Genomic DNA, 112,988 nt, shown 5'->3' with positions numbered 1-112,988 from the left:
CCGGAGAAATCGGCTTCCAGCTTGTAGTCGACCACGAAGAACTTGCCGGACACATCGACCCAGGCACGGCGGATCTCGGTGTCGTCCTTGTTCGGGGTGCCGCGGTTGTCGTTGTCGAAGGTGGCGAAATCCAGGTGCAGGCGGCCACCGAGGGTGGCGGTGACCGGACGGTCGTCTTCGGCAGCGAAGGCCGGTGCCGACAAGGCTGCCAGCGCCATCATGGCGGCAGGACGCCGCCAGGCAAACGTGAATTCCACAAACCCTCCCAGGTGCGCGCCAGGCGCGCGGCAATCGTGGGCACCGGACGGTGCGCGGCCGCAGTCTGGGTTGCCGTAGCTGTCATCGTCCTGTCAGCGGTTTGTGCGGTGCAGCGTAAAAGGTCGCCGGGCACGGTCCGGCGCTACCCATGCGGTGTATCCCGGTGGCGTCGGGCCACGCCCGGCGGGCGGACCGTGCGCCATGCGGTAGCATTCGCTTCCCCTCCCACCGGTGTGCCCATGCGCCTGCTGCTGGTCGAAGACAACCCGGATCTGGCCGATGCGATCGTCCGTCGCATGCGTCGCAGTGGGCATGCGGTGGACTGGCAGGCCGACGGCCTGGCCGCTGCCAGCGTGCTGCGCTACCAGAGCTTCGACCTGGTGGTGCTGGATATCGGCCTGCCCAAACTCGATGGCCTGCGCGTGCTGGCCGGCATGCGCGAGCGCGGCGACAGCACGCCGGTGCTGATGCTGACCGCACGCGATGGCATCGAGGACCGTGTGCAGGCGCTGGATGTGGGCGCCGACGACTACCTGGGCAAGCCCTTCGATTTCCGCGAATTCGAAGCGCGCTGCCGTGTGTTGCTGCGGCGCGCGCGTGGCCAGGCCAGCGAAGTGGTGCAGATCGGCGGTTTCCAGTTCGACAACGCCGCGCACCGGGTCAGCCTTGATGGCGAGGCGATCGAGCTGCCCAACCGCGAGTACCGCCTGCTGGAGATCCTGGTCGGTCGCCTGGGCCAGGTGGTGGGCAAGGACGAGATCGGCAACGGCCTGTTCGGCTTCGATGACGAGGCCGGCCCGAATGCCATCGAACTGTATGTCGGGCGCCTGCGGAAGAAGCTGGCTGGCGCACCGTTGCGCATCACCACCGTACGCGGCGTGGGTTATCTGCTGGAAGCCAGCGACGGCAGCGGCGACGCCGATGGTTGATGCACGCGCTGCGAATGCCGCGCCGGGCTCGCTGCGACGCACGCTGCTGCTGTATCTGGGTGCGTTGCTGGCAGTGTTCGCGGTGGCACTGCTGTTCGCCGCACGCGATTACGGCCAGCGCGCGGCCAACCGCTCCTACGACCATCTGCTGGTGTCCTCGGCATTGTCCATCGCCGATTCGGTGGCGCTGGTCGATGGCCAATGGCAGGTCGATCTGCCGTACGCGGCGCTGGACCTGCTGGCGATGGCGCCGGAGGACCGCGTGTTCTATCGGGTGGCCGACAGCCGCGGCAACCTGATCACCGGCTACGGCGACCTGCCCGTGCCGTCGCGCCGGCCGGGCACGCAGCCGCAGCTGTTCGACGCTCCCTACAGTGGCGAGACCGTGCGCTTCGTGGTGGTCGGCCGCAGCTTCGCGGCGGCCTCGGCACAGGGCGAGGTGCAGGTGCAGGTGGGCCAGACCCGGCGTGCGCGCGAAGCGGTGGCGCAGGACATGGTCAACCGTGCCCTGCTGTCGATCGGCGTGCTCTCCGGCCTGCTGCTGGCCCTGGTGGCGTTCGGCGTGCACCGCGCGTTCCGCCCGCTGGTGCGGGTGGAGCGCGAGCTGTCGCGGCGCGAACCGTCCGACCTGAAGCCGCTGGACGCCCGCGTGCCGCGCGAGATGGACCAGATGGTGGCGGCGCTGAACCGCTTCATGGAGCGGCTGTCCAGCAGCAACGAGACGTTGCGCGCCTTCATGGCCGAGGCTGCGCACCAGATGCGCACCCCGCTGGCCGCGCTGCGCGCGCAGGCGCAGCTGGCGCTGGACGATGATGATCCGGAGGACATGCGGCGCAGCCTGCAGGCGATCGAGCGCAACGCCACCCACATGAGCCGCCTGCTCAACCAGCTGCTGAGCGACGCCAGCGTGATCCACCGCTCGCATCTGCAGCGCTTCGCGGCGGTGGACCTGGCCGAGACCGTGCACCAGGCCCTGCATGAAGCCCTGCCACAGGCCGGCCCGGCACCGCGCGTGCAGCTGGCGATGACCGCTGAACCGGTACAGGTGCATGGTGATGCGCTGCTGCTGCGTGAGGCGATCAAGAATCTGGTCGACAACGCGCTGAAGTACGGGGGTGACGGTCCCTTGCAGATCGCGCTGACCGTCGAGGGCGAGCAGGCGGTGCTGACCATTGCCGACCACGGCGCCGGTATCGCCGCCGCTGATGCCGGGCGCGTGTTCGAACGCTTCGCACGTGGCGAGGGGGCGCCCTCTGGGGGGGCCGGGCTGGGCCTGGCCATCGTCAAGCGCGTGGTTGACAGCCACGGCGGCCGCATCGATCTGAGCAACCGCCCGCAGGGCGGCCTGGTCGCCACCATCCGCCTGCCCCGGAGCAGTTCATGATCCGCCTGTTCACCGCTGCCGTTGCTCTGCTGCTGGCCCTGCCGGTGCTGGCCGCGCCTGGCGAGGTGCGCCGTTTTCCGGCACAGGGAAAGGCCACCGCGCAGCTGCGCATCCACGGCACCACCGACATCGAAGTGTTCGCGGTGGTGATCGCCGACTACCAGCGCCTGCACCCGGGCACCGAAGTGGTGTACGAGGACATCATCACCCAGGACCTGTACGCGCGTTACCTGCATGACCGCGCCGGACCGGCCTCGCCTGACCTGCTGATCTCCAGCGGCATGGACCTGCAGACCAAGCTGGTCAATGACGGCCACGCATTGCCGCACCGCTCGGCGCAGACCGCCGCGTTGCCGGCCTGGGCGCAGTGGCGCAACGAGGCCTTTGGCATCAGCTACGAGCCGGTGGTGATGGTCTACAACACACGCGCGCTGCCAGCGGCGAAGGTGCCGCATACGCGACGCCAGCTGCTCGACCGCCTGCGTGCCGAAGGCGCGCCGCTGCGCGGCCGGGTCGGCACCTATGACATCGAGCGCAGCAGCGTCGGCTACCTGCTGGCCACCCAGGACGCGCAGCGCGGCAGCATCGCCGGTGCGTTGCTGGGCGCGCTGGGTGACAACGACGTGGTGCGCGAGGAGCGCACCGGCGTGCTGCTGGACAAGGTGGCCAGCGGACAGCTGTCGCTGGTCTACAACGTGCTCGGTTCCTACGCGCAGGCGCGCATCGACGCGGGTGCTCCGCTGGGCATTGTGGAGCCCGAGGACTACACGCTGGTGGTGCTGCGTACCGCAGTGATTCCACGCACCGGCCCACACCCGGAAGAAGCGCGGCGCTTCCTCGACTACCTGCTGTCGCCACGCGGCCAGCAGGTGCTGTCACGCGAGGCGCGGCTGATGCCGATTGTGACCGGCAACGCCCGCGCCGACGATGCCCCCGGGCGCAGCCGCCGCCCGATCCAGCTCGGCCCCGGCCTGCTGGTGTACCTGGACGCGCTCAAGCGCCGCCAGTTCCTCGACGCCTGGCGCAGCAGCGTGGAGCCGGCAGGGCGCTGATGTGCTGGTAGCGCCGGGCCATGCCCGGCGGATGCGGTTTGCTGCCCGTACAATGGCGGCATGAGCGAATACACCATCCTGATTGCCGATGACCATCCGCTGCTGCGTTCGGCGGTGGTTCAGTCCCTGCGGCAGAGCCTGCCGCTGGCGCAGGTGCGTGAGGTGGCCAGTGCCGAAGCGCTGGCCGCAGCGCTGGATGCACACCCGGACGTGGACCTGGTGCTGCTCGACCTGACCATGCCCGGTGCACACGGTTTTTCCGCATTGCTGCATGTGCGCGGCTCGCATCCGGATATCCCGGTGGTGATCCTCTCGTCCAACGACCATCCGCGGGTGATCCGTCGCGCGCAGCAGTTCGGCGCCGCCGGTTTCATCCCGAAATCGGCCCCGGCCGAGACCATCGGCGAGGCGGTGCAGGCGGTGCTCGACGGCGGCCTGTGGTTCCCGGCGATGGCGGCCGAGCGTTCCGAGGCCGATGCGCTGCTGGCCAGCCGCCTGGCGCAGCTGACCCCGCAGCAGTTCCGCGTGCTGCTGTGCCTGGCCGATGGCCTGCTCAACAAGCAGATCGCCTACGAGCTTGGCCTGGCCGAGAACACGGTGAAGGTGCACGTCACCGCGATCCTGAAGAAGCTCGAGTGCCACAGCCGCACCCAGGCGGCCGTGCTGGTGAAGGCGCTGGAGCCGGAAGGGGATGCGGGTGGGATCTGACCCCACACTGCTGCTTTTGTAGCGTCGAGCTTGCTCGACTGGGCTGGCAACAGCAGTCGAGCAAGCTCGACTCTACCCCCGATGCCGCAACAAAACCTGCGTCATCAATGCCCGCAGCGCGGGCGGTCGCACGGGCTTGAGCAGAAAGCCCCAACCGTTCTCGGCGGCATGCGCCTTCAGTGCCTCATCACGCTCGGCGGTCACCAGGATCACCGGCGGCCGTGCCTTCCACAGCGTGCACAGCGCCTCGTACAGGTCCGGACCGTGCCATTGCCCCATGCGCACGTCCAGCAGCAGCAACTGCGGAACGTTCAATGCACTGGCGATCTCAAGTGCCCCCTGCGGCCCATCGGCAAGTTCCACATTGCAGCCCCAGCGTTCCAGCAGCGCGCGGGTCGCTGCACAGACATGGGGGTCATCGTCGATGCTCCACACCCGACACTGGCGCAGTGGGCTGTCATCAGACGGCTCGGTCACGATGACTGGCGCCGCCGGCGGTGCGATCACATCGTCGGCGTGCCCAAGTGCCACGCTCACCGTGAACACGCTGCCCTTGCCCAGCGTGGAACGCAGACTGATGCGATGACCGAGAAGGCGGCCGATGCGTTCGACAATGGCCAGTCCCAGGCCGGCGCCGCGTTCCTGCTCCACGCCATCGTTCAGGCGGCGGAACTCTTCGAAGATCTCACCCTGCAGGCTTTCCGGAATGCCCGGGCCCTGGTCATGCACTTCGATGCGCAGCTGGTCGCCTGCCCGCCGGCAGCCGATCAGCACGCGCCCACGCGGGGTGTAGCGCAGCGCGTTGGACAGGAAATTCTGCAGGATGCGCCGCAGCAGGGCCTCGTCGCTGACCACCACCGCGCGCGTATCCACCCAGTGAAGTTGCAGGCCACGGCTCTGCGCGGCAATGCCGAACTCACGGGCCAGGGTTTCCAGCAGAGGCGAAATCGCAAAGGCGCGCACGCGGATCTGCAGCGATCCTGACTCCAGCCGCGAGATATCCAGCAGGCTGTTGAGGATCGCATCCTGCGCCGCCAACGCCGCGTCGATATGGTCGGCGGTCTGCTGCTGTGCCGGGTCACTCAGTTTGCCGCGCAGCACCGAGACGAACATGCGCGCGGCGTTGAGCGGCTGCAGCAGGTCGTGCACCGCCGAAGCCACGAAGCGGGTCTTGTAGCGGTTGGCCTGTTCGGCCTCGCGGCGCGCCTCATCCAGATCATGGGTACGCTCGGCGATGCGGTGCTCCAGCGCGTCGGCCAGCGAGCGCAGTTCGCGCGCGGCGTTCTTGTAGCTGGTGATGTCGGCATAGCTGGTGACGAAGCCGCCGTCGGGCAGCGGGTTGCCGCGGATCTCCAGCACCGTGCCGTCGTCTTTCTCGCTCTCGCGCATATGTGGACGGCCACTGCGCAGGTGGTTGAGGCGGCGTTCGATGGCCTCATCGACCGGGCCGGGCCCAAGCAGGCCGCGGCGGGCATTGAAACGGAACAGTTCCTCGATCGGACGGCCGACGCGCACCAGGTCTGGCGGGAACCGGAACAGTTCCAGATAGCGTGCATTCCATGCCACCAGCCGCAGTTCGCGGTCGATCACCACCACGCCCTGCGGCAGGTGCGCCAGGCTGCGGCTGAGCCCGCTGTCGGCATCGGTAGCGGCCTGCAGCAGGCCATCCTGTGCGGTGCGCAGTTCCTGTGCGTGCTGCTTGAGCAGGGTTTCCAGCTCGCGGCGGCTGCGCAGGCGATGCTTGGCCAGGCGCCGGCGCTGTTGCACGAACAACACCAGGAAGCCCAGCGCCAGCCACGCCGCGCCCCCGGTGACGGCGGCGGCCCGGCCGGCGCTGCTGGCGGCGCTGGCGTCGTGCAGCAGGTGCAGGTTCCAGCCTTCGGCCGGCAGCACCAGGGTCTGCCACAGCATCGGCTGCGGCAATGCGGGGTCGAGCAGGCGCACCATGCGTCCGCCGTCGGCCAGCACGTCTTCGGTACGCGCGCGCAATGGCTGCAGGGCGCGATCGGCGTACTGGCGGGCGTCGAGCATCTCGCGGCGCTCATCGGCACCCAGCGGCCGCAACAGCCGGTAACGCCAGGCATCGCGGTTGGCCAGGAACACCACGTCATGGTCATCGCTGGCCAGCACCACATCCGGGCTGCTCAGCCATTCCTGCTCCAGCGCCGACAGTTCGACCTTGATCACCACCACGCCCAGGCGCTGGCCGTCTTCCTCGATGGCCTGCGACAGGTAGTAGCCCGGCACGCCGGTGGTCATGCCGATGCCATAGAAGCGGCCACGGCCCAGGGCCAGGGCCTGGCGATAATAGGGCCGGTAGCTGTAGTTCTCGCCGACATTGGTGGTCGGCTGGTCCCAGTTGCTGGCCGCCACCGCCACGCCGTCATGGCCGACCAGGGTCAGGGTGGACGCTCGGGTGACTTCGTTGGCACGTTGCAGCTTGAGGTTCAGCCGCTGCCGTTCGGCAGGCGAGGGCGGCACGCGCAGGGCGTGCAACAGGTCCGGGTCAAGCGCCAGCACCTGCGGCAGCGTGCCGAAGCGGTCGATGCGCTGCTGCAGGCCCTGGCCATACAGCTGCAGTTGGCGTTGCACCTGGCTGCTTTCGTCGCCCAGCGCGCGGCGCCAGGCGTAGTGTCCCGCCGCAACCGCGCACAACACGGTGCCACCGACCATCACCAGCAGGGTCAGCAACAGCATCCGGTGGCGGCTCAGCCAATACATGGCGGCAGTCTACGCAGGGCCGGCGGGCGTGGCGTGCACGCCCGCCGGGATCTGACGTGGAAGGGGTCAGAAGTGCATCTGCGCGCGCAGTTCGAAGATTTCCGGCGTGCTGTGCACGCCACGACGGCTGGCGTCGACCTTCACGTAGTTGGCCTGGAACTTGAAGTGGCTGGTCAGGTACCAGTTGGCGCCGATGGTCAGGTCGTGCTGGCGGCCGCCCAGGATGCTGCCATCGTCCAGGTCCAGACGGCTGTAGCGGGCCAGCAGTTCCACTGCGCCGTAATCGTGGGCGGGCTTGATGTTGGCCACCGCGCCGGCGTTGTACGGGCGCGATTCGCCGGTCAGCACCCAGCTGGCCATCGCGTACTGGCCGCTGCCGGTGTAGTCGGGCAGGCCCTTGCGGGTGACGGTGGCCTGCAGGGCTTCGGCCTGCAGCGAGAACGGGCCGCGGATCCAGATGCCTTCCAGGCCGGTACGACGGATCTGGTCGGCGGTGACCAGTGCGCCGGAATCGACGTAGCGGATGTCGGTCAGTCCGGCTTCCGGGCGTGCACGCAGGCGCGCGCTGGCCTCGTGGTGCACGTCACGGCCATCGCTGTAGCCGCGCGGGTTTTCCTGCGAGTAGGCCACGCCCAGGTGAATCACATCACCCGGTGCCTTCACCGGCGTCCACACCGCACGTACCGCCTGGGTGGTGCCGGGGTTGTCGCCCTGCAGATCCTTGCCGCCATAGGCGCCGGCCTGCAGCAGGTACTGCGGGCGCTCCAGCACCCATTCCACACCGGTGCGGCGGCCGGCGTAGAACGCCTGCACCGGCAGCGCGGTTTCCAGGAAGCTGCCGGCGCGCGAAGAGGTATTCGCGTCCAGGCCGACCGGGGTCTTCATGTAGCCGAAGCGGAAGCGGCCGACGTCACGGCCGAAGAAGGCCTTGCTCTCCAAGCGCACGAACACGTCCAGCCAGGTGTCGGCCTGGAAGTCGTAGTACACCATCGCGTCATACACGCCCTTCTTCTTCAGCGTCGCGCCGAACTCCTTGCGGCGCACGGCGTCGTCGTCCTCAAGGCCGCTGGCCGAGGAGAAATCGTTGTAGTCGTAGGCGATGTTGGCGGTGGCCGCCAGCTCGGTGCCGTCGCCGAAGGTGTACTTGGTCGGCCAGTTGTCGAAATCCGCAGCCGAAGCGAAGGCGGGAAGGGCGGCCAGGGACAGGGCCAGCAAGGTGGGAATCGGGCGCATGTTGGGTGCGGCTCTCTCAGATTGCGTGTGGACAGGACAACAACGGCCGCAAGGGCCAGAACTTTCGCGAAGACATGCCCGGCCGTTCAGCACGGGCCACCGGTCTCCCCGGGAGCGGCGGTGCGGCGCCAGTGTAGGCATCACTGCCAGCTGAACCGGGGGGCTAGTACCAATAGGTTATCTGCGCCGGCGTGCCCGGCGCGTACAAAGGCGTCCATTGGTCGCACCCTGCGCGTGCTGCGCAGGGCCTGCGAGCAGTTTCCACGGTAACGGTTCCCGTGCAGTCCCGGGCCCGTACGTGCCTGAAAACGCCCCTTCCGGAGTCCGCCATGCACATCCCGACCGCAGCACCGGCGCCTGTCAAGCCGTTGCCGATCTACCGCCAGCTGTATTTCCAGGTGATCGTGGCGATCGTCCTGGGCGCCATCCTCGGCCACTACGAGCCGCTGATCGGCGAGAAGATGAAGCCGCTCGGCGATGCGTTCATCAACCTGGTGAAGATGATCATCGCCCCGGTGATCTTCCTGACCATCGTCACCGGCATCGCCAGCATGACCCACCTGCGCACGGTGGGCCGGGTGTTCGCCAAGGCGATGGCCTACTTCCTGTTCTTCTCCACGCTGGCACTGATCGTCGGCATGATCGTGGCGCACGTGGTGCAGCCCGGCGCCGGCATGAACATCAACCCGGCCGAGCTGGACCAGACCGCGGTGCACAGCTACGTCGAGAAGTCGCACGACCTGACCCTGGTCGGCTTCCTGATGGACATCATCCCGAAGACGCTGCTCAGCGCCTTCGTCGACGGCAACATCCTGCAGGTGCTGTTCGTGGCCGTGCTGTTTGGCATCGCACTGGCGATGGTGGGCGAGAAGGGCAAGCCGGTGCTGAACTTCCTGGAGGCGCTGGTCGCCCCGGTGTTCAAGCTGGTGCACATCCTGATGAAGGCCGCCCCGATCGGTGCCTTCGGCGCGATCGCCTTCACCATCGGCAAGTACGGTGTCGGCTCGCTGATCAACCTGGCCTGGCTGGTCGGCTCGTTCTACCTCACCGCCTTCCTGTTCGTGGCGGTCATCCTGGGCCTGGTCTGCCGTCTGTGCGGGTTCTCGGTGTTCAAGCTGGCGCGCTACCTGAAGGCCGAGCTGCTGCTGGTGCTGGGCACGTCGTCGTCGGAGTCGGCGCTGCCGTCGCTGATGGAGAAGATGGAACGCGCTGGCTGCAGCAAGTCGGTCGTGGGCCTGGTGGTCCCGACGGGCTATTCGTTCAACCTGGACGGCACCAACATCTACATGACCCTGGCCGCGCTGTTCATCGCCCAGGCCACCAACACCGAACTGACCCTGGGCCACCAGATCGCCCTGCTGTTGGTGGCCATGCTCAGCTCCAAGGGTGCGGCCGGCGTCACCGGCGCTGGTTTCATCACCCTGGCCGCCACCCTGGCCGTGGTGCCGGAGGTGCCGGTGGCCGGCATGGCGCTGATCCTGGGCGTGGACCGCTTCATGAGCGAATGCCGCTCGCTGACCAACTTCATCGGCAATGCCGTGGCCACCGTGGTGGTCTCGCGCTGGGAAGGCGCGCTGGACCGCAACCGCCTGCAGCTGGCGCTGGACGGTCGCGAAAGCGAGCTGCCGCCGCCGGTGGACGCACTGCCCGAGGCGCTGCCGGCCAAGGGCTGACCCAGGTGTGTGGTACCGCGGGGCCGATCACAATAGTGGTACGGCCCCGCGGCGTTTCAAGGCGTCCCACGGCTGTCACGGGAGGCGCCGAAGCTGGTATCCCGGTACCGTCGCATACGGCACGGAATTGTGCGGTCGCAGCATGGCTGCGACAGGATAGCGACAGGTCCGGACGCTCCAACGGGGGTATCATCCCCTGTCCCTTCTGCCCATTCATGTAACCCACATCGATGTCCAACGAAGATTTCAAACAGGCCGCCCTCGATTACCACCGGATGTCCCCGCCGGGAAAGATCAAGGTTTCCGCTACCAAGCCCATGCTGACCCAGCGCGACCTGTCGCTGGCGTATTCGCCGGGCGTGGCGTACGCCTGTGAAGCGATCAAGGCTGACCCGCAGCAGGCCAGCGAGCTGACCGCGCGCGGCAACCTGGTGGCGGTGATCTCCAACGGCACCGCGGTGCTGGGCCTGGGCAACATCGGCGCACTGGCCGGCAAGCCGGTGATGGAAGGCAAGGGCGTGCTGTTCCAGAAGTTCGCCGGCATCGATGTGTTCGACATCGAAGTGGATGAAACCGACCCGGACAAGCTGGTCGACATCATCGCCTCGCTGGAGCCGACCTTCGGCGGCATCAACCTGGAAGACATCAAGGCGCCGGAATGCTTCGTGGTCGAGCGCAAGCTGCGCGAGCGCATGAAGATTCCGGTGTTCCATGACGACCAGCACGGCACGGCGATCATCGTCGGCGCGGCAGTGCTCAACGCGATGGCGATCACCGGCAAGAAGATCGAGGAAGTGAAGCTGGCGACCACGGGCATGGGCGCGGCCGGCATTTCCTGCGTGAACATGCTGGTGCAGTTGGGCCTGAAGCCGGAGAACATCCTGGCCTTCGACCGCGAGGGCGTGATCCACACCGGCCGTACCGACCTGGACCCGGAAAAGCAGCGCTATGCGCGCGACACCGACAAGCGCACCCTGGCCGAGATCGTCGACGGCGCGGATATCTTCCTGGGCCTGTCGGCACCGGGCATCCTGACCGCCGAGATGGTCAAGACCATGGCGCCGGACCCGGTGATCTTCGCGCTGGCCAACCCGACCCCGGAAATCATGCCGGAACTGGCGCGCGCCGCGCGTCCGGACGCGATCATCGGCACCGGCCGTTCGGACTACCCGAACCAGGTCAACAACGTGCTGTGCTTCCCGTACCTGTTCCGCGGTGCGCTGGACGTGGGCGCGACTGCGATCAACGAGGAAATGAAGATCGCCTGCGTGCGCGCCATCGCCGCGCTGGCGCGACGCGCCGCCACCGACATGGGTTCGGCCTATGGCGGCGAGACCCCGAGCTTCGGCCGTGAATACCTGATTCCGCGCCCGTTCGACCGCCGCCTGCTGGTGGAGCTGTCGGCCGCCGTGGCCCAGGCCGCGATGGATTCGGGCGTGGCCGCGCGTCCGATCGCCGACATGGGCGCCTACCGCGACAAGCTGGCCCAGTTCGTCTACCGCACCAGCCTGATGATGAAGCCGGTCTACGACCGCGCGCGCAGCGACAAGCAGCGCGTGGTGTACGCCGAAGGCGAAGAGGAAGTGGTGCTGCAGGCGGTGCAGAACGTGGTCGATGACGGCCTGGCGCACCCGATCCTGATCGGCCGCCCGGAAGTGATCGAATCGCGCATCGAGCGCCTCGGCCTGCGCCTGAAGATTGGCGAGAACGTTGAAGTCACCAACATCAACGACGACCCGCGCTTCAACGAATACTGGCAGTACTACCACGGCCTGACCGGCCGCCGTGGCGTGACCGTCGCCGCGGCGAAGAACCTGATGCGTTCGCGCCCGACCCTGATCGCAGCGGTGATGGTGGCCCGTGGCGAAGCCGATGCGATGCTGACCGGCATCGTCGGCCGCTTCCACAAGAAGTTGGGTTACGTGCGCAGCGTGCTGCCGCTGGAACCGAAGGTCACCTCGACCTCGGCGATGACCGGCGTGATCAACCAGCAGGGCGTGTTCTTCTTCGTCGATACCCACGTGCAGGAAGACCCGACCGCCGAGCAGCTGTGCGAAGCCACGCTGCAGGCGGCCTACCGCATGAAGCTGTTCGGCATCGAGCCGAAGGTGGCGCTGCTGTCGCACTCCAACTTCGGCAGCCACGACTCGAAGGACGCGCTGAAGATGCGCCAGGTGCGCGAGCTGCTGCTCAAGCGCAACCCGCGTCTGAACGTGGATGGCGAGATGCAGGGCGACACCGCATGGGACGAAGCGCTGCGGCAGAAGCTGCTGCCGGGCTCGACCCTGCAGGGCCGTGCCAACCTGTTCGTGCTGCCGAACCTGGAAGCGGCCAACATCGCCTACAACCTGGTGCGCGTGTTCACCGACGGCGTGGCGATCGGCCCGATCCTGATGGGCGTGAACAAGCCGGTGCACATCCTGACCACCAGCGCGACCTCGCGCCGGATCCTGAACATGACCGCCATCGCGGCGGTGGATGCGCAGATCAGGAAACAGCTGGAAGCGGAAAAGAAGGCGTAAGCCTTCTTTCCAGCGACAGATGCAGAAACGCGCCCCACGGGGCGCGTTTCTGTTTCCGCGCAGCGGAAACCGGATCTGGTAGCGCCGGGCCATGCCCGGCCGAATGCGAGAAGCGCCGCGCTGCGCGCTCGCCGGGCATGGCCCGGCGCTACCAGATGAATTGCAGTCAGGCAGTCATTTGCCTGCAACGCCGCTCCGGCCCAATAAGCCCACGCGGCCCGGCCGTGGGAAGGGACCGGACCGGCCTTCCCACCCTGGGCCCGACCCACTTTTCTTCGACGAGGGTGTCATGCGCAATCGAGTGACGCGGCGGTATTTCCAGCAGCTGTTCGCGCTGTACGCTGGCTTCGTGCAGTCACGCTGAGGCCGCGCCCCCACGCCGGCTCATTGAACCGGGGTCGGTGCCAGCAGTTCAATCTCCGCCAGCGGCAGTCGTCCTGGCGCCGTCAGGCGCAGGCGGTACTCGCTGTAGCGGCCCGGCTTTGCGATGCGGAACGGACGGGTCTGCCGTGCTGATTCGAAGTCCTCGGCGCTGCGCTGGTCGAGCGTGATCCAAGCGCCGCCGCCGGTGCGTGCCTCCAGTGTCCACGCACCGCCACGGATGCTGCCGTCACCGCTGGTCAGCGTGTACATCGTCGGCATGCCCTCGCTCAGCCCGGTCAGCGCGATGGTTGCGCCGCCACCGAGGCCCACCGTGGTACCGGCATCGTCATCGACCAGCGCCGGCAGCGCGCGGCCATCGGCCAGCGTCGCCTTCGCGGTGTGGCCAAGCAGATCGTGCAGCAACTGCGGACGCTGGCCACGCGCGGTCAGCGAGCGCGGCACATCGTCCACGCCGCTGCCCCAACGCGAGGGCTGCGGGCCCATCACGAAGTCCAGGGTGGCGCCCTTGGCGATCAGCTCGTGCGGTACCCAGGTTTTCGTCCACGGCGTGCCGTTGATCTTCAGCGACTGCACGTAGACGTTCTCGCGTGAGTTGTTCTCCGCGTTCACGGTCAGCACCGCGCCGCCCTGCAGTTCCACCCGCGCGTGGCGGAATGCCGGCGAACCGATCACGTACTCCGGGGCGCCCATGCGCAGCGGGTACAGGCCCAGCGAGGCCAGCACGTACCACGCCGAGGTCTCGCCGTTGTCCTCATCGCCCGGGTAACCCTGGCCGATCTCGCTGCCCACGTACAGCCGCGACAGGATCTCGCGCACGTGCTGCTGGGTCTTCCACGGCTGCCCGGCGTACAGGTACATCCACGGAATATGGTGCGCCGGCTGGTTGCTGTGCGCGTACATGCCCATGCGCACGTCGCGCGCTTCGGTCATCTCGTGGATGGTGCCGCCATAGGAGCCGGCCAGCGCCGGGTCGGCGGTTTCCGGGGTGGCGAAGAAGGCATCCAGCTTGGCGGCCAGCTTGTCGCGGCCCCCGTACAGCGCGGCCAGGCCCTCGCCGTCATGCGCGGCGGTGAAGGCGAAGGTCCAGCCGTTGGATTCGGTGTAGTCGTGGCCCCACACGCGCGGGTCGTAGTGCGTGCTGTCCACGCGCCAGCGGCCATCGGCGCTGCGGCCCTGGAAGAAGCCAGCGGCCGGATCGAACATCGTCGCGTAGCTGGCGGCGCGATAGCGGAAGTAGTCGGCCTCGGTGCGGTAGCGCTCGCGCAGTGCCGGGGTGGCCGCACGCCTGGCCAGGGCGTCGGCCATGTTGGCGATGCCGAAGTCGTTGAGCGCGCCTTCCATCGTCCACGACATGCCCTCGTGCACGTCGGCGCTGGCGTAGCCACGGAAGGTCGAACGGTCCATGCCCTTGCGGCCGACATGGCGGTCGGGCGGTACCACCGTCGCGTTCTTCAGCGCGGCGGCATACGCCTCGGCCGGATCGAAGCCACCGATGCCCTTCAGCCACGCATCGGCAAAGGCCACATCCGAGCTGGTGCCGACCATCAGGTCGGCGTAACCCGGCGACGACCAGCGCGCGATCCAGCCACCGGCGCGGTACTGCTCGATGAAACCCTGCACCAGTTGCCCGGCATCGTCGGGGGTGAACAGTGCATAGGCCGGCCAGGTGGTGCGGAAGGTGTCCCAGAAGCCGTTGTTGACGAACACCTTGCCATCGCGCACGCCGGTGAAGCTGCGGCTGGCACTGCCGTCGGTGTTGTCATCGCTGGCGCTGGCCTGGTTGGCGTAGCGCCAGTCCGGGGCCGCCGCAGTGCCGGCGTTCTCGTGGCCGGAGTTCGGGTACAGGTACAGCCGGTACAGGCTGGAGTACAGCGTGGTCTTCTGGTCGTCGCTGGCATCGCCGATGTCGAAGCGGGCCAGGCGTGCGTCCCACGCGTCCTGTGCGCGGCTGGCCACGCTTTCCAGCGTATCGGCGGTGGCGATTTCCAGCGCGAGGTTGTGGCGCGCCTGCTCCAGCGAGATCAGCGAAGTGGCGATGCGCATGGTCACCCGTCGCTCGCTGCCGGCATCGAACTTGATGTAGCCGGTCGGGCGGCCGGTCTCAAGACGTCCGCTGCTGCGCCAGGGTTTGTCGAAGCTGGCCACCACGTACATGCGGCTGGCGCCGTTGGACAGGCCGCTGCGCGTATCGGTGTAGCCGCTCAGGGTCTGCGTGGCCGCATCCAGGCTCAGTCCACCGCGCGCGTCGACGTTGTCGAACAGCAGGTTGGCGTCGCCGCCCTCGGGGAAATCGAAGCGGAACAGCGCAGCATGGTCGGTCGGTGCGATCGCGGCGGCGATGCCGTTGTCGAAGCGCACGTCATAGCGATAAGGGCGGGCGCTTTCGTGGCTGCGATCGAACGACAGCGCGCGCTTGCGGCGGTCGGCCTCCGGCACGCCCTGGCTGGCCGAGGGCATCACCTGGAAGGTCTGGCGGTCGCCCATCCACGGGCTGGGCTGGTGGCTCAACGCGAGCGCCTGCAGTTGCGGGCGATTCTGCGCGTCGTTCTGCTCGTTCCAGCGGTACAGCCAGTTCAGCGCGCCGGCGTCGGTCACCGGGGTCCAGAAGTTGAAGCCATGCGGCACCGCCGTGGCCGGGAAGTTGTTGCCGCGCGAGAAGGTGCCATTGGCCTGGGTGCCGCGGGTGGTCAGCACCCAGTCCGAAGCACGCTGCGGCTGTTGCCGCGTCTGGGCATCCAGGCGCACATCGTCGATCCAGCCGGACACCGGCGCACCGTCGGCGCTGGCCACCTCCAGTTCGATCGCCACTACGCGACGGCCCTTCAATGCCGGCACATCGCCCAGCCGCACCGCCTTGCGTGCCCACTGCTGCGGGTACAGCGTCTTCGACTCGCCCTGCGCGCGTGCGCCGATCGCCACGCCGTGCTGGTCGCGCGCGGCACCGGCCGAAACGCGGCTGCCATCGTCCAGCCGCAGATCCAGCGAGACATAGGTGGAGGCCACGGTGTCCTTGCCGACGATTTCCGGCAACACCAGCCACGACAGCGTGGTGTCGGCCTCGATCGGCAGGTCGGTCCTGAACAGTTCGCGCCGCGCGCTGCCGCCTTCGCTGCTGTAGCGCAGCGCATGCAGGCCGCTGTAGCCGGCGTTGCGCTTGGCCGCGTAGGGCGCGTCCGGGCCGTTGCCGAGGGTGACCTGCAAGGCACCGGCGGCCGCAGCCGGGGCCGGCTCTCCGGGTTCGAACGAGGTCTGCAGCCCCTGTGCCAGTGCCGGCATCGCAGTGGTCGCACAGGCCAGGGCCAGGGCGAGCGGAAGCAGGGCGCGGCGAGGATCGGACAGGGTCATGCAGGGGTCTCCCGGAAGGGCTGGCGGCGGGCAGAACCCGCATCGGCGGACACCACGGACAGCATCACCCCACCCGCCACGTTCGCGGCGGAAGAGGCGATGCCGGTCCGGTGGGGGCGGGCCATGCGATCGGGTCGGATTGGGCAGGTCGAGTGCTGACCTGGGCCGATCCTGCAACAGCCGCCGCAGCCTGACAAGTGCCATTTAGTTCGATCCAAATGCGGGAAATCTGCTCAAGCCCCGGTTTGCGCGAGGAACCGGGCGGATCGATGCAGGCATTTTCCCGGTGCACGCCCGCCGGTACCTCCAACCGCCTGCTGCGGCGCAATGTCCGGGCGGCCCGGATGCTAGAATCACAGCCCTCGCAACCCGTCCATCGACATCCGCCATGAGCCATACCGCCACCGCGCCCGCCAACGCCGAGAAGCGCTACACCGTGCACCGCAGCGAGCTGCCGCTGAGCTGCCCGACCCCGGAAATGGCGCTGTGGAACTCGCATCCGCGCGTGTACCTGCCGATCGAAGACGAGCCCAACGGCGAAGCGCAGTGCCCGTACTGCGGTTCCGTGTTCGTGCTGGCCGACTAAGCGGCCGCCCCTTCGATGCGCCGATTGACCGTGGTGCAGTTGCTGCCGGCGCTGCACTCCGGCGGTGTCGAGCGCTCGACCCTGGAAATCGCTGCGGCCCTGGTCGCTGCCGGCCATCGCGCGCTGGTGGTGTCCGCCGGTGGCCGCCTGGTGCAGCCGCTGCTCGACAGCGGGGCCGAGCACCTCACCCTCGATATCGGACGCAAGTCGCTGCTCACGCTGCGGCATCTGCCGACCCTGCGCCGGCTGTTCGCCGAAGTGGGGGCCGACATCGTGCATGCCCGCTCGCGGCTGCCGGCCTGGCTGGGCCTGTACGCGATCCGCGCCATGCCCGCCGCGCAGCGCCCGCACTGGGTGACCACCGTGCACGGCCTGAACTCACCCAGTCGCTACAGCGCGGTGATGACCAGCGGTGAACGCGTGATCTGCGTGTCCAACACCGTGCGCGATTACGTGCAGCGGCATTACCCGACCGTACCCCACGCCCGGCTGCAGGTGATTCCGCGCGGCGTCGATGTCGGCCAGTTCCCGCGTGTAGCACGTGCCGACCGCCGCCCGCGCCTGGCGCTGGCCGCCGATTATCCGTGGCTGGCCCGGGTCGACGGTCCGCTGCTGCTGCTGCCGGGGCGCGGCACCCGACTGAAGGGCCACATCCATGCGTTGCAGCTGCTGGCCGATGTGCGCGCCGCCGGTGTGCCGGCGCAGCTGTGGATGCTGGGCACCGATGAACCCGGGCGGGACGCCTACGTGGCCGACCTGCGCCGGCAGGCCGCCGCGCTGGGCGTGGCCGAGGCCGTGCAGATCAGCACACCCACCGCGCGCATCGCCCAGGCCTATGCGGCCAGCGATCTGGTACTGCAGTTGTCGGACAAGCCCGAAGCGTTCGGCCGCACCGTGGTCGAAGCGCTGTCGGTGGGGCGTCCGGTGCTGGGCTGGGACCATGGCGGTGTGGGCGAACTGCTGCGGCAGCTGCAGCCCAGCGGCGCGGTGCCGCTCGGCGACGCGCGCGCGCTGGGTGAACGTGCGCTGGCCCTGCTGGCGCAGCCGCCGTCCTTACCGACCCGCATCCCGTTTACCCTGCAGGCCATGCAGCGTGACACCCTCCGCCTCTATGCCGACCTCGCCGGCTGATCCCATTGCCATCGTGCGCGAGGACCGTGCCGGGCGCTGGGCGCCCTGGTGGGTGCTGGCATACGTGGCGCTGTGGCCGTTGCCGGGCATCGCCGAAACCGTGCTTGGGCTCGGCGCGCTGTATGCCGCCGCGCGCATGGTCACGCGCCGCCTCCAGCGCCGGCCACATCTGCTGAGCACGGCTGCCTGGGCGCTGACCTCGATCCTGTTCCTGGGCTATTGGCTGCCGCAGGCGTTCTCCGCGTTCGATGCCATCGACCCGGCGGCCTCGTGGACCAAGTCCGCCGCCGGCCTGCGCTACCTGCCGTTCATGTGGCTGGTGGCGATCGCGGTGGCCACGCCGGAACGGCGGCGGCTGACCTTCGCAGGCCTGGCGCTGATCACTGGCGCCTGGACGCTGGATGCCCTGGTGCAGGCGATGGCCGGCACCAGTCCATGGTTCTGGTCGCTGGATCAGCTGAAGCTGGCGGTGAGTGGTCACGCCTTGTGCCCGGCCGGCGAAGCGGCCCTGGTCGACCGCCTCAGTGGTGCGCTGGGACCGTGCAACCTGAAGTTCGGCCAGGTGCTGGCCAGCCTGTCACCGTTCCTGCTGCTGCCGGTGGCGCGTCGCTTCGGCAACCTGGGATGGCTGCTGGCGGCCGCCGCGCTGGGCTGCGTACTGCTGTTGGCCGGTTCGCGGGCATCGTGGATCACCTTCGCGCTGGTGCTGGCCTACAGCGGCATGCGCCAGTTGGGTTGGAAGCGATTGGCGCTGCTGGCGTTGATTGCCCTGCTCGGCGCCGCTGCGCTGACCGCCAGCGTGCCGCAGCTGCGCGAACGCGTTGCGCGCACGGCCATGGCCTGGGACGGTGGCGAGCGTGGTGTGGACGAGGCGCTGTCCGGGCGTGCGCGGATCTGGGAAGCGGCCGCCTGCATGATTGAAGAGCACCCGTTCAACGGCGTCGGCGCACGCGGTTTCCGCGATGCCTACCCGGCCTGTGTGGCCGACGAGGGCCCCGCGGTGTGGGGGGACCTGCCGGCGCTGCATGCCCATCAGATCGTGCTGGAAATCCTGGCCGAAACCGGTGTGCTGGGCCTGCTGCTGTGGCTGGCGGCCGTGGCCCAGGCCTGGCGTGCCTGGCGCTATGCCCCGGCCGGCGCACGTGAGCGGGCGCGACCGGCGATGCTGGCCCTGGCGGTCACCGTGTTTCCGCTCAACACCCACCTGGCGTTCTATTCGGCGTTCTGGGGCGGGCTGACCGTGCTGCTGGCGGCGCTGTTCGCCGGCAGCCTGTTGGCGCGTGATGCAGATGAATCAGCGGCGCTGAGATAACGGCGCATCCCCGCAAGGCGTGGATCTGCCGGCATTGCGATGCTTTTGGGCACGACATTCACCCGTGGCGTGGATGGAGCCCCCGGTCCCACCGTTACTTGTAAAAATCGCTCCGTCCACCCGGTTGGCGCTTGAACCTGCGGTGGATCCACAGGTACTGGTCGGGCGCCTCGCGCACCATCTCTTCGATGGCCTGGTTGACCCGCGTGGTATCGGCTTCCACATCTTCGCTGGGGAAGTTCTCCAGTGGTGCGCCGATCTTCAGGAAATACTTCCCGCCTTCGCGGCGATGGAAATACGGAATCACCGCGCACCCGGTCATACGCGCCAGCTGGTGGGTAGCGGTGATGGTCGAGGCGGTGTGGCCGAAGAACGGCACGAACACGGTGTCCTTGCCACGCATGTCCTGGTCCGGCGCATACCAGAGGAAGCCACCCTTCTTCAGGTGGCGCACGGTGGCGCGGATGTCTTCGTTGGCGAACATCGCCTTGGCGTAGCGCAGGCGGCCGAACTTCACCGCCCATTCGTACACCGGGTTCTTGTGCTTGCGGTACATGCCCGACAGATCAACGTAGTCGCACAGCAGTCGCCCGCACATTTCCAGGGTCATGAAGTGGCCGGACACCAGCAGCACACCACGGCCCTCGGCCTGCATCTGCCGCAGGTGTTCCAGCCCTTCGATCTGTACCTGCGGGCGCAGGCTGTCGATGCTGCCCCACCAGGCGCGGATGCACTCGAACACGCCCACGCCCAGCGCATCGAAACTGTCTCGCACCAGGCGCTGGCGCCAGGCGTCGTCCTTTTCCGGGAAGCACAGCTTCAGGTTGACCTCGGCGGCGCGGCGGCGGCTGCCGAGCAGGCGCCAGCTGATCCAGCCGACACCGCGGCCGAGTGCCCGCTGCAGCAACCACGGCAGGCGGGCGAGGGCGAAGGCGCCGAACATGGCGGCAAACATCGGCCAGTTGCGGGGATCGCGCAGCGACGGACGGATGGCGGTGGTGGCTTCGGACATTGCCCCATTCTACCAACCCGGCCGCGTGTCTTTCCCGGGGGGCTCCCGTATCCTTGCCGCATGCGTAAAGACCCTGTCGAATGGATCCTGCGTGGCCTGTACTCGGTCGTGCTCTACATCCTGCTGCCGATCACCGTGTACCACCTGGTCTGGCGCGGTTTCCGGGTCCGCGAGTACTTCCGGCGCTGGGACGAGCGCTATGCCTCCTATCCGCAGCCCAGCGGCCAGCCGCGGGTCTGGCTGCATGCGGTCTCGGTGGGCGAGGTCAATGCCGCCGCGCCGCTGGTCAACGCGTTGCGCGAGCAGCGCCCCGACATCCGCTGGGTCATCACCACCATCACCCCGACCGGCTCCGAGCGCGTGCGCGCGCTGTGGGGCGATGCCCTGGACCACGTCTATCTGCCCTACGACGTGCCGGGCAGCGTCAATCGCTTTCTGGGCCATTTCCAGCCCAGCCTGGCGCTGATCCTGGAAACCGAGCTGTGGCCGAACATGCTGTTCGGCTGCCGCGACCGTGGCATTCCGGTCTACATCCTCAACGCACGCCTGTCGGCGCGCTCGTTGCGCGGCTACCGGCTGCTGGCGGCGCTGATCCGGCGCGCACTGCGTACCGTCACCTGCGTGGCTGCGCAGTCGCAGGACGACGCCGAGCGGTTCGTGCAGCTGGGGGCGGCGCCGGAGCAGGTGCAGGCGCTGGGCAATCTGAAATTCGACATCACCACCCCGGACGTGCAGGGCTTTGTCGGGCAGTTCCATGCCCGCGTCCCGGCCGGGCGGCCGGTGTGGATCGCCGCCAGCACCCACGAGGGCGAAGAGCAGGCAGTAGTCGAGCTGCACCGGCGCCTGCGCCAGCAGCACCCGGACCTGCTGCTGCTGTGGGCGCCGCGTCACCCCGAACGGTTCCCGAAGGTGGAAGCGCTGGCGCGCGAACAGGGCTGGAATGTGGCCACCCGCCGGGTGGAGCAGTGGCCGCAAGGCGGCACTGATGTGTTCGTCATCGATACCCTGGGCGAACTGATGCCGTTCTACGCCTGCGCCCAGGTCGCCTTCGTCGGTGGCAGCCTGCAGGCCATCGGTGGCCACAACCTGCTGGAGCCTGCGGCCATGGGCACCGCCTCGGTCACCGGCCCGCACCTGCACAACTTCGCCGAGATCTCCCGGCGCATGCGCGAGGCCGGCGCGCTGTTGATCGGCGAGGACGCACAGGCCGTTGGCGACCTGCTGCAGCATCTGCTTGAGAACGCCCAGGCCCGCGAGGACATGGCTCGCGCCGGGTGCACGCTGGTCAGCAATGGCCGTGGCGCGCTGCAGCGGACCCTGGCGCTGGTGGCACCGCATCTGCCGCCACCACGCGAGTGATCTCTGCGCTGCCGTGATCTGGCGGCGCACTGTCGTAATCGACTTCATCAAATCCACTTAGCGATGCGTGGCCTGTCGCGGTTGGACCGACTCCGCCGCTTGCAGCGTGCCTGTGATCACAACCTGGCGCATGCGCTACAGATTCCGATATCGCGCCGCTGCCGCAGCCTGCCAGCCTGATGTCCACCGCGCTTGGGCGGATATCAAGGGAACTTGGGATGGACGGCAACGGGGGCAGGGACGGCATCAATGACGATCGGCCGGGACTGGACCATCTGGCAGTGGTGGCATTGACGCTGCTGGTCGGTGGCAGCGTGATCGCGCTGGTCGGGCAGCACACGGCCGCGCAGGCCGGCCCGGCGATCGTGCTGAGCCTGCTGCTGGCGTCGCTCGGGGCGGGTATGGTGCTGTGTTGCCTGCAGGATCTGCTGGCGCGGCGACCTGATGCGCCGGGCCTGCATGGGTTGCTGGTGGCCGGCTGGGGGCCGCGGGTGGCCGGCGTGCTGGGCGCTGTGCTGCTGCTGGAGCTGGTGGTGACCGCGGCGGGTGCGGCGCAGTCCTCCGCCAGCCACCTGCACGCGGTGCTGGCCCTGTACGGGTTCCAGGCCGATCACACGGTACCGGTGCAGCTGACCGCCGCGGTGGGATTGCTGATGCTGGGCGCGACCGTGCTGCTGCCCGCGCGGGTGGTGGCGCTGGTGGCCTGTGCCCTGCTGACGGTGAAGATCGGCACCGGGCTGCTGCTGCTCACGCTGGCGGCGCGGTATGTGCACTACGCGCACTGGATTCCGTGGCTGCCGGACGCCACCGCACCGTATCGCTTCGGTCTGGGCGGCGTGCTGGCCGCTGCGGTGCCGCTGCTGGGCGTGTTTGCCAGCGTCGGGCTGGCGCTGGGCTTTCCCGCGCTGCGGCGGCAACACGGACGCTGGCAACCCAGCGTACTGGCGCTGGCGTCGTTGATGGCGATGCTGTGGCTGATCCTGCTGGCGGCGCTGCAGGCCGGCCTGATCGAGTTTCCGGCGCTGGCCAGCACGCGGCCGCTGTCGGTGGCCCTGCAGAGCCATCCGCCGTTGCAGTGGATGCTGCCGCTGCTGCCGTTGGCCGGCGCCGCCGGCCTTGTCGCGCTGCAGATGGTGCTGTTGACGCTGGCGGTGCAGCTGGCGATGGCACTGCGGCCTGCGCCGCACGCCGCTGCGTGGCGGCCACGGCTGGTGGCGGTGGTGATGTCGGCAACGTTGCTGGCGCTGTGGGTACCGGCGGGGGCCTTGCCGGCACTGCCGGGCGCAGCCGCGCTGCTGGTGATGGGCATGCTGTGCCTGGCGGTGCTGCGCCCGCGCCCGCATGCAGCCGGGCAGGGTCCGTTGCGCTGGCCGGCCCGGACGATGCCGCTGTTGGCGCCGATGGCGGCGCTCCTGTGCCTGCTGGCGGCACTGGCACGGCTGCGGGCGTGGCCGGGCTGAGCAGAGGCTGCGCCTAGCGCGCAGCCGTCCGCGCCATCGCCCACAAAAAAGCCACCCTTGCGGGTGGCTTCTTCGTTGCAGGCGGGGCCTCGACTCAGCGCGTGGTCGTGGCCGGATTGCCGGCATCCTGGGTCAGGAGGCGGTTGATGTCCTGCAGTTCGGCCACGTCCAGTGCGCCCAGCGACTGGCTCAGCAGCAGGCGGTTCTGCAGGAAGGTGTAACGCGCGTTGGCATAGTCCAGCTGCGCCGAGAACAGGATGCGCTGGTTCTGGATCACGTCCAGCACGGTGCGGGTACCGACTTCCAGGCCGACCTGCGACGCGTCGTAGGCGCTCTGCGCCGAGACCACCGCCAGGCGGCGCGCTTCGACTTCGCTGATGCCCTGCACCAGGGTCTGGTAGGCATTGCGCGTGTTGCGGTCCAGGGCACGCTTCTGCTGCTCGTAGCCGTCCTGGGCGATGTCGCGCTGGGCCAGCGCCTGGCGCACGCCGGACTGGGTGGCGCCGCCGGAGAAGATCGGCACGCTCAGGGTCAGGCCGATGCTGTTGGTACGCGCATCCGGCGACAGCGAGCCGGCACCGGTGCTGTCACCCCAGGTGGCGGACTTGCCCCAGCTGCCGCCCAGCGACAGGGTCGGGTAGTGGCCACCACGGGCCGCCTGCACACCGGCTTCGGCGGCGCTGACCTTCAGTTCCTGCGCCTTCAGCGCCGGGTTCTGGGCGCTGGCCTGCTGCACCAGCTCATCGATGTTGCCGCGGTTGGCCGGCACTTCCGGGCGGAAGTCGGCCGGCAGGCCGCGCAGGTTGACCACCGGCTGGCCGGTCAGTTCGGTCAGCGCCTGGTAGTTATCGGCCAGGGTGTTCTGCGCAACGATGGTGTTGGCGCGCGCCTGGTCGTACTGGGCGCGGGCTTCGTGCACGTCGGTGATCGGCGCCAGGCCCACTTCCAGGCGCTTGTCGGCGAAGTCGAACTGCTTCTTCGCGGCCGCTTCATTGGTCTGTGCGGCGTTCAGCGATTCGATCGCCACCAGCACATTGAAGTAGGCCGCCGAGGTGCGCACGATCAGGCTGTCGTTGGCCGAATCGAGGGTGAAGTCCGCCGCCTTGCTCAGCTCACGCTGCGAGCGCAGGTTGTTGATCTGGGTCCAGTTGAACAGCGTCTGGCTGCCCTCGATCGTGTAGTTGCGGCGCTTGCTGGTGACCGTGCCGGAGTTGGCATCGGCATTGGCTTCGCTGCGCGAACGGTTCAGCGTGGCCTGGCCGTTGATCTGCGGCAGCAGGGCGGCGCGCGCCTGCACGGCGCCTTCCTTGTCGTACAGCCGGGTCGATTCGGCGGCAGACAGCTGCGGATCGCCGTTGCGGGCCATTTCGTAGACCTGCAGCAGGTCGGCGGCATGGGCGGACAACGGCAGCAGGGCAGTGGCCAGCGCAACAGCGAGGGATCGGCGGATCATTGCGGCTTCCTTGGACTCAGAGGTGGAACTGGGGTGCCGGGGCGGCACCGCGCAGGTAATCGATATCGGTCTCGAACAGGGACTCGGTGCTGCCGTCGGCCTTGACCAGCAGGGCCTCCATCGCCGGCGAGCGGCCGTGGATCACGAACAGGCGGCCACCCGGACGCAGCCACGAAGCAAACTGTGACGGCACAACGTCGACCGCACCAGTGACACAGATCACGTCAAAACGGCGTTCGGTCTGCCACGACAGGGCGTCGGCCACTTCCACGCGGACATTGCTGCCCAGGCCGGAAGCGTCCAGGCGCGCGCGCGCGGCAGCGGCCAGTTCCGCATCGATCTCCAGGCTCAGCACGTCGCGCGCCAGCGCGCCGATGCAGGCGGCCAGGAAACCGCTGCCGGTGCCGATTTCCAGCACTTCGTCACCCGGCTGCAGGTCCAGCGCCTGCAGGGTACGGCCCTCGATGACCGGCTTCATCATCTTCTGGCCGTTGCCGATCGGCAGTTCAACATCGGCGTAGGCCAGCGCCCGGTGTGCATCGGCGACAAAGGCCTCGCGCGGCAGGCGGGCCAGGACGTCGAGCACCTTGATGTCCAGCACGTCCCAGGGACGGATCTGCTGTTCCACCATCAGTTCGCGGGCGTGGGCGTAATCAATCGTCATGAGGTTCAAATCCAGCGCAGTGGGCCGGCCATTTTACCGGTGCCGGAGGCCGGCGGCGCGCCCAGAGCATCAGCTGCCGGGGGGCCGGGGTCGCAGTGCCGGAAGTCATCGCGACCTCCGGTTCATTCAGGTTTGCCGTTTCAGCCGGTTCCGGCCCTTCGCGGCGCATAGGCGCGCAGGAAAAAGTCGATGCTGGCGGTCACGTGGGTGAGAGGGTCGCACTCCACCGGTGACAGTGGCATGCCGCACATCATATGCATGTGCACTTCGCCCTTCACCAGGGTCAGGAACTGCTGGCCGGCCAGGTAGTAGTCGGGGATGTCCAGCTCGCCGCGTTCGCCGCGGGCACGCAGGAAGTCGGCCAGGGCCTCGCAGGTGCGCTCCGGGCCGGCCTGCCAGAACAGCTCGCGCAGGCGCTCGTCGGTCTCCGGCGCCATCATCATGCGCTGGATCGAGATCGCCGCGTCGGAGGTGATCAGCTCGAAGAAGGCCAGGCCGATGCCGATCAGCTGGTCGCGCAGAGGACCCTCCGCATCGGCCACGAACAGCGCATCGGGCAGCATTTCAATGCACTTGGACTGCACGGCCTCGGAGAACAGGGTCTCCTTGTCGCCGAAATGGCTGTACACGGTCAGCTTCGAGACGCCGGCCTGGGCGGCGATGGCGTCCATGCTCACGCCGGTATAGCCCTGTTCGATGAACAGTGCCTTGGCTGCTTCAAGGATCGCCGCGCGCTTGCCCAGATCCTTGGGGCGCCCGGGTCCGGCGGCCTTGGCAGCGGGCTTGGCCGACGGCTTGCGGGAAGTGGAAGAACTCATCGCAACAATACTAGACCAAGCGGTTCGATATTTATACTATACCGGCCGGTTTATTAAATTGGGCCGGCAGTCGTGGCCCCCCTTGTTGCAACCCTGCGTTTTCAGGACGTTGACCGATGAAGATCGTGCGCTGGATGGGCGGTATGGTGTGGGTGGCTGCGCTGGCAGCCTGTTCGGGACAGGAGCAGGCGCCGCAGGCGGCCGTGCCGGTGCTGGTGGTGCATCCCGGCGAACAGGCCGGGCAGGCGCCGGCGGCGTTCCCGGGCACGGTGCGTGCCCGCCAGGAAAGCCCGCTGTCGTTCCGCGTCGGCGGCAACCTGGTCAAGCGTCATGTCGATGCCGGCCAGCGGGTGAAGAAGGGTGAGGTGCTGGCCGAGCTGGACGTGGCCGACTTCGCGCTGCAGGCGCGTGCCTCGCAGGCTCAGCTGGCCGCGGCCGAAGCCGATCTGGTACGCGCCCGCGACGACCTCAAGCGCTACCAGGTGCTGGCCGACCAGCAGCTGGTCAGCCGCTCGCAGCTGGACCAGCAATCGGCCGCCTTCAAGGCTGCGCAGGGCCAGGCCAACGCCGCCCGTGCCAACCTCGATGTACTGCGCAACCAGGCTGACTACGCGCAGCTGCGCGCACCGGCGGATGGTGTGATCGCCAGCCGCGAGGCCGAAGCCGGGCAGGTGGTGTCCGCCGGCCAGACCATCTTCAACCTGGCCGCCGACGGTGGCCGCGAAGTGCTGATCGACCTGCCCGAAGCTACCATCCGCGACTACGCGGTCGGCCAGCCGGTCGAGGTGGAACTGTGGAACCGTCCGGGCCAGCGCCTGCCGGGCACGATCCGCGAGATCGCCGCCGCCGCCGATCCGCAGGCGCGGACCTACGCCACGCGGGTCAGCCTGGCCGCCGATGCGCTGGCCGATGTCGAACTGGGGCAGAGCGCGCGCGTCTACAGCAGCGCCGGCCGCCACGGCACGCTGCAGCTGCCGCTGGGCGCGCTCCAGCGCGGCGCCAACGGTGCGGCCAGCGTATGGGTGGTCGATCCGGCCAACAGCACGCTGAAGGCCGCCCCCGTCACCACCGGTGCCTATGGCAGCGAGACGGTACCGGTGCTGTCCGGCGTCGGTGCCGCAGACTGGGTGGTTGCCGCCGGCGGCCATCTGCTGCGCGCCGGCCAGCCGGTGATCGCGGTGGACCGGCAGAACCGCCCGGTGCTGAAGCCGGCCGCACCGCCAGCTGCCGCCAAGGCCAAGGAGTAAGCCGGTGCGCCGCTTCAATCTTTCCGAGTGGGCGCTGGCCAATCGACCACTGGTGCTGTTTGCGATGCTTGCCTTCGCCCTGATCGGTGCGTGGTCGTACAAGCATCTGGGCCAATCCGAAGATCCGCCGTTCACCTTCAAGGCGATGGTGGTGCGCACGTTGTGGCCGGGCGCCACCGCCGAGCAGGTCTCGCGGCAGGTGACCGAGCCGATCGAGAAGGCGCTGATGAACACCGGCGAGTACGAGTTCATCCGCTCGTACTCGCGCCCGGGCGAATCGCAGGTGATCTTCATGGCCCGCGACAGCCTGCGTTCCAAGCAGATTCCGGACCTGTGGTACCAGGTGCGCAAGCGCGTGGGGGACATCCGTGCGACGCTGCCGCGCGAGATCGTCGGCCCGTTCTTCAACGATGAATTCGGCGATACCTACGGCAATATCTATGCGTTGACCGGCAAGGGCTTCGACTATGCGGTGATGCGCGACTACGCCGACCGCATCCAGCTGGAACTGCAGCGCGTGCCCGACGTCGGCAAGATCGACCTGGTTGGGCTGCAGGACGAGAAGGTGTGGATCGAGTTGTCCAACACCCGCCTGGCCACGCTGGGCGTGTCGATGCAGCAGGTGCAGCAGGCGCTGGCCGACCAGAATGCGGTAAGCGGCACCAGCTTCTTCGAGACCGCCACCGACCGCGTGCAGCTGCGCGTGACCGGCCAGTTCAACGATATCGAAGCGATCCGCCAGTTCCCGATCCGCGCCGGTGAGCGCACCGTGCACCTGGGCGACATCGCCGAGGTCAAGCGCGGCTTTGCCGATCCGGCGTCGCCGAAGATGCGCTTCATGGGCGAAGAGGCGATCGGCCTGGCGGTGGCGATGAAGGATGGCGGTGACATCCTCAAGCTCGGTGCCAACCTCGATGCCGAGTTCCAGCGCCTGCAGAAGACCCTGCCGGCGGGCATGCAGCTGCGCAAGGTCTCCGACCAGCCGCAGTCGGTGGAGGAGTCGGTCGGCGAGTTCGTGCAGGTGCTGACCGAAGCAGTGGTGATCGTGCTGCTGGTCAGCTTCTTCTCGCTGGGCCTGCGTACCGGTCTGGTGGTGGGCGTGACCATCCCGCTGGTGCTGGCGATGACGTTCTTCGTCATGCATTACTTCGACATCGGCCTGCACAAGATCTCGCTCGGTGCGCTGGTGCTGGCACTGGGCCTGCTGGTGGACGATGCGATCATCGCAGTGGAGATGATGGCCACCAAGATGGAGCAGGGCTACGACCGCCTGCGCGCGGCCAGTTTCGCCTGGGAGTCGACCGCGTTCCCGATGCTGACCGGTACGCTGATCACCGCGGCCGGCTTCCTGCCGATCGCCACGGCGGCATCGAGCACTGGTGAGTACACCCGTTCGCTGTTCCAGGTGGTGACCATCGCGCTGGTGGTGTCGTGGATTGCCGCAGTGCTGTTCATCCCGTACCTGGGCGACAAGATGCTGCCGGACCTGTTCAATCCGCAGCCGCCAAAGCCGGGCAGCCTGTCCGCGCGCTGGCATGCCAAGCGCCAGCAATGGGCCGATCGCTACCCGGCACTGGCCAACCTGATCGCGCCGCCGCAGCACGGGCACGACCATGACCCGTACCAGCGCCCGTTCTACCGCAGCTTCCGCCGCTTCCTCGACGCCTGTCTGCGCCGTCGCTGGTGGGTGATCGCCGCGACCATCGCGCTGTTCGTGTTCTCGCTGATGATGTTCCGCTTCGTGCCACAGCAGTTCTTCCCGGATTCGACCCGGCCGGAACTGATGGTGGACATCGAGCTGGCCGAGGGCGCGTCGCTGCGCTCGACCCAGGCGCAGGCCGAAAAGCTGGAAAAGCTGCTGCAGGGCCGCCAGGACATCGCCAACTACGTGTCCTACGTGGGCACCGGCTCGCCGCGCTTCTACCTGCCGCTGGACCAGCAGCTGCCGGCCACCAACTTTGCCCAGTTCGTGATCCTGGCCAAGGACACCAAGGCGCGTGAAACCGCCCGCAGCTGGCTGCTGAAGGAGGTCATCCCGCAGTTCCCGGATGTGCAGATGCGCGTGACCCGCCTGGAGAACGGCCCCCCGGTCGGTTACCCGGTGCAGATGCGCATCTCCGGCGAGCACATCGAGCGGGTGCAGGCGATTGCCCGCCAGGTCGAGGCCAAGGTGCGCCAGAACCCGCACGTGATCAACGTCAACCTGGACTGGAGCGAGCCGAGCAAAGTGGTGCGCCTGGTGATCGACCAGGAACGCGCCCGCGCGCTGGGCGTGAGCAGCGCGCAGGTCAGCCAGTTCCTGTCCAGCTCGCTGGCCGGGCAGTCGGTGAGCGTGTACCGCGAAGGCAACCGCCAGATCGAGATGCTGCTGCGTGGCCCGGCCGACGAGCGCAACCAGCTGGAACTGCTGTCGAGCCTGTCGATGCCGACCGCCAACGGCGGCAGCATCACGCTGTCGCAGGTGGCGACGATGGAGTACGGCTTCGAGGACGGCATCATCTGGCACCGCAACCGCCTGCCCACGGTGACCGTGCGTGCCGACATCGGCGATGGCATGCAACCGCTGGATGTGGTGCACCAGATCCTGCCGACGCTGGACGGCATCCGTGCCGAGCTGCCGAACGGCTATCTGCTGGAGACCGGCGGCACCGTGGAGGATTCGGCACGTGGCCAGAACTCGATCAAGGCCGGCATGCCGCTGTTCCTGGTGGTGGTGGCCACCCTGCTGATGCTGCAGCTGCGCAGCTTCTCGCGTGCGGCGATGGTGCTGGTGACCGCGCCGCTGGGCATCATCGGTGCGACCTTGTTCCTGCTGCTGTTCCGCGCACCATTCGGGTTCGTGGCCTTGCTGGGCACGATCGCGCTGGCCGGCATGATCATGCGCAACTCGGTGATCCTGATCGACCAGATCCAGCAGGACATCGACGCCGGGCATGACCGTTGGCATTCGATCATCGATGCCACGGTGCGCCGCTTCCGCCCGATCGTGCTGACCGCGCTCGCTGCGGTGCTGGCGATGATTCCGCTGTCGCGCAGTGCCTTCTACGGTTCGATGGCGATCTCGATCATGGGCGGCCTGATCGTGGGCACGGTGCTGACCCTGGTGTTCCTGCCGGCGCTGTATGCAGCGTGGTTCCGGGTGAAGCCGGACGAATCCGGGGCCTAACACCCCGGGTTCTACGGCCACCGCTCCTGGGATGTGCCAACCTTGGTTGGCACTGCGCTTTGCATCCACGCATGGCGCGCAGTGATCTGCTCGCGGGATCTGCTTTTTGTAGAGCCGAGCCATGCTCGGCTGTTCCTTGCGGGATGATGGGATGAGTCGAGCATGGCTCGACTCTACAGAAGCATCCACGCATGGCGTGGATCTACCGCAATTGCAGGCCGGTTCGAAGCACCGGCAACAGCCACTCGATGAACATCTGTACACGTTGTGCGCGGTGCTGCCGATGCGGCAGCAGCAGGGTCACCGGCAGCGGTTGTGCCACGTACTGCGGCATCACCTGCACCAGTTCGCCGGATTGCAGCTCGGCCTGAACGTCGTAGCGCGGAATCTGCAACAGCCCCAGCCCGGCCGCGCAGCATGCGATCGACGCCTCGGCGCTGTTCACCCGCACCCAGCCGGCTATCGGCAACGTACGCAGCTGCGCACCGTCCTGCCATTCCCAGGGTTCCACCCGTGCCGTGGTTGGTGAGGCGTAGTTCACCGCGCGATGCTGCTGCAGATCGGCAGGATGCTGCGGCTCGCCGTGCTCGCGCAGATATGCGGGCGCAGCGACGTTGACGAAATCCAGCTCGCCCAGCGTGCGTGCCACCAGGCTGGAATCGCCCAGATGACCGACCCGCAGCACCGCATCGCAGCCGTCTTCGATCAGGTTCACCGCGCGGTCGGTCATGCCCAGGTCCACCTCCACCTGCGGATGGCGGGCGAAGAAGTCGGGCAGGGCCGGGGCGATGATGCGGCGGCCGATGCGGCTGGGCACGTCGATCTTCAGCAGGCCCACCGGCTGCGCGTCGTCCTGGCGAAACAGCGATTCGGCGTCTTCGACTTCGGCGATCAGGCGCAGGCAGCGCGCATGGAACACGTCGCCATCGTGGGTGGTGGAGACGCGGCGGGTCGAGCGCTGCAGCAGGCGCGTGCCGAGCCGCTGCTCCAGCTCCGCCACCGCCGCCGAGACCGTTGAGCGGGGCAGGCCGAGCTGGTCGGCGGCGCGGGTGAAGCTGGCGCACTCCACGACCCGGGCGAAGATGCGGAAGCGGTCGATCCGGTCCATTGTTCGTTGACTCTGGAAAGTTAAGTCAATGTGGCGGGCTTTATCTGCTTTTTCTGCACGATATCGTCGTCAGGGCAGGGTTGCCACCCCGGGCAGCCTCCTCCCCGAGACTGAAGCCATGACCGACCATTCCCTCAAGGGCAAGACCGTGCTGATCGCCGGTGGCGCCAAGAACCTGGGCGGCCTGATCGCCCGCGACTTCGCCAGCCAGGGGGCCAGCGCCATCGTCATCCACTACAACAGTGCCGCCACTCAGGCCGATGCAGAAGCGACCGTCGCTGCGGTGCAGGCGGCCGGCAGCAAGGCCGTGGCGCTGCAGGGCGACCTGACGTCGGCGGCAGCGATGGAGCGCCTGTTCGCCGATGCCGTGGCCACAGTCGGCCGTCCCGACATCGCCATCAACACAGTGGGCAAGGTATTGAAGAAGCCGCTGCTGGACATCAGCGAAGCGGAGTACGATGAGATGAGCGCGGTCAACGCCAAGGCGGCGTTCCTCTTCCTCAAGGAAGCCGGCCGCCACGTCAACGACGGTGGTCGCATCTGTACCCTGGTCACCTCATTGCTGGGTGCCTACACGCCGTTCTATTCCAGCTACGCCGGCACCAAGGCGCCGGTCGAGCATTTCACCCGTGCGGCGTCGAAGGAGTTTGGCGAGCGCGGCATCTCGGTGACCGCGATCGGCCCCGGTCCGATGGATACGCCGTTCTTCTACCCGGCCGAGAGCGCCGACGCGCAGGCGTATCACAAGACTGCTGCGGCGCTGTCTGCATTCACCCGTACCGGCCTGACCGACATCGTCGACATCGTGCCGTGGATCCGCTTCCTGGTGACCGATGGCTGGTGGATGACCGGGCAGACCATCCTGGTCAATGGTGGGTACACGACCAAGTAAGCAAAGCCACGCAGGGCGTGGCTGCCGGCTGCCTGTAGAGTCGAGCCATGCTCGACTGCCGTTCAATGAGCCGAGCATGGCTCGGCTCTACAGGTGTCGCCGGATGGATCAGGCCAGCGTGGCCAGCACCGCATCGGTCGCGGCGGCGGTGCTCACGGCCTGGCCCTTGGCGGCCAGGTCGGCGGTGAACACCCCGTCATCCAGCACCGCATGCACGGCCGCTTCCACCGCGGCGGCTTCGGCTTCCAGGCCCAACGAATGGCGCAGCAGCATCGCCGCGCTGAAGATCGTCGCGTACGGATTGGCGATGCCCTTGCCGGCAATGTCCGGCGCCGAACCATGGATGGGCTCGTAGATGCCCACCGCACCCGGCTCGCCCAGCGAGGCCGACGGCAGCAGGCCCAGCGAGCCGGCCAGCATCGAGGCTTCATCGGTGAGGATGTCGCCGAACATGTTCTCGGTCACGATGACGTCGTACTCGCGCGGCTTGGCCAGCAGGTGCATGGCCATCGAATCGACCAGCTGGTGCTCCAGGGCAACGTCCGGGAACTCCTCGCGGCCGATGCGCGCGGCTACGTCACGCCACAGGCGCGAGGTTTCCAGCACGTTGGCCTTGTCCACCGACGTGACCTTGCCGCGACGCTGCTGTGCCAGGCGGAAGGCACTGCGCAGCACGCGCTCGATCTCGGCCACGGTGTAGCGGCACAGATCACTGGCGCTGTCGGCGTCGCGGGTCTTGTCGCCGAAGTAGATGCCGCCGGTCAGTTCGCGCACCACCACGAAGTCCACGCCCTGCAGCAGTTCGGCCTTGATCGGTGAGGCGTGCACCGCGGCCTCGTGGGTACGCACCGGGCGCAGGTTGGCATACAGGCCCAGCGCCTTGCGGATCGCCAGCAGGCCCTGCTCCGGGCGCACCTTGGCATTCGGGTCGGACCACTTCGGGCCGCCCACCGCGCCCAGCAGCACCGCATTGGCGGCCTGGCAGGCGGACAGGGTCGACGCCGGCAGCGGCTCGCCATGGCGGTCGATGGCGATGCCACCAATATCGTGCTCGCTGAAGGTGAAGGTGTGGTTGAAGCGTTCGGCGACGGACTTCAGGACGGCAACTGCGGCGGCGGCCACTTCCGGGCCGATGCCATCACCGGGCAGGACAACAATCTCAGCGTGCATGCTCACTCTCGTAACGTTCGATTTCAGGGACACGGCCCAACAGATAACCCAATTGATCCACGCCTTCCAGCAGGCAGGTCTGCGAGAAGCCATCCAGCGGGAAGGAATACACGCGGCCATCGGGCGTACGCAGCTCGCGTGCGGCCACATCGATGGTCAGCTCATCGTCCGGGCGCTGCATCAGCGCCTGCACATCGGCTTCGTCCAGCACGATCGGCAGCAGGCCGTTCTTCAGCGAATTGCCGCGGAAGATGTCGGCGATCTCGCTGCTGACGATGGCGCGCAGGCCCAGGTCGGTCAGCGCCCACGGTGCATGCTCGCGCGAGGAGCCGCAGCCGAAGTTGCGGCCTGCCAGCAGGATGCTGCGGCCGGCGTTGTGCGGCTGGTTGAAGGCGAACTCGGCCACCGGCGAACCGTCGGCCTGCCAGCGCCAGTCATTGAACGCATTGCGGCCCAGGCCGGCGCGCTCGGTGGTGGACAGGAACCGCGCCGGAATGATCTGGTCGGTGTCGATGTTGGTCTGGCGCAGCACCACGCTGGCCGAGGTCAGAGTGCGGAAACCGGCCATCACGCCACCTCCTGTGCGAACAGTTCGCGGGTATCGGCAACGTGCCCATTCACTGCGGCCCACGCGGCGCTCATCGGCGAGGCCAGCAGCGTGCGCGAACCGGGGCCCTGGCGGCCTTCGAAATTGCGGTTGCTGGTGCTGACGGCCAGCTGGCCCGGCGCGACCAGATCACCGTTCATGGCGATGCACATCGAGCAGCCAGGCTCGCGCCATTCGGCACCGGCCGCGCGCACGATTTCGTGGATGCCTTCGGCCTCTGCCTCGCGCTTGACGATCTCCGAGCCCGGTACCACCAGCATGCGCACCCGCTCAGCGACGCGACGACCGCGCAGCACCTGCGCCACCTCGCGCATGTCACTCAGGCGGCCATTGGTGCACGAGCCGACGAACACTACGTCCACCGGCGTGCCGGCCAGCGCCTTGCCGGCCTGGAAGTGCATGTAGTCCAGGCCCTTCTGCGCGGCGGCATCGTTGGCGGCCGGAATCGGCGCGTCCACCGCGATGGCGGTGCCCGGGTGGGTACCCCAGGTCAGGGTCGGGCGGATGTCGGCGGCGTCGATGCGCACTTCGCTGTCGAAGCGTGCGCCGTCATCGGTGCGCAGCTGCTGCCAGCGCGCCACGGCGGCATCGAACCCGGCACCCTTGGGGCCGCGCGGGGTGTTGGCCACGAAGTCGAAGGTGACCTGGTCCGGGGCAACCATGCCGGCACGCGCGCCGGCTTCGATCGACATGTTGCACAGGGTCATGCGCTGTTCCATGTCCATCGCTTCGATGGTGCTGCCACGGAACTCGATGACGTGGCCGGTGCCGCCGTTGACGCCGATCACGCCGATGATGTGGAGGACCACATCCTTGGCGCCGACGCCGGGCGCCAGCGCGCCATCGACGGTGATCGCGAAGGTCTTCGCCTTGCGCTGCAGCAGGCACTGCGTGGCCAACACGTGGCCGACTTCACTGGTGCCGATGCCGAAGGCCAGCGAACCGAACGCACCGTGGGTGGAGGTGTGGCTGTCGCCGCAGACGATGGTCATGCCCGGCTGGGTGAAGCCCTGTTCCGGCGCGATGACGTGGACGATTCCGCGATTGTCCGAGGCCATGTCGAACAGCTCGATGCCATGCTCGGCGCAGTTGCGCGCCAGGGTGGCCACCTGGGCTTCGGAGGCGGCGCTGGCATAGGGCAGCTTGCCGTCGGCACCGGCCGGCAGGGTCGGGGTGGAATGGTCCATCGTTGCCTTGGTGCGGTCCGGGCGGCGCGGCGACAGGCCACGTTCGCGCAGCTCGGTGAACGCCTGTGGCGAGGTGACCTCGTGGATCAGGTGCAGGTCGATGTACAGCACGGCGGGGGCGCTGTCGGATTCGGGAACCACCACGTGGGCGTCCCACAGTTTGTCGTACAGGGTGCGGGGTGCGGAAGTCATGCGTTTGCCTGGCAGAAGTACGAAGGTGCGGACATCAGGAAAGATAGCGAAAAGTGTTGAGTCAGCGGCGACGGGCGAGCACGCGCAGCCGCACGTAGTCGGCCAGCGGCTGGCCAGTTGCGTCACGCGGCAGGTCATCCAGCAGTGCCACTGCGGCATCGCGTACGGTAGCGCGGGCGTGGTCTGGCAGGTCGTCCAGCAGCGGCGCGGCGAACACGCGCAGCCAGCCGGCCACGCCGGTCGGCAGTGAGGTGGGGCGTGGCGTGGTTTCGATCAGCTGCACCTGGAAGCCGTGCTGGCGCAGGCGATCGGCGTAGCTGTCGGCGGTCGGGAAGTACCACTGGAACGCACTGGCGCCGTGGCCATGGGCCACGCGTGCGGCCTGCACTGCGGCGATGATCGTGGCCACGTTGCCGTGGCCGCCGAATTCGGCAACGAAGCGGCCGCCAGGGCGCAACGCCCGGCGCACGCCTTCCAGCACGCGGTCGGGGTTGCCCATCCAGTGCAGCGCCGCGTTGCTGAACACCGCATCGAATTCACTGTCGAAGGCCAGTGCGTGGCCATCCATCACCTGCGCATCGACGCCACGCGCGCGGGCGGCAACCACCAGTTCCGGCGACGCATCCACGCCGTGGATGCGTGCACCGCTCAGGGCCAGCTCGGTGCTGAGCACGCCATCCCCACAGCCCAGGTCGAGGATGCGTTCACCGGCGCGCGGGTCGAGCAGGCGCGCGACCGCGCCGCCGAGCAGCGGCACGAAGCCGGCGTCGATCGCATAGTCCTGGGCATTCCACTGCTGGCCGGCCGAGGCCGTGGTGGGGGTGTCGAAGGCGCTCATCTCGGCTTCCTCAAGCGGTGGCGGGGGTGGCAGTGTCGGTGCTGCTGTGAGCGGTGGCCTGGCGCTGGCGCAGCAGGCGGTTGGCTACGTCCAGCCAGGCCAGCGCGGAGGCTTCGATGATGTCCTTGCTGGTGCCGGTGCCGTCATACTCCACGCCCTCGTGGCGCACACTCAGGTTGGCTTCGCCGCGCGCATCGGCGCCGATGCCGACGCTGTGCACGTGGTAGCTGTCCAGCATCAGCTGCACGCCGGTGGCGGCCGACAGCGCGCCGAACAGCGCATCGACCGGGCCATCGCCCTGCGCGGTTTCGGCCACGCGGTTGCCTTCCGGATCGGACAGCTCCACCAGGGCGTTGGCGCGGCTGCCGACGTCACTGATGGTCATCGAGGCCAGGCGGTACCCTTGCGCATTGGAGCCGCCCTGCATCAGCGTCTGCAGGTCGGCATCGGTGACCACGCGCTGCTGCTCGCACAGGCCCTTGAACTGCTCGAACACCAGCTTCAGTTCGTCTTCTTCCAGCCAGAAGCCCAGCGCGCGCAGGCGGGCCTCGACGGCGGCGCGGCCGCTGTGGCGGCCCAGCACCATCTGCGAGTCCTCCCAGCCCACATCTTCCGGGCGCATGATTTCGTAGGTGCCGCGGTGGCGCAGCATGCCGTGCTGGTGGATGCCCGATTCATGGGCGAACGCATTGGCGCCGACGATGGCCTTGTTGCGCTGGACCGGCATGCCGACCAGGCGCTGCAGCAACTGCGAGGTGCCGACGATGCGCGGGGTGTTGATCGCGCTGTCCTGCTCGTAGAAGGCCTGGCGCACCTTCAGCACCATGGCGATTTCTTCCAGCGAGCAGTTGCCGGCGCGTTCACCGATGCCGTTGATGGTGCACTCGACCTGGCGTGCACCGCCTTCGATGGCGGCCAGCGAGTTGGCCACAGCCAGGCCCAGGTCGTTGTGGCAGTGCGCACTGAAGATCACGTTGGCTGCGTTGGGCACATCGGCCACGCCAGCGATGACCTGCTGGAACATCGCGCGGATCTCTTCCGGGGTGGTGAAGCCGACGGTGTCGGGCAGGTTGATGGTGGTGGCGCCGGCGGCGATCGCCACGCGTGAAACTTCGATCAGGTAGTCCAGCTCGGTGCGGGTGGCGTCCTCGGCCGAGAACTCCACGTCATCGATGTACGAGCGCGCCAGGGTGACGTGCTTGCGTACCGATTCCAGTACCTGCTCGCGGGTCATGCGCAGCTTGTGCTCGCGGTGCAGCGGGCTGGTGGACAGGAACACATGCAGGCGCGGATTCACCGCCGCTTCCAGGGCACGTGCGGAAGTTTCGATGTCGGCCTGCAGGCAGCGCGACAGCACCGCCAGGCTCAGGCTGGGGCGGCGCAGCTCACGGCCGATCAGGGCCATCGCTTCGCGGTCGGACTGCGAGCTGGCCGGGAAGCCGGTCTCGATGATGTCCACGCCCAGTTCGTCCAGCGCACGCGCCATCACCAGTTTCTGCGGCGGGCTCATGCTGCAGCCGGGGGACTGCTCGCCGTCACGCAGGGTGGTGTCGAAGATGCGGATGCGCGGGGTGGTAATTCGTTCGATGGTGGTCACAGGGAAATCTCCTCGACAGCGGGCGTTGCGGCTTGCAGGGGGGAAGGGGAAGAGGTGGGGGAGGGCGGCGCGCTGGCCTTGGCGGGCGAGCGGGGTGTTTCGCTGCGCCGTCGCCGCGGCTTGCGCGGGGGACGCGGTCGGATGTCGGTAAGCAGGCCGGCCAGGACGCCGGCATCGATGTTTCCGCCGGAGACCACCGCGCACTTGCGGCGGCCCGCGACGCGGCGGCCGGCCGCCAGCGCCAGCGCGCCGGCGCCCTCGGCGATGATGTGTTCTTCCAGTGCCAGCCGGACCAGGGTTTCGCGCAGTTCGGCTTCGCGCACGATCACTACATCGTCCAGCAGCGAGCTGCACAGACGGCGGGTCAGAAAGCCGGGAATCTTTACCCGCACGCCGTCGGCCAGCGAGGCTGCGGGGGCAATGTCGCGCAGATCACCGCGGATCGCGCGCGCCATCGAGTCGACGCCTTCCACCTGTGCGCCGATCACGCGCACGCCCTGTGACTTCAGTGCCAGCGCGACGCCGGAGGCCAGTCCGCCGCCGCCGATCGGCACGATCACCACGTCCGGGGCGTGCGCGGCCAGCTCGATGCCGACCGTGCCCTGGCCGGCAATCACATCGGCATCGTCGAACGCGGACAGGAAACGGTAGCCATGGCGCTGTGCCAGTTCCACGGCGAAGGCGTAGGCCTCGTCATAGCTGCTGCCGTGTTGGCGCACGGTAGCGCCCCAGTGGGCAACGCCGGCGATCTTGGTGGCTGGCGCGCCATGCGGCATCACGGTGATGGCCGGCACATCCAGGCGGTAGGCGGACCATGCCACGCCCTGGGCGTGGTTGCCGGCCGAGGCGCAGATCACCGGCCGGGTGTCGCCGCGCTCGCGGCCGGCCAGCAGTGCGTTCAGCGCGCCGCGCACCTTGTAGGAACCGGTGCGCTGCAGGTTCTCCAGCTTCAGCCAGGTGCCGAAACGCTCGGCATGATGCAGCGGGGTGGGCGGCAGGAAGCGGCGCAGGCGGGCCTGCGCGGCCAGGACGTCGGCGACGCTTACGTCGCCGACATCGCTTTCCTGGCTGGTATCAGCGGCCGGCATGGGCCACCGACGGGGTGCGGGCGACCACCGCACGCGGGCACGGGCGGCGAAGAAGACGCCTCCGTACCGGCACCGTGGTCATGACGGTACGGGTGTTCATGGCGATACTCCTTCCACGGCGGTGACCTGCACGGACACGCAGTCGTAGATCTTCTCGATCTGCCGGCACAGCGTTTCGGCCGGGCGCTGTCCATCCACCACCAGCTGCAGGTGCCAGCGGCCATCGTCGGCGGCTACCGGCGCGCCGCTGATCGCGCGCGGCGCGAAGCCGCGTCGCTCGGCCATGCCGATCACGCGCAGCAGCGCGCCTTCGGCCGGGTGCAGCACCAGGTCAAGCCGGTATTGCATTGGGGGTCTCCTGGCGGGCATGGGCAGGGTTGCTTTCCAGCATGGTGCTGTTGGCGGTGTTGGGTGGCACCAGCGGCCACACGTTGGCGCGGGCGTCGATGGCCACATGCAGCAGCGCCGGGCCCGGTTCGGCCAGCAGCGCGGCCAGTCCACCCTCCACGTCATCGCGTGCCTCGATGCGGGTGGCGGCAATGCCGAACACCTGCGCCAGTGCCACGAAGTCCGGGTTGTCGGACAGGTCGATCTCGCTGTAGCGCTCGGCGAAGAACAGTTCCTGCCACTGCCGCACCATGCCCAGCGAACTGTTGTCCAGCAGCACGATCTTCACCGGCAGGCGGCAACGGGCGATGGTCGCCAGCTCCTGCACGTTCATCATGAAGCTGCCATCGCCGGACACCAGCACCACGGTGCGGTCGGGGCAGGCGAACTGCGCGCCCATCGCCGCCGGCAGGCCGAAGCCCATGGTGCCCAGCGCACCGCTGGTCAGATGGTTGCGCGGGTGGTTGAAGCGGCAATGCTGGGCCACCCACATCTGGTGCTGGCCGACATCGCAGGCGATCACGGCATCGGCCGGGGCCAGCTCGCTCAGGCGCTTCAGCAGGGCCGGCGCGTAGATGTGCTGGCCCGGTGCGTCGTAGCGGGCGGCGAAGCGATCGCGATGTTGCGCACAGCGCCTGCGCCATGCGTCCTGGTGGGCCTTGGGGGAGGGGAAGGCCGCACGCAGGGCGCGGATGGCATGGCCGACATTGCCGGGCACGGCGACATCGGCACTGCGCAGCTTGGAGATCTCGTAGGCGTCGGCGTCGATATGGACCACGCGCGCGAACGGTGCGAACTCGGCCAGCTTGCCGGTGGCGCGGTCATCGAAGCGTGCACCCAGCACCAGCAGCAGATCACTTTCCTGTACCGCCATGTTGGCCGCGCGGGTGCCGTGCATGCCCAGCATGCCCAGCGACTGCGGGTGCTGCGGGGACAGTGCACCCAGGCCACGCAGGGTCATCACGGTGGGGATGGCGCTGGCCTCGACGAAGTCGCGCAGGTCCTGCACCGCATCACCCAGTGCGATGCCGCCACCGGCGTAGACCACCGGCTTTTCGGCTGCGGCCAGTGCGGCGATGGCGTCGGCGATGGCGTCGTCGGCCGGCGCCGGCGGCGGTTCGACGCTGCTCGGCACGTGCGCTGGCAGATGGCTGGCATCGGCCAGCTGCACGTCCTTGGGCAGATCGATCAGCACCGGGCCGGGGCGGCCTTCGCGCGCGATGCGGAAGGCGTCGGCGACCACGCGCGGCAGGTCATCGACGCTGCGCACCAGCCAGCTGTGCTTGACGATCGGCAGGGTCAGGCCGAACACATCCAGCTCCTGGAAGGCATCGGTGCCCAGCAGCGGGGTGCCGACCTGGCCGGTGATGCAGACCATCGGCACCGAATCCAGCATCGCATCGGCAATGCCGGTCACCAGATTGGAGGCGCCCGGGCCGGAGGTGGCCACGCAGACGCCCACCTGGTTGCTGGCGCGGGCGAAGCCGTTGGCGGCCAGCGCCGCGCCCTGCTCATGGCGCACCAGGATGTGCTTCAGCGACGAATCCACCAGCGCGTCGTAGAACGGCATGATGGTGCCGCCGGGATAGCCGAACAGCGTGCGGACGCCTTCGGCCTCCAGCGCCTGGGTCAGCCAGCGCGCGCCGTTGAGCGGCGCGCTGCGGTGTGTGGAAGAGTTCATGGGGGAACCTTGCAGAGCGGGTGGGGGAGGCCGCGTGGTTACGCGGCCTGTCCTTGCAACCAGACCATCTTGGCGCGCAGTTCCTTGCCTACCTTCTCGATCGGGTGCTCCAGGTCGGCCTGCTTGAACCTGTTGTAGTTCGGCAGGCCCGCTTCGTACTCGGCCACCCAGTTCTTGGTGAAAGTGCCGTCCTGGATATCCTTCAGGACTTCCTTCATGCGCGCCTTGGTGCCGGCGTCGATCACCCGCGGGCCGCTCACGTAGTCACCGTACTGCGCGGTTTCGGAGATGAATTCCAGCATGCGCGAGATGCCACCTTCGTAGAACAGGTCCACGATCAGCTTCAGTTCGTGCAGCACTTCGTAGTAGGCAATCTCCGGCTGGTAACCGGCTTCGACCAGGGTCTCGAAACCGGCCTGCACCAGCGCCGAAGCGCCGCCGCACAGCACCGCCTGCTCGCCGAACAGATCGGTTTCGGTTTCTTCCTTGAAGGTGGTCTGGATCAGGTTGGCGCGGGCGCCGCCGAGGCCACCGGCATAGGCCAGGGCGTAGTCGGCCGCCTTGCCACTCTTGTCCTGGTAGACCGCCCAGATGCACGGCACGCCGCGGCCGATTTCATACTCGCGGCGCACCAGCGCGCCCGGACCCTTCGGTGCGACCAGTACCACGTCGAGATCTTCGCGCGGCTTGATCATGTCAAAGTGCACGTTCAGGCCGTGCGCGAACAGCAGCACCGCGCTCTGCTTCATGTTCGGCGCCAGCACGTCGTCGTACAGCTTCTTCTGCACCATGTCCGGGGTCAGCACGGCGACCAGGTCGGCATCCTTCACGGCTTCGGCCGGTGCCTTGACGGTGAAGCCATCGGCCTGCGCCTTGACCTCGGTGGGGCCGCCCGGACGCAGGCCTACCACCACGTCGAAGCCGGATTCGCGCAGGTTCAGCGCGTGGGCGCGGCCCTGGCTGCCGTAGCCGATGACGGCGATCTTGGTCTGGGGCAGGTCGTTGGTGCTCATGGGGGAGGTTCCTTGCGGTGGGAAGAAAAAAGAACGGCCGGTCGTCGAGGTGACGTGCCGGCCGGTCAGGGGAAAGCGGTGGAGGAGGCGCCGCGCATCGCACAGGCACAGGCACCACGAGGCATCGTGGCGGTGTGGGTCCGGGTTTTGCGAGGGGCGGTGTGCATGGTGGTTGCGTCTGAAACCAGGTCCTGAAATGAAAAAACCCGCACCGGGGCGGGTGCGGGTTTTTGATGAGTTCCGGTGTGTTTGTTGCTTACACGCTGGCTCGTCCCGCACCTGTAGGCTGGGTAATAAGTACGAGCACAAGAATCGAACGCAGCGAGGCAGCGCTGGTGTCGGCGGTTTCGGTGTGGGTTCGCGGTGGCGTGTTGTGATGCAACATGTGATCGAGAGAAACACAGCCATTTCGGCGGTGTCAACCCTTGCCGAAGAAATTTTTACGGTTTCACGTGCATCCGGCGCAATCGCTTGCGGCACAAGGATGGTTGCCGCTGAAATTGTTTCGGTGAACCCGAATTCAGTCTTTCCCGGGTACTTTTTGCGCGGATTCCGGGTGGTTTTCGCCTTGGTGGGTGCGGACCTTGATCCGCATCCAGTGAAAGACCCTCGCCCATGACCTCTGCCCGATACCGCGTGGCGGCCGCAGCGGCGAAGATCGGGGACCACCCTTCCATCGGAACCCGCCGTGTCCCGTCGCCTTGCCCGTTCCCTGCTCGCTGCCGCCGTGCTCGTTGCGCTGCCGGCACTATCCTTCGCCGCAGACCGTATCACCGGCCACACCTTCGCCACCCGCTCGGAGGTGATCGCCCCGCATGCGATGGCCGCCACCTCGCAGCCGCTGGCCACCCAGATCGCACTGGACGTGATGAAGGGCGGTGGCTCGGCGGTCGACGCAGCGATCGCCGCCAACGCTGCGCTGGGCCTGATGGAGCCGACTGGCAATGGCATCGGCGGCGACCTGTTCGCCATCGTGTGGGACCCGAAGACGCAGAAGCTCTACGGCTACAACGGCTCGGGCCGCTCGCCGAAGTCGCTGACCCTGGCTGAGTTCCAGCGCCGCGGCCTGAAGGAGATCCCGGCCACCGGCCCGCTGCCGGTGTCGGTGCCCGGCGCGGTCGATGGCTGGTTCGCCCTGCACGACCGCTTCGGCCGCAAGCCGATGGCCGACAACCTGGCCCCTGCCATCCGTTACGCCCGCGAAGGCCACCCGGTGGCCGAAGTGATCGCCTACTACTGGGACCGCTCGGTGCCCAAGCTTTCACAGTACCCGGGCTTCAAGGAACAGTTCACGATCAACGGCCACGCCCCGCGCAAGGGCGAGATGTGGAAGAACCCGAACCTGGCCAGCACTCTGCAGAAGATCGCCGACGGCGGCCGCGATGCCTTCTACAAGGGCGACATCGCACACACCATCGGCGACTATTTCAAGGCCAATGGTGGCTATCTGAGCTACCAGGACATGGCCGACCACCACGGAGAGTGGGTGGAGCCGGTCAGCAGCAACTACCGTGGCTACGATGTGTGGGAACTGCCGCCCAACAGCCAGGGCATCGCCGCGCTGCAGATCCTCAATGTGCTGGAAGGCTACGATTTCTCGAAGATCCCATTCGGCTCACCCGAGCATGTGCACCTGTTCGTGGAAGCGAAGAAGCTGGCCTTCGCTGACCGTGCGCGCTTCTACGCCGACATGGCGTTCCAGCCGGCGCCGGTGCAGAAGCTGATTTCCAAGGAGTACGCGGCGCAGCGTCGCGCGCTGATCTCGATGGACAAGGCCTTGAAGGAAGTGCAGCCGGGCACGCCGAAGCAGCTGGAGGAGGGCGACACCATCTACATGACCGTGGCCGACGCCGACGGCATGATGGTCTCGCTGATCCAGTCCAACTACCGCGGCATGGGCAGCGGCATGGCACCGCCGGGACTGGGCTTCATCCTGCAGGACCGTGGCGAGATGTTCGTGCTGCAGAAGAACCATCCCAACGGCTACGCGCCGGGCAAGCGCCCGTTCCAGACCATCATCCCGGCGTTCATCACCAAGGGCGGCAAGCCGTACGCCAGCTTCGGCGTGATGGGCGGCGCGATGCAGCCGCAGGGTCATGCGCAGATCGTGATGAACCTGGTGGATTTCGGCATGAACCTGCAGGAAGCCGGCGATGCACCGCGCATCCAGCATGAAGGTTCCACCGAGCCGACCGGGCAGGCCACGGCGATGACCGATGGTGGCGAGGTGAATCTGGAGACCGGCTTCCCCTACGAGACGGTGCGTGCGCTGATGCGCAAGGGGCATCGCATTGTGTTCGCCGACGGCCCGTATGGTGGGTATCAGGCGATCATGCGTGATCCCGAGACCGGGGTGTACTACGGTGCTTCGGAGAGCCGCAAGGATGGGCAGGCGGCGGGCTACTGAGGTTTCCCGGCCACCGGGCTGAGCCCCCTCTGCGGTGGGGGTTCGTAGAAGCGGCATCGCGAGATTGGGCCGAGCGGGTGGGCTGGTCGGGGGACGCCGTGAATCCGTCCCTGGAGGCTTGGCAGCCGCTTGCTCGTGTGCGCTGTCCTGCGCACACGGCAAGACCGGGGTTGGGCATCCGGCCCAACCCGCCCGAGGCATGCCTCGGGCCCATGCGGCTGACACCCCCGCCCAGCCCACCCGCCCAGCCCACCCGCCCAGCCCACCCGCCCAGCCCACCCGCCCGGCCTCTGGCAGTTTCCTGCGGCCGCCACCGCAGGAAGAGAGAGAAGAAGATCAAAAGCAAAGGCAACAGCAACAGCCGCGCGCTGTGGGATCCGACCCCTTCGTGTTTTCCGATACACCTCATCCACGCATGGCGTGGATGGACCCACCGTCACCGGGAATCTGTCGGGGGTGGGGCGGTGTGGGTTGGCAGGACCGTTGGCGCCATGGATGGCGCCATCGAGCCCCCATGGACGGGTTTACGGCGTGTCCTGCCAACCCACACCGCCCCGCCCAACCAGCAGAAACCCAGAGCCGCTTTGGCTCCTGCACTTGCACTTGCCTGAAAAAAGCGGTGCAGCCGCAGGCTGCAAAACTCCCTCAATCCTGATCCTGCGCGCGAGCGGCCTCCGCCTGGGTTTCTTCCTGCGCCGCCATCTCGCGTGCGATCCACGCATCGATCATGTGCCGCTGACGCTGTGCCTGGCGTCGCTCGCGCGTGTACTCCTGGTCCAGCACCCGGTACAGCGACACCATCACCAGCACCATCAGCAGCGCAAACGGCAACGCCGCGATCGTGATCATGCCCTGCAGCGCGTCCAGGCCACCGGCCAGCAACAGCGCCGCTGCAATCAGGGCCACCGCGATGCCCCAGGCCAGCTTGCGTTTCAGCGGCGGATCGCCGGCCTCGTCGGTGGACATGCTGGCCAGCACCAGTACCGCCGAATCAGCCGAGGTCACGAAGAAGATCATCAGCAGCACCAGCGCGATGCACGACAGCAGCAGGGGCAGCGGCATGCTGTCGAACAAGGTGAACAGCACCGTCTCGTAGCCATTGCCCAGTGCCTGCACCAGGTCGGCATGGCCGAAGATCTGTGCCCACAGCGCGGTGCCGCCGAACACTGCGAACCAGAAGAAGCCCAGCAGCGTCGGCGCCAGCACCACCCCGATCACGAACTCGCGCACGCTGCGGCCGCGCGAGATGCGCGCGATGAACGAGCCCACGAACGGTGCCCAGGAAATCCACCAGGCCCAGTAGAAGATCGTCCAGTCGGCCACCCAGGTGCTGCCCGAGAACGGCGACATGCGCAGGCTCATCGTCACCAGCTGGTTGAGGTAGGACCCCAGCGTGGTGGTGAACGTATCGAAGATGAAGCCGGTCGGCCCCAGCACCAGCAGGGTCGCCGCCAGCAGCGCCGCCAATGCCAGGTTGAAGTTGGACAGCCATTTCACCCCGCGCTCCACGCCGCTGGCGGTGGAGGCCATGTACAGCATGAACGCGATGGCGATGATGGTCATCTGCACTGCCACGGTAGCCTGCACGCCGAACACCCGCTCGATGCCGGCGGCGATCTGGATGGTGCCGAAGCCCAGCGTGGTGGCGACACCGATCGCAGTGGCGACCACCGCGGCGATGTTGACCACGCGACCGATCCAGCCGCGATGGTGGCGGCCGATGATCGGCTGCAGCATGTCACTGACCAGGCCGCGCCCGTTGCGGTTGAACTGGAACCACGCCATCGCCAGGCCGATCAGCGCGTAGATCGCCCAGGGGTGCAGACCCCAATGGAAGAACGCGTAGCGCATCGATGCCCGCGCCGCATCCAGGCTTTGCGGAGCGATGCCTTCGGGCGGCTTGCTGAAATGCGAGATCGGTTCGGCCGCACCCCAGAACACCAGGCCGATGCCCATGCCGGCCGCGAACAGCATCGACATCCAGCTGGCGCGCGAGAATTCGGGTTCGGCGTCTTCGCCGCCGATGCGCAGGTTGCCGAAGCGGCCGAAGGCCAGGTACATCAGGAACACCAGTGCCAGGAACACCACCAGCAGGTACAGCCAGCCGACACTGCGGATGACCTCGGCCAGCATGGATTGCACAACGGTATTGAAGGGGCCGGGCGCGATGCCGGCCAGCAGCACCAGCAGCAGTACCAGTGCGATGGAAACGCGAAACACCATGAAGGAGCTTCTCCGATCAAGGGGATTGAGGGGAGCGAGCAGAGCTTGCAGCGAAGGGCCGGCGGCATGCAGCACGAGCCGGGCAGGGGCCGCGAAGGCGGCGGGGATACATCGGTCGCGGCGACGCGATGAGCGTGCACGTTACTGAACGCGACGTCATGGTTCTGTTAAAGAACAGGAATTGGGGTCAGATCCGCTTTCGGCAGGAAAGCGGATCTGACCCCGGAGCCGGGCGGTCTATGCTCTAATGCGCACCAAGAAGCGGGGGTACCGGGCCTTGTGGCCACGGTTGAGACAGTCCCTTGGAACCTGATCCGGCTCATACCGGCGTAGGGAAGCTTTGCAGTGCAGCCGTGCCCGGACTCCGCCCAAGGACCGCCCGCGCGCGGGCGCAGTGCGCCGCCGCTTCGTCCCTGACCTTCCTGGACGATGCCCGATGAACGCACAGCTCTCCGCCCTGCAGCAACAGGCCCAGCAACTCTCCGAATCGGTGACCCGGCCCATCCCCGGTTCGCGCAAGATCCACGTGCCCGGCTCGCGCCCGGACCTGAAGGTGCCGATGCGCGAGATTGCGTTGACCCGCACGCCGACGCTGTTCGGCGGCGAAGAGAATGCACCGGTCACCGTCTACGACACTTCGGGCCCGTACACCGATCCGGAGGTGCGCATCGACCTGTCGACCGGCCTGCCTGCGTTGCGCCGTGGGTGGGTGGAAGAGCGCGGTGATACCGAACAGCTCGATGGCCTGAGCTCTTCGTTCGGCCGCGACCGCGAGCATGACCCGAAGCTCGACGCGGTGCGTTTCCCCGCGCGCAGCCTGCCGCGGCGTGCGCGCGCCGGCGCCAACGTCACCCAGATGCATTACGCGCGGCGCGGCATCATCACGCCGGAAATGGAGTTCGTCGCCATCCGCGAGAACCAGCGTCTGGACGCGATCCGTGATGCCGGCCTGCTGCAGCAGCACCCGGGCGAGGCCTTCGGTGCGTCGATCCAGAAGATCATCACCCCCGAATTCGTGCGTGAGGAGATCGCACGCGGCCGCGCGGTGCTGCCCAACAACATCAACCATCCGGAAAGCGAGCCGATGATCATCGGCCGCAACTTCCTCACCAAGATCAACGCCAACATCGGCAACAGCGCGGTGTCTTCCGGTATCGCCGAGGAAGTGGAGAAGCTGGTGTGGGCGATCCGCTGGGGCGGCGACACGGTGATGGACCTGTCCACCGGCAAGCACATCCACGAAACGCGCGAATGGATCATCCGCAACTCGCCGGTGGCGATCGGCACCGTGCCGATCTACCAGGCGCTGGAGAAGGTCGATGGCCGCGCCGAAGCGCTGACCTGGGAGATCTTCCGCGACACCCTGATCGAGCAGGCCGAGCAGGGCGTGGACTACTTCACCATCCACGCCGGCGTGCTGCTGCGCTATGTGCCGCTCACCGCCAAGCGGGTGACCGGCATCGTCAGCCGTGGCGGTTCGATCATGGCCAAGTGGTGCCTGGCGCACCACAAGGAGAACTTCCTCTACACGCACTTCGAAGAGATCTGCGAAATCATGAAGGCCTACGACGTGACCTTCTCGCTGGGCGATGGCCTGCGTCCGGGTTGTATCGCCGATGCCAACGATGCAGCGCAGTTCGGTGAACTGGAAACACTGGGCGAGCTGACGAAGATCGCCTGGAAGCATGATGTGCAGACCATGATCGAAGGCCCCGGTCACGTGCCGATGCAGCTGATCAAGGAGAACATGGACAAGCAGCTGCGCGAGTGTGGCGAGGCGCCGTTCTACACGCTTGGTCCACTGACCACCGATATCGCGCCCGGCTATGACCACATCACCAGTGCGATCGGTGCGGCGATGATCGGCTGGTTCGGCACCGCCATGCTCTGCTACGTCACGCCGAAGGAGCACCTCGGCCTGCCCAACCGCCAGGACGTGCGCGACGGCATCATGGCCTACCGCATTGCCGCGCACGCGGCGGATCTGGCCAAGGGTCACCCGGGTGCACAGGTGCGCGACAACGCCCTGAGCAAGGCACGCTTCGAGTTCCGCTGGGAGGACCAGTTCCACCTCGGTCTGGATCCGGAAAAGGCCAAGGAGTTCCATGACGAGACCCTGCCCAAGGATGCGCACAAGCTGGCCCACTTCTGCTCGATGTGCGGCCCGCACTTCTGCTCGATGAAGATCACCCAGGATGTGCGCGACTACGCCGAGGCCGGCATGAAGGAAAAGTCCGCCGAGTTCCGCGCTTCGGGCGCCGAGGTCTACCGCCAGGGCTGACGCGTGGTCGGTCATGCCGGCCGCGGGCCGGCATGACCGTTCCTCACGCCGGTCACCGCTATGCTCGGCCCATCGTTGCCAGAGGAAAGGACGCCATGCCTGTTGCCGTGACCACGCGTTGGCTGGCCATTGCCCGCCGCCACCCCTCGGCCTGGCTGCTGGCGGCGCAGCTGCTGGCGGTGGTGCTGTATCCGGCGCTGGACGACACCGCCGGCGGACGCGCCGCGCTGGGCATGTTCGGAATGGCGGTGCTGGGCCTGGCGTTGTGGGTGGTGCAGCGCAGCCCGTTGGAAAGCTGGCTGGCCCTGCTGCTGGCGATCCCCGCCGTGGTGTTTTCGTTGACGGGGGCGCTGCTGGAGCGCAGCGTGCTGGTGATCACTGCACAGCTGCTGGAAAGCCTGCTGTATTTCTATACGGCAGGTGCGCTGATTGCGTACATGCTGCAGGACCACAAGGTCACCCGCGATGAACTGTTCGCTGCCGGGGCCACCTTCACCCTGTTGGCCTGGGCCTTCGCCTTTGCGTTTTCGGTCTGCCAGCAGTGGTACCCGGGCAGCTTCCACGGTGCCAGCGAGGGTCCGCAGCGCAGCTGGATGGAGTTGCTTTATCTGAGCTTCAGCTTGTTGTCTGGAGTGGGGTTGAGCGATGTCGTGCCGCTGCATCCACAGGCCCGCGCGCTGGTCATGCTGGAGCAGTTTTCAGGCGTGATGTACGTCGCTTTGGTGGTTTCGCGACTGGTCGGACTGACCATGCTGAGGCGTGCCTGAAAATGAACGCCAGATAAAAATTTCGCGCCCGGAAGGGCGCGAATGGTGCTGCAAATTATGTGAATGCGTCGGCGAGAGAGAGCCTGATGTCGACCACGCGATAGGCGAGGTAACCGGCATAGGCTAGTATTCGCGCGCTCAATTGTTTTTGCGGTATGCGCCGATGCTTTGTGCGGAGTCTGGCTTTTCGCTGTTCCCGGAACGGGGCGGTTTCAAAGGCAAACGCTGCCCGGAACCTGTCTCTACTGTGTAGCAGAAAATGAACAGCAGCGAAATCCAGCCCCCCGGATTCGATCGGATCCGGATAGGCGAGTGCATCGTCACTCTGTCCTCGCGTGAGGTGGAGGTAGTCGGCGCACGCCGGCCGCGTCGGCTCACGCCGAAGGCGCTGGGCGTACTACGCGTGCTGCTGCGGCAACCGGGCCGTGTGGTCACCCGCGATGAACTGTTCGCCGAGGTGTGGCCGGACACGCTGCCGACCAACGACGTGCTGACCCAGGCCGTTACCCAGCTGCGCAAAGCGTTCAGCCACGACGAAGACAACGGCCAGGCCTACATCGAGACCATCGCCAAGACCGGCTATCGCCTGCTGATGCCGGTGCAGGTGCTGGACGACGTGCAGACGCCGGCGCCTGCGCTGGCTGACGACGAGGCGGAGGACGCGCCGGCGGTGATCGCCGCCGCTCCCATGCCTGCAGAGGTGTCGCGCCGCCGCTGGCGCCATGTGCGTCGTCGTGTGCTGCTGGCGCTGGGCGTGGTGATGCTGATGGCGCTGGTGGTAATGACCGCGCTGCTGTTGCGGCGCACGCCGGCCAGCAGTTCGCCGGTGGATGCCGCCGTGGAGAACGGCACACGGGTGATCGGCAGCCCGCAGCGTCCGTATCGGCTGATCACCGCGACAAGTGGCTTTGAAACCTATCCCACGCTGTCGCCCGACGGCTCGCTGGTGGCCTACGAAGGCGCCAACGAAGACGGTAATGGCGGCGGTGCGATCAAGGTGCAGACCTCGGGCAATGCGCCCGCACGCCAGCTGCTGGTGCCGCCGGCCGGCGCGGTCGATCGTTTCCCGAACTGGTCGCCGGATGGGCGTGAAATCGCCTTTGCGCGGTTCTCCGCCGATGGCGGCTGCCAGGTGCTGGTAGCCAGCGCCACCGGTGGCGCACTGCGCCAGGCCACGCGCTGCGATGGCACTGAACTGCTCAGCTTCGACTGGACGCCCGATGGCCGTGGCCTGGTGTTCGGCAGCATGGTCGGGCGCTATGCGCATCGCGGCATCCGCGTGCTGGACCTCGGCAGCGGGCAGTGGCGCGCGCTGGACTACGGCGTGGACCAGGATGATTTCGACTACGCGCCACGCTATTCGCCGGACGGGCAGTGGCTGGTGTTCGTGCGCAACCCGCAGCTGGGCGATCTGTGGCGTGTGCCGGCCAATGGCGGAACACCCGAGCGCCTCACCAACGAAGCGGCCGAGCTGCGCGGGTGGGCCTGGCTGGACGATGGCCGCACCATCGTGTTTGGCCGCCGCGTCGACAGCGAAGCCCGGCTCTATTACCTGGATGTGGAGCGCCGCACGCTGCGCGATGCGGGCCTGGATGATGCGCAGTGGCCGGCCGTGTCGCGCCGTGGCGGCATGCTCGCCTTCGTTCACCGCCGCGCGCAGTTCGGCGTGTTCAAGGTGCCGATGCAGGGCAATGGCGAACCCGAACGCCTGTTCGCCTCCAGCGGCCGCGATGGCCAGCCGATGGCGGCACCGGACGGGCGCCAACTGGTGTTCACCTCCGATCGTTCCGGCAGTTTCGCCCTATGGTGGGCCGACATGCAGCGCCCCGACTCGCTGCGACCGATCGAAGGGCTGCGTCCGGAAGCGCGGCAGGCGCCGGACTGGTCGGCCGACAGCCGCCAGTTGCTGGTGGTGGGCCGCGATGAGCACGGCAGGACCGTGGTCTATGAGATTGCTCCGCGCGATGAACGCCTGCAGCCGTTGCCGGTGCCCGGCGAGCAGCCGCTGCAGGCCCTCTATGGCGCGACACCGGAGCAACTGCTGGTGGTCGAACGTGATGCCGACCAGCGCATCCGGCTGAGCCTGTACGACCGCAGCGTGCAGCCATGGCGCCGCCTGGGCAGTGTCGATGGTGTCTCGCAGGCGCGCTTCGACCGCAGCACCGGACGGGTGCTGTTCACCCGCCTGGCCGCCAGTGGTCTGTGGTCGGCCGATGCGGCGTTGTCGCCAGCCAGCGTGCAGCAGATCAGTGATGACCGGCCCAGCCGCTGGCGCTACCGGGCCTGGACGGTGGCCGGCAGCAATGCGATCGGCTATCTCGGCTCATCCACCGCCTGTGGCACCACGTTGATACGGATCCAGGCCGGTCACGAGCAACCCGAACACTGCCTGGACACGCAGCGGCTCAGCGCAGGCAACGGGCTCAGCGCCAGCGCTGACGGACGTGACCTGTTCGTGGCGATGGCGGTCAGTGACGGCGCCGACATCGGCGTGATGCGTTTACCCGAGCGTGCCCCGGCACTGTTCCCTGCGTTCTCCAAGTTGTTGTTGTTCAAGGGAAATGGGCCTTCGTAATTTCTTCGTCGCGATCTCGTCGCGAATTCGTGGCGATCTCGTCCGACTTTCCTGACGCGGACCCGCCTGATTTGGCAAAACGGAGGCCTGTGCTAGGCAAATCCGTGGTGCCCCCATGCGTCAACTCTCGCTGGCCGATCGTGGCCAAACCGTCTCCCTGGATCGCGCGCCCGACGATGCCGCGCCAACCTGCCTGGGCGTGGCCCGGCTGGGCAGCCTGCAGACCGCCGGCACCAGCTTCACTGTCTGGATGCAGGTGCGTGGCAGTTCGTGGGTCGAGGCCAAGGAGGGACGTTTCCGCCTGCGCCAGGGCGAGTGGATCGCCTTCGAGAAGGAATCACGTCCGTTGGTGCAGGCCGGTCGCAATGGGCTGTGCATCGGCCTGAACCTGAACGTCGAGGCGCTTCGGGTGCTGGCCGAGATGGCCGACTGCGGTCTGTATGCCGGTCGCGGTCGCATGAACCGCAGTGATGCCCGCGTGGCGCTGCGGCTGTGGCGCGATGCGCTGGCCAGTGGCATGCCGGCACAGGCACTGCGCCCGTTGCTGCTGCATCTGGCTGGCCTGCAGCGCGGCCTGGCCGACAACGTGCAGCGTTGCCCGGGGCGCTCGCGCAGCCGCAAGCGGCAGGTGTTCGGCCGCATGCAGCGCGCCCGCCTGTACCTGGAGGGCAACAGCCACCGCGTGGTACGCATCGGCGAACTGGCCGAGCTGACCAACTTCTCCAGCTGGTATCTCTCCAAGACGTTCCAGAGCCTGTACGAGGAAAGCCCGCAGTCGCTTTCCGCGCGGTTGCGCCTTGAGCGCGCCGCCGATCTGCTGCGTGACACCGACATGATGGTCGGCGAGGTCGCTGCCGCCAGCGGTTTCGACAACTGCTGCAGCTTCGCGCGTGCGTTCCGCGCCCGCTACGGCCAGTCCGCATCGCGCTTCAGGGAGAACGGCGGCTTGCTCCCGCCACAATCTGCAAAGTCTCTGGTTGGTTCGCGCAAATACAGCGCTGCAACGCAATCGTAACGTGCTGGGGTGTTTTAACACGCTGCTAACACGTACCTTGGAGAGATTGATGAACGTTCGTAATCCCGCAGTGCGGTTCGGCTTGCTGCCGGCCGGCATTGCGCTGGCGCTGGCGCCGGCCTTTGCTTCCGCCCAGGAAGCAAAGGGCACCACCGATCTGGACCGTATTTCGGTCACCGGCTCGCGCATCCGCGGCGCCTCGGTGGAAACCCAGCAGCCGATCCTGACGATGACCCGTGAATCCCTGGAAAAGCAGGGCTTCTCGAGCGTCGCCGACGTGCTGAACAACCTGACCTCGGCCGGCTCCCCGGCCATCTCGCGCTCGGAATCGCTGGCTTCGGGCGAGAACGTGGGCGGCTACTACGTCGACATCCGCAACCTGGGCGCCGAGCGCACCCTGGTGCTGATGAACGGCAAGCGCCTGGGCGCTTCGACCTCGGGCCTGCAGGACCTGAGCCAGATCCCGATGTCGGCCGTTGAGCGCATCGAGATCCTGAAGGATGGCGCCTCGTCGATCTACGGTTCCGACGCCATTGCCGGCGTGGTCAACGTGATCACCCGCAAGAACTTCGATGGCGGCGAAGCCAACGTCTACGTCGGCCAGTACGGCAAGGGCGACGGCGACACCGAAACCTATTCGATGACCCTCGGTGCCCGCGGCGAGCGCGGCAGCCTGACCCTGTCGGCCGAGTACTCCAAGCAGGACCCGGTGTGGGCCAAGGACCGCTGGTACAGCCGTGACGGCTCGCTGGGTCCGAACTCGACCTCGGCTGACTGGAGCCCGATCAGCCAGAATGGCAGCTGGTGCAACCCGAAGCTGTACGACTGCACCAAGTCGAGCGCCGTGTGGCAGACCCTGAACCCGGGTGGCAATCCGAAGAACCCGAACGACTACCACGCCATCACCGAAGACGAGTTCGCCAACTCGAACGAGCAGATGACCCTGCTCACCGGTGTGAAGCGCAAGTCGGTCTACATCAACGGCACCTACGACTTCACCGACTCGATCAGCCTGAACACCGACGTGCTCTACAACGAGCGCCAGACGTTCCAGCAGATCGCCGGCTACCCGTACCAGTCCGCGTCCAACTCGATCAAGACCCCGTTGTCGGCCGCCAGCGCCTTCAACCCGGTCGGCCAGGACCTCAGCTTCCGCCGTCGCCTGTGGGAAGTGCCGCGTACCACTGACAGCCAGCTGAAGACCCTGCGCTTCGCCCCGACCCTGACCGGCTTCTTCGAGCTGGGCGGCAAGACCTTCGATTGGGATGTCGGCGCGCTGTGGAACCGCAACGAGTCGATCAAGAGCAACCGTGGTGACATGAGCCTGATCGGTGCGCGTCAGGCCCTGGGCCCGTCGTTCATCGATGCCGGCGGCGTTGCCCGTTGCGGCACCGCGGCCAACCCGATCCTGGGCGACTGCCGCCCGTGGAACCCGCTGCTGCCGTACGGCGTTGATGGCCAGGGCTCGCTGGCGAACCAGGAGCTGCAGGACTTCCTGTTCCCGACCTTCACCACCCGTGGCGTCACCAAGACCACCAGCTTCACCGCCAACCTGTCCGGTTCCATCGTGACCCTGCCGGCCGGTGACCTGGGCTTCGCCCTGGGTGTCGAGCACCGCAAGGAAGAAGGCAGCTACGTGCCGGACGCCTTCGCACAGTCGGGCCAGTCCACCGGCCTGGGCCAGAAGCCGACCCGCGGCGAATACGATCTGAACGAGGTCTACCTCGAACTGAACGTGCCGCTGCTGGCCGACATGGCCTTCGCCAAGGAACTGACCCTGAACGTTGCCAGCCGTTACTCGGACTACAGCAACTTCGGTGGCACCACCAACAGCAAGTTCGGCCTGACCTGGCGTCCGCTGGATGAACTGCTGGTCCGCGGTACCTACGCCGAGGGCTTCCGCGCTCCGACCATCAGCGACCTGTACGGTGGCCTGAGCTCGAGCTTCGAGTCGTACATCGATCCGTGCGGCGTGAAGGCTCCGGGCAGCGTTGCGGGCAATGCCGCGTGCTCCGGCGCGGGCGTGCCGGCCAACTACGTGCAGCTGGGCCAGGCAGGCAAGGAATGTTCGACCCTGCCGTGCCAGTCGGGCGACCAGTTCATCTCCGGTGCCAACCCGAACCTGAAGCCGGAAACCTCCAAGAGCACCACCTTCGGCCTGGTGTGGAGCCCGCGTTGGGTGCAGGGCCTGGACGTCTCGCTGGATTGGTACAAGTACGAAATCAGCGACATGATCATCGCTGACAGCGTCGACCGCATCCTGCGTGACTGCTACGTGCTGGGCAACTCCGAGCGTTGCTCGAGCGTGACCCGTGCGGCTGACGGCCACGTCAGTGCGATCACCTACGGCACCGCCAACCTCGGCAAGATGGAAACCGAAGGTTACGACCTGGGTATCAAGTACCGCCTGCCGGAACTGGCCATCGGTCAGTTCAGCATCGACTGGACCACCAGCTACACCGCCAAGTACGACGAGCAGCGCCAGAACAGCGACGGCGACAACATCATGGTTGGCCGCGTCAGCGAGCCGGGCTTGTTCCGCGTGCGTTCGAACCTGGGCGTGAACTGGCAGTACGGCGATTTCGGTGTGAACTACACCGCGCGCTACTACTCCGGCATGAAGGAAAGCTGCATCTCGCTGGACGACGGCTGGTGCGATGCCCCGAACCACATGGCCAACGGCGAGACCGATCCGCTGCGTCACACCGGTTCCAACACCTTCCACGACCTGCAGGTCAGCTGGAAGGCGCCGTGGGATGCAACCGTCGCCCTGGGCGCGAACAATGTGTTCGACCACAAGGGTTCGCTGCAGTACTCGGCTCCGAACTCGGCGTTCGCCTACTACGGCGGCTTCGATGTGGGTCGCTTCCTGTACATGAAGTACACCCAGCGCTTCTGATCCATCGAAGTGCGGTAGCAACATGAGGAGGGCGGGCCGCAAGGTCCGCCCTCTTTCTTTTGCAGGAATGCGCGTGCGCGGGCCACGAAAAAGGGCGCACCCGTTGGATGCGCCCTGCGATTGTCCGTGCCGGTTGGGCCGCCGCTCAGGCGTCGCTGGGCACCAGGCCCATCAGCGCGTTGGCATGCTCGCGCCACTGTGGCAGCCGGTTCAGTACACCTGCGCGCTGCAGGTAGTCCTCATCCACCGGATCGCCGTTGACCAGCGCCAGCGCCACGTGCACCGCGCCGGTCACCCAGAAGCTGCGCGTGTTGGCGCGCTGCGGCTGCAGATGGAATGCCACCGCTTCGATGATCGGCATCGGCAGGCCCCACAGGCCCAGCAGGTAGGCGCCGGCCTCGGCGTGTCCGGGGCGGGCATCGCCGGCCAGCGAGGGTTCGCTGCGCTCGTTGCGCACGCCCGGCAGCAGCAGGCCGATGTCGGCCAGCAGCGCGGCGGTCGCGCCCAGCTCGGCGCTGGATTCGGGCAGCAACCGTGCCGCCAGCCGCGAGGCGAGCAGGGCACGCTGCTGCAGCGAATTGCGCTCGGCCGCCGACAGCGTCGGTGCCGAGAATACTTCGCTGGCCAGGACCAGGTCGCGCAGGGTGGACAGGCCCAGCCGGGTCACTGCGGTGCGCAGGTCGGCGATGGTGCGGCCCTGGCTGAAGAACGCCGAATTGGACAGCTGCAGCACCTTGGCCGCGATCGCCGGATCAGCAGCGACCAGCTTGGCCACGTCGGCGCTGTCGGCGTCGTCGTCATGTTCCAGCGCCTGGGTCAGGCTCAGGTACAGGTGCGGCGGCGAGGGCAGCTTCTCGATACGGCCGATGGCATCGCGCAGGCGCGGGCTGTCCAGCACCTCGCGCAGCTCTTCCAGGCTGGTCAGTGCTTCCAGCAGCACTTCCGGCGCCAGTGGCAGCGGCAGGAAGCGGTGGGCCACGCCGATCAGGCGTGCCGGCGGTGGCCGGTTGCCATGCTGGGCATCGATCAGCGCGATGCGGATGGTCTCCGGGCGCAAGGTCCGGATCTGGCCCAGCAGCGTGGTGGCATTGAGATCGGGCAGCTGCGGGCAGACGATTACCGCGTCCACACCCTGTGCAGCCACCACGCTCATCGCGCTGTGGCCATCGGTGGCGGTCAGCGGTTGCCAGTCTTCCCCAAGATCGGCAATGAATTCGGTCAGCTCAGCCGGCAGGCTGGCTGCATCCCCAACAAGCAGAATACGCACGACACATTCCCCTGGCTGTCTCGACGATGGATGTCGACGACGTGTGAAGTGACGCAATTTACCTAATACGGCGGCAAGAGTGATGTGCCGTCGTCATGAAACGTGACCCGCATCGCTCCGGCAGGGCCTGCCGGAGCGATCCGGTTCAGGCTCAGGCCTTGCTGTCCAGATGGCGCTGGTGCGCCTCGACCAGGATCTGCTTGGCCTCGGCGGCGCCGCCCCAACCATCAAGCTTCACCCACTTGCCCTTTTCCAGGTCCTTGTAGTGCTCGAAGAAGTGGCCGATGCGCTCCAGCCAGTGGCTGGAGACCTGGGCGATGTCTTCGACGTGGGCGTAGCCACTGAAGATCTTCGACACCGGCACCGCCAGGATCTTCTCGTCGCTGCCGGCCTCGTCGCTCATCTTCAGCACGCCGACCGGACGGCAGCGCACCACCGAACCCGGCACCAGCGGCAGCGGCAGCACCACCAGCACGTCGGCCGGGTCACCGTCGCCACACAGGGTGCTCGGCACATAGCCGTAGTTGCACGGGTAGCGCATCGGGGTGGACAGGATGCGGTCGACGAAGATTGCGCCGGTTTCCTTGTCCACTTCGTACTTCACCGGCTCCGAGTCCTTCGGGATCTCGATGATGACGTTGATTTCTTCCGGCGGGTTCTTGCCGGGCGAGACGAGTTCCAGACCCATGGTGTGCTCCAGGTGGGGATATAGACGGATAGCCCCCCATTTTATGCCTTTGCCGGGCGCCGTGCAGGGGCGGTGTTCCCACCGCCCGTCGCGGTGCTGGACCACCCGTCGGCAGGGGCTTCCCTGATGGGGATGGCGGGTGGCGCGGCGCAGGCTGATGACTCATCCCCAAGGAGTCCTGTCATGCGCTGGAAGACCTTGTGCTGTGCCGCCATCGCACTGCTTGTCCCGTTACCCGGCCTGGCACGCGGGCCACATGTGGACCTGATCGACTACCCGCAGCCGGAGGCCAACTGGGACCGGGCCTACGGTCTGGAAGCGGCCCTGGCACGCGAGTTCAACGCGATCTGCGCCGATACCTGGTGCGAGGGCGACTACAGCAACTACCGGGTAATGGAATTCCGCTGCGCGGTGCTGGCCCACCGGGGCACCGTACAGCGCTGCGTCTGGGTGATCGCCGCCAGCGAGCTTTCGGTGCACGCCGACAGCGGGGAGGTACAGGTCGACAACGGGCGCTGGACCTGCCAGTTGGCATTGCAGCCCGGCGTGCCCGTCGAGGCGTTCCATGCCGCGCTGGAGGCCCCCGGTGGCCTGACCGCACCGCTGCCCGGCCTCGACCACGGGCTGTTCGAGGTGCTGCCCGGCTGCCTGCGGCCGCTGGGGAGGGCAGGCTGATGCGGATCATCCCCGAATCAACCCTGCGGGTCGCGATGCTGCTTCTGATCGCCGGTGCCGCGCAAGCGGGTCCGGCGTTCGTGGACGCGCGTGACTACCCCACCTCTGCCATGGGCCATGAGCGCTTTCTGGCCGCCGAGCGTCGCCTGGTGCGCGGCTTCGACAATATCTGCGGCGACACCTTCTGCGAGGGGCAGTACTACAACCTGTGGGCGATGCGCCTGCGCTGTTCGGTGCGGCGCGATACCGGCGTGGTTGGAAGCTGCGTCTGGACCTTTGCCGGCAGTGATACCTGGGTGCGCAACATCGGCCGGATCGACGTCGATCTGGGCAGCTATGCCTGTGTGCTGCCGGTGGCGCCCGGAACCCCGCTGAGCCAGCTGCTGGAGGTGTGGGAGGCGGGTTCGGCGGACGATGCCTTGCATGCGCCGTTGCCGGGCACCGGGCAGAACACATACGACGCGCTGGTCGATTGCCTGTAGTGCCTGTGGCGTCAATGCAAACGTGACTGATTCGCATTAACGGAGTAGCATGCGCGGCGCCTCCCGTCCGTCCCGGCTCCGCGCATGTCCTCCAATGCCGTCACCCTCACCGAACTGTTGATCCGCGAGCGGCCGGCGCTGCTGCGCCGCGTTCAGCGGATCCTTGGCGGCGACAACGGCGCCGAGGACGTGATCCAGGCGGTCTGGTTCAAGGCGCGCGGGGTCGATGACAGCCAGGCCATCGACAACCCACGCGCCTATCTGTACCGGTTGGCGGCCAACCTGGCCACCGACCACGGCCGCGAATCCACCCGCCGCAATCGACTGCTGGCCGACCACTACCTGTGGGGCCCGGACGAGGTGATCTCGACCGAGGAGCAGGCCATGGCCCAGGATGAGCTGCAGCGCGTGCTGGATGCCGCCAGCCATCTGCCCGAACCCACCCGCACGATCTTCCGGCTCAACCGCCTGCAGGGCCTGACCCAGGCCGAGATCGCACGCCGCCTGGGTGTGTCGGTGACCACCATCGAAAACCATGTGCGCACCGCGCTGCAACGACTGGCGTGGGCGCGCAGCGGTCGATGATCGCGCCGCCTTGGGGACATTCCCCGCTGCAACGTCTTGATTACTGGACCGTGGATGCGGTCTAGTTCCCCCGCCCGCGCTTGAATGCGCCTGTCCGCCAGCCGATGAGCCCGCCGAACATGCTGCCCGCCGCCAATGACGATGCCCTGGCCGAACAGGCCCGGGGCTGGATCGCGTGGTTGGCCTCGGGCGACCACAGCGACGCGCGCATGCAGGCGTTCGAGCGCTGGCTGGCACAGCCGGGCCATCGCCGCGCGTTCGAGCACGAGCGCGCGCTGTGGCGCGGTGTCGGTCCGCGCCCGCAGGCGGCCCGCGCCGTGCGGCGTCGGCCGCAACGCCTGCGCTGGGCGATGGCGGCGGCCGCCGCGCTGGCGATGCTGGTGGCCTGGCCGGAAGCCTGGTTGCGACTGCAGGCCGACCATCGCAGCACGCACGTCGTACAGAGCGTGCACCTGCCCGACGGCAGCCGTGCGGTACTCGATGCCGACAGCGCGATCGCCGTGCACTTCGATGCAGATGCGCGGCAGGTGGAGCTGCTGCGCGGTCGTGTCTGGTTCGAGGTCAGTCCGGATGCGCAGCGGCGATTCAGCGTGCAGGCCGGCAACGGCGTGGTTGAGGACATTTCCACCGCCTTCAGCGTGGCCCGCGGCGATGATCGGGTGGAAACCCAGGTCGGGCAGGGCAGGGTGCGCGTGGCCAGCCCGGCCGATGGCGGTTGGACCTACCTGAAGGCGGGCCAGCGTGCGGCCTATGGCGAGCACAGCGCAGTGACGCGCCTGGCCGACATGGCGGCTGACAGCGTGGGCGCGTGGCGGCAGGGCGAGCTGCTGCTGGAGCAGGCCAGTGTCGCCGACGCTGTGCAACGGGTCGGCCGCTACCGTGCCGGCCCGACCTTCGTGCGCGGCGATCTGTCGCAGCTGCCCGCAGTGAGTGCCGCGCTGCGCATCGATCGCCCGGAACAGGCGCTGGATGCGCTGGCAGCAACCGCCGGGTTGCAGGTCACCCGCTTGCCGTTCGGTGTCGCCATCGTCCAGTAGAACCACGCCATGCGTGGATGATCATCACGGTGATCCCATTGTGCCGGCCAACGGTCGGCACACACCGCGACCGCGAATCGCTCTTGGGGTTCTGACCGTCCCACCCGTCTTACCCCGCGAACGTACCCGCCGCCGCCACGTACGTCGCCGTGTCCGCACTTCCTGCGGATGACGCCGCGCCCTGCGGCACCGATTACCTGACAGGTTCCCCCATGTTCGATTCCCATCGTCCGGGCCGCGTGCTGCGCCCGTCCCGCCTGTGCATCGCCCTGCTCGCCGCCGGCCTCGCCAGCGCCGCACCGTCGGTGTGGGCGCAGAGTGCCGCCGGCAGCCACGCTGCCCAGCAGCGCTACGACATCCCGGCGCAGCCACTGGATGAAGCGTTGCGCAGCTACATGCGCCAGTCCGGCGTGCAGGTGGTCTATCCGGCCACCCTGGCGCGGGGGGTGACCTCGCGGGCAGTCAGCGGCAGCCTGTCGGCCAGCGAAGCACTGCAACAGTTGTTGCAGGGCAGTGGCCTGGTGGTGCGCCGGGTCGGCGCCGAGGCGGTCACCCTGGAAGCGGCCGCCCCGGCGCAGGCCGACGGTGGCGTGATCGTCACCGACACGCTGAGCGTGGCCGGCGACCGCGTCGACAGCGATGGTGGCAGCGACGAGGCGCGGCTGCTCGACAGCTACCGCAGCGTCGGCTCGACCACCACGCTCAACCGCACGCACCTGGAACGCTTCCGTGGCACCTCCAATGGCGACATCGTCAGGGGCGTGGCCGGCGTCACCGCCGGCGATCCGCGCGTGGGCAACGGCTTCGACGTCAACATCCGTGGCATCCAGGGCCAGAGCCGCGTACCGGTGATCATCGACGGCGGCCAGTCCAGCATGGACACCTATCGCGGCTATGCCGGCCAATCCCAGCGCAGCTACCTCGATCCGGATCTGATCTCCAGCCTGACCATCACCAAGGGCCCGAGCCTGCAGGCCAACGCCTCCGGCGGCATCGGGGGTGTCGTGGAGATGGAAACGCTCAAGGTGGGTGACGTGCTGCGCGAAGGCCGCGATTTCGGCGTGCGCGTGCGTGGTGGCCTGGCCAACGCCAGTGCCAACAACCTGCCGGCCTACAGTGCCGCGCCGCGGAGCGATCGCAGCGCCACCGGCAGCCAGTTCTTCAACGTGGCCGGCGCCGGGCATTGGGATCGTTTCGATCTGGTGGCCGCCTACGCCTACCGCGATAATGGCAACTATTTCTCGGGCAAGCACGGCTACGACGATTTCCCGCAGACGCGTCGCACGCTGGCGCCACTGAATCCGCCGCGCACCGAAGTGTTCAACACCTCTTCGCGCTCGAAGTCCACGCTGCTCAAGGGCACCTGGCGCATTGATGATGCGCAGACCCTGGAAGCGGGCTATCGCCGCTATGAAGGCACGGCCGGCGAGATCATGGCCTCGCAGATCATCCGCGTCGACCGCGACCGCATCCCGCAGTGGGATCCGGGCCATGTCGACATGGACAGCTACAGCCTGCGCTACCGCTTCAATCCGGACAGCGAGTGGGTCGATCTGCGCGTCAATGCCTGGTACACCGACGCCGACAGCGTGATGTACAACAGCCTCACCGGCATCACCCCGTGGTACTTCGACCGCCGCACCGAGTGGTACGACGCCCCCACTTTCAGTGGCGATCCCGGTTACAAGGACGCCTACCGTAACCCGCTGCGGCAGAAGCGCTTCGGCGTGGATGCCAGCAACACCTCGCGGTTCGATACCCGTGTCGGTGCGTTCACGCTTGACTACGGCCTGTCGTACAGCGACGAGGACATCGCACCCGGCAGTTCCGGTCCGGTCATGCACGATGATCTGGTCAACAACCGTTTCCTGCGCAACGCCGAACGCAAGGAATACAGCGCGGTGGCTTCGCTGAAGTGGCAGCCTGACGAACACTGGGAGCTGCTGGCCGGTGGCCGCTGGAACCGCGTGGACGTGCACGACCGCAACCGCCTGGCCACTGCCGATGCGTTCGCCGTGCAGGGCCAGTACCGCTACACCGAACTGCTCAATGGCAACCCGGCGCTGCCGTCGTGGCGGGCCAAGCGCATCGCGCTGCTGAACTGGTACCCGGACGCCAACGGCAACTTCACCCAGCAATCGCTGCTGGCTTCGCCGTACAAGAAGGGCACGGTGGCCGACATTGGCGGCTGGAACTTCTTCGATGCCGATGCGCCGCAGGATCTGGAAGTGCCGGTCAGCTGGACCTGGTCGCAGCCGATCCGGCGCCGCGACAGCGCCTTCTCGCCGACCGCCAGCGTGGCCTACCGCTTCAGCGAAGACACCATGGTCTACGTGAAGTACGCCGAAGGCACCAAGCTGCCGAGCCTGTTCGAGACCACGCTGGGCCTGTTCACCGCCGCCAAGCCGGTGGGCGAACTGAAGCCGGAAACCGCGCACAGCTGGGAGATCGGCGCCAGCACGATCCGCTACGACCTGTTCACCGAAGGCGACCGCCTGGCCTTGAAGCTGGCCTACTTCGATACCCGCATCGACGATCTGATCACCCGCGACTACCGCACGCTGTCGGCCGGCCTGATCCGCAACGTCGATCGGTTCAAGGTCTCGGGCATGGAGTTCCAGTCCAGCTATGACAGCGGAAAACTGTTCGCCGATCTGTCCGCGCACTACTACTTCAAGGCCAAGACCTGCGCGCCGGACATCGCTGCCGAGCGTCGTGCCTATGGCGCGCAGCGCAGGAACGCGGAGCTGGCCAACACGCCCAACTGCGTGGATGGCGGCTTCGAGGGCTCGTACACCAACACGCAGAACCCGCCGCGCTACATGGTCAACCTGACCCTGGGCGCGCGCCTGTTCGACGAGCGCCTGACCTTCGGTACCCGCGTGGTCCACAACGCCGGCCCGATCAGCAAGCTGGACAAGGAATGGAACGTGGGCCTGTCGGCGATCCAGCAGCTGTACCGTCCGAACACGCTGGTTGACCTGTTCGCCAGCTGGAACTTCAACGACCAGTGGTCGGTGGAGGCGGGCGTGGACAACCTGACCGACCGCTACTACCTGGACCCGCTGGCCCTGGGCGTGATGCCGGCACCGGGCCGCACCGCGCGCCTGGCGCTGACCTGGAAGTACTGATCAACGGGGTCGGATCCCTTTCCCGTGGAAAGGGCTCTGACCCCATCGGGTCACAGCCCGGTCGCGGCCTTCACCGCATCCTCGTGCAGCGCCTCGTTCAGTTCATCCACCACGGTGCTCCACGCCGCATCGGCCTGCAGCGATTCAGACAGGAACTGGCGCTGGGCATCGCTCCAGTAAGGTGCCTCGACCACTTCCACATCGGTGGCCAGCTGGTGTTCGCCGATGAAGCGGGCGATGCCCTCGGCGCTGGCATCCAGGCCCAGCTGCAGGAACAGGTTGGTCATGCGCGGTTCGGTGGTGATCATCGTCTATTCCTGGCGGAAGAAGGAGGATGCCCATTATCGGCGCACATGGCCTTGGGGAAAGCCCCGCGCGGAACGTCTACAGCAGGACGACCCCCTGGCATTTCCCCATGAACGCACATATCGCTCCCGAAGACAGCCGCAGCCTGCGGCTCAAGGCCGCCACCCGCGACAGCCACGGCGCCTTGGACAAGCGCATCATGGCCGGTGACATCTTCGCCGACCGCAGCAACTTCGCCCGCTTCCTGCGCGTGCAGTACCGCTTCCACCGCAGCATCGACGCGCTGTATGCCAACCCGGCACTGGATGCCCTGCTGCCGGACCTGGCCGAGCGCCGTCGCCTGACCCAGGTGGCGCGCGACCTGCAGGATCTGGAGCAGACCGTGCCGGGCGCGGATATCACCGCCCTGCCCACCGACCTGCCGTTGCCGGCCGCCCTGGGCTGGTTGTACGTGGCCGAAGGCTCCAATCTTGGCGGCACCGTGCTGTACAAGATGGCCAACAAGCTCGGCTTGGACCGCGATTTCGGCGCCCGCCACCTGGCTGCCCATCCGGATGGCGCCGCACGCCACTGGCGTGAGTTCACCGCCGCGCTGGATGCCGTGCCGCTGGACGCCGAGCAGGAGCAGCAGGTGATCGAGGCCGCCGATGCCGCCTTCCGGAGTGTGCACGGTCACGTTGAAGTCGAGTTCGACTGATGCACGCCCGTCGCGTGCGGGCGTGCCGCTGATGCGCTGGCTCTGGTTCGCACTGGGCTGGGTGATGGTCGGCCTCGGCGTGATCGGCGCACTGCTGCCGGTGATGCCCACCACGATCTTCCTGATCCTGGCGGTGGGCTGCTTCGCGCGCAGCTCGCCGAAGTTCGAGCAGCGCCTGCTGGCCCATCCGCGCTACGGCCCGTCGCTGCGGCTGTGGCGTGAACAGGGCGCGGTGTCGCGCAAGGGCAAGGCGTTCGCCAGCGCCGGCATGGCGGTGGGCTTCGCCTTGTTCTGCTGGGGTGCGCATCCGTCATGGCGCCTGCTGCTGGGCGTGGGTCTGTTCTTCGCGGTCAGCGCCGGCTATGTGCTCAGTCGCCCTGCACCGCGCATTGAAGCCACGCCGCTGGTGGAAGTGGACGATCTCAACGATGCGCGCGCGGCCCGTCGCCGTGGCGCATCCCCTGATGCTGATGGAACCCGAGATGATGCTGCCTGCTGACCTGGCCCCCGTGGCCGTCCCCGCACTGACCCCGTGGGGTATGTACCTGGCCGCCGACGTGGTGGTGAAGGCGGTGATGATCGCCCTCGCGCTGGCATCGCTGGCCACCTGGACCGTGCTGCTGGCCAAGGGCTGGGAACTGGCCCGGCAGGCGAAGCAGTTGCGTGCGGCGCGCGCGCTGTTGCTGCAGTCCGTACAGTTGCCGGTGCAGAGCGAAGCGGAAAGCCTGCAGCGGGGCAGCGCGCTGGCGATGCTGGAGGCTGCGCGTACCGAACTGCAACTATCGCAGGGGCTGGACCGTTGCGAGGGCATCAAGGAGCGCGTGGCGTCGCGGCTGGATCGCATCGAGCTGGAAACGGCGCGACAGCAGCGGCGCGGCATCGGCGTACTCGCCAGCATCGGTGCGGTGGCCCCGTTCGTCGGCCTGTTCGGCACGGTGTGGGGCATCATGAACAGCTTCATCGGCATTGCCCACAGCAACACCACCAACCTCGCCGTGGTTGCGCCGGGTATTGCCGAGGCCCTGCTGGCGACCGCGCTGGGCCTGGTCGCAGCGATTCCGGCGGTGCTGGTCTACAACCACTTCAGCCGTGTGCTGGCCGGTCTGCGTGGACTGCTCGGCGACCTGTCTGCCGCGGTACAGCAGCTGGTCTCGCGCGATCTTGATCGTGCCGTTCCGCGTAACGCAGCGGCACCGCTGCGCGCGGTGCACTGAGGTACGACGATGGCGATCAGGACCGCCTCCGACCGCGACGATGCCCCCGAAGAAGCGCACGAGATCAATGTCACGCCCTTCATCGACGTGATGCTGGTGCTGTTGATCATCTTCATGGTGGCCGCGCCGCTGGCCACGGTGTCAGTGCCGGTGCAGCTGCCGGCCAGCAGTGCCAGCGCCACGCCGCCGGAGCAGGCGCCGGTGTATGTGACCGTGCAGGCCGATCTGTCGCTGCGCGTGGGCGAGCAGGCGGTAGCGCGCGACGGGCTGGCGGCGGCGTTGCAGGCCGCTACCCATGGCGACACCGCACAGCGCCTGTTCCTGCGCGCCGATACCCGCGTGCCTTACGGTGAGCTGATGGCCACGTTGGATGCGCTGCGCGCTGCCGGCTACCTGAAGGTAGCGCTGGTTGGCCTGGAGCAGGGCACACGATGAGCGGACTGCGGCGCTGGGCGACCAGCCTGGCGATCGTGCTGCTGGTGCATGCACTGCTGATCGGTGCGGCGTGCTGGTGGGCGGCACGTGCGCCTGCGCCGGCCGCGACTGCGCCGCCCGCTGCATTGATGCTGGAGTTGGCACCGATGGCACAGGCGCCTCCAGCGCCCCCGCGCGAAGTGGCGACGGGACCAGTGCAGCAGCAGCAACAGCAGCGGCAGGCGCCCACGCCGCCACCGCGCGAACAGCCCAAGGTGCCTGTGCAGCCCCAGGGTGAGCTGGCGCCGCCGCGTACGCCCGAGCCGATGCCTTCGCCGGACACCGCCGAGGCCAATGTCGCGCAGACCAGCGCACCGCCGCAGGTCGCCGCCGATGCGGCTACGCGCTATACCGCGCCGCAGACCACCGCCGGCGAGCGCAGCCGTGCCGAGGCGACCTGGGAAGGCCGCCTGCTGGGACATCTGCAGAAGCACCGGCGCTATCCGCGCCAGGCCGAGCGACTGCGCCAGCAGGGTGTGGTCTACGTGCGCTTCGCGGTGGCGCGAGATGGCGCCGTCTCCGCTTTGACGTTGGGCCGCAGCAGCGGCTTCGCGCTGCTTGACCAGGAGACGCTGGACACCGTGCAGCGCGCCAACCCGGTGCCGGCGCCGCCGGCCGAAGTGGCCGGCGACCCGGTGCAGGTGATGGTGCCGGTGTCGTTTTTCCTGCGCGGGCGTTGACCTTGTAGAGCCGAGCCCATGCTCGGCTGTTCTCCGCCCCCGCAATGCGTAGAGCCGAGCATGGGCTTTGCTCTACAGAAGGCTATTTACAGCAGCGGCACCAGCAGCAGCGCCACGATGTTGATGATCTTGATCAGCGGGTTGATCGCCGGGCCGGCCGTGTCCTTGTACGGGTCACCGACGGTATCGCCGGTCACCGCGGCCTTGTGCGCCTCGCTGCCCTTGCCGCCGAAGTGGCCATCCTCGATGTACTTCTTGGCGTTGTCCCAGGCGCCGCCGCCGGTGGTCATCGAAATGGCCACGAACAGGCCGGTGACGATGGTGCCGATCAGCAGGCCGCCGAGTGCGCGTGGCCCCAGCAGCAGGCCGACCACCACCGGCACCGCCACCGGCAGCAGCGAAGGCACGATCATTTCGCGGATCGCCGAGCGGGTCAGCATGTCCACCGCCTTGTCGTACTGCGGCTTGCCGGTGCCCTGCATGATGCCGGGGATTTCGCGGAACTGGCGGCGCACTTCCTCCACCACCGCACCGGCGGCGCGGCCGACCGCTTCCATCGCCATCGCGCCGAACAGATAGGGAATCAGGCCGCCGATCAGCAGGCCGATGATCACCGTGTGGTCGCTGAGATCGAAGCGGAATTCCTGGCCCGGGTGCGCGGCCTGCAGGTTGTGGGTGTAGTCGGCGAACAGCACCAGCGCGGCCAGCGCCGCCGAGCCGATGGCATAGCCCTTGGTGACCGCCTTGGTGGTGTTGCCGACCGCATCCAACGGATCGGTGATGTCGCGGATCTCCGAAGGCAGCTCGGCCATTTCGGCGATGCCGCCGGCGTTGTCGGTGATCGGCCCATACGCATCGAGCGCGACGATCATGCCGGCCATCGACAGCATCGCGGTGGCGGCAATGGCGATGCCGTACAGGCCACCCAGCGCGAATGCACCCCAGATCGCCGCGCACACCGCCACCACCGGCAGCGCGGTGGACTTCATCGAGATGCCGAGGCCGGCAATGATGTTGGTACCGTGGCCGGTGGTCGAGGCCTGCGCCACGTGCTGCACCGGCTTGTACTGGGTACCGGTGTAGTACTCGGTGATCCACACGATCAGGCCGGTCAGCACCAGGCCGATCAGCGCGCAGCCATACAGCGCCATCGGCCCGTGCACGTTGTCGCTCATCAGCCCGGTGGTGATCGGGTAGAACGCGATCGCGGCCAGCACGCCGGAGACGATCACGCCCTTGTACAGCGCGCCCATGATCGAGCCGCCCGGCTTCACCTTGACGAACAGCGCACCGATGATCGAGGCGATGATCGACACGCCGCCGAGTACCAGCGGGTACAGCACCGCATTGGCACCGGCTTCGGCCAGCATCAGGCTGCCCAGCAGCATCGTTGCGATGACGGTGACCGCATAGGTCTCGAACAGATCGGCGGCCATGCCGGCGCAGTCGCCGACGTTGTCACCGACGTTGTCGGCGATCACCGCCGGGTTGCGCGGATCATCCTCGGGAATGCCGGCTTCGACCTTGCCGACCAGGTCGGCGCCCACATCGGCGCCCTTGGTGAAGATGCCACCGCCCAGACGCGCGAAGATCGAGATCAGCGATGAGCCAAATGCCAGCCCGACCAGCGCGTGCAGTGCCTGTTCCATCGGCAGGCCCATGCGCAGCAGCAGCGCGTAGTAACCGGCCACGCCCAGCAGGCCCAGCCCGACCACCAGCATGCCGGTGATCGCGCCGCCGCGGAACGCCACGTCCATGGCCGCGCTGATGCCGTTGCGCGCGGCCTCGGCGGTGCGCACGTTGGCGCGTACCGAGACATTCATGCCGATGTAGCCGGCCGCGCCGGACAGCACTGCACCGACTGCGAAACCAATCGCGGTGTACCAGCTCAGGAACACCCCGACCAGCACGAACAGCACCACGCCGGCCACGCCGATGGTCAGGTACTGGCGGTTGAGGTAGGCACGCGCACCTTCCTGGATCGCGGTGGCGATGGCGACCATGCGTTCATTGCCGGTGGGTTGGCGCAGGATCCAGCGCGCCGAGACGATTCCGAACAGGATTGCGAGGATGGCGCAGCCCAGCGCCAGTGACAGCCCGTGACGTTCCAGCATTAGACCCCTCCGCAGAATGGATGTAGGCATCCAGTGGCGATGAACGGCACCACGAGGGGGACGACGGGCTGCAGCCTGGAACCAACCCGTACCGACCTTGGCGGTCGTCCGACGTATGGCGGTGTTCAGCATTCCCTGGTGCATGCAGTATGCGTTCACCGCCCCGTAGAGTCGAGCTTGCTCGACTGCCGCTCGACTGCCGCTCGGGGTAAAGCACGATCACGCCCTTTGCACCCCGTTAAGCCAATCTCTGCAAGCCTGCGCACAGTCCTGTCGGAGAATCTCCATGCGCCTGTCCCTGTTGATGCTTGCCGCTCTGGTCCCGGCCGTACCGGCACTGGCCGCCGAGACCCCGGAACTGCAACGTGCCGTCGGTGCACCGCAGGCGGTGGGCGCCGTGCACACCTTGCGGCAGATTCCCGAGGCCTGCGCACGCCTGGAAGGCGCGTTCACCGGCCAGGCCGCCGAGCCGTACCGCTTCTCTGCCGTGCGCACCAGCGAACAGTGCCAGCCGCGCGCTCGCTTCGTCGACTACGCCAAGGCCCAGCCGAGCGCCGACAAGGGCTGGAAACTCAATGATGTGATCCGCGTGCCCAGCGTCGCGTGTCCCGCACAGCAGGCCGTGGTGCGCGTCTGGCGCCTGCCGGTGAACAACAGCCAGGCGTTGGACGGACAGGGCCAGTCGCGGATCTACCTGGAAGAAGCAAAGAAGCAGGCCGCGGCCGGCCAGATCCCGAAGGTGACGATGTTTGCCGCGCAGTTGCAGATGGAAGGCAAGGCCTGCAACTGAGGCCGTCCGGCAGCGCGAATCCACCCATGGCGTGGATCCAGTGTGACCCTCGGGCACGGATCCAGGTGGTGCCGGCCGCTGGCTGGCAACCCTGCCATCATTCGACCAGCGTTGCCCCGCGCGCCATCAGCAGCTCTCGCAGCGCCTTGCGGTGGCAATGCGCTTCATCCTCACAGTAGCACCCCACACTGATGTCGCTGTGCTGCGACAGTGCGGCCAGCAGGTCCAGCGCGTGGGCCGCAGCCGGCGTCTTCATTTCGGCCTTGTAATGGCGGAAGAAGGCGTTCCACTGGGCCGCGCTCTGCGCCGCCTGCGCCTGCTTCACCAGTTCCGCGCTGGGTGCCAGGGTCGGGAACCAGACGTCGTACCAGTCCTGCCGGGCGAACTCGCTGCGCGGCACGCCACGCGGCGGTCGCCGCACCGTGCCGATGCGCAGGCCCTCGCCATCGGCGCGCGGCGTACCGAGTCGAACAACACGCAGTGCCATGATGCTCCTCGATGAAAGGGGACGGAGGGGATTAAGTCGTATTCAACCCTTTGCTGGCGCTGAAGGGGGGCAGAGGGCGGATACGACGTAATCCCCTCCGTCCCCTTTTTCGGGTCAGCCCTCGAACGGTGGCAGCTTCTGCTTCACTGCCACGTTCTTCAGCGTGACGTACTTGGGCAGGCCGTCGGCGCCGTAGGGCAGCGGGGCTTCGCCCTTGATCAGCGGTGAGAGGTAGGCGCGGGCCTTGGCGGTGATGCCGAAGCCATCGCGGCGAATGAAGCCGGCCGGCATCTTCTTCTCGTGGTTGGCGATCTTCGACAGCGGCGCCGCTTCGATCTTCCAGCGGTACGGTGCATCACTGCTGCGCACGATCACCGGCATCACCCCGTTCTGGCCCTTCAGCGCCAGCTGCACGGCGGCCTTGCCCACCGCCTGCGCCTGCTCCCAGTCGGTCCTGCTGGCCAGGTGACGGGCCGAGCGCTGCAGGTAATCGGGCAGGGCCCAATGTACCTTCAGGCCCAGCTGATCCTTGACCCGGCCGGCCAGGTGCGCGGCCACGCCGCCCAGCTGCGAGTGGCCGAACGAGTCCTTGCCGCCGCCGGCGTCGGCGACGAAGCGGCCATCGGCAGTGGCGATGCCCTCCGAGGCCACCACCACGCAGTAGCCGACGCGCTCGACCACCGCCTTCACCTTGGCCAGGAACACCGCCTCGTCGTAGGCGCGCTCGGGCAACAGGATGATGTGCGGGGCTTCGTCGTCGCCATTGCCGGCCAGGCCGGCGGCCGCAGCCAGCCAGCCGGCGTGGCGGCCCATTGCCTCGTAGATGAAAACGCGGGTGGAGGTTTCGGCCATCGCCGCCACGTCCAGCGCCGCCTCGCGCACCGACACGGCGGTGTACTTGGCCGCCGAGCCGAAGCCGGGGCAGGTGTCGGTCACCGCCAGGTCGTTGTCGATGGTCTTGGGCACGCCGATGCAGGTCAGGTCGTAGCCGGAGGCCTTGGCCAGCTGCGAGACCTTCAGCGCGGTGTCGGCCGAGTCGTTGCCGCCGTTGTAGAGGAACCAGCGCACGTCATGCGCGCGCAGTACCTCCAGCAGGCGGTCGTAGCGGGCGCGGTCGGCGTCCAGCGATTTCAGCTTGACCCGGCACGAGCCGAACGCGCCGCCCGGGGTGTGGGCCAGGGCGCGGATGGCGGCGGCGCTCTCCTTGCTGGTGTCGATCAGCTCCTCGCGCAGCGCGCCGAGGATGCCGTTGCGGGCGGCCAGCACCTTGATGCCCTTGGCCCGGGCCTGCTCGATCACTGCCGCCGCGGTGGCGTTGATGACCGCGGTGACACCGCCGGACTGGGCGTAGAGGAGAGTACCGTTGCGCATGCTTCTACCTGCTCGGGGGAGGGGACATTGCAGGGACATTACCCGGATGCGGTAAAGTGGCGCTATTGCGGTGCAGCGATACCGGTCCGTCCGGGGCGCGAACCTTCTTTGTTTTCAACACGTTGGAGTCAGGTCAATGCGATTGGTTCTGTTGGGACCGCCCGGTTCGGGCAAGGGGACACAGGCGACGCGCCTGAAGGAAAAGCTGGGGATCGCCCACATTTCGACCGGTGACATGCTGCGCGCGGAAATCGCCGCGGGCACGGAGCTGGGCAAGCAGGCCAAGACGGTGATGGATGCCGGCAACCTGGTGTCGGACGACATCCTGCTGGGCATGCTGGAGTCGCGCCTGACCCAGGCCGATGTCGCCAAGGGCTTCATCCTTGATGGCTACCCGCGCAATGTGGCCCAGGCCAATGCGATGGACGGCCTGCTGGCCAAGATCGGCCAGCCGCTGGACGCGGTGGTGCAGCTGGACGTGGCCACCGAGCTGCTGGTCGACCGCATCGCCGGTCGCGCCAAGGAGCAGGGTCGCGCAGACGACAATCCGGAATCGGTGCGCCAGCGCCTGCAGGTCTACAACGACCAGACCGCCCCGGTGGTCGATTTCTACGCCGGCCGTGGCACCCTGGCCCGCGTCGATGGCGTGGGCGAACTGGACGAGATCGAAGCCCGCATCCTGGCGGCGATCAAGGCCTGATCCGGCCGGGCCGGCACGCGCTGCCGGCCCCTCGGGCGCAAAAAACACAGGCCTGGTCCGCGAGGATCAGGCCTGTGTCGTTTCATAGGCGCCAGCGAAGGGCTTGCTCAGGGCCCCGCAGCATGAGCTCCCTTGGGGATGGCCTCTTGGGGAGTAGGACCGGTTCGGGTACTGCGGCTGGCAGTTCGAATTGTGTCCGGGTTCACAGAACATCGCTATCGGGAATTCCCTGACAGAAGATTGGAGTTTTCTCACATCCGTTGTAGGGGTTGTCTTACCCCTGAGCAGACATTGGCCCTATACAGCCGTCATCGGTCACAATCCTCGGTCATGAGCAGCGTACATATCCTTGCAATCGCCGGCACCTTCATGGGTGGCGTGGCCGCCTTGGCGCGGGAACTGGGCCATCCGGTCAGTGGCAGCGACCAGGCCATCTATCCGCCGATGTCGACCCAGCTGGAGCAGCTGGGCATCACCCTGGACCAGGGCTACCGCGCCGACAGCGTGCCGGCCGGTACCGACCAGGTGGTGATCGGCAACGCACTGTCGCGTGGCAATCCGGCCGTGGAAGCGGTGCTTGACGCCGGCCAGCGCTACATTTCCGGTGCGCAGTGGCTGTCCGAACAGGTGCTGCCGGGCCGCGACACCCTGGCCGTGGCCGGCACCCACGGCAAGACCACCACCACCACCATCCTCACCTGGCTGCTGGAAAGCGCCGGGCGTTCGCCGGGCTTCCTGATCGGTGGCGTGGCCGAGGACTTCGGCGTTTCCGCACGCCTGGGCCAGGGCCGCGAGTTCGTGGTCGAGGCCGATGAATACGACACCGCCTTCTTCGACAAGCGCAGCAAGTTCGTGCACTACCGGCCGCTGGTGGCCATCCTCAACAACCTTGAGTACGACCACGCCGACATCTTCCCGGATGTGGCCGCGATCCAGCGCCAGTTCCATCATCTGGTGCGCACGGTGCCGGCGCGTGGCCGCCTGATCGTCAACGGTGAGGACCCGCACCTGGCCGAGGTGCTGGCGATGGGCTGCTGGACCCCGGTCGAGCGCTTCGGCTTCGACCCGTCGCTGGAATGGCATGCCGAACTGCTGGCCGCCGATGGCAGCGCGTTCCGCGTGCACCATCGCGGGCAGGCATTGGGTGACGTGCAGTGGTCGCTGCTGGGCCGCCACAACGTGCTCAACGGTCTGGCCGCGCTGGCCGCCGCGCATGCCGTGGGCGTGGCCCCGGCCGAGGTGATTCCTGCGCTGGCGCGCTTCCGCAGCGTCAAGCGGCGCATGGAAGTGATCGGCAGCCATGACGGCATCACCGTCTACGACGACTTCGCCCACCACCCGACCGCGATCGCCACCACGCTGGAAGGCCTGCGCGCCAAGGTGGGTGATGCGCGCATCGTGGTCGCGATGGAGCCGCGCAGCAATTCGATGCGGCTGGGCGCGCATGCGCAGGCACTGGCGCCGTCGCTGGCGCTGGCCGACGAGGTGGTGTTCCTGCACCGCCCGGAACTGGCCTGGGATGCGGCGGCGGTGATCGCCGCGGTACGCGGCCAAGCCCATGCGGTGCCGGATACCGACGCGTTGCTGGCGCAGCTGCAATCAAGCGCACGCCGCGGCGACCATGTGGTGTTCATGTCCAACGGCGGCTTCGACGGCGCACCGCGCCGCTTCCTGGCGGCACTGCAGGCCCGATGAGCAACGACGGATCGCTGCCGCTGTTTCCGCTGCACACCACGCTGGTACCGGGGGCGGCGGTGGGCCTGCGCGTGTTCGAACGGCGTTATCTGGATCTGGTCCGCGACTGCGGTCGCAGCGGCGAAGGCTTTGGCGTCTGCCTGATCCTCGACGGCCAGGAAGTGGGGGCTCCGGCAACGCCGGCGGCCTACGGCGTGCAGGTGCGCATCGAAGATTTCGATGTCGGTGCCGATGGCGTGCTGCAGCTGCGCCTGCGTGGTACGCGGCGTTTCCACGTCGAACGTACCCGTGTGCGCGACAACGGGCTGGTGGTGGCCGACGTGCGCTGGTGCGAGCAGGACCCTGACGACGAACTGCGGCCGCAGCATGCGCTGCTGGCCACGGTGCTGGGGCACATCATCGAACAGGCCGGCGAGGCCTATGCGCCGGCCAACCCGGCGCTGCTGGACCAGGCCAGCTGGGTCGGCTGGCGGTTGGCCGAGCTGCTGCCGCTGAGCGAGCAGCAGCGGTTGCAGCTGCTGCAGCTGGATGACCCGCACCAGCGTCTGCAGCAGTTGCTGGGCTGGATGCCGTAAGAGCCATCCACGCATGGCGTGCATCTGCTGTAGAGCCGAGCCTATGCTCGGCTTGATGGATTCCGCGAAGAGCAGCCGAGCATGGGCTCGGCTCTACAGTGGGTGATCGCGACCGGTACCCGTCAGGGCGTGGCGGTCTTCAAGCGCAGCACCGGCAACCCGGTTTCGCTGTGTACGTCCTCGCGCTGCGGCAGGCCCTGCACAGCCTCCTTCACCGCGTTCATCGCCGGATCCACGCCGCGCACCGGGTGCCACATGCCGATCCACTGGAAGTGGCGCTCGTAGCGCAGCGTCTGCGCGCTGCCCAGCCACAACGGTGTGGCGCCCGGCTGCAGCTGCACCGGGGCCGGCCACAGGCGCAGCACGTAGCGTTCGTCCGGCCTGGCGCCCTGGCGCACCATCAGCAGTGCTTCCACGCGCGTGTCCAGCGTGGCCGGCAGGACCGGCAGTTCGTCGGCGCCGGTGTTCTTGTCCAGCATCAGCAGCGCTTCCTGCCAGCCGGCCTGTTCCTGCCGCTTCCAGCCGCGCGCTTCCAGCTGCGCCTGCAACGGGGCCAGCGGACCGGCCACCTGCACGTCCAGCGGCCAGCGCTGGTCGTCGTCGAACTCGTTGCGGCGCGCCGGCAGCTGCGCCCAGTCGCGCTGCCACCACGCCTGCAGGTCAACCGCCTGCGGGGCCGGCAGGGTCGGCTCGAAGCGTTCCAGCTTCACCGGGATGTTGCGCGGTGCGTACCACATCGCCGCCACGGCAAACACGCCGTAGAACAGCCATGCGACCGGCTTCACCCAGAACGAGCGGTTGAAGCGGCGGCGGTAGGCGATGCCCAGCACCAGCAGCCAGAACGTGCCGAACAGCATGCCGCCGATCACATCGCTCAGCCAGTGCGCGCCCAGGTACAGGCGGGCGAAGCCGATCAGGCTGACCACGATGCCCGACACCAGGTATGGCCAGACGCGGGTACGGCCGGGCATCTCGCGCGCGATCAGCACCGCGAAGAAGCCGAAGGTGATGGTGGCCATGGTCACCGACACCGACGGGAAGCCGAAGCCGCTGCTGGCATCGAGCGGGCGCACCACGTCCACGGTGGCACCCAGCAGCATGGTCAGCGCCAGGCCGAAGGCCAGGGCGGCCAGCCAATGCGCGGCGGCCATCCAGCGCCGGCGCCAGATCAGGTAGCCCATCGCTGCCGCCGTGGCCGGCAGCAGCACCTGCCAGGCACCCAGTGAGGCCAGCGCGGCCATCGGATAGTCGGCCAGCGGGTTGCGCAGCGCCAGCATGGCCTGGTGCACCAGCAGATCGACCGCCAGCGGTTCGCCGTGGGCGACCACCACGGTCAGCAGTGCGAACCAGCCCCAGCCCAGCAACAGCAGCATCAGCGCCAGCATCGCCAGCGGCACCGACTCGCGGCGTTTCGGGTCCAGCACACCCACCGTGTAGCGGCCCAGCGTCGGGTGGCGATTGGACCAGTCCAGCAGGCGCGCCAGCCAGTTGTCCATGCGCGCGGCCGACCAGCGGTAGCCGTACAGCACGATGGCCCAGACCAGGCCCAGGATCACCACCAGCAGGCCGACCACCACCACCAGCCGCCCGGCGACGGCGGCGACCGCGTCATACGCCTCGCCGAGGATCCAGCCCGGCGCCAGGAACAGCACCGCCCAGGAAATGCTGGCAATGCCGCTGGCCTGCACGTAGCGGCTGGCCGGCATCTTCATCATGCCGGCGATGGCCGGTACGAACGGCCGGATCGCGCCGACATAGCGCGCCACCAGGATGCTCTTGAAGGCATTGCGGCGGAACAGGTTCTCGCCGCGGTCGAGCAGCTGCGGGTAGCGGCTGAACGGCCACACGCCACGCAGGCGGTCGCCCCAGCGGCGCCCGATCCAGTAACTGATGCCGTCGCCGGCAAAGGCGCCCAGCGCTGCGGCGGCCACCGCATACGGCCCGGAGATCTGGCCCAGGCCGATGAACACGCCTACCGCGAACAGCAACGGCAGCGCCGGCACGATGGCGCCGAGAATGATGACCGCATCGCAGAAGGCGATGAGGAAGATGACAGCACCCGCCAGTACGGGGTGAGCGGCAATCCACGCGAGCGTGGCGTCGATCCATGAAGAGTCCATTGCCCGATTATAGGGGCGCAAAGGTGACTGGTTCCCAGCCCCTTCGTGACCGTTTGCAACCAGCGCCATCGCCTAGAATGGGCACATGCCGCATTCGCCAGACACGCCACCGCACGCCCTGAAGGCCGACAGCTTCGGTCGCATCCTGCTCGTGAACGGGCCTGAAGGCCCCTTCGTACGTCGTGATCTGGGCGCCACCCCGCTGTGGCTGCGGCTGCCGGCCTGGTGGCTGGCCCGCCGCGAAGCACGCGCGCTGCGCCATATCCACGGCATGGCCGATGTGCCGCAGCTGCTGGCGTGGGATGGCCGTCATCTCGACCGCAGCTTCATGGCCGGCGACGCCATGTACCAGCGCCCGCCCCGCGGCGACCTGGCCTGGTTCCGCGCCGCGCGTCGCCTGCTGCAGCAGTTGCATCGCAATGGCGTGGCCCACAACGATCTGGCCAAGGAAGCCAACTGGCTGGTCACCGACGATGGCCGCCCGGCGCTGATCGACTTCCAGCTGGCGGTGATCGGCAACCCGCGCTCGCGCTGGATGCGCCTGCTGGCCCGCGAGGACCTGCGCCATCTGCTCAAGCACAAGCGCATGTATTGCCGCGAGTCGCTCACCCCGGTGGAGAAACGCGTGCTCAAGCGCACTTCGTGGGTGCGCGAACTGTGGTTCGCTACCGGCAAGCCGGTTTATCGCTTCGTTACCCGCCGCATCCTGCATTGGGAAGACAACGAGGGGCAGGGGCCGAAGCCGTGAGCCATGCGCAGGTGGTGACTGGCCCGCCGAGTGCGGGCAGCGTGCTGCGCCCACAGCTGGCTGGCGCCGATTTCGTGCACGCCTGCCAGGCGACGACGCGGCGCGATGGACGCACGGCATTGCAGGCCTATCGCGATATGGCGGCGACCATCCCCGGCTGGTTCGATGGATTGATGGCGCTGCGCAACCACGGCATGCGGCTGTTGGGCATGAAGCATCTGGGTTCGTTGCGTGCGGTGCAGGTTGCTGCCGATCCTCAACCCGGCCAGCGGCTGGGCATCTTCACACTGCAATCGCTGGACGACGATGCCATCGTGCTGGAAGACGATGATCGCCATCTTCGCGTGCAGCTCGCGCTGCAATGGCAGGGCGACGTGCTGGAGGTGGCGACAGTGGTGCATACCCACAATGCGTTCGGGCGTGTATACATGTTGCCGGTCGCCCCGGTGCACCGGTTGATTGTGCCGCATCTGCTATACAAGCAGGTGCGCAGCTATCGGTAGATCCACGCGATGGGTGGATGCTGTTAGCAATTCAATGATTGCGCACAGAGGCCGGACAATTGGCGCTGAAAGCCTCTTTCATCTGCGGGTAGCGCTCGCCTGGAATCGGGAACGAGAGAGTCGCATGGAAGCAACGTCGCGCCGTCCTGGCGCGGCTACGCATGCGGACGCGAGGGGAAAATTGTGAAGCGAGTTGCTGCTTGGCAGTGCCGTGTTGCTACGGCACTGACGCTGTGCGTGGTCGCAGGTTCGGTCTCGGCAGTCGAGCCCTACCAGGAGTACCGCAAGCTCATTGAGTCCGCTCAGAACCTGACGGCGCTGAAGGATGATCTTTTCGGCGAGAGTGTCAGCCTCTACAACGGCAAGACCGAATTTGCCGTCACCGATGTCAGCCTGCCCGGCAACAGTGCTTGATCTGGCCGGGTGGAGACAAGCTGTAAAGAATGCCAAGCCGGATGAGGTGATTTATGCTGGTTGGTTTGAGAAAGATATATAAGCTGCTCCTGTTGGTTCTTCTTTTGGGGGGCGTTGAATCGACCGCGCAAGCCCAGACTGAAGGTCGAGGGCGGTGCCAGGATCTAACGGGCGCGTACGAAGGCGTTCAGTACTGCCAGGTTCCCATTTATGCGCTCCTTGCCAACTCAGTCGATTACAACAATAAGCACGTTGCAACGTTTGGTTACCTTCTTCATGGAGAGAAGGGGGGGATGTCCTTGGACCGTCGGCCGACGCTCTCCGTCGCATTGATTTTATAGGGTGTACGGCAGTTGACTTGGATGGGGTGAGGTACGAGGAATCATCGGAGGCGCTTGAGCCGGGGATATATTTTGTAATGGTGCAGGGGATTTACGTGGAAGGATCGGTGAATGGTGCTTGCGTAGGGGTCTTTAAACGACCGATCATTTCGCGCGTATCGAAAGTTCAAGGGTTGAATTGAGTTGTGTTGCTCAATGTGCGTGGCTCAATCTCGATGCGCAGGAGGCTCGCAGGGTGGCTCACCCTTGGGTGAGTCACTTTCCCTGGGCTACTAATGATCATCGGCAAGTGATTGTTCGAATGAATCAAGCTCTTTACAGAGCGGAATTTGGACTCAACTTCCAAGTACAACGTCCAAGAATCACGTAAGACGCATGCATTGGATAGCAGTACGGTCGTCTGAGCTCGGAGGAGCGTGCCGGGTTCAGATTGAGATCAGCGATGGCGTAAGCATTCGTTCCATCGCCCGGTGTCAAGGCGCGTTGGGTGACAGTGGCGAGCCATGCTATCGAGGTTGGGTAGTCCGAATAGACCCATGCCGCCGGGCATCGCCCGGCGCTACCAGAGCATCGCGACGCATAACGCCTTACGGCGTCGCCGGCACTACCTGCTGGCCGATGAAGTTGCGCTTGGCATCGAAGTCGTAGGCGATCTGCAGCTGGCCCACATCCGGGCAGGCGTGGCAATCGCGCAGCGGGGTGCGGTACAGCAGGCGGATGCCGCCGTTCTCCAGCGGTGTTGCCCCCGCCGACTGGGCCGGCGCGAACGGCGTGGCCTGCGGGTTGGCCTTCAGCAGTTCCTGCACGCCCGGGTCGGCACGCAGGGTGTCGTCCAGCTGCACGGCATCCACATCGATGCGCTTGCCGCCGGCATCGACCAGGCGCGTGCCTTCGTTGGTGTTGGCGCGGAACGGATACTCCACGGTGGCCACGCCCAGCCCTTCGTTCTCGTGCCAGGCAGTCACATAGGCCAGTTCGCCGCCACTGGACAGCTGTTCGGCGGCGGTGATCGCCTCGGCGCTGGCGCCACCGGCGCGCATCGCATCACGCAGGCAGTCGCGGGTGGCTGCGCTCTCGCCCTGGCGGCAGGCATTGAGGTCGCCATCCCACACCACCGCTTCGCTCCAGCGCATCTTGCCGTCGGCGGCGGCCTGCTGCGCGCTGGAGGCGTCACCGGCGGGCGGCGCCTTGCCAGGTTCCGGCGAACGGCCCTGGCAGGCGGTCAGCAGGGCAAGCCCCAGGGCAGGCAGCAGCAGGCGGGAACGGCGCATGGCGTGGACCTCGTGCGTTGACGGGAGGTCCGAGTATCGTCAAGGCCGGGTGAACTCCACGTAGGCGCGGCATACTAGCGGCTCATTGCATACGCTGGAGTGTGGAACGTGGGCAGTCTGCAGGGCAAAACCCTTTTCATCACCGGTGCCTCGCGTGGCATCGGCCTGGCCATTGCGTTGCGCGCTGCGCGCGACGGCGCCAACGTCGCCATCGCGGCGAAGTCGTCGGTGCCCAATCCGAAGCTGCCTGGCACCATCCATAGCGCGGCCGAAGCCGTGACGGCCGCCGGTGGCCAGGGTCTGGCCCTGAAGTGCGACATCCGCGAGGAAGAGCAGGTGCAGGCGGCGGTGGCGGCTACCGTGGATACCTTTGGCGGCATCGACATCCTGGTCAACAACGCCAGTGCGATCTGGCTGCGCGGCACGCTGGATACGCCGATGAAGCGCTTCGACCTGATGCAGCAGGTCAACGCGCGCGGCAGCTTCCTGTGCGCGCAGGCCTGCCTGCCATATATGCTGCAGGCGCCGAACCCGCACATCCTCACCCTGGCCCCGCCGCCCAGCCTGGAACCGAAGTGGTGGGCGCCGCACACCGGCTACACGCTGGCCAAGATGGGCATGAGCTTCGTCACCCTGGGCCTGGCCGCGGAATTCGGCCCGCAGGGCGTGGCGGTCAATGCATTGTGGCCGCGCACGGTGATTGCCACCGATGCGATCAACATGATTCCCGGCGTGGACGCGGCCGGTTGCCGTACGCCGCAGATCATGGCCGACGCCGCGCATGCGGTGCTGGTGCGCGAGGCGGCGGGTTTCCACGGCCAGTTCCTGATCGACGATGAGGTGCTGGCGCAGGCCGGCATCACCGATCTTGCCGGCTATGCGGTGGATCCGTCGCGGCCATTGCTGCCGGACCTGTTCCTGGACTGAGCGCAGCGTTGAACATGGGCCGAGGGCTGCGGCCTTCGGCCCGCTGCGCTAGAATGTTTGGATGTAATCGTTTTCAACAAGGATGTGAGCACATGACACGTACGCTTTCCACCGCGGCGCTGGCCGCTTCGCTGTCGTTGATCCTGACCGCCTGCGGCGGCAAGTCGCCCGCCACCACGGGTGAAAGCGGCCCGGCCGCCAAGCCGGGCACCGGCGCGACGCCGTCCGATACGCAGCAGCAGCTGACCGCCAAACTCAACGCCTACATCGAGTGCTTCAACGCACTCGATTCGAAGACCCACCGCAGCATCGAGTCGTACACGCGCTGGATCAAGGATGTCGATGCCGGCCCGACCGGGCGCGAGACGCAGGTGTACGGCCCGTCGGAGATCAGCGATTACGACATGAAGCGCTGCGACGCCCCGGTGACCGAGGCGATCGCTGCCAAGCCGGCACTGGCCGATCTCGATGCCGCCGCGGGCCGTTATCAGCAGTCGCTGAAGGCGCTGGTGCCGGTCAGCAAGGACGCCCACGACTACTACGATCGCCAGGATTACGAGGACGACCAGTTTGCCAAGGGCAAGCAGATGCACGCGCCGTTGATGGCGGCCTTCAAGGCGTTCGTGGTCGCCAGCGAAGCGTTCAATGCCGAGCTGGAGCGCCAGAACGACGCGGCCCAGCGCGAGCAGCTCAAGGTGCTGGAACAGGCCGAGGGGCGCACGCGCGAGTACTACCGCCTGGCGATGATGCTGGAAGCGAAGGCGATCGTGGAGCTGATGAGCGAGGACGACTTTGATCCGGCCAAGGCCGGTGAACGACTGGATGCGTTCAACCGCATTTCCGACGAAGCGCATGCCAAGGTGGCCGATCAGGAACCGGGCAAGCTGGACTGGAACAGCTTCGAGCGCGAAGCCGAGAACTTCCGCCGGGAGGGCAAGGAGCGCCTGCAGCGGGTCAGCAGCAAGACGCCCTACAGCGATTTCGAGCGTCGCATGCTGGACTCGCCTTCGATGGCCCCGCGTGGTTCGGCCAGCAAGCTGATGCAGGAATACAACACGCTGGTCTTCCAGAGCAACCGCCAGTAACCGCAGCCTCCATCGCGTCATTTGTGGCGCAATCGAACAGGTCGATTGCGACGCATCGCATCGCACACTCTCGAACGGTGGGGCCTTCGCGAGGCCGCCGATGCGGGTGCTTGCGCCATGCGCGAGGATACCTACCGCCTCTTTCTGCAAGGAATCGATTTGAACGCTTCTGTACGCCTGCTTCCCCTTCTTCTGCTCGGCACGCTGGTCGGTACGGCCGGTTGCGACAAAGTGCCGGGACCGGCAGCGGCCGATCCCGGCCTGGAGAAGGTCAACGCCTACATCGAGTGCTACAACGGCGTTGAACAACCCATCCACGAAGGCTTCCAGACCTACACCGGCTGGATGAAGGATCCCGAAGCCGGTCCGACCGGCAAGGAAACGCAGCCGCGCTCACCGGGCAAGGTGCTGTCGCACCGCGTGGAGTACTGCGGCCAGGCGCTGACCGATGCGCTGGCAAAGACCCCGTCTACCGCGCTGGATGCACCAGCGCGTGACTACCAGCAGGCCTTCCAGTCGCTGTACGCGCTGATCGAACGCGCCGACGGCTACTTCACCCGTGAGGACTATCGCCGCGATGGCGGTGAGGGCCTGCGCAGCCAGCACGCGCCGTTGATGCAGGCCTATGCCGGTTTCTTCAAGGCCAGCGAGGCACTGGATGCGGCACTGGAGAAGAACGAGAATGATCGTCGCGCGGCACAGCTGAAGCAGATCGAGGAGAGCGAAGGCCGTTCGCTGGCCTACTACCATCTGCGCCTGCTGGGCGATGGCAAGCAGCTGGCCATGGCCTTCCAGGGCGACGCACCGGATCTGGCGGCGTTGCGCACGCAGCTGGCCGATTACCAGGCGCTGGTGACGGAAATCCAGAACTCCGGGGTGGGCAAGGACGACCCGATGTGGGGCCACGTGCAGCGTTCAGCGGACAAGCTGGTGCGCACCGCCGGGCGCGGCGTGGAGCGTCTGCAGCAGGGCAAGCCGATCACCGCCGAAGGGCTGGCTGCCGAGCGCAAGGCCTCCGGCAGCTGGGACACCTCGGCGCCGGAAGGTGCGCAATCCACTCTGCTGGACGCCTACAACGATCTGGTCTCCACCAGCAACCGCCTGCGATGAGCAGCGCGCGCATCCATGCGTAAGCGCCAAGGGTAGTGCCGGCCGCTGGCCGGCATGTGCCTCAATGGCTGAACGGATCCGGTAGCTGGCCGCCGCACTTGCGGCAATGCCGTGCATCGGGCTCGTGGCCTTCCAGCCCGCAATGCGGGCAGCCGCGGGCATCACGGCGCGCGGCCAGCTCGGCTTCGCGCATGGTGCTGGCCAGTTCGGCGGTATAGATGCCGGTGGGCACGGCGATGATGCTGTAGCCGATCAGGATCAGCACCGAGGTGACGAAGCGGCCGAGCACGGTCTGCGGCACGATGTCGCCGAAGCCGACCGTGGCCATGGTCACCACCGCCCAGTACATGCTGGCCGGAATATTGGTGAAGCCGTGCTCCGGTCCTTCGATCACATACATCAGCGCACCGGCGATGATGGTGATGGTGATCACCGTGAACAGGAATACCAGCACCTTGCGCCGGCTGCGCCACAGCGAGGTCATCAGCACGCCGCTTTCTTCGATGTAGCGGGTCAGCTTGAGGATGCGGAACACGCGCAGGATGCGCAGTGCGCGCACCACCAGCAGGCTCTGCGCGCCGGGCACGAACAAGGACAGGTAGGCGGGCAGGATCGACAGCAGATCGATGATGCCCCAGATGCTCACCGCATAGCGCAGCGGTCGCCGGACCACCGCCAGCCGCAGCAGGTACTCGGCGGTGAAGATGATCGTGAAGCCCCATTCCAGGATGTACAGCCCGGTGGACCATTCGGCATGCAGGTGCTGCACGCTGTCGATCATCACCACCAGGATGCTGGCGACGATGGCCACCACCAGGATCAGGTCGAAATTGCGCGAAGGCCGCGAGTCATGGCGGTAGATGATGTCGAACCACCGACGGCGCCAGCCGGTCTCGGTGGCGGGGTTCAGCTGGGGGGCGGAAAACGGTCGCATGGGCGCATTGTGCCGCAGGGGTTCCGGCGCGAGAATGGGCATTCCTGAACCTTGCCGACTGCCATGACCGCCGCGACCGATCCGCTGATCTCCCTTTCGCACTACTACCTGCCGGTCTACAAGCCCCGCCAGGTGGTTCTGGAGCGAGGCCAGGGCGCCCGCGTGTGGGACAGCCAGGGCCGTGAATTCATTGATCTGGCCGCCGGCATCGCCGTGTGCGGCCTGGGTCACAACGATCCGGACCTGGTGGCCGCGCTGGTCGAGCAGGCCGGCAAGCTCTGGCACACCAGCAACGTGTTCTACAGCGCGCCGCCGCTGCACCTGGCCGAGGAGCTGGTCAAGGCCAGCCGTTTCGCCGAGCGCGTGTTCCTGTGCAATTCCGGCGCCGAAGCCAACGAAGTGGCGATCAAGATGGTCCGCAAGTGGGCCTCCAGCCAGGGCCGTCCGGCCGACAAGCGCGTCATCATCACCTTCCGCGGCAGCTTCCACGGCCGCACGATGGGCGCGGTGACCGCCACTGCCCAGCCGAAGTACCAGGAAGGCTACGAGCCGCTGCCCGGTGGCTTCCGCTACATCGACTTCAACGATGAAGTGCAGCTGGAAACCGCGATGGCCGCCGGCGACGTGGCTGCGGTGATGCTGGAGCCGATCCAGGGCGAGGGCGGCGTGATGCCGGCCAAGTCCGGTTTCCTCAAGCGCGTGCGCGAGCTGTGCGACCAGCACAACGCGCTGCTGGTGCTGGACGAGATCCAGGCCGGCATGGGCCGTACCGGCACGCTGTTCGCGCACTGGCAGGATGACGTGGTGCCGGACATGGTCACCCTGGCCAAGGCACTCGGCGGCGGCTTCCCGATCGGCGCGATGCTGGCCGGCCCGAAGGTGGCCGAGACCATGCAGTTCGGCGCGCACGGCACCACCTTCGGTGGCAACCCGCTGGCCGCTGCGGTGGCTCGCGTGGCGCTGCGCAAGCTGGCCTCGGCGGAGATCGCCGCCAACGTCAGCCGCCAGTCGAAGGCACTGCGCGATGGCTTTGCGCGCATCAACGACGAGTTCGGCGTGTTCAGCGAGGTGCGGGGTCGCGGCCTGATGCTGGGTGCGGTGCTGAGCAAGGACTTCGCCGGCCAGGCCGGTGCGATCCTCGACCAGGCGGCCGAGCAGGGCCTGCTGACTCTGCAGGCCGGCCCGGACGTGCTGCGCTTCGTGCCATCGCTGAACATCACCGACGAAGAAGTGGCCGAAGGCCTCAAGCGACTGCGCGCAGCGATTGCCGCGTTCGTCGCGGCGCGCTGAGGCCGATTTGGTAGCGCCGGGCCATGCCCGGCGAGCGTAGAGGAACAGGGAACGCCGGGTATGGCCCGGCGCTACCTCACCGCGTAGCGCTTCAACACCTTGCCGAGGCCACGGCCGTCGCGCACGGTTTCCGCGTGCAGGCCGGCGGCACGTGCGCCGCGCACGTTGGCAAACAGGTCATCGACGAACAGCGTGTGTGCAGGCGCCACACCCAGTGTTTCCAGCGTGCGCAGGAACACCTCCGGTGCCGGCTTGCGCAGGCCGAAATCCGCACTGCAGAAAACACGCTCCTGCAGGGCAGGGAACAGTTCCGGCAGCAGGATGGGCAACGCCTGTTTCATCAGCGCGCCGTTGTTGGTCAGCACCGCCATCGGCAGCTGCAGCCTTTCCAGCCGGTGCAGCACTGCCTGCTGCGGGTGGCTGGCGGCCTGGCGGGCGGCGATCCAGGCGGGCACATCCACGCTCCTGCCCAGTTGTAAGCCCAGCCGCTCCAGATAGGCGGGGCCATCCAGCGTGCCGTCGTCATGCGCCGCCTCCAGCCCACTGTCGTAGAGCGCGGCCTGCACCGCCTGCGTCGGCACGTCCAGTGCGTGCGCAAGCTGCAGCACGCGCTGCGCGCGCTGGTACCGCACCAGCACGCCATCCACATCCAGCAGCAACAGATCGATCTGCATTGGCCGAGCATGCCATCGACATGCGGGCGCGGAAACCCTGGAGCGGGCGTGCGACAGACGGTCGCAGCGCAGGTTGCGGGCACCTGCCTAGAATGGCGCTTGAACCGGCAGGAGATACAACGATGAAGGCTTGGATGATCGCAGTGGGACTGGGCGCGTTGATGCTGGCGCCGTCGGCGCTGGCGCGGGTGTGTGCGGTGAGCATCGACAGCACTGACCAGATGAGCTTCAGCAGCCGCGAGATCAAGGTGGCCGCCGATTGCACGGCGGTGGACCTGACCCTGCGCCACACCGGCAAGCTGGCCGCTACCGCGATGGGCCACAACTGGGTGCTGACCCGCACTGCCGATTACCAGCCGGTGGCGATGGCCGGCATGCGCATGACCCTGGCCGACAGCTATCTGCCGAAGGCCGACAAGCGCGTGCTGGCGCACACCAGGGTGATCGGTGGTGGCGAGACCACGCGCGTGCGCTTCTCTACGCAGGGCCTGCAGAAGGGCGGCGATTACACCTTCTTCTGCTCATTCCCCGGCCACTTCGCGATGATGAAGGGCAAGCTCGTCTTCGGTTGATGCCGTTTGTAGCGTCGAGCCATGCTCGACGGCTCTGTGCCAACCAAGGTTGGCACCTACCCGATGCGGCAGTGCCCACCAAGGTTGGCACTGCCGGGCGTGGGCTCAGCCCTTGGCAGCCTTGAAGGCGACGCGTGCGGCGGCCAGCGTCGCCTCGATCACCGTGTCGTCGTGTGCGCTGGACAGGAAGCCGGCCTCGTACGCCGACGGTGCCAGGAACACGCCCTGTTCCAGCATTGCGTGGAAGAAGCGGTTGAAGGCGGCAATGTCACAGGCGGTGGCCTGTGCGTAGGTCTCCACCGTTTCATCGGTGAAGAACAGGCCGAACATCGCGCCCACGCGGGTGGTGGTCACGGCCACGCCGGCCTCGGCGGCAGCCGCTTCCAGACCGGCGCACAGGCGCGCGGTGCGCTCGGCCAGATCGGCGTGGAAGCCCGGCTGCTGGACCAGCTCCAGCATCGCCAGGCCGGCGGCCATCGCCACCGGATTGCCGCTCAGCGTGCCGGCCTGGTAGATCGGGCCGGCCGGGGCGATCTGCTGCATCAGTTCGCGGCGGCCGCCATAGGCACCCACCGGCATGCCGCCGCCGATGATCTTGCCGAAGGTGGTCAGGTCCGGGGTGATGCCGTAGTGCGCCTGCGCGCCGCCCAGCGCCACGCGGAAGCCGGTCATCACTTCGTCGAAGATCAGCAGCGCACCATGCGCCGTGCACAGTTCACGCAGGTGCTGCAGGTAGCCCGCGCGCGGCGGAATGCAGTTGGCGTTGCCCACCACCGGTTCGATGATCAGGCCGGCGATGTCCTCGCCCTGCTGTTCGAACAGCGCGGTGGCGGCTTCGAAATCGTTGTAGGGCAGGGTCAGGGTCAGTTCGCTCAGGCCGGCCGGCACACCCGGCGAGGTCGGCACGCCCAGGGTCAGCATGCCGCTGCCAGCCTTGACCAGGAACGAGTCGCCGTGCCCGTGGTAGCAGCCTTCGAACTTGACGATGCGATTGCGGCCGGTGGCACCGCGTGCCAGCCGGATCGCCGACAACGTAGCTTCAGTGCCCGAGTTGACCATGCGCACCATTTCGCACGACGGCACCAGCCGGGTAATGGTTTCGGCCATGGTCACTTCGGCCGCACACGGCGCGCCGAACGACAGGCCGTTGTCGATCGCCCGCTTCACCGCCTGGCGCACGGCCGGGTGGTTGTGGCCGACGATCATCGGGCCCCAGGAACCCACGTAGTCGATGTAGCGGTTGCCGTCGACGTCGTACAGGTAGGCACCGTCGGCGCGCTCGACGAAGAACGGCTCACCGCCCACCGACTTGAACGCGCGCACCGGGGAATTGACGCCGCCGGGCAGCAGCTGCTGGGCGCGGGAGAACAGGGCGTGGGACTGGTCGTGGTTCATGGGGCTTTCCTGGGCATTACGCGAACTGGACGAGGAAGGCGCGCTGGGTTGCGACCGGGTCCGGTGCGGCGTAGATGCCGCTGACCACGGCCACCAGGTCGGCGCCGGCTTCGATGATGGGACCGACATTGTCCGGGGTCAGCCCGCCGATCGCCACCCGCGGCACGCCCAGTGCGGCGCTTTGCCGCAGCAGATCGGTATGAGCACGGCTGGTGGTGACCTTGGTGGTGGTCGGGAAGAACGCGCCGAAGGCCACATAGCTGGCACCGGCGGCCACGGCCTTTTCGGCATTGGCCAGCTGGTCGTAGCAGGAGGTGCCGATGATGGCGTCGGGCCCGAGCAGGGCGCGCGCGCTGGAAATGTCGCCGTCGGTGCCGCCCAGATGCACGCCGGCGGCGCCCACGGCCCTGGCCAGCACCGGATCGTCGTTGATGATCAGCGGCACGCCGTGGGCGGCGCACAGGCCGTGCAGGGCCGTCGCCTGTTCCTGCCGCAGGGCATCGCTGGCGGTCTTGTTGCGGTACTGCAGCCAGGTGGCACCGGCGGCCAGCAGCGGCGCGGTGCGGTCCAGCAGGCGCGCGGTATCCGGCTCGTCCGGGGTGATCAGGTAGACGCCGCGGGGCGCCGGGGAAGCAGAAGTCATCGATGGCTACCGGTGCGTGGGCCGCGATGGGACAATGGCGGCCCGTGAATCCAGCCCCGATTATCCGATGAGCGATGCCACCCCCACCACCTTGCGTACCTGGATGTGCGTGGTCTGCGGCTTTCTGTACCGTGAGGCGGACGGCCTGCCGGAAGAGGGCATCGCGCCGGGCACGCGCTGGGAGGACATTCCCGAGACCTGGACCTGCCCCGACTGTGGGGTGAGCAAGGCCGATTTCGAGATGGTCGAGGTCGATTGAGGCGGGTGGGTGCGGACCGTTGGTCCGCACACCGGCAAATCAATGCAGCCGCGGCATCGGCCCGCCGAGGTCGATCAGCTTCTCGCGCAGCCACTGCGCGTCGCTGGCCTCGGGATTGCGCTTGAGGTACTGCCCCAGGTCGTGGCGGGCGCCGGCCAGGTACTCCAGCTGCAGGTAGGCCAGGCCGCGGTCGCGCAGGGCGTCGTGCTGGTCTGGGGCCAGCTTCAGCAGGCGGTCGGCACTGCGCGCGGCGCGGTCCCATTCTTCCGCTTCGGCATACACGCCGTGCAGGTTGCGCAGCATGCGCATCAGGATCGCGCGCGAGGGAGCCGGGTCGAGGATCTGCGCAAGCACCTGGTCATCGGGCATCTGCCCGCCCAGGTGTGACTTGGCCCGCTCGCGCAGTTCGTCCACATCCAGGGGGCGGCCACCATTGAACGGGTCCATCACCAGCACACCGTCGTCCACCGGCAGGCGCACCAGGAAATGGCCGGGGAAAGACACGCCATCGAGCGGGATGCCCAGCCGTCGCGACACTTCCATCTGCACCAGCGCCAGCGAGATCGGGTTGCCCAGGCGTCGTTCGAACACCTGGTTGAGGTAGCTGTTGCGCGGGTCGTAGTACTCGTCGTGGTCGCCGCTGTAGCCCAGTTCGTCAAACAGGTGGCGGTTGATCGCGGCCATCTTCAACGGGCTGCTGTCGATGCTCTCCACTTCCGAGCGGAGGTGATCGACATGGCTCTGGATCAGCGCGTCGTAGGTGGACGGCTGCAGATCGGGGTATTCATCGCGCGCGATCAGCAGCGCGGTCGGCAACAACGGCAGCGCCCCGTCTTCGAGGTCGGCCAGTGCATCCCAGTCGGGGAGTGTGATCCGGTCCTGCATGACCACAGACTGGCGTCATTCGCAGACGGTTTCAAGCAGTGTCGCGTGAAAAATTCAGGCGTCAGATCCCTTTCGCTTGCGAAAGGGATCTGACCCCGGTCGGGTTGGATTGCCGGCCAGCGGCCGGCACAACCGCGGGTGCCGGGCGTAGCCCGGCAGAACCCTGTTACTCGATGCCTGGGCCGAAGGTCAACGCGGTGCCGTCCTTGAGCTTGAGCTTCTCGGCCTGGCCGGCGTTGAGCTCCAGCACGTACCGCGCCGGGCCGCCGCTGGGGTAGGGCGGGCACATGTCGCCGGCCGAGCACGGCGGCACGTCGCGCTGCTGGCTCACCAGCTTGCGTTCGTTGTCGAAGTACAGGATGTCCAGCGCGATCTTGGTGTTCTTCATCCAGTACGCCTGCATTTCCTCGCGGTCGTGGATGAACAGCATGCCGTGGTCGGCCGCCATCTGGTCGCGGAACATCAGCCCGCGCGCACGGGTCTCGTCATTGGTGGCCAGCTCGACCTGGTAACGGGCGCCATCGAGCTCGACCCAGTGGCGGGCCGCATCGGTGGCGCAGCCGGCCAGCGCCAGCAAGGGAAGCATCAGCAGCGAACGCAACAGCGACATCGTCAGGATCCTTCAGGAGGGTCAGAGCACGATCGGCGGTTCGCCGCCGACGATCACCACATCGGCGCGGCGACGCGCGAACAGGCCGACGCAGACCACGCCCGGCAGCTGGTTGAGCTCGCGCTCCAGCTTTTCCGGATCGGTGATCTGCAGGTTGTGGATGTCCAGGATCTGGTTGCCGTTGTCGGTGACCACACCCTCGCGCCAGGTCGGCTGGCCACCGGTCATGTCGCGGATCTGGCGGGCGACCAGGCTGCGCGCCATCGGGATCACTTCCACCGGCAGCGGGAAGTTGCCCAGCACCGGCACCTGCTTGCTCGGATCGACGATGCAGATGAAGCGCTCGCTGGCCTCGGCGATGATCTTCTCGCGGGTCAGGGCGGCACCGCCGCCCTTGATCAGGCACTTGGCCGGATCGCACTCATCGGCGCCGTCCACGTACAGCGACAGGTTGCCGCTGTGGTTCAGCTCGATCACCTCGATGCCGTGCTGCTTCAGGCGCGCGGTGCTCTGCTCGGAGCTGGACACCGCCCCCTTGATGCGGTGCTGGATGCGGGCCAGGGCATCGATGAAATAGGCCACGGTGGACCCGGTGCCGACACCGACGATCATGCCGTCTTCAACGTACTCGATGGCTTTCTCGGCGGCCAGGCGCTTGGCTTCGGACATGGGAAGAACTCTCAGGCAGGGAATCAGGATTTCTTTTCCAGCGACAGCAGCAGCTTCCACTGCGCGGCGGTCACCGGGAACACCGACAGGCGGTTGCCCTTGGCAACCAGCGGGAAACCTTCGCCGAGCTCGTCGGCGTGCAGCTTGATCTCGTCCAGCGCGATCACCTGCTTGAGCTTGCGGTCGTAGGCCACGTCCACCAGCATCCAGCGCGGGTTCTCGCGCGTGCTCTTGGGGTCGTGGTAGTCGGATGTCGGGTCGAACTGGGTATCGTCGGGATAGGCCGTGCTGGCCACCGTGGCCAGGCCGACGATGCCCGGCACCTTGGTGTTGGAGTGGTAGAACAGGATGCCGTCGCCGACCTGCATGCCGTCGCGCATGAAATTGCGCGCCTGGTAGTTGCGCACCCCGTTCCAGGGTTCGACCTTGACCTTGGCCAGGTCATCGATGGAGAAGGCGTCCGGTTCGGACTTCATCAGCCAGTAGCGCTTGCGGGCGGTCATGCGTTCACGGGGGCAGCGGAGGGGAACAGGGTGCCGTCTTCGGTGCAGATCGCATCCACCGGCACGTCCCACGACGCCACCGGCAAGGACTCGACCTGCTGCACCGCGAAGGCAGCACCGACCAGCCAGGGCGGCGCCGGCCGGTCGTGGCGGAAGGCGAAGCTGCGATCATACCAGCCGCCCCCCATGCCCAGCCGCCGGCACTGCGTGTCAAAGCCCACCAGCGGGGTCACCACCAGCGCCATCTGCGCCGGTTCCAGCGTGTCTTCCAGCGCCACGTCCGGTTCGGGAATGCCATAGCGGTTGCTGGTCAGCGGCTGCCCGGGGCGCCACGGTGCGAAACGCAGCACCTCGCCGGCCAGCACCGGGAGGCAGTAGGTCAGGCCTTCGGGCAACTGCAGCTGCCAGCGGTGCAGGGCGATCTCACCATCCAGCGCCCAGTAGCCGGCCACCGCACCTTTGCGCGGGGCGAACGGCAGCGCCAGCAGGGCATCGGCAAGGGATTCGGCCGCGGCGATGCGCGCAGCGGCGGAGAGGTCGCGGCGGCGTTGCCGCAGGTCGTGGCGCAGGGCCTGGCGCGGGTCGGTCATGGCAGCGTGCGGCAAGGAACAGCCGTCATTGTGCCGCAAAGAACAAGGGCGACGCCCGAAGACGCCGCCCTTGCTGGAATATTGCATTCTCCGCAATGTCGATGCATGCGAAACGACCTTGAACCCGGGGGCTCAAGTGGGAACGCTGGAGAACCATCGGGCTTCCCGCTACAAGGCGGACCTGCACTCCCGGCGCTGTCGCGCTCCCGGTGTCGTTCTTAAGGGACAAGGCGAATGTTTGCACATGCCGTCGAGTACCGCAGAGAACGCGTGGCCATTATAGCCAGCGCGCAGATTCTGGATAGGCCGTTCGTCGGCAACAGTCCGTGCCAATTCAGAAAAGGGGACGGAGGGGATTAAGACGCGTTCAGCACGGAAGGGGCGAATACGGCTTGATCCCCTCCGTCCCCTTTTACGGGGTGCCGTCGATGGCGCGGTCCAGGCGCCGGTTCAGGTCGGCCAGGGTCTGCTGCAGGGCCACGGCCTGGCGGGCGTTCTCGTCGCGCAGCAGCTGCAGTTCGTGGGCCAGGTTCAACGCGGCCAGTACCGCCACGCGGTCCACGGCGGCCATGCGGTTGCTGCCGCGGATCTCGCGCATGCGCGCGTCGAGCAGGCGTGCGGCCGCCATCAGGCTGTCGCGTTCATCGCCGCCGACGCCTACGGTGTATTCACGATCGAGGATGCGGACACTGACCGGTTCGGCGCTCATGTGTGCTGCTCCAGGGATTTGAGCCGGCTGATCATTGCTTCCACCCGCGAGCGTGCCTGCTCGTTCTTGGCCAGCAGCGTCGAGCGCTCCGCCACCAGCTGTTCCTGCTGGTGGCGCAGGCTGCGGTTCTCCTCGGCCAGGCGCTGGTTGCGTTCAAGCAACGCTTCCACGCGGGCGGCGAAGTCCTGCAGCTGGGCAAGGGGATCGGCGGGTTCCATGCGGGCACGATAGGCAAGCCGGGTGAGAGCGGTCAAGCGTTGTCGCAGCAAGCCTGGACAGCCACGGGGAGGATGCCGTGGGGTTGCTACACTACGGGGTCTGACGGGCGCGCGCGTGCGCGCTCGGGGTTTCCTTTCCGAACGAGCCGCACGATGACCGAACTTCCCTCCGTCGACGACGTTTCCCGCGCCAGCCAGGAACTGGGCCTGGGCGCCACCGCTGCCGAACTGCACGGTGCGCTGTGCGGCTGGCTGGCCGCCGGCGGCGCCCCCGGCAACGATTGGCCGGCGCGCGTGCTGGCCGACGACAACCTGCCGCCGGTGGCCGCCGACAGCGTGCTGGGGCAGCTGCAGCAGGCCACCATCAAGCAGCTGGAAGACCGCGACTTCGCTTTCGAGCTGCTGCTGACCGACAGCGACGACGTGTCCGCGCAGGCCGATGCCATGTTCAGCTGGACCCGTTCCTTCCTGGGCGGTTTCGGCCTGGGCAGCGGCGGCCGCCGCCCGACCCTGTCCGAAGAGGGCGAAGAAGCGCTGACCGACATGGCCAGCCTGGCCCGTGCCTCCAGCGAGGATTTCGAGGCCGGTGGCGATGACGATGATGAAGCGCTGTCGGAAATCGAGGAGTTCATCCGTGTGGCGGTGCTGCTGCTGCACGGCGACGTGGTGCTGGCCTCGCGCCATCGGCAGCGCCTGAACTGATGGATCTCAAGCAGCGCACCGGCATTGCGGCCGGCGAGTACAAGCGTCGCCGCCGCCAGCTGATGGACATGGCCGGTGAGGACGCGATCCTGGTGCTGCCGGCCGCGGCCGAGAAGGTGCGCAGCCTCGATACCCACTATCCGTTCCGGCAGGATTCGGACTTCCAGTACCTGAGCGGTTTCCCGGAGCCGGAAGCCGTGCTGGTGCTGATCCCGGGCCGTCGCCACGGCGAGGCCATCCTGTTCTGCCGCGAGCGCGATGCCGAGCGCGAGGCCTGGGACGGCAGCCGTGCCGGCCAGGAAGGTGCGGTGGCGCAGTACGGCATGGACGATGCCTACCCGATCGACGATCTGGACGACATCCTGCCCGGCCTGCTGGAAGGGCGCTCGCGCGTCTACTATCACTTCGGCCGCGATGCCGACTTCGACCTGAAGCTGATCGGCTGGGTCAACCGCGTGCGTTCGCAGGTGCGTCACGGCGCGCAGCCACCGCATGAATTCCTCGAACTGGGCCACCTGCTGCACGAGCAGCGCCTGTTCAAGTCCGGTGCGGAAGTGGCGCTGATGCACCATGCCGCGCAGATCAGCGTGCGCGCCCACCTGGCGGCGATGAAAGCGGCCAGGTCGGGTATCCACGAGTACGAACTGCAGGCCGAGCTGGAACGCGTGTTCCGCGCCAATGATGCCGTGCCGGCCTATTGCAGTATCGTCGGCGCCGGCCGCAACGGCTGCATCCTGCATTACCGCGACAACAACGCACGTTCCCGCGACGGCGAGCTGGTGCTGATCGACGCCGGCGCCGAGTACCGCGGCTACGCCAGTGACATCACCCGCACCTTCCCGGTGAACGGCCGCTTCAGTGCCGAGCAGCGCGCGCTGCACGACCTTGTCGGTGACGCACAGGCGGCGGCGCTGGCCCAGGCCAAGCCGGGCGTGGCGTATGAGGCTGGTCACTTGGCCGCGGTGCAGACCCTGACCGAAGGCCTGCTGCGGCTGGGCCTGCTGAAGGGAACACTGGAAAAGAACCTGTCCGAAGGCCTGTACCAGCGCTTCTACCGGCACAAGACCGGGCACTGGATCGGCATGGACGTGCACGACGTGGGCGATTACCGCCTGGCCGGTGACTCGCGTTTGCTGGAGCCGGGCATGGCCTTCACCATCGAGCCGGGGCTGTACATCGGCGTGGATGACACGACGGTGGAGCCGCGCTGGCGCGGTATCGGCATCCGCACCGAGGATGATGTGCTGATCACCGATGATGGCCATCGGGTGCTGACCGAAGGGCTGGCGCGCAGCGCCGACGAGATCGAAGCGGTGATGGCGGGGTAGGGGGTTTTCTGCAGGGCTTGCAGCCCTGCACCCGCTACAGGCCGAAGCAACGGCAACGGCCAAAGCAAGAGCGGCTATCCGTGGGATGGCGGGGCACTGTGGGTTTGCGGGGACGCCGCAAGTACGTCCCTGTAGGCTTGATCGCCGCATCCATGCGGCTCACACCCCGCAAACCCACAGTGCCCCGCCTTCGAGAGGTTCACGCGGCTGTTGGTAACGAAGGCTGTTGGCACGCGCGGCCGTTGGTAGGTGTCGACCTTGGTCGACACGGAGCAGCGCAGCGAGCGACCCGCTTCTGCTTTTCTTTTTCTTTTCCGTGGTTGAACGCGCGCAGGAAACTGTCAAAGGTGGGGCGGGGTGGGTTCGCGGGGGTGTCCGCGGCATGGATGCCGCGGCCAAGCCCCCATGGATGGGTTCACGGCGTCCCCCGCGAACCCACCCCGCCCCGCCAAGCGCGGCATTTTGAATTCAGCGTCAAACCACGAGGGGCTCAGCCGTTGGCCGCTGCAAACTCCGGCCGGGTCAGGTTGTCCGCTTCGCCTTCGGTGCACAGCACTTCGTCCTCGATGCGGATGCCGCCATACGGACGGAAGAAGTCCACGCGGTCCCAGTTGACCGCATCACCATGGCCGGCGTCCTTCACTTCGTTCAACAGCATGTCGATGAAGTACAGGCCCGGTTCGATGGTCACCACCATGCCCGGCTCCAGCACGCGGGTCAGGCGCAGATAGGGGTGGCCGGCGGGGCGCTCGATGCGGCCTCCTACGTCGCTGGCCGCAAAGCCCGCCACGTCATGCACCTGCAGGCCGATCAGGTGGCCGATACCGTGCGGGAAGAACGCGGCGCTGACGCCGGTTTCCAGCGCGGTCTGCGGCGAGACGTTGATCACGCCGAAGTCCTTCAGCACGCCCATCAGCGAAAGATGTGCATCCACATGCAGCTGCTTGTAGTCGAAGCCCGGGCGCACCGCGGCGCACATCTGCTGCTGGGCGGCATCGACGGCGGCGATCATCGCAGCAAATTCGTCGTGACCCTGTGCGGCGTAGGTGCGGGTGATGTCGCTGGCGTAACCGTGAGCGCTGGCGCCGGCGTCGATCAGGAAGCTGCGCAGCGGCTGCGGCGCCTTGCGGCCCAGTTCGGTGTAATGCAGCACGGCGGCGTGTTCGTTCAGTGCGACGATGTTGCCGTACGGCAGTTCGTTGGCATCCTGGCCCACGGCCTGGCAGTACGCCATGTGGATGCTGAACTCGTCGGCGCCATTGCGGAAGGCGGCCTCGGCGGCGCGGTGGCCGCGCACACCCAGCACCTGTGCCTGGCGCATCAGTGCGATTTCATACGGCGTCTTGCTGCCACGGTGCCATTCCAGGTAGTTCACCACCGGCGCCGGGTTGTTGGGCACGAAGGCGCCCAGCGCACTCTGCGGCTCGCCGAGGATCGCGCAGCGCGCCGGATCGGCCGGCAGCAGCGCCAGCGCCTCTTCGGGCTTGCGGATGATGTGGATGTCGAAGTGGTCCACCCACCAGCCGCTGGGCGCGTCCGGCACCACGTGCCAGTAGTCGAAGGGCTGGTGGAAGATCACCGCGGGGCGCCTGCCCGGGGTGAACACGATCCAGCTGTTGGGCACGCGGGTGAGCGGCAGCCAGGCCTTGAACTGCGGGTTCACCGCATACGGATAATCGCGATCGTCGAACACCTGGTAGTGCAGGGTGCCGCTGGGCACCACCAGGTGATCGAAGCCGCCGCGGGCCAGCGCCTGTTCGGCGCGTCGGCACAGCACGGCCAGGTGGTCGGGATACAGGGCGCCGGGGTCTTGCTGGATCATTGCGGTGGCTCGACACGGAAAACGGCCCTAGATTCTGCCGCATACCGCGAAAAACCGCTGTGCCGGAACCGGCACTCAGGCCGTCGAAAGCGGACCTTCGTCGCTGTCCTCGCCCACCCATTGGCGCAGCAGCTGCCGATGCTCGCGCGACAGGGTGAGGAAGCGGAAGCCGGTCCAGCTTTGACCCGGCGCATGTGCCGGTTCGCTCCACAGCAGGTGCACGCCCACGTCGATGGCTTCATGGCGACCGTCGCCCATCGGCAGCGGGAAGCGCAGCTGGTACAGCGCGTCCTCGCGCAATGGCGTACTGGCCAGCATCAGCATGCCGGTCTCGGAAACATTGCCAAGCCGGCCCACCACGCAGTCGCGCATCTGGTCGGTGACCGGCACCAGATCCGAGACCTGGCGGCGCGGGGCGCGACGGGTGTCCTGTGGCAGCGGGTTCATGCGTGGGTCTCCTTGCGGCGGCCGCCAGCCAGCGCGCGCAGGGCGCTGAGGCTGGCCTGCCAGGCACGGTCCACCAGCCGGCCACGGTCTTCGGTCACCAGCTGTGCGTGGCCGGCGCTGAGCTGCCGCGCCAGCGTGTCCAGGTCGGTCTCGGCGATCTTCTGTCCGCGCGGATTGACGAACAGGGCATGGCCGGTCAGCAGGCTGTACCAGGACAGGCGCTGCCGTCGCACGCTGCCGTCGCCGCTGTCGATGTCGAACCAGCTGCCGAATGGCAGGCTGGAAAGCTGCTGGTAGGCCGCCTCTTCCGCACTGCTGCGGGGAAGCGGTGGTGGGGCTGCGGCATTGTCAGTACCTGCGGCGTGCTCGCCCAGGCGCGCACGCGCTTTCAGGCGGGCACTGAGTTCGGTGCGTGAGGTCGTTTCGTCTTCGCCGCCGGGTGTGGCCAGGCGCCGTGCAACGGCGGCCGCCTCCTCGGCGTGGTACCCGACCTGGACCAGTGCGGCTTCCACATCGGCGGCCAGCGCGGCATCGGTGCCATCGGCGGAATCGACGGCCTGGGCGGTGACCGCCGCAATGCGTTCGGTCTGTTGCAGGCGCTCCTGCCATTGCGGCGAATCGTCGCCATGCCGCAGGCGGGTCAGGGTCAGCGCATCGGCCCAGGCCTGGCGCAGCAGGGACTGCACGAAACGGGGGGGCTGCTGTGCATCACAGCACTGGTCGATCTGTGCATTGGCCTGGCGGCGTGCCAGCTCCAGGCGTTCCTTGCCGCGGGCCGCTTCGACATGGCGGCGCTCAGCCAGCTCGGCGCGGTGCGCTGCGGCGCGCTGGTGCTGCTGCACGTCTTCGTTGGCAGCGGCGAATGCGTCCGGTGATCGCGCATCCTGGGCGAGCAGGCCCTGCACGCTCTGCGCCATGCGTTGCAGCAGCTGTGGGTCGACGTCATCGTCGGCCAGCCAGTGCGCACCGACTTCGGCGATCTGGTTGAGCAGCTCGCGCGCGGGGTGCTCGTCGCGCACGAAGAAGCCGGGGTCGGCCATTGCCGCGCGGGCCAGCGGAACCTGCAGGCGCGCCAGCAGGGCGGCCGGTACCGGGTCGGGGCGCTGCCGCTGCTGCACCTGCTGCATCAGCATGCGCAGCAGGTCGAGGTTGTCGCGGTCGTGGCTGCCCAGCTGGGCCTGGGCGCCATGCTCGCTGCGCAGCTGGGCGACCACCGCTGCCTGCAGGTCGGCCACGCCGGTGGCGGCACTGGACTGGGCCTGCAGGCGAGCGAGCACCGCGTCGACGGCTGCGCTGGGGACGGCGCCGGTTTCAACCGGGGCGGCGGCTGCGTGGCGGGCCTGCTGCAGCAGCTCATGCAGGGCACCGCCGGTGGAGGCGGTCAGGCCGACGACAGCGGCACTGCCAGCGTCGTTGACGGTGTCCTGTACCAGATGCGACCACGAGCCGGCGGGGGCGGAGCCGTTCCAACCGGTCAGCGGTGCGGCCGCTTGCCGGGCCGGCTGCGTGGCGCGACCGCCGCCCACCGACTGGGTGATGATCCGCCGTGTGCTGGAGGAGCGCGCCAGATAAGGGGTGTAGACCAGCCCCGGCAGGATGCCGTGCTGGGCCAGCAGGGCGTTGGCGCGATCCAGTACGTCGCCCAGGCGCTCCAGCACCTGGCGCTCGAAGCTGCGGTACAGCGCCAGCTGGATCTCCGCGCCAAGCGCATCCTGTTCGGCCAGCCGGCGCACGATCAGGCACAGCGCCTGCGGTGCCAGCGGCAGGGTGTCCGTTTCGAATGCCGGTGCGGCGGCCAGCACGCCCAGGCGTTGTCCCAGCAGATTCAGCGCGTTGGTCGAGCGCTGGGTTTCGCGCCGTACCATTTCGGTCAGCAGCAGGTCGCGATCCACGTCGTGCTCGGCGACCAGCGACAGGCCCTGCATGCCTGGCAGGGCCGGCGCGGGCGTGGCAGGCGCGCCGGCACTGGCCGGTTCGCGCAGCCGTGCCAGCGACTCGGCCAGGGCATCGAGCACGCGATCCGGGAAGTGGCCGGCAAAGGCATGCAGCTGGCCGCGCTGGGCCATGAGGTCGGCCTGCTGCGCCGGATTGCGGGCGCGGTCGGCATCGTGCAGCAGGGTCTGTTCCAATGCTTCGACGGTCAGGATCAGGGGCGCGGCCAGTGCCTGCCGGCACAGGCCGATCAGCGCGCCCAGCAGATCGCGCACCCGCGGTGGCAGCTCGGCGGCGGCCAGGCGGTTCTTGTCGGCGGAGGTAAGGGAGAAGACAGCTGACATCGGCAGGCGGTACCCGGATTCCCGCGGATCGATCTGGTGAATCTACCGTGTCGGCCGATGCCGGCGCTACTTTAGGGTGAACGTGAACGGTCCGGATGCGCGATTGCCGGCCAGCGGCCGGCACTACCCGTTACGGCGGAGGCCTTATTCCTCCAGGAACAGGCTCACCACATCGTTGGTGAAGCGGCGGCCCAGTTCGGTCGGCTGTACGTGGCCGTCGGTCACCTCCAGCCACTCGCGCTGAACAGCCTCGGCCAGCGCTGCGTCGAGCACGCTGCGTGGCAGGCCGGTACGCGACTCGAAATCGCGCAGGCTGAAGCCTTCGTGCAGGCGCAGCAGATTCAGCATGTACTCGAACGGCAGTCGCGCGGGCGCGATCACGTCGTCGCCGCCGAACGAGGCCGGGGTGCCGGCGCTGTCCAGGTAGGCCTGCGGGTGCTTCCGCTTCCAGCGCCGCAGCACGTGTTCCTCGGCGCCGGAACTGATCTTGCCGTGCGCGCCGGCACCGATGCCCAGGTAATCGCCAAAGCGCCAGTAGTTCAGGTTGTGCGCGCTCTGCCGGCCGGGGCGGGCATAGGCGCTGACCTCGTACTGGCCGAAGCCGGCCTGGGCCAGCAGCGCCTGGCAGTGTTCCTGCATGTCCCAGGCGTTGTCTTCATCGGGAATGCCCTGCGGCGGCCGTGCGAAGAACACCGTGTTCGGCTCCAGCGTGAGCTGGTAGTGCGAGATGTGCGCCGGCTGCAGCGCGAACGCACGCTCCAGGTCGGCCTCGGCGCCGGCCAGGGTCTGTTCCGGCAGCGCGTACATCAGGTCGATGTTGAAGTTGTCGTAGCCCGCGTCCTGCGCCATCTTCACTGCGCGCTCGGCTTCGCCGCTGTCGTGGATGCGGCCCAGGCGCTTGAGCATCGCGTCGTCGAAACTCTGGATGCCGAAGCTGAGGCGGTTCACGCCGGCTGCGCGGTAACGGTCGAAGCGGCCGTGCTCGGCGGTGCCCGGGTTGGTTTCCAGGGTGATCTCGGCATTCGGCGCGAAGCGCAGGCGTGCGCTGGCCTGCTGCAGGAAGCGGTCGATCGCTTCGGGCGGGAACAGGCTGGGCGTACCGCCGCCGAAGAACACGCTATGCACCACCCGGCCCCAGACCAGCGGCAGATCCTGGTCTAGGTCGCGCAGCAGGGCATCGATGTAGGCGTCGAACGGCAGCTCGCTCTTGGCCTGGTGCGAATTGAAATCGCAGTACGGGCATTTGCGCACACACCACGGCAGGTGCACGTACAGCGACAGCGGTGGCGGCACCAGCCGCGGCGGCGTGTCGTGGTCAGCGGAGCAGGCTTCGCCGGGCAGGTGGTTGCAGTGGTCGTGGGCGTGCGGCATGGGCTTCATCGGTAGTGCCGGCCGCAGGCCGGCTTCCCTGGTTCGATCAGGTGGCGTCAGTACAGCGTCGCCAGCTGCTGCTTGAGCTGCTGCAGGGCGAGGGCACGGTGGCTGATGGCGTTCTTCAGTGCCGGCTCCATTTCCGCGGCGGTCAGGCCGTGGGTGGTGTCCAGAAACACCGGGTTGTAGCCGAAACCATTCGTGCCGCGCAGCTCGCGGATGATCTGGCCTTCCCAACGGCCTTCGCAGATCAGCGGCTGCGGGTCGGTGGCGTGGCGCAGCAGCACGATGACCGCATAGAAGCGCGCGCTGCGCTGGCCATCGGGCACCTCGGCCATGGCATCGAGCAGCTTGGCGTTGTTGGCTGCGGCATTGGTCGGGTGGCCGGCATAGCGCGCGCTGTACAGGCCCGGTGCGCCGCCGAGGGCATCGACGATCAAACCCGAATCATCGGCCAGCGCCGGCAGGCCGGTCGCTTCGCAGGCCGCGCGGGCCTTCAGCAGCGCGTTTTCGACGAAGGTCAGGCCGGTTTCCTCGACATCACCCAGGCCCAGCTCGGCGGCCGAGGTGATCTGCAGCGGCAGGTCGGCCAGGATCTCCTGCATCTCCACCAGCTTGCCGGCGTTGTGGCTGGCCAGTACCAGTTTCTTCATGTGCGGGGCTCCAGCAGGTCCCAGGTGTTGCCATACAGATCGCGGAACACCGCGACCGTCGCGTAGGGTTCTTCGCGCGGCGCTTCCAGGAATTCGACACCGGCGGCCAGCATCGCGGCGTGGTCGCGGTGGAAATCGTCGGTGTTGAGGAAGAAGCCGACACGGCCACCGGTCTGGTTGCCGATGCGGCTGCGCTGTTCGTCGTTGCTGGCGCGCGCCAGCAGCAGGGCGGCTGCGCTGCCATCGGTTGGGCCGACCACGACCCAACGCTTGGTGCCCTGGTCGATGTCTTCCAGCAGCGTGAAGCCGAGCTTGCCGGTGTACCAGGCGATCGCTTCGTCATAGTCGGCCACCACCAGGGTGGTCAGGGCGATCCGGCGGTTCATGCCGACAGCGCCGCCTGCTGTGCGGCCAGCAGTTCGGTCACGCCCTTTTCGGCCAGGCCCAGCAGCGCGTCCAGCTCGTCGCGACGGAAGGCGTGGCCTTCAGCGGTGCCCTGCAGCTCGATGAAGCCGCCGCCGTCGTTCATCACCACGTTCATGTCGGTGTCGCAGTCGCTGTCTTCGGCGTAGTCCAGGTCCAGCACCGGAGCGCCTCGGTACACGCCCACCGACACGGCGGCCACTGCGCCGAGGATCGGGTTGCGCTTGATCTCGCCGCGCTTGATCAGCACGTTCACCGCATCGACCAGGGCCACGTAGGCGCCGGTGATGGCGGCGGTGCGGGTGCCACCGTCGGCCTGCAGCACGTCGCAGTCGAGGGTGATGGTGCGTTCGCCCAGCGCATTGCGGTCCACGCAGGCGCGCAGGCTGCGGCCAATCAGGCGCTGGATTTCCAGCGTGCGGCCACCCTGCTTGCCGCGGGTCGCTTCACGGTCGCTGCGGGTGTGGGTGGCGCGCGGCAGCATGCCGTACTCGGCGGTCACCCAGCCTTCGCCCTTGCCACGCAGGAAGCCCGGCACGCGGTTCTCGACGCTGGCGGTGCACAGCACGCGGGTTTCACCGAAGCACACCAGCACCGAACCTTCGGCGTGGCGGGTGAAGCCGCGTTGGATGACGACCGGGCGGAGCTGGTCGGGCTGGCGGCCGCTGGGGCGGGAATCGGACATGGTGCGGGTTCCGTAAGGGCAGGGGAGTACGCCGCCATGCCCGCAGCCTTCACGGGGCGGGCAAGGGGGCTCTGGTGAGGGCGCTAGGGTACCATTCCCCCTTTGCACGCACCGGACACATTCCATGATTCGAAGCATGACCGCCTATGCCGGCGGCGAGCGCGTCACCCCGTGGGGCACGCTGGGCTGCGAGCTGCGCTCGGTCAACCACCGTTTCCTGGAGGTCGGCACCCGCCTGCCCGAGGAACTGCGGGCGCTGGAGCCGCAGCTGCGCGAGCGCATCGCCGCGCGCCTGAGCCGCGGCAAGCTGGATCTGGTGATGCGCCTGCGCGCACCGGAGGCCGCTGCCAACCTGCAGGTGGACGAGGCGCTGCTGGGCCAGCTGGGGCGCCTGGCGCACCGCCTGACCTCCGATTTCCCCAACCTGCAGGTCAGCTTCACCGATCTGCTGCAGCTGCCGGGCGTGACCCGCGGCGAGGCCACCGATGCGCCCGCCCTGCAGGCCGAGGCCCTGGCCCTGATGGACCAGGTGCTGGATGGCTTCATCGAGGCGCGTGAACGCGAAGGCGGCAAGCTGGCCGCCGCCATCGCCGAGCGCGTGGACGGCATCGAACGCATCGCCACCGAAGTGCGCACGCTGATTCCGGCCATTCGCGACGGCCAGCGCGCCAAGCTGGCCGCCCGCCTGGCCGATCTGCCGCACCCGGTCGATCCCGGCCGCGCCGAGCAGGAGCTGGTGCTGTGGCTGCAGAAGCTGGATGTGGATGAAGAACTGGACCGCCTCGGCAGTCACATCGCCGAGATCCGCCGCGTGCTCAAGCAGCGCGAGCCGGTCGGCCGCCGCCTGGACTTCCTGCTGCAGGAGTTCAACCGCGAAGCCAACACGCTGGGCTCGAAGTCGGTGGACAGCCGTACCTCCAATGCCGCGGTGGAGCTGAAGGTTCTGATCGACCAGATCCGCGAGCAGGTGCAGAACATCGAGTGATGCTGGAGGGGCGCCTTGGGGCGCCCTTCCTCGCTTCAGGCCACGCGGACGCCCGGCGTTCCTTCGCTCAACCGCCCGACCACGGCCGCCTGGCCGAACCCCGCTTCGTGGAAGCAGGCCAGCGCCGCATCCACCGCCTCCGGGGCGCACGACACCAGCAGGCCGCCGCTGGTCTGCGGGTCGGTCAGCAGCGGCTGCCAATGGGCGGCCAGGCCATCGGCGAAGCGCACCTCGGCACCATACGAGGCCCAGTTGCGGCTGGAGGCGCCGGTTACGCAGCCGCGCTGCAGCAACTCCAGGGTCTGAGGCAGCAGCGGCACCTGGGCACTGTCCACGTCGGCGGAAACACCACTGGCGCGACACACTTCCAGCAGGTGCCCGAGCAGGCCGAAGCCGGTGACGTCGGTCATCGCGTGCACGCCGTCCAGTGCCGCCAGCGGCACGCCGACGGTGTTGAGCCGTGTGGTCGAATCAAGCATCTGCCGATAGCCCTGGGCATCGAGCCGTTCCTTCTTCAGCGCCGACGAGTACACGCCCACGCCCAACGGCTTGCCCAGCACCAGCACATCGCCGGCGCGGGCATCGGCATTGCGCTTGAGCCGCTGCGGATCGAGCACACCGATCGCGGCCAGGCCGTAGATGGGTTCCACCGCGTCGATGCTGTGGCCGCCGGCAACCACGATGCCGGCGTCGGCGCAGGCGCGTTCCCCGCCCTGCAGGATGCCGCGGATGGTGTCCTGCGGCAGCGTGTTGATCGGCATGCCGACGATGGCCAGCGCGAACAACGGGCGCGCACCCATCGCGTACAGGTCCGACAGCGCGTTGGTGGCGGCGATGCGGCCGAAGTCGAACGGGTCATCGACGATCGGCATGAAGAAGTCGGTGGTGGCGACGATCGCCTGGTCGTCGTTCAGCTGGTACACCGCTGCGTCATCGCTGGTCTCACGGCCGACCAGCAGTGCAGCCGGTGCGGGAAGTGCTGGAACACCGCGCAGCAGTTCAGACAGCACGCCCGGTGCGATCTTGCAGCCGCAGCCGCCGCCATGGGCCAGCGAGGTCAATCGCGGCGGGGCCTCGGCCGTGGAAGCGGTGGGGGACTGCGCATGCGTGGCCATGCCGGCATCTCCTGCGGAAACACGAATGGCGGAAGGCAGCAGGAGTCGAACCTACCAGGGAGCGATCGACGCCCCCTACTGGGTTTGAAGCCCAGCCGCATGCCCGGATGCGCATGCCTTCCGAAAGTACGGCGATGCCGCTGCGCTCAACCGTGCGGGGCGTTCCACTGCAGGTCGCCGCGCGGCCGATGGTGGTCACCGACGCGTCGAGTGTAGCCAACGCGATTGAAGAACTCCAAGATCTGGATGCTGCGCTTGCGACCCAGGCCGATGGCATCGCGGAACGCCGCCGCGTCCACAGTGCCGGTGGCATGTGACAGCTGCGCGAGGATGGCAGCCAGCTCGGCGATACGCGCCGGTGCATAGAACAGGTCCGGCACGATCTGGAACAGGTCGCCGCGTGCCGCCGCCCGGCGCAGGACGGCGCGCAGCTCATCCTCGGCGAGGCCGAGATCAGTGGCCACGGTACGCACCCAGGGCGGATCGAAGCCGCCGGCATGCAGCCGAGGCAGCACCCGTTGCAGCAGCAGGCGTTCGCGCTCCGGTGGCGCATGGTCGTGCCCGGGCAGGCGCCACCAGGCGCCCACGCGCTGCACGCTGCCATCGTCGAGCAGGTCCTGCAGCAGCGCGTTCCAGAGGCTCACCGCCAGAGCGGGCAGGGTGCTGCGCTGCAGGCGGCCGCTGTCGACACCGGGCTCGTCCGGGCGCCGTTCATGCCAATCGCGCAGCGAGCTGACCACCTGATCGCGCAGCGCCTGCCAGTGCGCGGCAAGAATGATGACGGTGTCCTGGCGGGTCGCGATGCGCCGTGCGTCCTCGGGCAGTTCAATCTGCTCGATCGCACGCCGGCAGTAGCGTTGCAGGGCGGCGAGGGAAACACCGGCGGGCGCCTGCAGCAGCAGCGGGCCGCTGCCGGCGCCGGCCGCCAGCTGCTCCAGCGCCCCCAGCCAGGCCAGTCGAGCCGGGCTGCGCCGGCGCCGTTGTGGCGGATCCGGATCGAGCACGATGCCACCACCCAGCGTGCGGGTGGCGGCTGAATCACGGGCAATGAAGCGATCGCCGCACATCGCGCAGACTGGCGTATCGAACACCAGCTGCACGAGCTGCCCATTGCCGTGATCGTCGTCTTCCAGCAGCACCACGCGGGCCTGCCGGTGCATCGTGCCCCAATGGATGTGCAACGGTGCCCAATCGCGCAACGGCGCCGCCAGCGCAGGCAGCCGCAGGCGCACATCGACGCGGGTGGTGGCCAGCAGTGCGCGCGGATCGGCGATCCAGTCGCCGCGGTCGATCGCATCGCGGGCGATGGAGGCCAGGTTCAATGCGCAGCGTTGCCCCGCCATGGCCTGTTCACTGGCCTGGTTCTGTGCATGGATGCTGCGTACGCGAACCTCGTTGCCGGCCGGCATCAGCTGCAGGTGTGCACCGACGCCGATCACACCGCCGTGCACCGCGCCGGTCACCAGCGTGCCGTGGCCCGCCAGCGAGAACACGCGGTCCACCGGCATGCGGAACAGTTCGCCTTGCCGTTCAGCCGGGTGCGCGCTGTCGGTGCCAGCGGCCCACGCGTGCAGGTGGGAGCGCAGTGCCGCGACACCCGCATCATCGGCATCCAGGCTGTTGCAGGCGAATACGGGTGCATCCTGCAGTGACGTACGCGCCAGCAGTGCCGCAATCTGGATCTCCACCTGGGCAATGCGCGCCACATCCACCCGGTCGATCTTGGTCAGTGCCACCGCGCCGCGATCCACGCCCAGCAACTGCAGGATCGCCAGGTGCTCGCGGGTCTGCGGCATCACGCCGTCGTCGGCGGCGACCACCAGCAGGGCAACGTCGATGCCAGTGGCGCCGGCTACCATGGTGTGCACGAAGCGCTCATGGCCGGGGACGTCGACGAAGCCCAGTGTGGCGGTCGCATCGACCGGCACATAGGCGTAACCAAGCTCAATGGAAATGCCGCGCGTGCGTTCCTCCGGCAGGCGATCGGTCTCGATGCCGGTCAATGCGCGTACCAGGCGGGTCTTGCCATGGTCGATGTGCCCGGCCGTGCCGACGATCATGCCTGCAGCGCGCTCCACTGGGCGAGGAAATCGGCTTCGTCTGCGTCCTCCAGGCAGCGCAGATCCAGCCACAGTGCGTCATCGGCAATGCGCCCCAGCACCGGCTGCGGCAGTTGGCGCAGGTGCCTGGCGAAACGGTCCAGTCCCCCGCGACGCGTACAGGTGATGCGCAATCCCGCGCTGGCCAGCTGCGCCAGCGGCTGTGCGCCGCTGCCGATCTGGCTGTGCATCGGCGCCGCTTCGATGCGGTAGTCGTCCGTCATCGCGGACCGCATCGGCGGCAGCAGGCGTTGTGCCTGCGCATCGATGTCCTGCTGCGTGCGCGCCAGCGTACGCAGGGTCGGCAGGCGCTGCGCCAGGTACTCAGGTTCGCGGTACAGCGCCAGCACCGCTTCCAGTGCAGCCAGGCTCATCTTGTCCATTCGCAGTGCGCGCTTGAGCGGGTTGCGGTTGATCCGTGCGATCAGGTCGGCGCGGCCGGCGATGATGCCCGCCTGCGGCCCGCCCAGCAGCTTGTCGCCGCTGAACGAGACCAGATCGGCACCGGCGGCCAGCGCGTCCTGCACCGTCGGTTCGGATGGCAGGCCGAAGGTGGCCAGGTCGCACAGGCTGCCACTGCCCAGATCCACCACCAGCGGCAGGCCGTGCCCGTGGGCAATGGTGGCCATCGCCGCAGTGTCGACCTTGGCAGTGAACCCGGTGATGGCGTAGTTGCTGGCATGCACCTCCATCAGCAGCGCGGTACGCGCGTTGATGGCGCCGGCGAAATCGGCCGGGTGGGTACGGTTGGTGGTGCCCACTTCGCGCAGCCGTGCACCGGCGCTGCGCATCACATCGGGGATACGGAAGGCACCGCCGATCTCCACCAGTTCACCGCGTGACACCACCACCTCGCGGCGGTTGGCCAGGCTGTTGAGCAGCAGCAACACCGCCGCGGCATTGTTGTTGACCACGGTGGCGGCTTCAGCGCCGGTGAGTTCGCAGATCAGTGCCTGCACCCGTGCATCGCGGTCACCACGGCGACCGCGGTCGAGGTCGAACTCCAGATCGACCGGCGCGGTCATTGCGCGGGTGACCGCGTGCACCGCGATCTCCGGCAGCAGGGCGCGACCCAGGTTGGTATGCAGCACGGTGCCGGTCAGGTTGAACATCGGCTGCAGGCTCTGGCGGGCATTGGTAGCCAGTACCGCCTCGAGCGCCGCAACCAGTGCCGGGCCCTCGGTCGCCTGCTGCAGATGCTCGGCCGAAAGCGCACCGGCGCTGACGCGTTCGCGCAGCGTCTGCACCTGCGAGCGCAGCAGTTGGGTGATGCGGCTGCGGCCGTGGCCTTCGATCAGTGCCGACAGCGCCGGCAGGCGCAGCAGCCGATCCAGCGAAGGCAGCGCAGCGGAGGATGCCGGGGCAGGGCGGGTGCGTGGCATCGGTTCAGTCGCCGTCGGCCTGCCACAGCAGCGGGTTCTGGCTGGCACGCGCGTAGCCTTCCTCGCCCAGCAGGATATCCAGCGCCAGCGTCGCCAGATCGTCGGCCACCGGGTCCAGCTGCGGGTCCTTCTCCAGATACAGGATCTTGCGGTAGCTGTGGCAGTGATCGCAGGTCTCGGCGCGAACCGCGCTCTCACGCACAGCCTCGCCGCTGTCACCGTCCACATCGGCCAGCGCGCGATAGGCGATGTCCTTGCCGGCGGCGCCACACTGGCTGCACTGCACACGCACGTAGTGCCACTGGCAGGCGCACAGCGAGCATGACAGGTATCGGTAGGACGCGTAGGGCGGGCGTGCCTGCACCATGCTGGCCACCGGCAGGGTGCCGCACAGCGGGCACAGGCCGGGTGCGTCGGCCAGTGGTTTCAGGTCGGTGGCGCGGAAGCTGGCGGCCAGCACGGCCCAGTACACCTGCAATGCATTCATCACCAGCAACGCAGCCACTGCATCCACCGGCGGTGCGTCATCACGCTCCAGCACCGCATGGGCCTGTGCATCGAGCCAGCGGTCATCGGCGGCGGCGACACGCTGCAGCTCCTGCCGTGTTTCTGCCGGCAGCCCGGCTTCATCGGCGCAGTGCTGGCACAGCATGCGCAGCCAGTCACGCCAGCCATCATCGAGCTGAAGCGTGTTGGCCGGCCGCAACGGCATGCCGGCACCGGCAGCGGCGCTTGACTGTTGCGCGCGCGCCTGCGCCTGCAATGCCTCGCGCCGCTGCGGTGTCACTTCATCCAGCAGTGCCTGCTGGGCATCGGCCAGCGCCGCCAGCAGCTGCAGGTAACCGCCGATGGCACTGTGCGCGGCCAGGCTGCGCAGGCGCGCCGCGCGATCGGTGAACAGCGATGCTGGATCGGGCAGGATGATGCGGGGGACGTCGCGCGAGGCGAGCGTCTCGATCTCACCGGGTTCAAGGATGCGTTGCGCCATGCAGGGCCAGCCGGAAGAACCAGGCTCCATCCTCGCCGTTGTCGGCGCTGGCGTCCAGCGTGCCAATGTCAAAGCAGTCGAGCGTGGCTCGACTCTACAGAGGTGGATCCCAACCGTTGGTCGGGATTCGATCAGTGCCGACCAACGGTCGGCACCCACCATCAGACCTCGCCATCCCACCGATAGCTGTTGTTGCCTTGGCTTGAAGCGGGTGCAGGGCCGCAGGCCCTGCTGCTAACCCTGTTCCCGGCGCCCGCGCAGGATGTCGCGGAACCACTGCCGGTGGTGCTTGTACGCCCAGCCGTAGGTCACCTTGCCCTGGGTCATCGCCCGCACCGAACCCTTGATCCAGATCGCCGCATAGATGTGCACCACGATCGCGCAGATCAGTACCCAGCCGAACAGCGCGTGCGCAAGCACCGAGAAGCGGATCACCCCGATCGGGAAGAAGTGGCTGAAGTACTGCCGCCAGATCACAAAGCCGGTCAGCAGCAGCGCCGACAGGCAGCCGATGATGGCCCAGAACAGCAGCTTCTGCCCGGCATTGAAGCGGCCCACCGGTGGCAGCCGCTCGTCTTCGTTGCGCAGCACATCGCGCATGCCGCGCATCCACTTGCCATCGTCGGCGGTCGGCAGGTTGTCGCGCCACATGCGCAGGGCCAGCAAGGCAAAGCCCGCCACCATGGCCAGCCCGACGAACGGGTGCAGGATGCGCGTCCACGGTCCGCCGCCGAACAGCTGGGTGAGCGGGAACAGGGCAGGGTGGAACAATGCCAGTCCGGACAGTGCCGTCAGCACGAAGCAGATCGCCACGATCCAGTGGTTGATGCGGGTCGGCGCGCGGTAGCGGATGATCTGTCGCGGGTGCGGTGCGTACTTCATGGCCGCTGCTCCTCGTCGATGGTCTTCGCCTCGTGCTCGGCTTCCTCTTCTTCCTCGTCATTGACCGTATTGCGGCCGATGCCGATGTAATGCAGGAAGCCGGCAAAGGCAGTGGCGGCGATCGCCAGCACGCCCAGCGGCTTGGCCACGCCCTTCCAGATCTCCACCATCGGGCTGATCCGCGGGTCCTTGGGCAGGTCGGCGTACAGCTCGGGCTTGTCCACGTGCTGCAGCACGTACATCACGTGGGTGCCGCCGACGCCCTGCGGGTCGTACAGGCCAGCGTTCTCGTAGCCGCGCGATTTCAGGTCTTCGACGCGGCCGGCGGCATGCTCGGTCATCGCCTGCTTGCTGCCGAAGGTGATCGCGCCGGTCGGGCAGGTCTTCACGCAGGCCGGTTCCTGGCCCACCGCCACCCGGTCCGAGCACAGCGTGCACTTGTAGGCCTTGTGGTCCTTCTTGGAAATGCGCGGCACGTCGAACGGGCAACCGGTCACGCAGTAGCCGCAGCCGATGCAGTGCTCTTCCTGGAAATCGACGATGCCGTTGGCGTACTGGATGATCGCGCCGGGTGACGGGCAGGCCTTCAGGCAGCCCGGGTCGCTGCAGTGCATGCAGCCTTCCTTGCGGATCAGCCACTCCAGCTTGCCCTTCTCGTCCTCGTACTCGCGGAACTTCATCACCGTCCACGACTGGTCGCTCAGGTCCGGCGGATTGTCATAGCTGCCGACGCAGCTGCCGACTTCGTCGCGCAGGTCGTTCCACTCCATGCACGCGACCTGGCAGGCCTTGCAGCCGATGCACTTGCTCACGTCGATCAGCTTGGCGACCTGTCCGGTATGCGCGCCGCGTGCTTCCGGTGAAGGCGTGGTGGTGGCCGAGCGGCGGATGATGTCCAGCGATTGCAGTGACATGGCGTGTCTCCTACACCTTCTCGACCTTGACCAGGATGCACTTCGATTCGGGCGTCTGCGAGTTGCCGTCACCGATGGCGTTGGTCAGCGTATTGGCGATGTAGCCGGGCTTGGCCGCACCGAGGAAACCCCAGTGGATCGGTATGCCCACCTGGTGCACGGTCTTTCCATCGATCTGCAGGGCCTTGATGCGCTTGGTCACCATCGCCACGGCTTCGATATGGCCGCGCTTGGAACTCACGCGCACGCGGCTGCCGTTGTTGATGCCCAGCTCGTCGGCCAGTGCGGCACCGATCTCGACGAACTGCTCGGGCTGGATGATGGCGTTGAGCTTGCCGTGCTTGGTCCAGAAGTGGAAATGCTCGGTCAGGCGGTAGGTGGTGGCCACATGCGGGAATTCATCGGGCGAGCCGATCTGCGCACGGTCGCTGGCGAACACGCGGGCGGCGGGGTTGTTCAGCGTCTGTGCCTGGCCGGGGCTGAGCGGGTTGCTGCGCAGCGGAGTGTCGAACGGCTCGTAGTGCTCCGGGAACGGGCCTTCGGCCATGCCGGCCTTGGCGAAGAAGCGGGCGATGCCTTCCGGGTTCATGATGAACGGGCCCATGCCACCGGCCGGGTCCTCGTCGGCCTTGAAGTCCGGTACGTCCACGCTGCCCCAGTTCTTGCCGTTCCAGGCCAGCAGGGTGCGCCGCGGGTCGAACGGCTGCCCGGCCACGTCGCACGAAGCGCGGTTGTACATGACGCGGCGGTTGGCCGGCCATGCCCAGGCCCAGCCCAGCGTATTGCCGATGCCGGTCGGGTCACTGTTGTCACGTCGCGCCATCATGTTGCCGGTCGGGCCCCAGGCACCGATGTAGATCCAGCAGCCGGAGGACGTGCTGCCGTCATCGCGCAGGTCGCCGAACGCGGCCAGCTGTTCACCGGCCTTGCGCACCAGCCTGGTCGGATCCTTCGGGTCGAATACATCCACCAGCGCCTTGCCGTTGTATTCCATCGCCAGCTCTTCCGGCGTCGGTACCTCGGGGTTGGAATACTTCCAGGCCAGGTCGCGCACCGGTTCCCACCAGGCGCCGCCGTCCTTCTGGTACAGCGCTTTGATGCGATGGAACAGCTCGGACATGATCTCGATGTCGC

General features: G+C 67.5%; 99 protein-coding genes, 1 tRNA gene, 1 other RNA gene and 1 riboswitch (2 of these 102 cut by a window edge). Of the genes, 47 read left to right on the top strand and 54 right to left on the bottom strand.

The window, feature by feature from the left end; all coding sequences use genetic code 11:
• Positions 1–221: the 5' end (the start) of an OprO/OprP family phosphate-selective porin gene (locus AC5YGJ_RS13575; RefSeq protein ID WP_107232066.1), read on the bottom strand. It extends 919 nt beyond the left edge of the window; the window shows 221 of its 1,140 coding nt (coding positions 1–221); the start codon lies at positions 219–221; the stop codon falls past the left edge of the window.
• A gap of 276 nt (positions 222–497) precedes the next feature.
• On the opposite strand from AC5YGJ_RS13575, the gene AC5YGJ_RS13570 reads away from it, so the two are divergent.
• From AC5YGJ_RS13570 to AC5YGJ_RS13555, 4 genes are read left to right on the top strand one after another with little or no spacing between them, the layout of a single operon-like run.
• Positions 498–1,187, top strand: coding sequence for a response regulator transcription factor (locus AC5YGJ_RS13570; RefSeq protein WP_249842897.1), 690 nt, complete (start codon positions 498–500; stop codon positions 1,185–1,187).
• Complete coding sequence (locus AC5YGJ_RS13565) at positions 1,180–2,571, top strand: sensor histidine kinase (protein WP_107232089.1); 1,392 nt, start codon at positions 1,180–1,182, stop codon at positions 2,569–2,571. The genes AC5YGJ_RS13570 and AC5YGJ_RS13565 overlap by 8 nt, the downstream gene beginning before the upstream one ends.
• Positions 2,568–3,623, top strand: a complete 1,056-nt coding sequence (locus tag AC5YGJ_RS13560) for an ABC transporter substrate-binding protein (protein ID WP_309333571.1) — start codon at positions 2,568–2,570, stop codon at positions 3,621–3,623. Before AC5YGJ_RS13565 ends, AC5YGJ_RS13560 begins: the two co-directional genes overlap by 4 nt.
• Before the next feature lie 60 nt (positions 3,624–3,683).
• A complete protein-coding gene (locus AC5YGJ_RS13555) occupies positions 3,684–4,331 on the top strand; it encodes a response regulator (protein ID WP_249842900.1) in 648 nt (215 codons plus the stop codon).
• Between the two features lie 72 nt (positions 4,332–4,403).
• On the opposite strand, the gene AC5YGJ_RS13550 is transcribed toward AC5YGJ_RS13555, so the two are convergent.
• Both AC5YGJ_RS13550 and AC5YGJ_RS13545 read right to left on the bottom strand, forming a co-directional pair.
• Positions 4,404–7,052, bottom strand: coding sequence for a hybrid sensor histidine kinase/response regulator (locus tag AC5YGJ_RS13550; RefSeq protein WP_496186822.1), 2,649 nt, complete (start codon positions 7,050–7,052; stop codon positions 4,404–4,406).
• 66 nt (positions 7,053–7,118) lie between these two features.
• Positions 7,119–8,285 carry an OprO/OprP family phosphate-selective porin gene (locus tag AC5YGJ_RS13545; RefSeq protein ID WP_249842902.1) on the bottom strand — a complete coding sequence of 389 codons (1,167 nt, stop codon included), beginning with the start codon at positions 8,283–8,285 and terminating at the stop codon, positions 7,119–7,121.
• A 329-nt stretch (positions 8,286–8,614) separates the two neighbouring features.
• Between AC5YGJ_RS13545 and AC5YGJ_RS13540 the strand changes: the two genes are divergently transcribed.
• Both AC5YGJ_RS13540 and AC5YGJ_RS13535 read left to right on the top strand, forming a co-directional pair.
• Positions 8,615–9,958 carry a dicarboxylate/amino acid:cation symporter gene (locus tag AC5YGJ_RS13540; RefSeq protein ID WP_107232074.1) on the top strand — a complete coding sequence of 448 codons (1,344 nt, stop codon included), beginning with the start codon at positions 8,615–8,617 and terminating at the stop codon, positions 9,956–9,958.
• 230 nt (positions 9,959–10,188) lie between these two features.
• Positions 10,189–12,480, top strand: a complete 2,292-nt coding sequence (locus AC5YGJ_RS13535; RefSeq protein WP_107232075.1) for an NADP-dependent malic enzyme — start codon at positions 10,189–10,191, stop codon at positions 12,478–12,480.
• A 384-nt stretch (positions 12,481–12,864) separates the two neighbouring features.
• Here the strand turns inward: AC5YGJ_RS13535 and AC5YGJ_RS13530 are convergent, their stop codons facing one another.
• Positions 12,865–16,209, bottom strand: a complete 3,345-nt coding sequence (locus tag AC5YGJ_RS13530) for a GH92 family glycosyl hydrolase (protein WP_496186821.1) — start codon at positions 16,207–16,209, stop codon at positions 12,865–12,867.
• Positions 16,210–16,597: 388 nt separating this feature from the next.
• Between AC5YGJ_RS13530 and AC5YGJ_RS13525 the strand changes: the two genes are divergently transcribed.
• The 3 genes from AC5YGJ_RS13525 to AC5YGJ_RS13515 are packed head-to-tail and all read left to right on the top strand — an operon-like array spanning position 16,598 to position 19,238.
• Entirely contained in the window at positions 16,598–16,795 is a 198-nt protein-coding gene (locus AC5YGJ_RS13525) for a zinc-finger domain-containing protein (protein WP_057497568.1), read from the top strand.
• Positions 16,796–16,810: 15 nt separating this feature from the next.
• On the top strand, positions 16,811–17,926 hold the full coding sequence (locus AC5YGJ_RS13520; protein ID WP_249842904.1) for a glycosyltransferase: 1,116 nt from the start codon (positions 16,811–16,813) through the stop codon (positions 17,924–17,926).
• The gene (locus tag AC5YGJ_RS13515; protein ID WP_496186847.1) at positions 17,907–19,238 is read left to right on the top strand and encodes an O-antigen ligase family protein; all 1,332 of its coding nucleotides are present in this window, start codon (positions 17,907–17,909) and stop codon (positions 19,236–19,238) included. The genes AC5YGJ_RS13520 and AC5YGJ_RS13515 overlap by 20 nt, the downstream gene beginning before the upstream one ends.
• A 94-nt stretch (positions 19,239–19,332) precedes the next feature.
• Here the strand turns inward: AC5YGJ_RS13515 and AC5YGJ_RS13510 are convergent, their stop codons facing one another.
• Entirely contained in the window at positions 19,333–20,250 is a 918-nt protein-coding gene (locus AC5YGJ_RS13510) for an LpxL/LpxP family Kdo(2)-lipid IV(A) lauroyl/palmitoleoyl acyltransferase (RefSeq protein WP_249842905.1), read from the bottom strand.
• A gap of 60 nt (positions 20,251–20,310) precedes the next feature.
• On the opposite strand from AC5YGJ_RS13510, the gene waaA reads away from it, so the two are divergent.
• The gene (gene waaA / locus AC5YGJ_RS13505; RefSeq protein WP_249842906.1) at positions 20,311–21,609 is read left to right on the top strand and encodes a lipid IV(A) 3-deoxy-D-manno-octulosonic acid transferase; all 1,299 of its coding nucleotides are present in this window, start codon (positions 20,311–20,313) and stop codon (positions 21,607–21,609) included.
• A gap of 218 nt (positions 21,610–21,827) precedes the next feature.
• Positions 21,828–23,069 carry an amino acid transporter gene (locus AC5YGJ_RS13500; protein ID WP_496186820.1) on the top strand — a complete coding sequence of 414 codons (1,242 nt, stop codon included), beginning with the start codon at positions 21,828–21,830 and terminating at the stop codon, positions 23,067–23,069.
• Positions 23,070–23,163: 94 nt separating this feature from the next.
• On the opposite strand, the gene AC5YGJ_RS13495 is transcribed toward AC5YGJ_RS13500, so the two are convergent.
• The 3 genes from AC5YGJ_RS13495 to AC5YGJ_RS13485 form a co-directional block, all read right to left on the bottom strand.
• Positions 23,164–24,522, bottom strand: a complete 1,359-nt coding sequence (locus tag AC5YGJ_RS13495; RefSeq protein ID WP_496186819.1) for a TolC family outer membrane protein — start codon at positions 24,520–24,522, stop codon at positions 23,164–23,166.
• A 16-nt stretch (positions 24,523–24,538) separates the two neighbouring features.
• Complete coding sequence (locus tag AC5YGJ_RS13490; protein ID WP_107231583.1) at positions 24,539–25,186, bottom strand: protein-L-isoaspartate O-methyltransferase family protein; 648 nt, start codon at positions 25,184–25,186, stop codon at positions 24,539–24,541.
• A 140-nt stretch (positions 25,187–25,326) separates the two neighbouring features.
• Positions 25,327–26,004 carry a TetR/AcrR family transcriptional regulator gene (locus AC5YGJ_RS13485; RefSeq protein ID WP_249842909.1) on the bottom strand — a complete coding sequence of 226 codons (678 nt, stop codon included), beginning with the start codon at positions 26,002–26,004 and terminating at the stop codon, positions 25,327–25,329.
• A gap of 116 nt (positions 26,005–26,120) precedes the next feature.
• Between AC5YGJ_RS13485 and AC5YGJ_RS13480 the strand changes: the two genes are divergently transcribed.
• A complete protein-coding gene (locus AC5YGJ_RS13480; protein WP_249842910.1) occupies positions 26,121–27,251 on the top strand; it encodes an efflux RND transporter periplasmic adaptor subunit in 1,131 nt (376 codons plus the stop codon).
• A gap of 4 nt (positions 27,252–27,255) precedes the next feature.
• Positions 27,256–30,417 carry an efflux RND transporter permease subunit gene (locus AC5YGJ_RS13475; protein ID WP_496186818.1) on the top strand — a complete coding sequence of 1,054 codons (3,162 nt, stop codon included), beginning with the start codon at positions 27,256–27,258 and terminating at the stop codon, positions 30,415–30,417.
• Positions 30,418–30,619: 202 nt separating this feature from the next.
• On the opposite strand, the gene AC5YGJ_RS13470 is transcribed toward AC5YGJ_RS13475, so the two are convergent.
• Positions 30,620–31,525 (bottom strand): LysR family transcriptional regulator, encoded by a 906-nt coding sequence (locus AC5YGJ_RS13470; RefSeq protein WP_496186817.1) that lies wholly within the window; start codon positions 31,523–31,525, stop codon positions 30,620–30,622.
• Positions 31,526–31,643: 118 nt separating this feature from the next.
• Here AC5YGJ_RS13470 and AC5YGJ_RS13465 point away from each other — a divergent pair, with 118 nt between their 5' ends.
• Positions 31,644–32,417 carry an SDR family oxidoreductase gene (locus AC5YGJ_RS13465; RefSeq protein WP_496186816.1) on the top strand — a complete coding sequence of 258 codons (774 nt, stop codon included), beginning with the start codon at positions 31,644–31,646 and terminating at the stop codon, positions 32,415–32,417.
• Positions 32,418–32,525: 108 nt separating this feature from the next.
• On the opposite strand, the gene leuB is transcribed toward AC5YGJ_RS13465, so the two are convergent.
• From leuB to ilvC, 9 genes are all read right to left on the bottom strand, one after another.
• Positions 32,526–33,587 (bottom strand): 3-isopropylmalate dehydrogenase, encoded by a 1,062-nt coding sequence (gene leuB / locus AC5YGJ_RS13460; protein ID WP_496186815.1) that lies wholly within the window; start codon positions 33,585–33,587, stop codon positions 32,526–32,528.
• Positions 33,577–34,155 carry a 3-isopropylmalate dehydratase small subunit gene (leuD, locus tag AC5YGJ_RS13455; protein WP_249842914.1) on the bottom strand — a complete coding sequence of 193 codons (579 nt, stop codon included), beginning with the start codon at positions 34,153–34,155 and terminating at the stop codon, positions 33,577–33,579. The genes leuB and leuD overlap by 11 nt, the downstream gene beginning before the upstream one ends.
• A complete protein-coding gene (gene leuC, locus AC5YGJ_RS13450) occupies positions 34,155–35,573 on the bottom strand; it encodes a 3-isopropylmalate dehydratase large subunit (RefSeq protein WP_496186814.1) in 1,419 nt (472 codons plus the stop codon). Before leuC ends, leuD begins: the two co-directional genes overlap by 1 nt.
• Before the next feature lie 61 nt (positions 35,574–35,634).
• Positions 35,635–36,411, bottom strand: a complete 777-nt coding sequence (locus AC5YGJ_RS13445) for a class I SAM-dependent methyltransferase (protein ID WP_249842916.1) — start codon at positions 36,409–36,411, stop codon at positions 35,635–35,637.
• Between the two features lie 10 nt (positions 36,412–36,421).
• Positions 36,422–38,008 (bottom strand): 2-isopropylmalate synthase, encoded by a 1,587-nt coding sequence (locus AC5YGJ_RS13440; protein ID WP_409460460.1) that lies wholly within the window; start codon positions 38,006–38,008, stop codon positions 36,422–36,424.
• Positions 38,005–39,096 carry a threonine dehydratase gene (locus tag AC5YGJ_RS13435; protein WP_496186813.1) on the bottom strand — a complete coding sequence of 364 codons (1,092 nt, stop codon included), beginning with the start codon at positions 39,094–39,096 and terminating at the stop codon, positions 38,005–38,007. The genes AC5YGJ_RS13440 and AC5YGJ_RS13435 overlap by 4 nt, the downstream gene beginning before the upstream one ends.
• 96 nt (positions 39,097–39,192) lie before the next feature.
• Positions 39,193–39,444 (bottom strand): ACT domain-containing protein, encoded by a 252-nt coding sequence (locus tag AC5YGJ_RS13430; protein WP_005410947.1) that lies wholly within the window; start codon positions 39,442–39,444, stop codon positions 39,193–39,195.
• On the bottom strand, positions 39,428–41,164 hold the full coding sequence (gene ilvG / locus AC5YGJ_RS13425) for an acetolactate synthase 2 catalytic subunit (protein ID WP_496186812.1): 1,737 nt from the start codon (positions 41,162–41,164) through the stop codon (positions 39,428–39,430). The genes AC5YGJ_RS13430 and ilvG overlap by 17 nt, the downstream gene beginning before the upstream one ends.
• A 38-nt stretch (positions 41,165–41,202) precedes the next feature.
• Positions 41,203–42,177, bottom strand: a complete 975-nt coding sequence (gene ilvC, locus AC5YGJ_RS13420; protein WP_496186811.1) for a ketol-acid reductoisomerase — start codon at positions 42,175–42,177, stop codon at positions 41,203–41,205.
• Positions 42,178–42,553: 376 nt separating this feature from the next.
• Between ilvC and AC5YGJ_RS13415 the strand changes: the two genes are divergently transcribed.
• Together AC5YGJ_RS13415 and ggt are read left to right on the top strand one after the other, a co-directional pair.
• On the top strand, positions 42,554–42,796 hold the full coding sequence (locus AC5YGJ_RS13415) for a hypothetical protein (RefSeq protein WP_249842921.1): 243 nt from the start codon (positions 42,554–42,556) through the stop codon (positions 42,794–42,796).
• A gap of 69 nt (positions 42,797–42,865) precedes the next feature.
• Complete coding sequence (ggt, locus tag AC5YGJ_RS13410; RefSeq protein ID WP_249842922.1) at positions 42,866–44,584, top strand: gamma-glutamyltransferase; 1,719 nt, start codon at positions 42,866–42,868, stop codon at positions 44,582–44,584.
• A 645-nt stretch (positions 44,585–45,229) separates the two neighbouring features.
• On the opposite strand, the gene AC5YGJ_RS13405 is transcribed toward ggt, so the two are convergent.
• The gene (locus AC5YGJ_RS13405; RefSeq protein WP_496186810.1) at positions 45,230–46,807 is read right to left on the bottom strand and encodes a BCCT family transporter; all 1,578 of its coding nucleotides are present in this window, start codon (positions 46,805–46,807) and stop codon (positions 45,230–45,232) included.
• A gap of 253 nt (positions 46,808–47,060) precedes the next feature.
• Positions 47,061–47,161, top strand: a riboswitch (TPP riboswitch).
• Between the two features lie 82 nt (positions 47,162–47,243).
• On the opposite strand from AC5YGJ_RS13405, the gene thiC reads away from it, so the two are divergent.
• The 5 genes from thiC to AC5YGJ_RS13380 all read left to right on the top strand — a co-directional run bounded on the left by thiC (position 47,244) and on the right by AC5YGJ_RS13380 (position 56,344).
• Positions 47,244–49,088 (top strand): phosphomethylpyrimidine synthase ThiC, encoded by a 1,845-nt coding sequence (thiC, locus tag AC5YGJ_RS13400; RefSeq protein WP_496186809.1) that lies wholly within the window; start codon positions 47,244–47,246, stop codon positions 49,086–49,088.
• Positions 49,089–49,183: 95 nt separating this feature from the next.
• Positions 49,184–49,855 (top strand): ion channel, encoded by a 672-nt coding sequence (locus AC5YGJ_RS13395; protein WP_496186808.1) that lies wholly within the window; start codon positions 49,184–49,186, stop codon positions 49,853–49,855.
• A gap of 259 nt (positions 49,856–50,114) precedes the next feature.
• Positions 50,115–52,430: a winged helix-turn-helix domain-containing protein gene (locus AC5YGJ_RS13390; RefSeq protein WP_496186807.1), complete on the top strand. Its 2,316-nt coding sequence runs from the start codon at positions 50,115–50,117 to the stop codon at positions 52,428–52,430.
• Positions 52,431–52,545: 115 nt separating this feature from the next.
• Positions 52,546–53,445 (top strand): helix-turn-helix transcriptional regulator, encoded by a 900-nt coding sequence (locus AC5YGJ_RS13385; protein WP_249842927.1) that lies wholly within the window; start codon positions 52,546–52,548, stop codon positions 53,443–53,445.
• Between the two features lie 49 nt (positions 53,446–53,494).
• Entirely contained in the window at positions 53,495–56,344 is a 2,850-nt protein-coding gene (locus tag AC5YGJ_RS13380; RefSeq protein ID WP_496186806.1) for a TonB-dependent receptor, read from the top strand.
• Positions 56,345–56,489: 145 nt separating this feature from the next.
• Here AC5YGJ_RS13380 and AC5YGJ_RS13375 read toward each other — a convergent pair whose 3' ends face one another.
• Positions 56,490–57,611 carry an HDOD domain-containing protein gene (locus AC5YGJ_RS13375; RefSeq protein ID WP_249842929.1) on the bottom strand — a complete coding sequence of 374 codons (1,122 nt, stop codon included), beginning with the start codon at positions 57,609–57,611 and terminating at the stop codon, positions 56,490–56,492.
• A gap of 151 nt (positions 57,612–57,762) precedes the next feature.
• A complete protein-coding gene (ppa, locus tag AC5YGJ_RS13370) occupies positions 57,763–58,299 on the bottom strand; it encodes an inorganic diphosphatase (protein WP_057497596.1) in 537 nt (178 codons plus the stop codon).
• 183 nt (positions 58,300–58,482) lie between these two features.
• Between ppa and AC5YGJ_RS13365 the strand changes: the two genes are divergently transcribed.
• From AC5YGJ_RS13365 to AC5YGJ_RS13345, 5 genes are all read left to right on the top strand, one after another.
• Positions 58,483–58,974 carry a hypothetical protein gene (locus tag AC5YGJ_RS13365; protein ID WP_309334456.1) on the top strand — a complete coding sequence of 164 codons (492 nt, stop codon included), beginning with the start codon at positions 58,483–58,485 and terminating at the stop codon, positions 58,972–58,974.
• Positions 58,974–59,456 (top strand): hypothetical protein, encoded by a 483-nt coding sequence (locus tag AC5YGJ_RS13360; protein ID WP_496186805.1) that lies wholly within the window; start codon positions 58,974–58,976, stop codon positions 59,454–59,456. The genes AC5YGJ_RS13365 and AC5YGJ_RS13360 overlap by 1 nt, the downstream gene beginning before the upstream one ends.
• An 84-nt stretch (positions 59,457–59,540) precedes the next feature.
• Positions 59,541–60,041 (top strand): RNA polymerase sigma factor, encoded by a 501-nt coding sequence (locus AC5YGJ_RS13355; RefSeq protein WP_107231608.1) that lies wholly within the window; start codon positions 59,541–59,543, stop codon positions 60,039–60,041.
• Between the two features lie 104 nt (positions 60,042–60,145).
• Positions 60,146–61,078 carry a FecR family protein gene (locus AC5YGJ_RS13350; RefSeq protein ID WP_496186804.1) on the top strand — a complete coding sequence of 311 codons (933 nt, stop codon included), beginning with the start codon at positions 60,146–60,148 and terminating at the stop codon, positions 61,076–61,078.
• A 212-nt stretch (positions 61,079–61,290) separates the two neighbouring features.
• Positions 61,291–64,209: a TonB-dependent receptor gene (locus AC5YGJ_RS13345; RefSeq protein WP_496186803.1), complete on the top strand. Its 2,919-nt coding sequence runs from the start codon at positions 61,291–61,293 to the stop codon at positions 64,207–64,209.
• Between the two features lie 50 nt (positions 64,210–64,259).
• On the opposite strand, the gene AC5YGJ_RS13340 is transcribed toward AC5YGJ_RS13345, so the two are convergent.
• Positions 64,260–64,517: a DUF2789 domain-containing protein gene (locus AC5YGJ_RS13340; protein WP_249842934.1), complete on the bottom strand. Its 258-nt coding sequence runs from the start codon at positions 64,515–64,517 to the stop codon at positions 64,260–64,262.
• Between the two features lie 107 nt (positions 64,518–64,624).
• On the opposite strand from AC5YGJ_RS13340, the gene AC5YGJ_RS13335 reads away from it, so the two are divergent.
• Genes AC5YGJ_RS13335 through AC5YGJ_RS13315 form a run of 5 tightly spaced genes read left to right on the top strand, consistent with a single transcriptional unit; the run spans position 64,625 to position 67,580 of the window.
• Positions 64,625–65,212: a biliverdin-producing heme oxygenase gene (locus tag AC5YGJ_RS13335; protein ID WP_249842935.1), complete on the top strand. Its 588-nt coding sequence runs from the start codon at positions 64,625–64,627 to the stop codon at positions 65,210–65,212.
• Positions 65,213–65,243: 31 nt separating this feature from the next.
• Complete coding sequence (locus AC5YGJ_RS13330; protein WP_279920375.1) at positions 65,244–65,711, top strand: YbaN family protein; 468 nt, start codon at positions 65,244–65,246, stop codon at positions 65,709–65,711.
• Positions 65,698–66,426 (top strand): tonB-system energizer ExbB, encoded by a 729-nt coding sequence (exbB, locus tag AC5YGJ_RS13325; RefSeq protein ID WP_496186846.1) that lies wholly within the window; start codon positions 65,698–65,700, stop codon positions 66,424–66,426. The genes AC5YGJ_RS13330 and exbB overlap by 14 nt, the downstream gene beginning before the upstream one ends.
• Positions 66,427–66,435: 9 nt before the next feature.
• A complete protein-coding gene (exbD, locus tag AC5YGJ_RS13320) occupies positions 66,436–66,861 on the top strand; it encodes a TonB system transport protein ExbD (protein WP_249842937.1) in 426 nt (141 codons plus the stop codon).
• Complete coding sequence (locus tag AC5YGJ_RS13315; RefSeq protein WP_496186802.1) at positions 66,858–67,580, top strand: energy transducer TonB; 723 nt, start codon at positions 66,858–66,860, stop codon at positions 67,578–67,580. Before exbD ends, AC5YGJ_RS13315 begins: the two co-directional genes overlap by 4 nt.
• A gap of 86 nt (positions 67,581–67,666) precedes the next feature.
• On the opposite strand, the gene AC5YGJ_RS13310 is transcribed toward AC5YGJ_RS13315, so the two are convergent.
• Complete coding sequence (locus tag AC5YGJ_RS13310) at positions 67,667–69,694, bottom strand: sodium-translocating pyrophosphatase (protein ID WP_496186801.1); 2,028 nt, start codon at positions 69,692–69,694, stop codon at positions 67,667–67,669.
• Positions 69,695–69,980: 286 nt separating this feature from the next.
• On the opposite strand from AC5YGJ_RS13310, the gene AC5YGJ_RS13305 reads away from it, so the two are divergent.
• Positions 69,981–70,484, top strand: a complete 504-nt coding sequence (locus AC5YGJ_RS13305) for a hypothetical protein (RefSeq protein WP_309339400.1) — start codon at positions 69,981–69,983, stop codon at positions 70,482–70,484.
• A gap of 97 nt (positions 70,485–70,581) precedes the next feature.
• On the opposite strand, the gene AC5YGJ_RS13300 is transcribed toward AC5YGJ_RS13305, so the two are convergent.
• Positions 70,582–70,971, bottom strand: coding sequence for a DUF488 domain-containing protein (locus tag AC5YGJ_RS13300; RefSeq protein WP_309339403.1), 390 nt, complete (start codon positions 70,969–70,971; stop codon positions 70,582–70,584).
• Between the two features lie 114 nt (positions 70,972–71,085).
• The gene (locus AC5YGJ_RS13295) at positions 71,086–72,342 is read right to left on the bottom strand and encodes a 6-phosphofructokinase (protein ID WP_249842942.1); all 1,257 of its coding nucleotides are present in this window, start codon (positions 72,340–72,342) and stop codon (positions 71,086–71,088) included.
• Positions 72,343–72,478: 136 nt separating this feature from the next.
• On the opposite strand from AC5YGJ_RS13295, the gene AC5YGJ_RS13290 reads away from it, so the two are divergent.
• The 3 genes from AC5YGJ_RS13290 (at position 72,479) to AC5YGJ_RS13280 (ending at position 75,312) form a co-directional block, all read left to right on the top strand.
• Positions 72,479–73,042 (top strand): adenylate kinase, encoded by a 564-nt coding sequence (locus tag AC5YGJ_RS13290; protein WP_107231620.1) that lies wholly within the window; start codon positions 72,479–72,481, stop codon positions 73,040–73,042.
• A 330-nt stretch (positions 73,043–73,372) separates the two neighbouring features.
• A complete protein-coding gene (mpl, locus tag AC5YGJ_RS13285; RefSeq protein ID WP_496186800.1) occupies positions 73,373–74,737 on the top strand; it encodes a UDP-N-acetylmuramate:L-alanyl-gamma-D-glutamyl-meso-diaminopimelate ligase in 1,365 nt (454 codons plus the stop codon).
• Entirely contained in the window at positions 74,734–75,312 is a 579-nt protein-coding gene (locus tag AC5YGJ_RS13280) for an LON peptidase substrate-binding domain-containing protein (RefSeq protein ID WP_409460449.1), read from the top strand. The genes mpl and AC5YGJ_RS13280 overlap by 4 nt, the downstream gene beginning before the upstream one ends.
• Positions 75,313–75,434: 122 nt before the next feature.
• Here the strand turns inward: AC5YGJ_RS13280 and AC5YGJ_RS13275 are convergent, their stop codons facing one another.
• Positions 75,435–77,432, bottom strand: a complete 1,998-nt coding sequence (locus AC5YGJ_RS13275; RefSeq protein ID WP_309339414.1) for a bifunctional DedA family/phosphatase PAP2 family protein — start codon at positions 77,430–77,432, stop codon at positions 75,435–75,437.
• Between the two features lie 85 nt (positions 77,433–77,517).
• On the opposite strand from AC5YGJ_RS13275, the gene AC5YGJ_RS13270 reads away from it, so the two are divergent.
• The 3 genes from AC5YGJ_RS13270 (at position 77,518) to AC5YGJ_RS13260 (ending at position 79,097) form a co-directional block, all read left to right on the top strand.
• Positions 77,518–78,180: a serine/threonine-protein kinase gene (locus AC5YGJ_RS13270; protein ID WP_496186799.1), complete on the top strand. Its 663-nt coding sequence runs from the start codon at positions 77,518–77,520 to the stop codon at positions 78,178–78,180.
• Entirely contained in the window at positions 78,177–78,683 is a 507-nt protein-coding gene (locus tag AC5YGJ_RS13265) for a DUF2867 domain-containing protein (protein ID WP_496186798.1), read from the top strand. Before AC5YGJ_RS13270 ends, AC5YGJ_RS13265 begins: the two co-directional genes overlap by 4 nt.
• A 183-nt stretch (positions 78,684–78,866) precedes the next feature.
• Positions 78,867–79,097, top strand: coding sequence for a hypothetical protein (locus AC5YGJ_RS13260; RefSeq protein ID WP_496186797.1), 231 nt, complete (start codon positions 78,867–78,869; stop codon positions 79,095–79,097).
• Positions 79,098–80,025: 928 nt separating this feature from the next.
• Here the strand turns inward: AC5YGJ_RS13260 and AC5YGJ_RS13255 are convergent.
• On the bottom strand, positions 80,026–80,709 hold the full coding sequence (locus tag AC5YGJ_RS13255; protein WP_496186796.1) for a hypothetical protein: 684 nt from the start codon (positions 80,707–80,709) through the stop codon (positions 80,026–80,028).
• A 108-nt stretch (positions 80,710–80,817) separates the two neighbouring features.
• On the opposite strand from AC5YGJ_RS13255, the gene AC5YGJ_RS13250 reads away from it, so the two are divergent.
• The 3 genes from AC5YGJ_RS13250 (at position 80,818) to AC5YGJ_RS13240 (ending at position 83,831) form a co-directional block, all read left to right on the top strand.
• Positions 80,818–81,636 carry an SDR family oxidoreductase gene (locus AC5YGJ_RS13250; protein WP_496186795.1) on the top strand — a complete coding sequence of 273 codons (819 nt, stop codon included), beginning with the start codon at positions 80,818–80,820 and terminating at the stop codon, positions 81,634–81,636.
• Between the two features lie 92 nt (positions 81,637–81,728).
• Positions 81,729–82,721 carry a YiiG family protein gene (locus tag AC5YGJ_RS13245; RefSeq protein ID WP_496186794.1) on the top strand — a complete coding sequence of 331 codons (993 nt, stop codon included), beginning with the start codon at positions 81,729–81,731 and terminating at the stop codon, positions 82,719–82,721.
• 159 nt (positions 82,722–82,880) lie between these two features.
• Entirely contained in the window at positions 82,881–83,831 is a 951-nt protein-coding gene (locus AC5YGJ_RS13240; RefSeq protein ID WP_496186793.1) for a YiiG family protein, read from the top strand.
• Positions 83,832–83,892: 61 nt separating this feature from the next.
• Here AC5YGJ_RS13240 and AC5YGJ_RS13235 read toward each other — a convergent pair whose 3' ends face one another.
• Positions 83,893–84,765, bottom strand: a complete 873-nt coding sequence (locus AC5YGJ_RS13235) for an ion transporter (protein WP_496186792.1) — start codon at positions 84,763–84,765, stop codon at positions 83,893–83,895.
• Between the two features lie 63 nt (positions 84,766–84,828).
• Here AC5YGJ_RS13235 and AC5YGJ_RS13230 point away from each other — a divergent pair, with 63 nt between their 5' ends.
• A complete protein-coding gene (locus AC5YGJ_RS13230) occupies positions 84,829–86,055 on the top strand; it encodes an acetylornithine transaminase (RefSeq protein ID WP_107231631.1) in 1,227 nt (408 codons plus the stop codon).
• 71 nt (positions 86,056–86,126) lie between these two features.
• Here AC5YGJ_RS13230 and AC5YGJ_RS13225 read toward each other — a convergent pair whose 3' ends face one another.
• Entirely contained in the window at positions 86,127–86,729 is a 603-nt protein-coding gene (locus AC5YGJ_RS13225) for an HAD-IA family hydrolase (protein WP_496186791.1), read from the bottom strand.
• A 122-nt stretch (positions 86,730–86,851) separates the two neighbouring features.
• Between AC5YGJ_RS13225 and azu the strand changes: the two genes are divergently transcribed.
• Positions 86,852–87,301 carry an azurin gene (gene azu, locus AC5YGJ_RS13220; RefSeq protein ID WP_496186790.1) on the top strand — a complete coding sequence of 150 codons (450 nt, stop codon included), beginning with the start codon at positions 86,852–86,854 and terminating at the stop codon, positions 87,299–87,301.
• A gap of 105 nt (positions 87,302–87,406) precedes the next feature.
• Here azu and hemL read toward each other — a convergent pair whose 3' ends face one another.
• A complete protein-coding gene (hemL, locus tag AC5YGJ_RS13215) occupies positions 87,407–88,696 on the bottom strand; it encodes a glutamate-1-semialdehyde 2,1-aminomutase (protein ID WP_496186789.1) in 1,290 nt (429 codons plus the stop codon).
• Positions 88,697–88,712: 16 nt separating this feature from the next.
• Entirely contained in the window at positions 88,713–89,339 is a 627-nt protein-coding gene (thiE, locus tag AC5YGJ_RS13210) for a thiamine phosphate synthase (protein ID WP_496186788.1), read from the bottom strand.
• Between the two features lie 34 nt (positions 89,340–89,373).
• Between thiE and AC5YGJ_RS13205 the strand changes: the two genes are divergently transcribed.
• Positions 89,374–89,598 (top strand): rubredoxin, encoded by a 225-nt coding sequence (locus AC5YGJ_RS13205; protein ID WP_057497622.1) that lies wholly within the window; start codon positions 89,374–89,376, stop codon positions 89,596–89,598.
• A 39-nt stretch (positions 89,599–89,637) separates the two neighbouring features.
• Here AC5YGJ_RS13205 and AC5YGJ_RS13200 read toward each other — a convergent pair whose 3' ends face one another.
• From AC5YGJ_RS13200 to AC5YGJ_RS13165, 8 genes are all read right to left on the bottom strand, one after another.
• The gene (locus AC5YGJ_RS13200) at positions 89,638–90,483 is read right to left on the bottom strand and encodes a SirB1 family protein (protein ID WP_496186787.1); all 846 of its coding nucleotides are present in this window, start codon (positions 90,481–90,483) and stop codon (positions 89,638–89,640) included.
• A gap of 166 nt (positions 90,484–90,649) precedes the next feature.
• Positions 90,650–91,093, bottom strand: a complete 444-nt coding sequence (locus AC5YGJ_RS13195) for a DUF192 domain-containing protein (protein WP_249842960.1) — start codon at positions 91,091–91,093, stop codon at positions 90,650–90,652.
• Positions 91,094–91,114: 21 nt separating this feature from the next.
• The gene (gene rpiA / locus AC5YGJ_RS13190; protein WP_249842961.1) at positions 91,115–91,762 is read right to left on the bottom strand and encodes a ribose-5-phosphate isomerase RpiA; all 648 of its coding nucleotides are present in this window, start codon (positions 91,760–91,762) and stop codon (positions 91,115–91,117) included.
• 23 nt (positions 91,763–91,785) lie between these two features.
• A complete protein-coding gene (locus AC5YGJ_RS13185; protein ID WP_249842962.1) occupies positions 91,786–92,265 on the bottom strand; it encodes an EVE domain-containing protein in 480 nt (159 codons plus the stop codon).
• Positions 92,262–92,855: a 5-formyltetrahydrofolate cyclo-ligase gene (locus tag AC5YGJ_RS13180; protein ID WP_496186786.1), complete on the bottom strand. Its 594-nt coding sequence runs from the start codon at positions 92,853–92,855 to the stop codon at positions 92,262–92,264. The genes AC5YGJ_RS13185 and AC5YGJ_RS13180 overlap by 4 nt, the downstream gene beginning before the upstream one ends.
• Before the next feature lie 83 nt (positions 92,856–92,938).
• Positions 92,939–93,124, bottom strand: a non-coding RNA gene (ssrS, locus tag AC5YGJ_RS13175) — 6S RNA.
• 143 nt (positions 93,125–93,267) lie between these two features.
• The gene (locus AC5YGJ_RS13170; protein ID WP_005410899.1) at positions 93,268–93,564 is read right to left on the bottom strand and encodes a cell division protein ZapA; all 297 of its coding nucleotides are present in this window, start codon (positions 93,562–93,564) and stop codon (positions 93,268–93,270) included.
• Positions 93,561–93,782, bottom strand: a complete 222-nt coding sequence (locus tag AC5YGJ_RS13165) for a TIGR02449 family protein (protein WP_005410898.1) — start codon at positions 93,780–93,782, stop codon at positions 93,561–93,563. The genes AC5YGJ_RS13170 and AC5YGJ_RS13165 overlap by 4 nt, the downstream gene beginning before the upstream one ends.
• A gap of 153 nt (positions 93,783–93,935) precedes the next feature.
• Here AC5YGJ_RS13165 and AC5YGJ_RS13160 point away from each other — a divergent pair, with 153 nt between their 5' ends.
• Together AC5YGJ_RS13160 and AC5YGJ_RS13155 are read left to right on the top strand one after the other, a co-directional pair.
• Positions 93,936–94,484 (top strand): UPF0149 family protein, encoded by a 549-nt coding sequence (locus AC5YGJ_RS13160; RefSeq protein WP_249842964.1) that lies wholly within the window; start codon positions 93,936–93,938, stop codon positions 94,482–94,484.
• Entirely contained in the window at positions 94,484–95,812 is a 1,329-nt protein-coding gene (locus AC5YGJ_RS13155) for an aminopeptidase P N-terminal domain-containing protein (protein WP_496186785.1), read from the top strand. The genes AC5YGJ_RS13160 and AC5YGJ_RS13155 overlap by 1 nt, the downstream gene beginning before the upstream one ends.
• A gap of 490 nt (positions 95,813–96,302) precedes the next feature.
• Here AC5YGJ_RS13155 and pepQ read toward each other — a convergent pair whose 3' ends face one another.
• From pepQ to rph, 7 genes are all read right to left on the bottom strand, one after another.
• Entirely contained in the window at positions 96,303–97,634 is a 1,332-nt protein-coding gene (gene pepQ, locus AC5YGJ_RS13150; RefSeq protein WP_496186784.1) for a Xaa-Pro dipeptidase, read from the bottom strand.
• A 75-nt stretch (positions 97,635–97,709) separates the two neighbouring features.
• Complete coding sequence (locus AC5YGJ_RS13145; RefSeq protein ID WP_057498843.1) at positions 97,710–98,072, bottom strand: PilZ domain-containing protein; 363 nt, start codon at positions 98,070–98,072, stop codon at positions 97,710–97,712.
• A gap of 5 nt (positions 98,073–98,077) precedes the next feature.
• Positions 98,078–100,357 carry a DUF1631 family protein gene (locus AC5YGJ_RS13140; RefSeq protein WP_496186783.1) on the bottom strand — a complete coding sequence of 760 codons (2,280 nt, stop codon included), beginning with the start codon at positions 100,355–100,357 and terminating at the stop codon, positions 98,078–98,080.
• A gap of 144 nt (positions 100,358–100,501) precedes the next feature.
• Entirely contained in the window at positions 100,502–101,728 is a 1,227-nt protein-coding gene (hemW, locus tag AC5YGJ_RS13135) for a radical SAM family heme chaperone HemW (RefSeq protein ID WP_496186782.1), read from the bottom strand.
• 56 nt (positions 101,729–101,784) lie between these two features.
• Complete coding sequence (gene rdgB / locus AC5YGJ_RS13130) at positions 101,785–102,381, bottom strand: RdgB/HAM1 family non-canonical purine NTP pyrophosphatase (RefSeq protein WP_249842969.1); 597 nt, start codon at positions 102,379–102,381, stop codon at positions 101,785–101,787.
• Positions 102,378–102,767 (bottom strand): VOC family protein, encoded by a 390-nt coding sequence (locus tag AC5YGJ_RS13125; protein WP_249842970.1) that lies wholly within the window; start codon positions 102,765–102,767, stop codon positions 102,378–102,380. Before AC5YGJ_RS13125 ends, rdgB begins: the two co-directional genes overlap by 4 nt.
• Entirely contained in the window at positions 102,764–103,489 is a 726-nt protein-coding gene (gene rph, locus AC5YGJ_RS13120; protein ID WP_279920587.1) for a ribonuclease PH, read from the bottom strand. Before rph ends, AC5YGJ_RS13125 begins: the two co-directional genes overlap by 4 nt.
• A 124-nt stretch (positions 103,490–103,613) precedes the next feature.
• Here rph and AC5YGJ_RS13115 point away from each other — a divergent pair, with 124 nt between their 5' ends.
• Positions 103,614–104,474 (top strand): YicC/YloC family endoribonuclease, encoded by an 861-nt coding sequence (locus tag AC5YGJ_RS13115; RefSeq protein WP_057498412.1) that lies wholly within the window; start codon positions 103,614–103,616, stop codon positions 104,472–104,474.
• Positions 104,475–104,509: 35 nt separating this feature from the next.
• On the opposite strand, the gene selD is transcribed toward AC5YGJ_RS13115, so the two are convergent.
• The 8 genes from selD to fdnG all read right to left on the bottom strand — a co-directional run.
• Entirely contained in the window at positions 104,510–105,589 is a 1,080-nt protein-coding gene (gene selD, locus AC5YGJ_RS13110) for a selenide, water dikinase SelD (protein ID WP_496186781.1), read from the bottom strand.
• 26 nt (positions 105,590–105,615) lie between these two features.
• Positions 105,616–105,711 (bottom strand) — tRNA-Sec (locus AC5YGJ_RS13105).
• 24 nt (positions 105,712–105,735) lie between these two features.
• Positions 105,736–107,649 carry a selenocysteine-specific translation elongation factor gene (gene selB, locus AC5YGJ_RS13100; RefSeq protein WP_496186780.1) on the bottom strand — a complete coding sequence of 638 codons (1,914 nt, stop codon included), beginning with the start codon at positions 107,647–107,649 and terminating at the stop codon, positions 105,736–105,738.
• Positions 107,646–109,070, bottom strand: coding sequence for an L-seryl-tRNA(Sec) selenium transferase (gene selA / locus AC5YGJ_RS13095; RefSeq protein ID WP_496186779.1), 1,425 nt, complete (start codon positions 109,068–109,070; stop codon positions 107,646–107,648). Before selA ends, selB begins: the two co-directional genes overlap by 4 nt.
• Positions 109,071–109,074: 4 nt before the next feature.
• Positions 109,075–110,058, bottom strand: coding sequence for a formate dehydrogenase accessory protein FdhE (gene fdhE / locus AC5YGJ_RS13090; protein ID WP_496186778.1), 984 nt, complete (start codon positions 110,056–110,058; stop codon positions 109,075–109,077).
• 234 nt (positions 110,059–110,292) lie between these two features.
• A complete protein-coding gene (locus tag AC5YGJ_RS13085) occupies positions 110,293–110,940 on the bottom strand; it encodes a formate dehydrogenase subunit gamma (protein ID WP_496186777.1) in 648 nt (215 codons plus the stop codon).
• Positions 110,937–111,854 (bottom strand): formate dehydrogenase subunit beta, encoded by a 918-nt coding sequence (fdxH, locus tag AC5YGJ_RS13080; RefSeq protein WP_496186776.1) that lies wholly within the window; start codon positions 111,852–111,854, stop codon positions 110,937–110,939. The genes AC5YGJ_RS13085 and fdxH overlap by 4 nt, the downstream gene beginning before the upstream one ends.
• 10 nt (positions 111,855–111,864) lie before the next feature.
• On the bottom strand, positions 111,865–112,988 hold the 3' portion of the coding sequence (fdnG, locus tag AC5YGJ_RS13075; protein ID WP_249842978.1) for a formate dehydrogenase-N subunit alpha. The gene runs 1,945 nt beyond the window's last position; 1,124 of the gene's 3,069 nt are visible here — the last part of the coding sequence; its start codon lies off the right edge, out of view — the gene reads right to left on this strand; its stop codon occupies positions 111,865–111,867.

Source organism: Stenotrophomonas sp. CS3K5 (genome assembly GCF_059515225.1).
The sequence above is the reverse complement of the archived record's forward strand: the minus strand, read 5'-3'. Positions and strand labels throughout refer to the sequence as shown.

Coding starts and splice junctions, on each gene's coding strand:
- AC5YGJ_RS13570 (WP_249842897.1), top strand. CDS start 498: ATGCGCCTGCTGCTGGTCGAAGACAACCCGGATCTGGCCGATGCGATC.
- AC5YGJ_RS13565 (WP_107232089.1), top strand. CDS start 1,180: ATGGTTGATGCACGCGCTGCGAATGCCGCGCCGGGCTCGCTGCGACGC.
- AC5YGJ_RS13560 (WP_309333571.1), top strand. CDS start 2,568: ATGATCCGCCTGTTCACCGCTGCCGTTGCTCTGCTGCTGGCCCTGCCG.
- AC5YGJ_RS13555 (WP_249842900.1), top strand. CDS start 3,684: ATGAGCGAATACACCATCCTGATTGCCGATGACCATCCGCTGCTGCGT.
- AC5YGJ_RS13550 (WP_496186822.1), bottom strand. CDS start 7,052: ATGTATTGGCTGAGCCGCCACCGGATGCTGTTGCTGACCCTGCTGGTG.
- AC5YGJ_RS13545 (WP_249842902.1), bottom strand. CDS start 8,285: ATGCGCCCGATTCCCACCTTGCTGGCCCTGTCCCTGGCCGCCCTTCCC.
- AC5YGJ_RS13540 (WP_107232074.1), top strand. CDS start 8,615: ATGCACATCCCGACCGCAGCACCGGCGCCTGTCAAGCCGTTGCCGATC.
- AC5YGJ_RS13535 (WP_107232075.1), top strand. CDS start 10,189: ATGTCCAACGAAGATTTCAAACAGGCCGCCCTCGATTACCACCGGATG.
- AC5YGJ_RS13530 (WP_496186821.1), bottom strand. CDS start 16,209: ATGACCCTGTCCGATCCTCGCCGCGCCCTGCTTCCGCTCGCCCTGGCC.
- AC5YGJ_RS13525 (WP_057497568.1), top strand. CDS start 16,598: ATGAGCCATACCGCCACCGCGCCCGCCAACGCCGAGAAGCGCTACACC.
- AC5YGJ_RS13520 (WP_249842904.1), top strand. CDS start 16,811: ATGCGCCGATTGACCGTGGTGCAGTTGCTGCCGGCGCTGCACTCCGGC.
- AC5YGJ_RS13515 (WP_496186847.1), top strand. CDS start 17,907: ATGCCGACCTCGCCGGCTGATCCCATTGCCATCGTGCGCGAGGACCGT.
- AC5YGJ_RS13510 (WP_249842905.1), bottom strand. CDS start 20,250: ATGTCCGAAGCCACCACCGCCATCCGTCCGTCGCTGCGCGATCCCCGC.
- waaA (WP_249842906.1), top strand. CDS start 20,311: ATGCGTAAAGACCCTGTCGAATGGATCCTGCGTGGCCTGTACTCGGTC.
- AC5YGJ_RS13500 (WP_496186820.1), top strand. CDS start 21,828: ATGGACGGCAACGGGGGCAGGGACGGCATCAATGACGATCGGCCGGGA.
- AC5YGJ_RS13495 (WP_496186819.1), bottom strand. CDS start 24,522: ATGATCCGCCGATCCCTCGCTGTTGCGCTGGCCACTGCCCTGCTGCCG.
- AC5YGJ_RS13490 (WP_107231583.1), bottom strand. CDS start 25,186: ATGACGATTGATTACGCCCACGCCCGCGAACTGATGGTGGAACAGCAG.
- AC5YGJ_RS13485 (WP_249842909.1), bottom strand. CDS start 26,004: ATGAGTTCTTCCACTTCCCGCAAGCCGTCGGCCAAGCCCGCTGCCAAG.
- AC5YGJ_RS13480 (WP_249842910.1), top strand. CDS start 26,121: ATGAAGATCGTGCGCTGGATGGGCGGTATGGTGTGGGTGGCTGCGCTG.
- AC5YGJ_RS13470 (WP_496186817.1), bottom strand. CDS start 31,525: ATGGACCGGATCGACCGCTTCCGCATCTTCGCCCGGGTCGTGGAGTGC.
- AC5YGJ_RS13465 (WP_496186816.1), top strand. CDS start 31,644: ATGACCGACCATTCCCTCAAGGGCAAGACCGTGCTGATCGCCGGTGGC.
- leuB (WP_496186815.1), bottom strand. CDS start 33,587: ATGCACGCTGAGATTGTTGTCCTGCCCGGTGATGGCATCGGCCCGGAA.
- leuD (WP_249842914.1), bottom strand. CDS start 34,155: ATGGCCGGTTTCCGCACTCTGACCTCGGCCAGCGTGGTGCTGCGCCAG.
- leuC (WP_496186814.1), bottom strand. CDS start 35,573: ATGACTTCCGCACCCCGCACCCTGTACGACAAACTGTGGGACGCCCAC.
- AC5YGJ_RS13445 (WP_249842916.1), bottom strand. CDS start 36,411: ATGAGCGCCTTCGACACCCCCACCACGGCCTCGGCCGGCCAGCAGTGG.
- AC5YGJ_RS13435 (WP_496186813.1), bottom strand. CDS start 39,096: ATGCCGGCCGCTGATACCAGCCAGGAAAGCGATGTCGGCGACGTAAGC.
- AC5YGJ_RS13430 (WP_005410947.1), bottom strand. CDS start 39,444: ATGCAATACCGGCTTGACCTGGTGCTGCACCCGGCCGAAGGCGCGCTG.
- ilvG (WP_496186812.1), bottom strand. CDS start 41,164: ATGAACTCTTCCACACACCGCAGCGCGCCGCTCAACGGCGCGCGCTGG.
- ilvC (WP_496186811.1), bottom strand. CDS start 42,177: ATGAGCACCAACGACCTGCCCCAGACCAAGATCGCCGTCATCGGCTAC.
- AC5YGJ_RS13415 (WP_249842921.1), top strand. CDS start 42,554: ATGCAACATGTGATCGAGAGAAACACAGCCATTTCGGCGGTGTCAACC.
- AC5YGJ_RS13405 (WP_496186810.1), bottom strand. CDS start 46,807: ATGGTGTTTCGCGTTTCCATCGCACTGGTACTGCTGCTGGTGCTGCTG.
- thiC (WP_496186809.1), top strand. CDS start 47,244: ATGAACGCACAGCTCTCCGCCCTGCAGCAACAGGCCCAGCAACTCTCC.
- AC5YGJ_RS13395 (WP_496186808.1), top strand. CDS start 49,184: ATGCCTGTTGCCGTGACCACGCGTTGGCTGGCCATTGCCCGCCGCCAC.
- AC5YGJ_RS13390 (WP_496186807.1), top strand. CDS start 50,115: ATGAACAGCAGCGAAATCCAGCCCCCCGGATTCGATCGGATCCGGATA.
- AC5YGJ_RS13385 (WP_249842927.1), top strand. CDS start 52,546: ATGCGTCAACTCTCGCTGGCCGATCGTGGCCAAACCGTCTCCCTGGAT.
- AC5YGJ_RS13380 (WP_496186806.1), top strand. CDS start 53,495: ATGAACGTTCGTAATCCCGCAGTGCGGTTCGGCTTGCTGCCGGCCGGC.
- ppa (WP_057497596.1), bottom strand. CDS start 58,299: ATGGGTCTGGAACTCGTCTCGCCCGGCAAGAACCCGCCGGAAGAAATC.
- AC5YGJ_RS13365 (WP_309334456.1), top strand. CDS start 58,483: ATGCGCTGGAAGACCTTGTGCTGTGCCGCCATCGCACTGCTTGTCCCG.
- AC5YGJ_RS13360 (WP_496186805.1), top strand. CDS start 58,974: ATGCGGATCATCCCCGAATCAACCCTGCGGGTCGCGATGCTGCTTCTG.
- AC5YGJ_RS13355 (WP_107231608.1), top strand. CDS start 59,541: ATGTCCTCCAATGCCGTCACCCTCACCGAACTGTTGATCCGCGAGCGG.
- AC5YGJ_RS13350 (WP_496186804.1), top strand. CDS start 60,146: ATGAGCCCGCCGAACATGCTGCCCGCCGCCAATGACGATGCCCTGGCC.
- AC5YGJ_RS13345 (WP_496186803.1), top strand. CDS start 61,291: ATGTTCGATTCCCATCGTCCGGGCCGCGTGCTGCGCCCGTCCCGCCTG.
- AC5YGJ_RS13340 (WP_249842934.1), bottom strand. CDS start 64,517: ATGATCACCACCGAACCGCGCATGACCAACCTGTTCCTGCAGCTGGGC.
- AC5YGJ_RS13335 (WP_249842935.1), top strand. CDS start 64,625: ATGAACGCACATATCGCTCCCGAAGACAGCCGCAGCCTGCGGCTCAAG.
- AC5YGJ_RS13330 (WP_279920375.1), top strand. CDS start 65,244: ATGCGCTGGCTCTGGTTCGCACTGGGCTGGGTGATGGTCGGCCTCGGC.
- exbB (WP_496186846.1), top strand. CDS start 65,698: ATGCTGCCTGCTGACCTGGCCCCCGTGGCCGTCCCCGCACTGACCCCG.
- exbD (WP_249842937.1), top strand. CDS start 66,436: ATGGCGATCAGGACCGCCTCCGACCGCGACGATGCCCCCGAAGAAGCG.
- AC5YGJ_RS13315 (WP_496186802.1), top strand. CDS start 66,858: ATGAGCGGACTGCGGCGCTGGGCGACCAGCCTGGCGATCGTGCTGCTG.
- AC5YGJ_RS13310 (WP_496186801.1), bottom strand. CDS start 69,694: ATGCTGGAACGTCACGGGCTGTCACTGGCGCTGGGCTGCGCCATCCTC.
- AC5YGJ_RS13305 (WP_309339400.1), top strand. CDS start 69,981: ATGCGCCTGTCCCTGTTGATGCTTGCCGCTCTGGTCCCGGCCGTACCG.
- AC5YGJ_RS13300 (WP_309339403.1), bottom strand. CDS start 70,971: ATGGCACTGCGTGTTGTTCGACTCGGTACGCCGCGCGCCGATGGCGAG.
- AC5YGJ_RS13295 (WP_249842942.1), bottom strand. CDS start 72,342: ATGCGCAACGGTACTCTCCTCTACGCCCAGTCCGGCGGTGTCACCGCG.
- AC5YGJ_RS13290 (WP_107231620.1), top strand. CDS start 72,479: ATGCGATTGGTTCTGTTGGGACCGCCCGGTTCGGGCAAGGGGACACAG.
- mpl (WP_496186800.1), top strand. CDS start 73,373: ATGAGCAGCGTACATATCCTTGCAATCGCCGGCACCTTCATGGGTGGC.
- AC5YGJ_RS13280 (WP_409460449.1), top strand. CDS start 74,734: ATGAGCAACGACGGATCGCTGCCGCTGTTTCCGCTGCACACCACGCTG.
- AC5YGJ_RS13275 (WP_309339414.1), bottom strand. CDS start 77,432: ATGGACTCTTCATGGATCGACGCCACGCTCGCGTGGATTGCCGCTCAC.
- AC5YGJ_RS13270 (WP_496186799.1), top strand. CDS start 77,518: ATGCCGCATTCGCCAGACACGCCACCGCACGCCCTGAAGGCCGACAGC.
- AC5YGJ_RS13255 (WP_496186796.1), bottom strand. CDS start 80,709: ATGCGCCGTTCCCGCCTGCTGCTGCCTGCCCTGGGGCTTGCCCTGCTG.
- AC5YGJ_RS13245 (WP_496186794.1), top strand. CDS start 81,729: ATGACACGTACGCTTTCCACCGCGGCGCTGGCCGCTTCGCTGTCGTTG.
- AC5YGJ_RS13235 (WP_496186792.1), bottom strand. CDS start 84,765: ATGCGACCGTTTTCCGCCCCCCAGCTGAACCCCGCCACCGAGACCGGC.
- AC5YGJ_RS13230 (WP_107231631.1), top strand. CDS start 84,829: ATGACCGCCGCGACCGATCCGCTGATCTCCCTTTCGCACTACTACCTG.
- AC5YGJ_RS13225 (WP_496186791.1), bottom strand. CDS start 86,729: ATGCAGATCGATCTGTTGCTGCTGGATGTGGATGGCGTGCTGGTGCGG.
- azu (WP_496186790.1), top strand. CDS start 86,852: ATGAAGGCTTGGATGATCGCAGTGGGACTGGGCGCGTTGATGCTGGCG.
- hemL (WP_496186789.1), bottom strand. CDS start 88,696: ATGAACCACGACCAGTCCCACGCCCTGTTCTCCCGCGCCCAGCAGCTG.
- thiE (WP_496186788.1), bottom strand. CDS start 89,339: ATGACTTCTGCTTCCCCGGCGCCCCGCGGCGTCTACCTGATCACCCCG.
- AC5YGJ_RS13205 (WP_057497622.1), top strand. CDS start 89,374: ATGGCGGCCCGTGAATCCAGCCCCGATTATCCGATGAGCGATGCCACC.
- AC5YGJ_RS13200 (WP_496186787.1), bottom strand. CDS start 90,483: ATGCAGGACCGGATCACACTCCCCGACTGGGATGCACTGGCCGACCTC.
- AC5YGJ_RS13195 (WP_249842960.1), bottom strand. CDS start 91,093: ATGTCGCTGTTGCGTTCGCTGCTGATGCTTCCCTTGCTGGCGCTGGCC.
- rpiA (WP_249842961.1), bottom strand. CDS start 91,762: ATGTCCGAAGCCAAGCGCCTGGCCGCCGAGAAAGCCATCGAGTACGTT.
- AC5YGJ_RS13185 (WP_249842962.1), bottom strand. CDS start 92,265: ATGACCGCCCGCAAGCGCTACTGGCTGATGAAGTCCGAACCGGACGCC.
- AC5YGJ_RS13180 (WP_496186786.1), bottom strand. CDS start 92,855: ATGACCGACCCGCGCCAGGCCCTGCGCCACGACCTGCGGCAACGCCGC.
- AC5YGJ_RS13170 (WP_005410899.1), bottom strand. CDS start 93,564: ATGAGCGCCGAACCGGTCAGTGTCCGCATCCTCGATCGTGAATACACC.
- AC5YGJ_RS13165 (WP_005410898.1), bottom strand. CDS start 93,782: ATGGAACCCGCCGATCCCCTTGCCCAGCTGCAGGACTTCGCCGCCCGC.
- AC5YGJ_RS13160 (WP_249842964.1), top strand. CDS start 93,936: ATGACCGAACTTCCCTCCGTCGACGACGTTTCCCGCGCCAGCCAGGAA.
- AC5YGJ_RS13155 (WP_496186785.1), top strand. CDS start 94,484: ATGGATCTCAAGCAGCGCACCGGCATTGCGGCCGGCGAGTACAAGCGT.
- pepQ (WP_496186784.1), bottom strand. CDS start 97,634: ATGATCCAGCAAGACCCCGGCGCCCTGTATCCCGACCACCTGGCCGTG.
- AC5YGJ_RS13140 (WP_496186783.1), bottom strand. CDS start 100,357: ATGTCAGCTGTCTTCTCCCTTACCTCCGCCGACAAGAACCGCCTGGCC.
- hemW (WP_496186782.1), bottom strand. CDS start 101,728: ATGCCGCACGCCCACGACCACTGCAACCACCTGCCCGGCGAAGCCTGC.
- rdgB (WP_249842969.1), bottom strand. CDS start 102,381: ATGAAGAAACTGGTACTGGCCAGCCACAACGCCGGCAAGCTGGTGGAG.
- AC5YGJ_RS13125 (WP_249842970.1), bottom strand. CDS start 102,767: ATGAACCGCCGGATCGCCCTGACCACCCTGGTGGTGGCCGACTATGAC.
- rph (WP_279920587.1), bottom strand. CDS start 103,489: ATGTCCGATTCCCGCCCCAGCGGCCGCCAGCCCGACCAGCTCCGCCCG.
- AC5YGJ_RS13115 (WP_057498412.1), top strand. CDS start 103,614: ATGATTCGAAGCATGACCGCCTATGCCGGCGGCGAGCGCGTCACCCCG.
- selD (WP_496186781.1), bottom strand. CDS start 105,589: ATGGCCACGCATGCGCAGTCCCCCACCGCTTCCACGGCCGAGGCCCCG.
- selB (WP_496186780.1), bottom strand. CDS start 107,649: ATGATCGTCGGCACGGCCGGGCACATCGACCATGGCAAGACCCGCCTG.
- selA (WP_496186779.1), bottom strand. CDS start 109,070: ATGCCACGCACCCGCCCTGCCCCGGCATCCTCCGCTGCGCTGCCTTCG.
- fdhE (WP_496186778.1), bottom strand. CDS start 110,058: ATGGCGCAACGCATCCTTGAACCCGGTGAGATCGAGACGCTCGCCTCG.
- AC5YGJ_RS13085 (WP_496186777.1), bottom strand. CDS start 110,940: ATGAAGTACGCACCGCACCCGCGACAGATCATCCGCTACCGCGCGCCG.
- fdxH (WP_496186776.1), bottom strand. CDS start 111,854: ATGTCACTGCAATCGCTGGACATCATCCGCCGCTCGGCCACCACCACG.